Source organism: Microbulbifer salipaludis, assembly GCF_017303155.1.
In the GTDB taxonomy this organism is placed as follows: Bacteria; Pseudomonadota; Gammaproteobacteria; order Pseudomonadales; family Cellvibrionaceae; genus Microbulbifer; species Microbulbifer salipaludis.
On record NZ_JAEKJR010000002.1, the window covers coordinates 1,730,143 to 1,845,485 of the forward strand.

The following is a 115,343-nucleotide window of genomic DNA, read 5'->3' on the forward strand; positions in this document are numbered from 1 at the left end:
GGTCTCAGAAGACATTCATCTCTCCACTTATCTTCCCGGGAAGCACCAACCACCGGCCGGCGCGATTTGTGGCAGTGTACCACAGGGAAGGGAGATTAATCAGAGGACAGAACCGGATCCAGCCCGGACGGGTTCACCACTCCTGCCCGTGGGCCCGCTGCCGCACCACCAGCTCATTCAGCGCGCGCAGCCACTTCATCAACAGATCCCGGCTAAGGGGCTCAGGAGCCGCTCGGTCAAGCTGCTGTACGGGGATCAGGCTCTGCACACCGATGGCCCCTTCAGACTGGGCCACTTCTGCACCTGCCGGCCGCCACAGAGCCTCCCAGGCCGCCTGCATGCCCTGAAACCAGCTGTCCGGGTTTTCCGACAGGCTCACCAGCTCATTGACTTCGGCACTGAACTTGCCGCGAGCCGACACCAGTTGCGCCAGTGCCTGGGCGGTATCCGGCTCGCCCCCGGCCCGGAACCCGAGCTGGAGCTGCTGCCCCTGCTCGGCGAGAAATGCTTTGTAGGCTCGCCACAGCTGCATCAGCGCCGCTTCCTGCAATGCAGTTTCCCGCAGCGCCTGCTGAGTGTCTGCAACCTCAACCTCGCCCGGGGCTGGAGACTGGAGGATCAGCTGTGCTTTGCGCAATGCCGACGCAACGCTACCGGTATAGGGATTACTCAACCTGCATACTCCCTATTTCTCCCTGTTTCTTACAACGACCTGCTGAGCAGACCAGCCGGCCAATTACTTGGCCGGGGATTTTTTGGTGGTGGCTTTTTTCTTGGCTGGTGCCTTTTTAGCGGCCGCTTTTTTAGCCGGTGCTTTTTTCGCCGCAGCTTTTTTCTTGGCTGGTGCTTTCTTCGCCGGCGCGTCTACCTGCCATTTGCCATCGCGGTAGAAAGCCTTCCAGCCGGTGGCCTTACCCTCTTCCTCGCTCTGGACATACTGCTCCTGAGTTTTGCGGCTGAACCGCACCACGGTATCGCGGCCTTCGTTGTCTTCCGTGGGTGCCGAGAACAGGAAGCTGTACTTGGGATCAATCTCGTCTTTATGTGGCAGCAGTTCCTTCACCAACGGGGCACGGGTCTCGCGGTTTTTCGGGAACTGGCTGGCCGCCAGAAACAGACCGGAGGCGCCGTCGCGCAGAATGTAGGTGTCGTCCACCTTCTCGCAGGGCAGCTCGGGCATGGGCACCGGGTCCATTTTGGGTGGTGCCGGCTGGCCACTCTTCAGCAGCTTGCGGGTGTTTTTGCAGGTCTCGCTGGTACAGCCGAAGTACTTGCCGAAACGGCCGGACTTCAACTGCATATCCGCCCCGCACTTGTCACACTCGATCAGTGGGCCATCGTAACCCTTGATCTTGAAAGTGCCTTTTTCCACTTCAAAGCCGGGGCAATCCGGATTGTTACCGCAGATGTGCAGCTTACGCTGTTCGTCCACCAGATAACTGTCCATTGCCGTGCCGCACTTGCCACAGCGGCGCTTCTCGCGCAGCTGGCGCGTTTCCGCCTCTTCATCTTTATCGGCGTCAACGGCTTCTTCACCAGACACCAGGTTCATGGTGTTGGTGCAGCGCTCCTTGGGAGGCAACGCATAGCCGGAGCAGCCCAGAAAGACGCCGGTTGAACCGGTGCGGATCTGCATATGGCGGCCACACTGGCTGCACTCGATGTCCGTATCCGTGGGCGAATTGCGCCGCATGCCGCCTTCTTTATCCTGCGCCACTTCGAGACGCTTGCTGAAACCGGCATAGAAATCGTTCAGCAGGTCTTTCCAACCCCGCTTGCCTTCTGCAACCGAGTCGAGGGACTCCTCCAGGCTGGCGGTAAAACCGTAGTCCATGAGGTCGGTAAAGCTCTCGCTGAGACGATCGGTGACGATGTCACCCATCTTCTCCGCGTAGAACCGGCGGTTTTCGAGACGCACGTAACCGCGATCCTGGATCGTGGAAATAATGGATGCGTACGTCGATGGACGGCCAATTCCACGCTTTTCCAGCTCTTTTACCAGCGCCGCTTCACTGAAGCGCGCCGGGGGCTTGGTAAAGTGCTGCTTGGGGTCGAGCTTCTTCAGGTTCAGCTTTTCACCGACCTTGATATCGGGCAGCACCAGGTCTTCGTCTTTCTTGCTCTGTGCCGGCGCCACTTTCAGGAAGCCGTCAAAGCGGATGACGCGACCACGGGTGCGCAGCTCGAAGTCCCCTGCCGTAACCACCACAGATGTCGAGGTAAACTGCGCCGGCGTCATCTGGCACGCCACAAACTGCTGCCAGATCAGGGTGTACAGACGCTCAGCGTCGCGTTCCATGCCGGAGAGCATGTTGGGTTTTACCCGCACATCGGACGGACGAATCGCCTCGTGCGCTTCCTGTGCACCCTCTTTGCTGCTGTACCGGTTCGGATTTTCCGGCAGGTACTTGTCACCGTAATTTTCTTCGATGAACTCGCGCACCGAGGACACCGCTTCCGCACTCAGGTTGGTGGAGTCGGTACGCATGTAGGTGATGTAGCCCGCCTCATAAAGCCGCTGGGCCATCATCATGGTTTTCTTTACGCTGAAACCCAGGCGATTACTGGCCGCCTGCTGCAGCGTGGAGGTGATATAGGGTGCGCTGGGCTTGGAGCTGGTGGGCTTGTCATCCCGCGCGCTCACCGTGAAGTCGCTGGACTGCAGCGCGTTCAGCGCCGCCATGGCCTGCTCTTCGTTGGTGGGCTTGAAGGCCTCACCGGCCTGCTTTTTCACTTCCAGGCGCAGGGCGTCAGATTTGGCGGTTTGCGTGTCCGCAAACAGGGTCCAGTACTCTTCGGGAATAAACGCCCGAATTTCCCGCTCGCGCTCGACGACCAGTTTCACTGCCACTGACTGGACTCGGCCAGCAGAGAGTCCGCGCGCGACCTTTTCCCACAACAGCGGGGAAACCATGTACCCCACGATGCGGTCGAGGAAACGACGCGCCTGCTGTGCATTCACCCGGTCGATATCCAGCGGGCCCGGATCCTGGAACGCCTCCTGAATCGCGGATTTGGTGATTTCGTTGAACACCACCCGGCGGTAGCGCTTCTCGTCACCGCCAATGGCTTCCCGCAGGTGCCAGGCAATGGCCTCTCCCTCGCGGTCCAAGTCCGTTGCGAGATAAACGTGGTCAGCGTTGGCGGCGAGCTTGCGCAGTTCATCCACCACCTTTTCCTTGCCAGGCAGGATTTCGTAGTGGGCTTCCCAGTTATGGTCAGGGTCGATCCCCATGCGCCGGATCAGCTGCTCGCGGCTTTTCTTGCGCTTGTAGATCTCTTTCTTTTCGGGAGAAAGCTTGCGGGTTTCCGCAGCGCGGCGCGCGCGCTCCTTGGCGTCCACCGGCTGCTTGCTCGATGCCCCGGTGGGAAGATCCCGGATGTGACCAATGCTGGACTTCACCACAAAGTCTTTTCCGAGATACTTGTTGATCGTTTTCGCCTTCGCCGGCGACTCGACGATGACCAGTGATTTACCCATAAGCTTTTGATTTTTAATAGAAAATTTACTGCTTTCGCACCTGGGGCTGCAGCCGTTTTCAACGGTGCGCTGCGCGAATATATATGCTTCGCCCCCGGTGCGGTCAAGCAAGCGTCACAAATTGATGAGCCAATTGTGTGTTGATTAACCGTCTGTGCCCGGCCCAATGACCAGTGATTCAGTGCTATTGTGCCAGCGCTCGACACGGCCCAGCGGAGGCGCCTGGCCGCGGGCGGTCGCTAAAAAACAGACCACGACGGCAAGGCGCAGCGTCAACGCAGGGAATCGCCCTCGTCGCCGGCCTCTTCCGACCGCGATTGCTGCTGCCGAATCGCTTCTTCTATTACCGGCCGCATGGTATCCAGCGCCTTCTGCAGCGCGGCCAGCCCGCCGTTTCCACTGCGCTCGCGCCACTGCACACCCAGACCACTGTCATTGGCATAGACTGCTGTGGCATCTGCCGGCAACATTTCAAGAAATTCCTTGAGCGGCGGCTTGGCCACCTCCGGAGCTTCACGGCCATTGCGCCAGTCCCACACGCCGTCGAAGTTCATTTCGTGGGGCATGCGCTGCAATTCCAATCCCCAGCCCGTCTGCAGCCGTCGCGGATTGCGCCACTGTGCGGAATACACCGCCGCGTTACCCGTGTCTTGGGATTTCGGCAGCGGCTGCATTTGCACTTTGAGCCCGGAGGCCGCCGCGCGCTGGCGAAGCTCTGCAAGCTTGCGATCCCGGCTGCTGGGTTTCAGCCAGACAACCGGCCCGATCACCAGGGCAATCGCAAATATTATGATGACGATAGGCAGCCAGCTGGCCATGAGCGAAATTCCGTGTCAAATTGAGAATTGAGGCACAAACGACGAACAGACCGCCGCCAACCCCCTGTGCAGGCGCGCATTTCCCTGCAAGTCGGCGGTTGTGTCAAGTCTGTTTTTTTTAAAGTAGACTCAATAGAAGCACCGGGGTTTCAATATTTCCCGGTATTTTTTGATATCCAACCAGACCGCGGGAGCCCAAATGTCAGGCTATAACAACATATTGGTGGGACTGGACCTCTCTGAAGAATCCTCTCAGGTATTGGAGCGAGCCGCCCAGATTGCCGCGCATAACAACGCGACGATGAGCCTCGCCCACATCATCGAGCCGCTGACGTTTGCCTATGGTGGCGACGTACCAATGGACCTTTCCGAGGTGCAGGAACAGCTGCAAAACCAGGCCAAGGAGCAATTGCGCAAGGCCGCCGCCAACCTCAACATTCCCTCAGACCGCCAGCACGTGGTACTGGGCCAGCCCGCCACAGAAATTCACCGCCTGGCGGAGGAATCCGGTTGCGATTTGATCGTCATCGGCAGCCACGGCCGTCACGGACTGGCACTACTGCTGGGATCCACGGCCAACGGTGTTTTACACGGTGCCGGCTGTGATGTGCTGGCAGTGCGGGTGCACTCGCCCAACGAATAGCGCTAGCAAAGCGGGGGCAGCTGCGCCCCCCGCTTGTGTGCATGCCCCCACCTGTGCACAGGTCACCCCTGATGGATTACAGGCTGTCCAGCTCTGCCCAGCGTTCAAACGCGTCATCAAGCGCCTGCTGTAAATCGGTCAGTACCTGCAAGCGGGCCTGCACCTTCTCGCTGTCCTGCTGATAGAACTCCGGCGCCGCGACCTCTTCTTCCATTGCCGCTATTTCATTTTCCAGAGATTCAATTTTTGCGGGCAGTGCGTCCAGCTCCCGCTGCAATTTATAACTGAGCTTTTTGGCTTTTTGCGCCTTGGCTGGTGCCTCAGATGACACCACGGGCGCGCTGTCGGCCGAGCCCGCTGACTTGGCCTCGGCGGCTTTGCGTGATTTCAGTTGGTCTTCCGCACTGATAAAGCGCCCCCCCTGGCGTACAAAGTCGTGATAGCCGCCCACATACTCGCGCACGATGCCATTGCCCTCGAATGCCAGACAGCTCTCCACCACATTATCCAGAAAGGCCCGGTCGTGGCTCACCAGAAGCACGGTGCCAGAGAAATCCATCAGTAATTGCTCCAGCAACTCCAGGGTTTCCACATCGAGGTCGTTGGTCGGTTCGTCGAGCACCAGGATATTGGCGGGCTGGCTGAAAAGCTTTGCCAGCAGCGCGCGATTGCGCTCGCCCCCGCTCAACGCGCTCACCTTGGTGCGCGCCTTGACACCGGTGAACAGAAAATCACTGAGGTACGACATCACATGGCGCGTACTGCCACCCACTTCGATGTTCTCCCGCCCCTCGGCAATGTTGTCGACGACGGTCTGATCAGGGTTCAGGGTGTCGCGACGCTGGTCGAAATAGGCCACCTGCTGCTTGGTGCCCAGGCGAACCGTTCCACTTTGCGGCTGAAGATCGCCCAGCAGCAAACGGATCAGGGTACTCTTGCCCGCACCGTTGGGGCCGATCAGCCCGACCTTGTCGCCGCGCATCAGGGTGAAATCCAGGTCGCGAATCAATGGCGTCGCATCCCCCTCAAAGCCAAAGGTGACGCCCTTGAGCTCGGCGACCAGCTTACCGGAGCGCTCGCCGGCATCTAGCGCCATCTTGGCCACACCCTGGCGTTCACGCCGGGCCATGCGCTCTTTGCGCAGGGACTGCAGTGCCCGCACACGGCCTTCATTGCGGGTACGGCGGGCCTTGATCCCCTGGCGTATCCAGGTTTCTTCCTGTGCGAGTTTCTTGTCGAACAGCGCGTCATTGCGCGCCTCTTCCTCCAACAGTTTTTCTTTTTCCTGCTGATAACGGTTGAACGGGCAGTTGAATACCCGCAGCGTGCCCCGGTCGAGATCCCACACGGAGGTGGCAAGGCGCTGCGCCAGGGCCCGGTCATGGCTTACGAACAGCAGCGCGCCGCGATAACTGGCGAGGAAGTCTTCCAGCCACTCCACGGCCGCAATATCCAGGTGGTTGGTAGGCTCATCGAGAATCAACAGATCCGGCTCGGTCACCAGCGCCCGCGCCAGTGCCGCCCGCCGTTGCCAGCCGCCGGACAGGTCATTCACTCTGGCGCTCTCATCCAGGTCCAGGCGATCCAGCACACTGTCGATGTTCGCCAGCAACTCCCAGCCGTGCGCATTTTCGATCTTTGCCTGCAGCGCCGGGTCCTGATGATCCCGGTACTCCGACAGCCAGACGCCAACGTCGCCCAACCCCTCGGCTACGTAGCGATACACCGTATCGGTGCAGTCCTCCGGCAGCGCCTGCTCCAGCGTGGCGAGCACCATGCCGCTCTGGCGGATGATCTCGCCGTCATCCGGGTCCCCCTTGCCGCCAATCAGGCGCAGCAAGCTGGACTTGCCCTCACCATTGCGCCCAACGAGGCAAATTCGATCCCCGCGTTCGATCTTGGCATTCACATGATCCGCCAATACCTGAACGCCATAGCGCAAACACACGCCATCCAACTGAAGCAACATAAATACGCACTACAATGTTTTTGGAGTACCTCTTGAACTTTCCTTGTGAAAATTTTGAAGGTGCTCGAGTGAAAAAGGACATTTTACGCTTTATTCTCGTCCCTTCGAATAAGCGATTTCTCAATCGGGTTGTAAGTATGTCGATTGGCAGCACAGGACTCGCCCTTCTCTCCGCAGCACTGCTGGTCTCGGGCCTCGCAGCGACCAGTCTGGCCGAGGCCCGGCAGGCCGCCAAGAGCGGCCGCTCAACGCCGGCGGCGGCCATCCCACACAAGGCTGAGAGTAAAGACACCAAAGCCGCGCAGGCCGCCGTGGCGCAGCGCGAGAAGCTGCAGGAGGCGCGGCTGGCCATTGCCCGCAATGACCAGCGCCAACTCAAGCGCCTCAAGAAAGAGCTGAAAGACTACCCGCTGCTCCCCTACATCGACTACTGGGCCATCAGCAAGAAGCTTTCACGCCTCCCGTACGATGACATCGACCAGTTTCTGAAAACCCATGACGGCACCGCGCTCGGCGACTGGATGCGAGTGCGTGTACTGCGTGAGCTGGGTGGCAGAGAACGCTTCAAGGCCTATCTCAAATATTACGACCCGGAGAAAATCCGCCGCACCCAGCTGCGCTGCTATTACGCCGATGCGCTTTCCCGCCACGGTGACAAGCAACAGGCTTACGCGCTTATCGAAGAACTGTGGACGGTCGGCGCCTCTCAGCCGAAGGAATGCGACCCCGCTTTCAGCCGCTGGATGCGGGACGGGGGGCTCACGCAGGAACGTGCCTGGAAGCGCCACACCCTGGCGGTGCGCGCGGGCAACCTCGACCTGGCGGACTTTATCGCGCGCAAGCTGGACAGCGACCGCGCCAAGCGTGCGACCCTTATGCGTGCGGTGTATCGCAAGCCGGACCAGATAATGGATTACGACCGGTTCATCCAGCAAGAGCCGGAGTATCGCGACATCGTCACCATCGGCCTGCGACGCCTCGCATCTCAGGACCCGAACAAGGCCAGCGAGGCATGGCAGCGCTATCGGGCGAGCTACCTGTTCAGCGACGAGGAGCGCGACACCTTCCTGCGCTATGTGGCGCTGCAGTTCGCCCGCAAAGACGACCAGAAAGGGCTCGAGCAGCTGATCAAATCGAGCCCGGGCTTTTTTGACCTGCGCACCTCCGAGTGGCTGATCCGCCAGGCCCTGCGAGAAATGGACTGGGCCCAGGTGGAGTTCTGGATCGACCAACTGCCGGAAAAAGACCGCCACCGGGACCGCTGGCTGTACTGGAAAGCCCGCGCCATCAACGAGCAACTGGCCGCCAGCAACAAAAACAACCCGCAGCGCTCAGACCGTTCGCGCCAGCTTCTAAAGAAAGCGGCACAAGAACGCAGTTATTACGGCTTTCTCGCCTCGGATACCCTGGGCAAAGACTACAGCTTCGTGGACCGCCCCGCCCCGATCACTCCCGAGCTGGTAGAAAAGGTCGCGGCGCTGCCGGGCATGCAGAGAGCGGAAGAGTTGCAGGCGATCGGGGAGTTCTATCACGCCCGCCGGGAGTGGGACTACGCCACCGAGAAAATGACCACTGAAGAATTGATGACCGCCGGCAAAGTCGCCAGCACCTGGGGCTGGTATCACAAGTCCATTCAGTCGATCCTTGCCGCGGACTACCTCGATGACCTGGAACTGCGCTTTCCACTGGCCTTTAGCGACATTGTCAGCGACGTGGCCGGACGCATGGGCAAGAAAACAGCACTGGACTCTTATCTGGTACTGGCGGTGGCGCGGCAGGAAAGCCATTTCAGCCACGATGCCAAATCCCACGCCGGCGCCATGGGCCTGATGCAGCTGCTCCCTTCCACCGCGCGGGCCACGGCGCGCAAAGCGGGCGTGCCCTACCGCCGCAGTTGGGACCTGTTGAACCCGAACACCAACATCAGCCTGGGCGCGTTCTACCTGAATTCACTGCTGAAGCGTTTCGACAACAACCGCTTCCTGGCCGCGGCGGCGTATAACGCTGGCCCCACGCGTGTGTCCCGCTGGCTGAGGGATACGGATAAAAAGCTCCCGTTCGATGTATGGATCGAAACCATTCCATACAGCGAAACCCGCAAGTATGTGCAGAATGTATTGTCGTATTCGGTGATCTACGCGTACCGCAGTGGCGACAAGGCGCCACTGCTCAGAAAGAACGAAGCGGAAGCAAAACTGTAACCGGAAGATGGGGCGGGATGGCGCTCACGCACGTAGTGTCGTGAAACCGAGCGCTTAATCAAGCCGTGCGCGGAGCCATTCCTCTAGTTCATGGGAGGAGAATGGCCAGCACAGGACATCGTCTACATCGCCGAGGCCGACCACCGGAATGCTCCAGCCGAATCGACGACTCAGCTCCTCGTCATCGGCAATGTCGACCGACGCCAACCGCAACTGAAATGCCTCCAGCTGCGGCCAGATTTCCACCTTGGCTTTTTCGCACAGGCTACAGCCAAGGGTGGTGTAAAGAATAAGGGCGCGATCAGACACACAGGCTCCTCAGCGGGGCAACAAAAGCAGGGCTAAACCAGCCCCTGGCCCTGGGCCCAGAAATAACCGGCCACCGCAGCACCGGCCACCAGCAGGCCAACCCACATCCAGCCACGGCTGCCCGCCGCAGCGGAGTCGCCGGCGTAATTTTGTGCGGACACAGGCTCTTTAGCCGACGACGCTTTGCCGCTCTCGCGAATACGGCCCCGCTGCATGGCCTGATCCAGCGCCGCACTTTGCCGCGCGGCCTCCGGCAGGGTTACTGCCTGACGCACGGTGGTTTTATCGATATCGTCCGCCGGGCCCACCACACTGAAACTGAGGCTGTCGAAGCGCAGTTCATCCCCACGTCGTACCCGCGACTCGGTTACCCGCTGGTTGTTCAGAAAGGTACCGTTGGCGGAGCCGAGGTCCACCACAAAAAGCAGCCCGTCGCGCACTTCCAGGCGCGCATGGCGCCGGGACAGGTGCGACATGGAGAAGGTCAGGTCACAATCATCCGACCGCCCCACCACACTGGTTTCCCGCACCGGAAATACACGCCCGGCAATCGCGGGGTGATTGGCCCGCAGCGCCCAGGCCACATTGGCGCTGGCGGCAGCGGCCTTGAGACGCGTAATCTTCGGGTCGATCACCGCCAGGTTGCGATCTCCCAGCTGGATTCGATCATTGCGCTGAAGCTTGCAACTGCTTTCCACCGCCTTGCCATTGACCGACAGTTGGCCGCCCGCCACCAGATTGCGCAACTCCAGATCTTCACCATCCACCAGGATTTCGGCGTGCAGTTTGGCAATGGAGGCATCGGCAAGCGTCAGGTCACACTGATTACCACGCCCAATCGTCACCCTGGGTGCCACCAGCCACACGCTCTGAGAGGCATCTTTTACGTCGCAAAGTTTCAACATTGTCCGGCTTCCTAAACAGCGGGCGAAAGTGTACAATTTTTGACCACACTTTCCGCTCGCAGTGGCTACTTCTTAATTATGTTGCGGGGAAGTTTATCACGGCCAATTTCATTGGCCTGTGATTCCGTTTGCAGCTTACAATGCCAGCAGGCTCTAGTATGGAAGTGTTTAAATCCGCATGGATCTGCGCGGTTTGGCATTTTCGACAATAACGACAGGTAACAGGTAGTTGCATACCAGTGAGTGAAGCCAAAGTACGGGAACGCCCCAGTGGTGTAAGCCAGTCCGCCACCACTTCATTGAAGCGCAGTGCGGGCGCCACCCATACCGGGTACCGGCGAGAACAGAACGAAGACGCCTTCTGGGGTGATGAGGCACAGGGTATCTGGGTCGTGGCAGACGGACTCGGCGGCCACCACGCCGGTGAGATCGCCAGCCAGACCGTGGTCGAAGAAATCCAGCGCTCTTCCGCAACGGACCGCCATTACGAACAGGCCCTGCGCAGAGCCCATGCATTGCTGATCGGTGATGAAAACACCACAACCGCCATGGGCACCACCGCGGTGGTAGTGGCCGAAGATGGCGGTTACTTCCATATTTATTGGGTCGGCGACAGTCGCGCCTACCTATGGACGCCACCAAGCCCAACGCAAAATGACCCTCTGCATGTAAACGGCACCCTGAAGCAACTAACAGTCGATCACTCGTACGTGCAGATGCTGGTGGACTCCGGGGCGATCAATCAGGAAGAAGCCGCCAATCACCCCAACCGGCACGTGATTACCCGCTGCATCGGTGGCTCCTCCAACCCCACACTCGAAATTGACCGCGCCTCTTTCTCGTGGGAGAAAGGGCAAAAACTACTGCTGTGCAGCGATGGCCTGAGCAATGAGGTGAGCGAGGCAGAAATCTGCCAGGTACTCGCCAGCAATGCGGATAACCAACGCGCCAGTGAGTTACTGATTGCGGCCGCGTTGGACGCCGGTGGGCGCGACAACGTGACCGTGCAAGTGATCAGCTCGCCCGACAAGGCCGCGCCAACTTCTGAAAACCTGAACTCCCGCACACCGCCAAAGGAAACTGAGTCCCGCCATTTATTCTCCAGCAAGGGCACACTGTTCGCGAAAGTCGCTACAATTGCGATTATTTTTTCACTCAGTGTTTACGCGGCCTGGCAGCTGCTGAACGGATAATTAGGGACAGGCTCGAATGGAAGTTGTCAGCAGCGGCACCGCTTCGCTGGAAATTCCCGGCTATCAGATCCTGAAGAAAATCAATCAGGGCGGAATGTCGACGGTCTATCTGGCAACACAGCGCAGCATGGGCCGGCAGGTGGCGCTCAAAGTCATGTCCCCGGTGCTGAACGCCGACCCCATATTCAGCGAACGCTTCCAGCGGGAAGCGAACATCGTCGGCCAGCTCTCCCACCCCAACATCGTCGCCATTCACGATATCGGCCGCTATCGCAGCCTCAACTACATCGCCATGGATTACCTGCCAGGCGGTTCGGTGGCCGACGCGCTGACCAAGGGTGCCATTGAGCCCCTCGAAGCACTGCATATCACACGCCAGATTGCCATGGCACTGGATCATGCCAGCAACAAAGGCTACGTGCACCGGGACCTGAAACCCGAAAACATCCTGTTCCGCGAAGACGGCTCAGCCGTTCTCACCGACTTTGGTGTGGCCCGCGCCGTGGCACGCACCACACGCATGACCAACACGGGCATGGTGGTTGGCACACCGCATTATATGAGCCCAGAACAGGCCCGCGGTGCCGCCGTGGATGGCCGCGCTGACCTCTACAGCCTGGGGGTGGTGTTTTACGAAATGCTGACCAGTGCGGTGCCCTTTCAGGCGGAAGAAGCGGTCGCTATTGCGATCAAGCACCTGACCGACCCGATTCCCCGCCTGCCCGCACGACACTCGCTGTACCAAGGGCTGATCGATCGCTTCCTGGCAAAAGACCCGGACCAGCGCTTCCAGCGCGGTCTGGATGTGGTTGACGCCATCGACCAGCTGCTGGCTGCACTGGACGGCAAGACCCCCGCCTCCACCACCAAGATGAACAACACCTCGGTGCGGGTGTCCAGCCTGCTTCGTGCGCTGGTCATGACCCTGTACGGCACACTGAGCGACCGCCTCAGCGCGCGCTGGGCCCGCTGGCGCGACAAGCCCCTGCACCAACAGAATCCCCGCGCTGAACAACAGACCATCATGCGCCTTCAGCAAGTGATGCAGCAGGCCGCACCGGTCAAGCGCCGCTCCTGGCTGTTTGCCGCGACCCTGCTTGGAAGTATTGCCCTGGTGTGGGTTCTGTTCAGCCTGTTCAGCAACAAGTTCCAGTGGCAGAGTGAGTCTGGCCTGGTGAACGATGCGGTCGATCTGACCTCACAGATGCTGCTCCCGCCCACGTACGTGGATGGCGCCATTAGCAATGACTCGGTGCCCGCGGAGCTGCCAGGCCCGGTAAACCCGCTGACTACAAGCCAAACCAACCAGCTGCGCCCGGTACTGCGCACGGAATCCGCGGCGCCCACCCCTGCAGCCCCGGCCAGGGTCGTTGAAGAAACTGCCGCTGAGCCCGAAACCGATGATTCTCTGCAGAGCCCTCCCCCCACGGAGCCTGAGGAGATCGCCGCCGAAGAAGCGCCACCCACCTATGCGCTGAAGGTATCCGCGAAGCCGCGGGACGCCCGCATCCGGGTGATGAATATCGTTCCCCGCTACACACCGGGTATGGCTCTGGAACCCGGGCGCTACGACATTGAAGTCAGTAAGGCAGGCTTCAGTACCGTGCGCCGCTGGATAGAAATTACGGCCGCCGACGTCAATCTCGCGGTGGAACTGGAGCGGAGATTCTTCCCCGGTAAAAGTTTCCAATCCCCGTTGAAGTCCGGCGGCAAAGGGCCGGCCATGGTGGTGGTTGCCCCCGGCACATTTACCATGGGCAACAACCGTCGCCCGTTCACCAGCCCGGCACACAAAGTATCCATTGCCCGGCCTTACGCCATCGGTACCCACGAAGTCACCTTCGATGAGTACGACCGTTTTGCCAAGGCTGCCGGCCACGCACTGCCGGCGGATGAAGGCTGGGGACGGGGAAGCCGCCCGGTCATCAATGTGACCTGGCAGGATGCACAGCGCTACGCCAAGTGGCTGAGTGGGGAATCCGGCCAGAAGTACCGACTGGCAAGTGAGGCCGAATGGGAATTTGCCGCACGTGCCGGCACTGAAGGCCCGTTCTGGTGGGGGGACGGCAGTGCCAGGGGCAAAGCCAACTGCCGCCGCGGCTGTGCCAGTGAATTCAATTCACTGTTTACCGTTGCCACCGCACCGGTGGGGAATTACAAGGCAAACCCCTACGGCCTGTACGACACCTCCGGCAACGTGGGCGAGTGGGTACAGGACTGCTTTCTCGGGGATTTCACCAACCACCGCGACGACGCACGCCCGGTGCAGCTAAAAAACTGCAAGTTGCGCGTGATACGCGGTGGCTCCATGCGCGAACCACTGCGCAACATCAGCTCAGATTACCGTACTGGCCTCAGTGAAAAGGCCACCTCGAAGGAAGTGGGCTTCCGCCTCGTTATGGAGCTTTGATCTCCCATACATTGTGAATCTTGGGGTTGCGCTGAAAGTCCTTGTCGAGCAGCTTCGCGGACAGGTTTTCTACCGCAAACGCCTCGAGCACTTCCCGATCCATCTTGAAGCTGCGCAGGTTGTTCGAAAACAGCAAGGTGCCCCCGGGGGCCAGCAGAGCCATGCACTGCTGGATCAACTGCGCGTGGTCCCGTTGGATATCCAGTACACCGCGCATCTTTGCGGAGTTTGAAAAGGTCGGCGGGTCCAGAAAAATCACATCGTAGTGGCCGCGGCGATTCTGCTGTGCTGCCTCCAGCCACTGTAGGCAATCCGCCTCGATCAGCTGGTGCCGATAAGAATCCAAACCGTTCTGACGGAAATTGCGCTGCGCCCAGGCCTGATAGGTTTTGGATAAATCGACACTGGTGCTTTCCACACAACCACCGATGCCCGCCTGCACCGTCGCGGTTGCCGTGTAGCAAAAAAGGTTCAGCAGTTTCTTGCCGCGGGCGATCTGTTTCAGGTACTGGCGCACCGGCCGGTGGTCCAGGAACAGTCCGGTATCCAGGTAGTCCCACAGGTTGATTTCCAACTGCGCACCGTACTCGTCGACCCAGAACGCCTGCGCACCCTCCCCCCGCTTCTGGTACTGACTGCCACTTTCTTTGTGCGAATGACGGCGACGCTCCTTGATGGAGACATTGCGCGCGGGCAAGTCCAGCACATGGCGCGTGGCACGCACCAGTTCGCTCAGACGCGCACGCGCCTTCTGCTCCGGAATACTCGCCGGTGCGCGGTACTCCTGTATATGGGCATAGGTTTGCCCTTCGATGGAGCGATACACATCAATCGCCGCGGAAAACTCCGGAAGGTCTGCATCGTAGAGCCGATAGTTTTCGACGCTGTTTTTACTCGCCCACTTTCCGGTGGTGCGCAGATTTTTTTGCAGGCGGTTTGCCACCATCTGTGCCTCGTCCGACAGACGCGGCTTGGCGCTGTCGCTGGAGTCACCATCCGCGCGCTGCTGGTGGATATCAAACAGCAGAAGCTGGCTCGGCAAGCTGCCATTGAACAGCTTGTATTGCTTGTGCGAACGCAACCCGGTGGCATGGCAGAGTTCCGGATTACCCGTGAAAATCGCCGCTTTCCAGCCGCCAAATTCCTGTTTCAACTGACAGCCCAGCTCGGCGTAGGTCTCCCGCAGCGCTTCCTGTTCACCCAGGCGCTCGCCATAGGGTGGATTGGTTATCACCAGTCCGGGCTTGACCGGTCGGTGACTGGGTACCTTAAACGCAGCTACCGGGCGGCAACTCACACGCACGTGCTTGTCCAGCCCTGCGCGTGCAATATTCGATTCCGCGGCAAACAGGACCTTCGCATCGGCGTCGTAGCCACGGATCTCCGGCAAGGATTTCTGCAAACCGGCTGACCGGCGCTCAAGCGCCTCTTCACGCAGTGGCAGCCACAGATCATTCTGGTGGTTGAGCCAGCGCTCAAACCCGAAGCTTTCGCGCATCAGTCCCGGCGCGATGTCCGCTGCCATGAGCGCGCCCTCCACGAGAAAAGTTCCGGAGCCACACATGGGATCGAGGAGCGCCCCACCCTCCTCGGCTATGGCCGGCCAGCCTGCGCGCACCAGCAACGCCGCTGCAAGGTTTTCCTTGAGTGGCGCGGCACCAATATGCGTGCGGTAGCCCCGGCGGTGCAGGCTGTCGCCACACAGGTCAATGGCGATTTCCAGAACATCACGGTGCAGGCGCAGCATGACCGACAGATCGGGATCCCGCTTGTCCACATCCGGACGGGCGCCGGTCGCCTTGCGCAGGCGGTCGACGATGGCGTCTTTGGCCTTCTGCGCGCCAAACTGGCTATTGCGAATCTCGCGGTTGGTACCGGAGAACTGCACCCACAGAATCCCGGTGGGGCTGATATGCTCCTCCCACGGAATATCGACAACCGCGCGGTAAAGCGCCTCGGCATCCTCCACCTTCGACTGCCCCAGATTGAGCAGTACGCGGTTTGCCATGCGACTCCACAGGCACACCCGGTACGCCATACTCAGGTCAGCGTGAAAGCGAACGGCGGCCGGCTGCTCGCGCTCCACCGCAGCCCCAAGTGCGCGCAGCTCATCGGCAAGTACGTTTTCCAGCCCCTTGGGGCAGGTGGCGGTAAAGGAATACTGGACAGTCAAAAGATTAGTCTCTGTGAATAGTTGGCGATTTTGGCACGGTCAGACCGGGCAATCTGGACAGCCGGTGGCGTGGGTGCGCAAGGATACCGGAAAGACGCGGGGCATTCCGCAAATCCTGGCCTCACAACGCGAGTCACATCGCTGGCATTGCCCACTTTACTCTCATACCCCACATGAGCCACATAACCTACGCCGCTATACGGATTGTGCCTAACCGAGCCATTTTTCAGATGAATTGGTTCATTCCGGTGCCCACCGCAATCTGGTTTACTCAAGGTCTTCCTGTCGGGCCATTCCCACAATAAGCTGAATTGTACGCAGGGGGAAAATCCTTGCTCCTGTTCAGCAGCATTCGTGAACACGAGTTCATAACAAGTTCGTCAAGATGTTCGAGGTACCCTATCTATGAAACGCCAAAAACGTAATCCAAACGATAGAGCTTTCCACAAAGGTTACGTTGCTGCTATGGAAGGCAGAAACCACGACAGCTGTCCTCATGAAACTCGATCACTTCATCAGGAGTGGGTTAACGGCTGGCGCCAGGGGCGACAGGATTACTGGAGCGGCTTCGGTCGCGCGGCCGTTGCGCAGCGCATGGCCAACATGTAACGCCAAGGGACAAAACTCCAGCCATAACGCATCAACCTATATTCAGGTTCACACGGCGTACAGTAGCCGTTAAAAAAATCCCGGGACATGTCCCGGGATTTTTGCTCGACTCCAACTCGCCATGCGACGTCAACAAAGGGCACCGCAGCGCTACTTGTTCACCACCCGCCCTTTGTGCAGTTCGGCGATGGCCGCAGCCGCCTCGCGAATCACTTCCGGCCCACGATAAATAAAGCCAGAGTAAATCTGTACCGCAGTAGCGCCCGCGCGGATCTTGTCCGCGGCGGATTCTCCATCAAAAATCCCGCCCACACCGATGATCGGGATCTCGCCCTTCAGCGCGTCCGACAGCTTGCGAATCACTTCGGTAGAGCGCTCGGTCAGGGGCCGTCCACTCAGCCCGCCTTCCTCACTGCCATGCGCCAGGTGTGCAACCGAGGACTTGTCGATGGTGGTATTGGTGGCAATCACCCCATCAATCTCGTGGTCACGCAACGCTTTCGCTACATGGCTAATGGCATCATCGTCCATATCTGGTGCAATTTTCACCGCCAGTGGCACATAACGGTCGTGCTCTGCGGCGAGCGCGCCCTGCTTTTCTTTCAGCGCCTCAAGCAGACGGCTCAGGCTGTCGCCGAACTGCAGATCACGCAGCCCCTTGGTGTTGGGCGAGGAAACATTGGCGGTGATGTAATCGGCGTGCGCGTAGACCTTGTCCATGCACAGGCAATAATCATCTGCGGCCTTCTCCACCGGGGTATCGAAGTTCTTGCCAACATTGATACCCAGCACACCGGAATAACGGCGGCGTTTCACCCGCTCCAGCAGGTAATCCACCCCTTCGTTGTTAAAGCCCATACGGTTGATGATCGCCTCAGCGTCCGGCAGCCGGAACACCCGCGGCTGCGGATTGCCCGGTTGTGGGCGCGGCGTGACCGTGCCCACCTCCACAAAACCGAAACCGAGGGCACCGAGGCCATTGAACGCCTGGGCGTTCTTGTCCAGGCCGGCGGCGAGGCCAACCGGGTTTGGCAGGGTCAGCCCCATCAGCTCAACGGGATCATCCGGGATCTGGCGCGCAAACAGAGACATGAGCCCAAGGCGCTCGGCTGCGCCGATGGCGTCCATCGAGAGGTGGTGAGACCGCTCAGGGTCGAGCGCAAACAGGGCTTTGCGCAAATGTTGATACATGAGCTTCCTTTTGGTTCGTGCCCGGGGGAGCGTCAACACACCCCCGGGCTTGCTGTACTGGACTGACTCTACTGGGCTATTCCAGGCTGCGCACCACTCGACGCAGCCCTGAAGTCGGGCCAGCGGAGCGGGCGCGCCTATTGTACGGATTTCTGCACAGATTTCTGTACGGATTTCCTGCGCCCGTTGCCCGCCCGATTAACCGCCAAGGGTCTCATAGTCGGCGGTGGCATTGGCGAGGTACATCAGTTCGCGCAGCGCCACCGTAAACATGGCGAAGTCGCCCTGGGGTGCCGACTTCAATTCCTTGATCAGGTTCTTCCAACGCTGAATCGGCTGCGCCATCAACGCGACCCAACGCTCCACCGCGGTTTCAATGTCCAGACCGTCGTCGCCCGCAAGACGCAAGATATGAATCGCCAGTCGAGCCAATTGGCTATCCAGGTCGTCCATGCTGGTTTCCCGGGCCTGAGACTGCCAGAAAGTCTCAGACGGCAGCGCAATGATCTGGTTGCCAAACCAGTACAGGCCGAGCTTGTCCGCCAGTGCGAAGTAGACCTTGGCCACCTCTTCCACCGGCCGATCGCTGACGCGCGCCGAATCGGAAATTCCCAGTGCGGAAAACAGATACGTCGGCGATGCCGCCAGCAGTGCCAGAGGTTCCGGTACGTTCGCCGCCAACAGCGACTCCTGCCGCGACTGCCACTCGCGGAGCGGCTCGCCACTCAGGACCTCCGGCAATGCGCGGATGACCCGCTGTACCGGCTCCTGGAACAGGTCACGCTCCTGAGCGGGATCGAGGTCACCGCGGCGGTTGCGGATAAACCAGCGCGTTGCCCGGCGCACACGGCCGATCATGGAATTCATCAACTGCAGCTGCAGCTCTGCGGGCACCTGGTAATCCAGCGCCGCCACGCTTTCCTGGAACTCGCGCATCAGATACACATCCCGCGCACTGATATACGCAGACGCTATGGTGTCGATATCCGCACCGGTGGCACCACTGATACGGTGATAGAAGGTGATGCCCATGCTGTTGACCATCTCATTGGCCACCTGCGTGGAAACAATCTCACGACGCAGCTGATGGTCGTACACCAGCGCCTTGTACCGGGCCACCAATGCGGGCGGGAATGCGGACTCCACCGCAGCCTGCACATACTCGTTGTCGATGATGTGTGCGTGCAGCAACTCTTCCTTCAGTTTTACTTTCACATAGGAAATGAGCACCGATAGCTCGGGCCGCGTCAGATACTGCTTTTTGTTCTGGCGCTCATTCAGGGTTTCGTTATCCGGAATGAACTCCAGTGCGCGGCGCAGGCGCCCTTCGGATTCCAGTGCGTTGATAATACGGCGGTACTCGTCAAACCGGTCGCTGACCTGGTAGGAGGCAACACTCAGCGCGCTGGTCTGGTTGTAGTTGTTGTCGAGCACCAGCTCCGCCACCGACTCCGTCATCTCCTCCAGCATCTGATTGCGCTGCTTCTCGGTCATATCGCCATTGGCGACCACCTTGTCCAGCAGAATCTTGATGTTTACCTCATGGTCGGAGCAGTCCACGCCGCCGGCATTGTCGATGAAATCGGTATTACACAGGCCACCATTCAGCGAGAACTCGATACGTCCGCGCTGGGTCATACCCAGGTTGCCGCCCTCACCAAAGACTTTACAGCGCAGCTGGTTACCATTGACCCGCAGGTTATCGTTGGACTTGTCCCCCACCTGGGCATTGCTTTCACCAGTGCCTTTCACATAAGTGCCAATACCGCCATTCCAGATCAGGTCCACCGGTGCTTTGAGCATCGCACTGATCAGCTCGTTTGGCGTGAGCTGGTCTTCGGTAATGTCGAAGGCCTGCTTCATCTCCGACGTGATTTTGACCGACTTGGCGCGGCGCTCGAAGATGCCGCCACCCTTGGAGATCAGGCTCAGGTTGTAGTCTGTCCAGCTAGAGCGCGGCAGCTCGAACAGGCGCTTGCGCTCGATAAAGCTCGAGGACGCGTCCGGGTTCGGGTCGACAAAAATATGCAGGTGGTTAAATGCACCTTTGAGGCAAATGTGTTCCGACAGCAGCATGCCGTTACCGAACACATCGCCGCCCATGTCGCCGATCCCGATGACCGAGAAATTTTCCGCCTGGACATTGACGCCCATCTCACGGAAGTGGCGCTGCACGGACACCCAGGCACCGCGCGCGGTAATGCCCATTTTCTTGTGGTCATAACCATTGCTGCCGCCGGAAGCAAAGGCATCGCCCAGCCAGAAGTCATAGTCGGCCGCGATACCGTTGGCGATGTCGGAGAAGGTCGCGGTGCCCTTGTCGGCAGCCACCACGAGATACGGGTCATCGGCGTCGCGACGGATCACGCGCTCCGGCGGTATCACCTCGCCGTCCTTCAGGTTATCGGTAATGTCCAGCAGCCCGCGGATAAACGTCTTGTAGCAGCTGATACCGGATTCGATAAATGCTTCGCGGCTGTTGTCGACCGGCGGCTTGCGCACCACGAATCCGCCCTTGGCGCCGCTGGGAACGATCACCGCATTCTTTACGTTCTGGGCTTTTACCAGGCCCAGTACCTCGGTGCGGAAATCTTCCAGACGATCGGACCAGCGCAGGCCACCCCGGGCCACCTTGCCGCCGCGCAGGTGTACCCCTTCCACCTGGGGCGAGTACACGAAAATCTCAAATTCCGGGCGCGGTTCGGGAATATTCGGAATATCCCGCGGGCTGAACTTGATGGAAATGTAGTCTTTGGGCTGATCCTGCTCGTCCAGCTGGAAGAAGTTGGTGCGCAGGGTGCCGCGGATCAGGTCGAGATAGCGGCGAATGACCTGGTCTTCGTTCAGGTTATCCACGGCGTCGAGGCCATCGTGAATCTTGCTGATCAGGCGCTCTACCCGCGACTGGTCCTGGCGGTCCGCCGAATTGATGCGCGGGTCGAACATGGCCCGGAACAAGGCCACCAGGTTGCGGGTAATCTCCACGTGATTGGCCAGGGTCGCCGCAATGTAGGACTGGCTGGCACTGAATTTGGTCTGCTTCAGGTAGCGGGCATAAGCGCGCAGCATGGTGACTTCACGCCAGTTGAGCCGCGCCGCGAGCACCAGGCGGTTGAACGAATCGCTCTCCGCCACCCCATCCCAGATCGCGGCAAAGGCGTCCTGGAACAGTGAGCGGGACGCCTGCGCGTCAATGCGCGTGGGCAAGCCGAACTCCAGGCGGAACTCGTGCATCCACACATCCTGCTGTCCCTTGGGGCGGATGGTATAGGGGAATTCCCCCATGACGCGCAGCCCGAGGTTCTCCAGTACCGGAATCACATCGGAAAGGGTCAGCCCACCGCCCACATTGAACACCTTGAAGCGCAGGCTCCCCGGCTCGGCACCCACCGGCTGGTAAAAACTCATGGCCACCCGGTTGCTTTCATTCAATTCCTGAATAGAGCTCACATCCTGTACGGCAATGCGCGGCTCAAAGTCCTCGCGGTAGCCCGCCGGGAACGCCTGGCCAAAAATGCTGGTCAGGCGGCTGCCCACCTCTTCACCGTGGGTCTCGATCAGTGATCTCTGAAATACATCTTCCCAGCTGCGGGTAATATCCACGATTTGCGCCTCCAGTCGCGCTACATCAAATTCCACCGGCACATTGCGGTCAACACGGAACACCAGGTGTACCCGGGCCAGAATCGATTCGGAAAAATAGGTGGTGAAGTCACAGTCGAGCGCGTTAATGGTGCGCGCGATACGATCACTGATCCGCTCGCGGATCTCACTGTTGAACTGGTCCCGCGGCACATACACCAGGGCACTGACAAACTTGCCGAAGGGGTCCTTGCGCATAAACAGGCGCAGCCGCGCGCGCTCGTTCATGGCGAGCACACCGAGGGTTGTCTCGAATAGCTCGGAGGTACTGCTCTGAAACAGCTCGTCGCGAGGGAAGGTGTCGAGGATACGCTTCAACGCCTTGCCATCGTGGCTGTTCGGCGCAAGGCCACTCTGCTCGATCACCGACGCCAGTTTGCGACGGATAATGGGTATTTTTGACGGACTCTCGGTGTATACCGGCGAGGTATACAGTCCCATAAAGGCGGATTCACCAATTACCTCACCGGCGGCATCGTAACGCTTGATGCTGACGTAGTCCGAATAGGCAGCGCGGTGTACCCGGGATTTGACCGAGGACTTGGCAAACGTCAGGAAATTGGGGCCCTGATAAAATCGCTGCTTGCCCTCATTGAAGGCATATTCCGGCGTCGGTTCCGCCGGCTGCTGCAGGTTTTTGAAGATCCCCAGGCGGCGACCTTCCACCTCGCACAGCACTTTTTTGTCGCCTTGCTGGGCGAACTCGTACTCGCGGTAGCCGAGGAAGGTGAAGTTGCCGTCGCGCATCCACTGCAGAAACGCGCTGGCCTCTTCCAGATTGGCGTCGTTATCCGCCAACACCGCATGCAGCTGGTCTTCCATGGCCGCGCAGGTGTCCAGCATAGGCACATAATCGTCCACCGCCAGGGCCACATCGCCCAGGGTATCCTTGAGGTCGCGTGCCAGCTCTGATGCGTGGGAAGCGGACGTGTCGAGATTGATTTCCACATAGATCAGCGCCTCGGCGCTGACCGCTGGATCGTCCTGACGGCGGTCCTCCTCCTGGCTGGCCGGGGCGAGCAGCCGCAGCAGGCGCCCATCGTCTCCCCGCTGCAGTTGCATCACGGTGCTCTTGATGGAGTGGATGACCGTGTTGTGGCGGTTGATCTCCATACGCACAGAGTCCACCAGAAACGGCATGTCCCGCTGCAATACACACACCACGGTATGGGAACACTCCCAGCCGTGCTCTTCCAGACGCGGGTTAAACACCCGGATCTTGGGGGCGCCCTGGGCGCGCTGCTGGATAAAGTCCCAGCTGGTATAAATGCACCCGTACACATCCGCCAGGCGCCGCCCCGCCAGATCTTCCAGCGGGTACTGATTCAGGAACTGGGCAGCAAAGGCCGCCACCGGGCCCGCCTTGTCGCCCAGCTTCTTTTCTATGAGACCGCTGACCTGTGCCAGCAGCTCTTCCCGGCTGTCGGTAATGACCGTCGCCATATTCACGTGCTTCCTCCCATCAACGCACGACCGCCATCGCACGCAAGAATGCTACATTTGCTGAATCAAGGTAGAACAAAACGTCAGAATAATTGTCTACTCTGCCGCCTTTTGGGTGCCCGGGTGAGGGCTGGCGGTTGCCTATCGGCACATCGCCGCTAAAATCAACCAACCCGCGAAAACCGGACAAGTAGCTATATATAAAGATGATAGATAGCCACCCGCCCCGGGCAGCGTATTGAAACAGGAAATTGGCAAAAGAAGTGACGATATGGACACACGCCAGCAGATAAAAATTCTGGGTGATTGGCTGGAGCAGCAGATTATTGGCCAGGAGGTTCTGGTCAATCGAATTCTCATAGGACTCCTCGCCGATGGACACCTTCTCGTGGAGGGCGCACCGGGCCTTGCCAAGACCAAAGCCATCAAGACCCTGGCCGACGCCATCGAGGGCGACTTCCACCGGGTGCAGTTCACTCCGGACCTGTTGCCCTCGGACATCACCGGCACGGATATCTACCGGCCGGAAACCGGCGAATTCCAGTTCCAGCCCGGGCCAGTGTTTCATAACCTGATCCTCGCGGATGAAATCAACCGCGCGCCCGCTAAGGTGCAGTCTGCCTTGTTGGAAGCGATGGCGGAACGCCAGATCAGTGTGGGGCGTAAAACCTACTCCCTGCCGGACCTGTTCCTGGTGATGGCCACCCAGAACCCGATCGAGCAGGAAGGCACCTATCCGCTGCCCGAAGCCCAGCTGGACCGCTTCCTGATGCAGGTCAACCTCAGCTACCCGGATGCCGAAGCGGAAACAAAAATCCTGAAACTGGCGCGTGCCGAGGCAAGCCACGGCGAGGGCCGCCCGCAAGCGGTCATCAGTCAGGAAACCATCTTCGCCGCGCGCCAGGAAATTCTCGACCTGACCATGGTGGAGGCGGTAGAAACCTATATTGTGCAGCTGGTGATTGGCACCCGCGAGCCCCAGCGCTACGACGACGAGCTGGCCTCCTGGCTCGATTTCGGTGCCAGCCCCCGGGCCACCATTGCCCTCGACCGCTGCGCACGCGCCTACGCGTGGCTTGCCGGGCGCGATTACGTGACCCCGGACGACGTCATGGCCATTGCCCCAGACGTGCTGCGCCATCGCCTGCTGCTGAGTTTCGAGGCGGAAGCAGCCGGTGCCAGCGCCGACCAGGTGATCCACCGCCTGCTGCAGCAGGTTCCGGCGATTTAACCCTTGGTGGATGCGCTGCGCTTATCCACCCTACATACGAAGGCACAAGCCGTAGGGTAGATAAGCGCAGCGCATCTCCCATCAGCCACACCAGAACGACCAAGAGCAGGACCAATAACCCAGTGGTTAAAACCCTCAACCACAACGACCTGAACATCCGCGGCGCCTACCCTACGGTGGCGCCACTGGTGCGCCTGCGCCATCTCGCCCGCCAACTGCGCCTGTTCAAACCGCGGGTCAACCGCAGTGACCAGGCCGGCAACCTGCTCACCCGTTATCGCGGGCGCGGCATGAATTTCGAGGAAGTGCGTTATTACCAGCCGGGCGACGATGTGCGCTCCATTGACTGGCGCGTGACCGCGCGCACCGGCGAAACCCACACCAAACTATTTCAGGAAGAGCGCGAGCGCCCGGTGGTGATCCTGCTCGACCTGCGCTCCCCCATGTTCTTCGGCAGCCAGAATGCATTCAAATCGGTCGCCGCCTGCAGCATTGCCGCCGCACTGGCTTGGGCCGGCCTGCAGCACGGCGACCGTATTGGCGCCCTGGTGTTTTCCGATCAGGGCGTGGATACGGTGCGCCCGCGCCGCAGTCACCACGCGGTGCTCGCTGCGATTCACGGCATGGTGGAAACCGCCGGCGCACTGCAAAGCCCGATTGCCAACGACGGCAGCCAGCCTCTCAGCGTACTGCTGGAGGAAGCCCGACGTATCGCACGGCCCGGCAGCGCCCTGTTCCTGATCAGTGACTGTCACGATCTCGATGAAAGCTGCGAACAGCCGCTTTATCTGCTCACGCGGCACGCAGACCTGCAGGTACTGCGCATCACCGACCCACTGGAACAGCAGCTTCCGGAACAACCGCTGACCATCAGTGATGGCCAGCAGCGCACCTTCCTGGCTAAATCGAGCCGTTTACTGCGCCAGCAATTCGCCAATCAACAGTACCGGGTACGCGAACAGACCGCGCAACTTTGCCGGCGGCTGCGACTGCCACTGGTGGACTTCGACAACACCCAGCCAGTGGTCCCGGTATTGCTGAGCACCTATGGGGAACGCCAACCATCACCGAGCCGGAGGCCGGCATGATGACTGGTATAATGACAAGCGTGATGACAGTAGGCGCCGCGCTGAAACAGGCCTCACCGGCTCCCCAGAACCCGCCGGCCCCCAGCCCCATGTCGCCGGAAATGCAAAGCCTGCTGGCGCAACTGAAAGATATTCAGGAGCCCGCGCCGATCGGCTGGTGGCCGCTGGCACCGGGCTGGTGGATGCTTGCGGGGCTCATCGTCGCACTGCTGTTCGCCGCAGGCTGGCTGCTGCTGCGCCTGCGCAAAAAGCGCCGCCGCAACCTGTACCGTGCGGAGGGCGAGCGCCTGCTGCGCGCACTGGATCTCGACGCACCCAGGGTGGTGGAGCAGATCAATATCCTGCTCAAGCGAGTCGCGGTTGTCACCTTCGGGCGCGACACTTGTGCGCCCCTGACCGGGCAACGCTGGATCACCTTTCTCGAATCCGCGGTCGATGAGGCCATGCCAGAGGCCGCGCGCCGCGCGCTGCTGGAAAGCCTGTACAGCGACGCCAACGCAGCTCAGGCCGACCTGCAAGCACTGCGCGACTTTGCCATTGACTGGACGCGCAAACACCAGCATCCCCAGTTAGACACTGCGAAAGCCACAGCACCCGCACAGCAAGCGGAGGCCGAACATGTTTGAGTTTGGCCTGCCCTGGGTGTTTGTGCTGCTACCGCTGCCGATTTTGGCCCGCCTGCTGCTACCCAAAAGTGAACCACTGAGTAGCGCACTCAAGGTGCCCTACTACCGCAAGCTATCCCACAAGGGCGGCAGCGCTGCCGGCAATCGCCTCAACCTGGCACTGTTGTGGCTGCTCTGGGCCTTGCTCGTCGCCGCCGCGGCACGTCCGCAGTGGTACGGCGAACCGATTTCGCAAACCAGCAGTGCGCGCGACCTGCTGATCGCGGTGGATATTTCCGGCAGCATGGAAACCCCGGACATGCTCCTGAACAGCAACCCGGCCATGCGCATCACCGCAGTTAAAAAAGTCGTGGGAGAGTTCGTGCTGCGCCGCAAGGGGGATCGCCTGGGCCTGGTGCTGTTCGGCACCCGCGCTTATTTGCAGGCACCCCTGACTTTTGACCGGGAGACAGTAGCCACACTGTTGACCGAGGCCCAGATCGGGTTTGCCGGCCAGGGTACCGCCATCGGCGACGCCATTGGCCTGTCGGTGAAACGGTTGACCGAACGACCCGCCGATCAGCGGGTGGTGATTCTGCTCACCGACGGGGCCAACACCGCCGGCGAAGTCGCGCCACTAAAAGCCGCCGAACTCGCCAAACAGGCCGGAGTGAAGGTGTATACCATCGGCGTCGGGGCGGAAGAAATGGTGCAGCCGGGGTTGCTCGGCTCCCGCTTCGGCGCGCGCCGCATCAACCCATCGAGGGATCTCGATAGCGAAACACTCCAGGCCATCGCCGACAAAACCGGTGGTCTCTACTTTCGCGCCCATAATCCCCAGGAACTGGAGGGCATCTACGCCGAACTCGACCGTCTGGAGCCGGTCGAACAGGAAGCCGAAACCTATCGCCCACTGAAATCCCTGTACATCTGGCCGCTGGCCGTCACGTTGCTGCTGGCATTCCTGTGGGCGGCCATCCCGCTGGTCGCCGCCTGGGAAAGCGGGAGACGGCAACGCAAAGCACAAACCCGTGTATCCAGCGCAGCAACGAACGGAGGCCGGACCGCATGAATTTCCTGGCCGACATGGGACAGTTTCACTTCCTGCGCCCCGCGTTTTTATGGCTCGTGATACCGGCAGCCGTAACCTGCTGGGGGCTGGCCCGCATTGTGTTTGCCAGTGGCGGCCTGCAGAAACTGATCGATCCGGACCTGCTCCCGCACTTGCTCCTGCGGGGCGGCGAAAAGCGACCGTGGCTGTTTGCCCTCATTTTTGCCCTGCTGACGGCCGTTATTATTGCCCTCGCCGGCCCCACCTGGCGCAAGCTGCCGACGCCGGTATATTCCAACCAAGATGCGCTGGTGATCCTCCTTGATCTGTCGCCGTCAATGATGGCTACAGATCTGGCCCCCAACCGCTTGACCCGGGCACGCCTCAAAATTCTCGACATTCTCAAGCAGCGTAAAGATGGCCTCACCGCGCTGGTCGCCTACGCCGGCGAGGCCCACATCGTCACCCCCCTCACCGATGACACCGCCACCATCGCCAACCTGGTACCGCCGCTGTCACCACGGATCATGCCAGTGCCCGGCAGCAACATCGAAATGGCGGTACAGGAGGGGTTGCGACTGATTAAGGATGGCGCCAATGGCAAGGGTCGCCTGCTTGCGGTCACTGATGGCATCGACAAAGCGGCCATCAGTACCATCAAAAATAGCGTGAATAGCAGTGGCGCCACGCTTTCTATTCTCGCCGTGGGCAGTGGCGAGGGCAGCCCCATCCCCAAAACCACCGGCAGCGGCTTCATCACCGATGACAGCGGCTCCATCATCATTGCCAATTTCGATCGCCGCGAACTCTCGCGCCTCGCACAGAGCACCGGGGGGCACTTCGCCCAGATCACCGTGGACGACAGCGATATCGCCAGAGCTCTCCCCGCAATCACCACCCCGGAGCAGGCCGAACTGACCGAGCGGGAATTCGACCAATGGTATGAAGAAGGCCCTTGGCTGGTATTGCTACTACTGCCCTTCGCCCTACTGCTGTTTCGCAAGGGCGCCCTGGCGTGCGCGCTTCCAATTGCCCTCCCCCTCGCCCTGATGGTGACCAGTCAGGACGCCAGCGCGCAAACCAGCAATCTGTGGCAGACCCCGAATCAACAAGCGCAGGAACTACTGGAAGAAGGTGACCCCAAAGCCGCCGCAGAACTCTTCGAAAACTCCCAGTGGCGCGGCACCGCCCAGTACCGCGCCGGGGAATACGGCGCGGCCGCCGAAAACTTTGCCGAAAGCACCGACCCGCAGGGGCTCTACAACCTGGGCAACAGCCTTGCCCAACAGGGCCAGTTCGATGCCGCCATCGAAGCCTTCGACCGCGCGCTCCAGCAAAACCCGGAATTTGCCGACGCGCGCCATAACAAGGAAATTGCCGAGCAACTGAAGAAACTGCAACGACAGCAGCAGCAAAATCAGCAATCTCAACAGGGCGACCAGCAACAGGATCAGCAGCAAGACCAGGACCAGCAATCGCAAAGCCAGCCCCAGCAAGATCAACAGCAAAGCGACGCCGATCAATCCTCACAGCAACAGCAATCCCAAGACCAGCAACAGTCCGGCGAACAGGATCAGCAGCAGAACGCAAATCAGGGCGAACAGAACCCGTCTGAAGAGGAACAACAGGAGCAGCAGGCAGAACGCCAGCAACAAAACCAGGATGGTAACAAGCAGGAGCAACAGGCCAACGCCCAGCCACAAGAGCCCCAGAGTGACCTGGACCCGGAAACCCAGCAGGCGCTGGACCAGTGGCTGCGCCAGATACCCGATGATCCCGCCGGCCTGATGCGCGAGAAATTCAAATACGAAAGCCTGCAACGCCGCCGCGCCTACCGCGCCGGCGAATGGCAGCCCCCGGAAAACGGAGCCACCCAAAGATGGTAACCCCAGTGGAAACATACTCCTTTCCCACTCACAGAAAGCCGTTTGTAAGCGCGACCATCGCACTGGTCACGAAAGCCCTATGCGCCCTACTCCTCCTCGCTCTATCCCTGGGCGCAAGTGCGCAGGAACTGACCGCGTCTGTCGATCGCAACGAACTCGCCATCAACGAAACCTTTACCCTCACCCTGCGCTACAGCGGTGGGCAACGGGGCGGCCAGCCGGATTTTGACCTGCTGGAACAGGACTTCGAAGTTCTTTCACGGCAGCAGTCCAACCAGTATCGAGTGATAAACGGTCAGGCAGAAAGCTTCGTTGAGTGGACGCTCATCCTCGCCCCTCTCAAGGAAGGCAAGCTGTTTGTGCCCTCACTGCATTTGCACGGCCAGGTGTCCGACGCCATCCCCATCACCGTAAACCAGGCCGGCCAGTCCCCCAGCGGCAACAGCCGCAAGGCCTTCCTGGAAGTGGAACTCGACAAAGACAAAGTCCACGTGCAGGAACAGCTACTGGTAAAAGTACGCCTCTACACCACCGTCGGCCTCCACGACATCGCCACCGACCAGCTGCAGGTCCGCGGTGCACATGTGGAAAAAGTCGATGAGCAACGCTTCGAGCGCAGAATCGATGGCGTGGGCCACGCCGTTTACGAGCTCACCTACGCCGTGTTCCCGGAAAGCTCCGGCGAACTGCAAATCCCCGCCCTCAACTACGTCGCCGTCACCGGGCGCAGAGACCCCTTCTCCCTGTTCAACCGCAACGCACAGCGCATCCGCCTGCGCTCCGAAGCAAAAACCATACAGGTAGAACCCAAGCCCGATAGCTACAGCGGCAGCCACTGGCTCCCCGCCGCCAGCCTCGGGCTGGTACAAAGCTGGTCCAAGGATCCGGAAGAATTCAAGGTAGGGGAACCAATCACCCGCATCATCACCCTGCGCGCCGAAGGCCTGAGGGCAGCTCAGCTACCACCACTGCCAGCGCTCAATATTGAAGGCCTGAAAACCTACCCCGACCAAGCCCAGCAGGAAGATCAGCCAAGGATGAATGGCATTACCGGCAGCCGGATAGAAACAACCGCAATTGTCGCCACCAAGCCTGGCAGCTATCAGCTGCCTCCGGTGACGATTACCTGGTGGGATACGAAGAATGGGCGGCAGCGTGCCACGCAGTTGCCGGCGTTTCGGTTTAATGTTTCAGGTGCGCCAATAGTGAATGCGGCAGATCCGGGGAAAGCAGCACCCGCATCGAGTGGTAGTCCGTCAGCGGTTCCGGTCGAACCGGGGTTTTGGCAGAAAATTGCGATTGCGGCGATCGCATCGCATTTGCTATGGATTTTCTATTTCTTCTACCTAAAGAAAGGCAAGGCCGCCGCTGATATCCGCAGCGACAGTGAAGCCAGAGGCGCAGCCGAAGACTCCGGGGCACTAATGGACAAAATCAAGAACGGCAATCCGGTGTATATCCAACAAGCACTCCTCCAATGGGTGAACTCGCAGTGGCCCCACACACGAGGAATGAATCTCGCAGATGCAAGCACCCACCTCAAGATTCCAGAGCTGAATCAATTGACGCAACTGCTTAATGATGCTGCCTATAAAGTTCCACCGAAGCCCCTGAATCGCTCGCAAGCGCAGACACTGGCCAGCAGAATAACTCGCGGTGAAAAAAGCAACGATTCAATCCCAGAAGTGCTTCCCCAACTGTTTAGTTAAAGGAAATTGGTGATCGATTGCGTAACAATTAAAGTCGCTCTAATGCTTGAAAGTTCCTTATAGGCCAGAAAAAAGCTATAACCCCTTAAAATTTCTTTTTTACTTCAACTTGAACTTCACATCTCACTCAAGGTCAGCGATCCAAGTCCAGCTTACAAGTAAATCTGACGCAAAAACTCTATAATAGCAAAGTAAGCGCTCAATAAACCTCACCTAAAACCCGACAGCTCTTCCGGGTACGCTCCTGATGTTTAACGATCAGGAGACTAACAGGAGGGCAGATCGAATTTTAGATGAGGATTATTAAGCGCCTACCAATCGAAAACGGCAGAGGCCATTGCGGCTCTGCTACCGTAGAACATAAAGACTGCTGGGTTACCGGGAAGCAATTCTCGCGTCGAGGGTGTGGAAGACTGATCGCTTACAAATGTGCGCACCCGAACACGCGGTGTATCCACCTCGAAGCTCCCCGCCGGGCTCTCCATGTCTTCGACGTGCGGCCATTCGTACGGTTGTTCTGATCATCGCTGGGCAGGTACTAATCCATGCATGGCGACTTCGGTGAGCTGTTTGATCAGGGAAGATAGGTGCCGAGGTCTTTGCTCTCACGCACTGTGTTGACGGTGGCATCCATATCGAAGGTTGGTTTTGTCATAGGTCACCCTTCAGTGGTAAAGATGTGACACTGAATTTTGAACACTGCCGAGCATCTTCTGAAAACCGATGCCCGTCAGAGCAAGACTGAACTACTACATATCAATTCACCCTACCCTACACAGCTACCAGACCTAGCTTTTCCTTAAACTCTCTAATTTTAGTACAGCCCTCTAAGAGAGCCACCTCCTCCTGTAAAGCTTCATCCTTAACGTACTCACGGCCCCTATTCTTTAGAGAGTTACGATTTGGCAAAGAAGAAATTGAGGCAAGCCTAACGCTTTTTTCTCCAAACCCTAACCTGGAGAACAAATTGTCATGTACGAACTGCTCCTTGTTATCGGACTCAACAAACGACTCCAAATCGAACAGCACAAAACGAGAGGCAGCAGAAGCCTTAATTTTGATCGCTTGACGCAGAGACCGTTGATATCTAATCTTAAAAACTTCCAAATCAGATAGGTAGCCCATGGACCGCCAAGATCTCCAGACTTTAGCCACCGGTCTCACACAGTACACATAGTGAGGAAGAAGGGTTGAAAAGACGCTTTCAAACTCTTCGAAGTAACGCTCATATCCCGGTGTTTTTATTCCATGAAACTTTAGCGACTTGTTCGTCCCTATACAATCCTTTTTGTTCGCACAGGCAAAGAAAGTATGGGCAAAAGCAGCCTTTGATAGATTCCAAGAGCCATCGAGCCTGCGCCCTTTGCGTTCAGAATAGTGGTCATAAACATCGTCAACATTTTTGAGAAAAGCAAAAAAACTCTCGATAGTTTTTGCATGCATCTCTTCTTGGACCGCTATTTCCGGGTGCTCATTCAGCAAATCGGTCACCATTCTCGTACCTGATCGCGCCGCACCGCAAACAATTATCGGATTAATTTCTTTAGACTCTTCAAGACCATTTAAAAACATATTGATCACCAGTTAAATCAAATTAAATTAAATAATTTTGGCCAGCAAATTAAATCGGCCCAAGCGAAAATCAACCAAAAATAAATTTGAAACTCCGCCATCCATCAGAGCAAAGAGATCTCCCACTTCAAAAAACCAGAGCTATTCGGGCAGCGAGCTTGAATCACTGACGAGGGAGAGATTTCGTTATATCCAAAACTAACCCACCCCAAAAGCGGCTTTTCACGACCACTAAAAACATTCAGCTCACAGTCTTCCGATTTAAGCTTTACTATTGCGTACCCTGGAACCTCTACAGTGTCAGCCGAAACAACATCAACGACTAATTTCGGATTAACATGCAAATTACTTACAAGTGAATAATCATTGAAAAACTTCCTAAACATGTCAATAATTGACAACTTTTCGTGAAAATCATCATAAATCTCTAAGAGATGGAATGGCTTCAACTCAAATACTCGCTTGTGTTCAAACTGCCCAGGCCTAGTCAATTTTCCGGAAACTCTAACGCTAGAGTCGGAAAAATTTACACTTATAAGTTTACTTCCAGGAATGTCAACATCTTGCGGTCTTGAAGGGAGCCCGTCGAGCGAAAGAGTGTTATGAGCCGAAGCAGAAATTACATACCTCCGGAACTCATCTTTATTGTATGAATACTTCCCAGAGTCTACAAAAACCAACTCACCACGGTGAAACAATTCAAAAGAAAGCTCATCCGCGTGATTGTGAGCCTCATCAGAAAACGAAATTCCCGTGATGAAAAGCTGTGACGAGTCTTCAATAAGAGTATCGGGCAATGTCCGTATTGAAAAGTAACCTGATTTAGAAAAGTCTCCAACTTGGCACTTCACACCATTTAAAACCATAGGTTCTGAATAAAAATTGAGATCAGCGGAGTAAGACCCTGAGCTATCACCTATTCTTGCAACCATCGAATTCGGGTAAACTAAATGAGGAGAGACCCTGGAAGCTCTATCAATCAACTCCAATACCTCACGACCATAAAGGCCCTGGATATTAAGTTGCCTAATTGTTTTCAATGTAAAAAAATGGTAAGCTGGAGAATTTTCTTTGTGCACCCCCTCCCCAGTAAATTGACGCTCAAGTAAGCTGAACATCTTTTTACTATTGTATTCACTTTCATTACTACACACTTCGGAATTTACTTCCGCGAGACAGAGAAGCCTCAGACCCACCAATTGAAAGTACGCGTGATTTCCATGCGCCAAAAATGATTCATCTAGGAGCTTTTCGATATGCTGCCTCATCAACACTCGAATCTTTTCCGCATCGGCAGGTAAAATTAGAAAGGGATAATTTGCCAGCTCCTGCCATAACCAAGCTAACTTCATAGCCCTAATACCAGTCGCCATATCATACCACTGCATGTGGTCGATATTACCATTTCCCTTATAATAGTTGTGCCAATCAAGAATAATTGAAAAAGCCTCTTTTAAATATTTCTCATCTTGAGTTCTACGGTACTGCCTTAGCACCGAGTCAATCATTCTCCATGCTTGCAACTGGAAAACCCAATTCCTGTCATCATAAGGATCTGCAGACCAATCAAAAGGCAAGTCAAAATGGACAGGGTCGACATCTTTTCGAGGCCGAAATCCCAGCTTTTTAAACTCTTGATATGTAGAAGAGTAAACCAAGTTAATATTATTTAAAGATATTTTCTCTTGAGCAGCCCATAGGCCAGTAGAAGGCAACATGAGAAGGAGCAAAAAAAAACCTGAAACTTGAGACAATAATTTTAGCAAACCTACAACTCTGACTTTACAGTTAGCGATCTGTGACATTGTATATCTCATCCGCCATTTGATCCATGATTCTCGTCCGCCGATAATAATCGATAAACTTTTTTCTTTTACTCAAACCGTACTCAATCTTATCCAATGCCGAAATTGCGCCATAACTATCACCGGGCTTAAACACAGCAGCATTAACAATCTCCTCGGCTATAAACTCTGCGGCATACCCGCTAACTCCAGCAACAATAGGCTTTTCTGTCGCAGCGTACTCAAAAATTTTGGAAGGAAGAACTTTGTGCATCGAGGGATTATCATCAAGATGAAGAAATAACACATCTGCCGACCTGTACATCTCGATTAACAATTGCCTAGCAACGGGCTTATAGATAACAACATTCTTCAAACCTAACCTTGAAACCTCCTCCTCTAGCATAATTTTTCTTGCCCCATCCCCAACAATTACCACCTCAAAGTTTGAGGGTAATAAACTGGCAAACTCAGGAATTATATTATGCAAACACTGCGCCTGCCCTATATTTCCAGCATATAGAATCCTTCGAGCGCACCCTGGGCCCTTTATAGTTTGCGAAAATACATTATCCGCAGCTTCCCGAATAAACAGCTCATCAATCCCGTTTGTGTAGCATGAATAACTTAGAGTTGGATACTTATAATAAAAGTAACTCTTGAACCCTTTTGAAACCAAATTGACTTGACTGCTGTTTCTTAGTGCCCATCGCTCAAGATATGAAAAAAAACATTTTGCCAACCATCTCATACGCCTAGGAAAAACATACCCAATATTGTCTACAAAAATATCACGAATATCTAGATAATAAATTGCATTAGCACGCCGAGACACAAATGAACCGAGGACTGCCGTCATAAGCCGTGAAGATGTAGCTATAACCAAGCAATATCTATTACTCCTAGCAAGACGAATTGATTTTAACGCATATACCGCATATGAAATTGCCTGCGTAACCATACCGCCAGAGTGCTGAGGAATATCAACCCTGTCTATGAGAAGCCTACCATCGCATAACGACTCAACTAACTCTGCTTTTTTTGCCATTGATAAATATCTATTTGGCTGCGCAGCTATAACATGTAATGTCACCTTCGAGCCGAAACGCCTCATTAAAGCGTCCACCAAAGCCTTTGAGCGGAATGACCCGGCACTCAAGTCTGGAGGAAAATAGTAACTTAGTAAAAGTATTCTTCGCTCTCCGTCGACCGCAGCCATAATTAAAGTATTTCCGCAGCAACAACTTTATTGTAAAGCTTTACAAGCTCACCCTCTTGCACTTCCCAGTTCAACTTTAAGGCAGCTTTATAAGCGTTCTCACTAAACTTTTTCCGTAATGATTCATCATCAACCAGCTTGATTATGGCATCCCGCAATTCCTCTTTACCTTCTGGAGATGCAAGAAGCCCAAGTTTGAACTCCTGTACAACTTTAGCGATCTCAGGAAGATGGCTAGCCACGACGGGTAGCCCGGCTATAACATACTCGAATAGCTTATTGGAGTCTGTTGTGAAGTGGTTCAGACAGGTATTTTCTATTGGTTGCACACCAATGTCTGCAGATGCTGTAAACTTTGGGAGTTCATTCAGTGTTATTGTCGGAATGAAAAAAACCCTTTCGTTTAATTTACAATCCTCGACGACACTTAACAAATGACTGGTTAAGCGCCCCCCGCCAATTAACACAAAATAGGCATTCGGAATTTCAGAGGCTAATCGCACAAATTTCTCTAATCCTCTACCTTGCTGTAAGCCTCCTTGGTACAAAACAACTGGCCATGACTTAGTCAGCTTAAGGCAATCACGAATCGTACTATTTCTTTCGACAGACGTGTATCTCGGGCGATTTTGCAAAACTAACGGACGATCAATTCCATACGCTCTCGCGAAAAACTTCGACCTGGCATCGGTTGTTGTAATACAACCTGCGGCTCTAGGCATAATGAATTTTTCAACACAGCCGACAATTTTGCGAAAGTTTACATAGCCTTCACGATCAGTGCTAATCTCGTGTGCGTCATATACTAGGGGTATCCGGCAAATTATCGAAGCAACCCATGCCGTCGGCAGCACGTTCACGTCATGGGCATGGATTACACCAGGTCTTGCTTTAACTATGCTTAACAACAGCCCAAAATGTGTCCAGAGCCTCGCTAGAATCCTAAGTCCCTGCCGCAAAGGCGTCACTGGAATACTATGGTTTTTGGAGCTAGCACTGCCCTGGCGCTGAAAACTTTTCCTGTTTCTCAATCGCCATAGCGGACTTCGAGATATTCGTTTAACTCTTATGCCGCCAGCCAACTCCTCAACATGTTCGGTGACGCCAGGCGTGTGGAGCGCGTGTATAGTTAGAACATAGCCAGCTTTTTGCAGTGTCTGCGCTTCTTTTAAGACTCTAGCATCGTTAGTAAATTCATTCCAAACAAGCATGGATACCGCTGTCAACTTTACCACCTCTATTGCGTCGTTTAATTTACAGCTTCAAGATCCGTACTACTATTCTGTAGCATAGAATTAATCTGTGGAAGTAAAACCAAAGCTTCTTTAAAACTCTGCCTTTGGCAGAGGGCTAAAAACTCATATATGAATGCAGAAAGTGTAACACTGGCAATCCCAACATCTTTTAAATCATCCCTGCGGGATCTAGCCAGCTCGACAGCTTCTGGCAGCTTATCCAAGGCCCAATCATCTAGAGGCCAACCTGCCCCCACTGGCTCCAAGCACCATCGGCCCCAATTTCCACACACATATTCTTTCTCAAAATTTACAAATAGTGAGTCAGCCTTTAAATCAGGATTCACTATTGCCAGTGGTAAGGAGCTTAATTTTTGGAAGATAATTTCTCGACAATGAAAGAAACTAGCAAGCTGAGCTTGAACTTCTAAACCAGCACCAATAACCGCTACACTTAGACGCTTAAATAGAACGTCATTTATCTGACCCCACATCATTTGTCGAGACCTTGTGTAGCTTGAAATCAATGCTGAACTTGGTGGAACGGACATCATATTTGCCACAACTTTCCAAGCGCATAACCTCGCCTCCTTACGAGAAACTTCACGGTGCCCAGTAAAATCAAATAGGTGCCATTTAAAATCACCGAGCTTTCCGACGTTCAACAGATTAGGGACCGGCAAGCCCTCTTGCAAAGTTAGTATCAACGCTTCGTGATCGGACAAGCGTGAACGTTTCTCACCATATATCTTCAAATATAGCGATGCGCGCTCCTCCTCGGCGACAGAAGCTGAATGAAACACATCAAATGCAATAACATCAGGCACCCCACTTTGTCGAAAATTAAACTCCATGGGCTCACCGCCTAAGGAATATCTCTCTCCACCACTCTTACCAATGATCACTCTGAGGGTATCTTTATTAATGTGACTCCAAAAGTCTGCAGCCTGACTTTTTGAACTCGGCAGCAAGACATGACCATGAAAAAAAAGTACATTCAATTGGTTTTTTCTGCTATTCAGCCAGGTCATATCATGGAAGGCACCTACAGATTTACCGGTCAACTGCCGCGCCAGAATCAATGTTAAAATAGCGGACAATGGTTGAATTTCCCGCCCAGTAAAAAAGAAAATCAATATTGACAGAAATACCAGCAAAAATCCGACAGATGCGCCGACCTTTACGAAACTAGAAAGATACGTATTGGAAAATTTTTCGTCTCTCCTACAAAGATAGTACCCGATAGAGCACAGAAAAAATGCAAAACCAAGTATAATGAAGAAAACTAACGATGAAAGATAAGCAATACCCGCAGATATCAAGAGAATAAGAATGCCCCCACCCAGACTCCGTGCATACCTGGAGTACCCATCCTTTGCAACATCTTCCTGATTTTCAAATAATACTACTTTGTTATTAGCCGCCAGAAGCTTTTTGGTAGATATATCTGAAAACACGCCTATAAGCTTTTCAAGACCCAAATGAACAACATAGAAAACTGCAGAGAGCCCTCCGAGCATCAGTATTAAAGTCTCATGATCGAATACAGAAAACGCTGAAGGAAAGTACCGTGGAATACGTTGAGTGCCCACTAATATGACAACTTTGAGCGGCAGTAAAAAAGCAAGAATTGCAAAAACTTGTGAAAACACATTCGCCAGAACAATCGAAATCGTAGCAAGCCAAGCCTTCTTTAGAAATTTGCTTCCAACTGAATAATACCATTTGAAGTATGAGACCAAGCTATTAGACAACACAGCTCCCATTGCGCCTATCAAAATTAATTTCAATAAAAAACTCCAAAAGGGTCACTCATACATAGACTGAGTGACTAACGCTATCATTTTAAGAGTCGTTTCTTTATTTGGTGGAGAGTGGCCTAATTCAGGATCATCATAATAGACAATGTTTAATCCAGTTTTACTAACAACACTACCGCTTCCAAAATTAAATTCTGTAATATCGCCTTTGTAGCGATTTATCATAGGCTTAAGATGCCTCAGCAAATGTGATTCATCATGGACATTCTGAAAAATACAAACAGGACTCTCTCTAGCACCGCCATCTAAATTCACCGAAAGTCTTGTAGAGTACTTTTTCACAACTTGATTTCGATCCAAGCCAGGATAGCAGGACTCCAACATGCCAAGAAAATGAGAGGGAGTATATCGCTCTAGATACAGTTGTGGGTTGATAGCGATCACAGGGCACTTCGGGAGCTCATTGGCAAGCTTCAAGCCAGCGAACCCGCCAGCGGAAGAGCCAAAAATTGTAATATCCTCTGGTTTATAGTAGTCACGTTCAATAAGTAACTGTACAAATTTTATGAGCGCATCTATCCCATATGCTTTTTCGGAATTCTGGAACCAACCAATGGAAATATTGTTATCATCTCTAATACTAGGGTCCGAAAATGATATGATATCAAAATCCTTAAAGTCGTTAGCCCAACTATGACGCTGAAAGTCATATATTCCCTTGGAGCGCTTGGTCGCACCAGGAAGCATCAAGATTACTTTCCGGCACTCAGAAGAAAAAGAAGAGTAAAACGTCAACGGCACATTATCAATGTAGACCCTATTTGTTCTCTCGCCAAACGCCCGACTAAAGGCACTTGCATCCAAATAAACTTGATGCTGGATATTTGGCAAAATGCTTTTACTAGACCTCTCATTTAAAATGACTGTTTTCTTCAAGAGTTCAGGCTCAATATGATGAGCCACAAATGCCAATGCATCTTCGCGATTGTCTTCAGTAAGACTGAGTGCCGTCACTAGCTTCTCGGATTTACCAAAGCCTTTAAACCCAAGAGCTAGTGCTGGGGAAAAACAGTAATCATTTTCTGATATAAAACCTTGTAGGTTCTTATCGTCACCATAATGTATTATCGGAGAAACACTACCGTTTAGGCAATCAATGTAAATTTCGTTTCCAGAACTATCCAAACAATATAGCGAGCGCTCAAGCAGACTAGATATATGGAATCGCTTGTCTAAATGAAACCACTGGGTAAACCCTCTCTCTCGTACAAAATCCAAATCATCCACTACGACAACCCAACATCCAGGCTTAAAATAAATGTCTCGAGAATGCTTGATCGCCGGGTAGTCAAGGTTAGCGTTAAAACGAAATATATTTTCTGACACTTGCTCTACGGAGTTCAACGCTGAACCATAAGGCTTGATTTTTAGAATATCAAATCCTTCAATTTCCACAGAATTATGCGCTCTAGCGCTGAGAAAATAGTTTCTATACCTATCGCTGCGATATCCATATTTACCACTATCACATATGATTTTCTCACCACTTTCGAACCACTCGAAACTCATACAATCCCGGTGCTTATGGGACTTCGAGTGATAAGCAGCTGTCAAAAAAAGCATGGAAGAATTATTAGGGTCTTTATGCCATGCTGATCGCACGATTCCGTATCCACTTTCGTGGAAATCTGAAATGCAGAAAGACTCTTGAAAGTTCTCACCAGAAAAATCGACAGAATCCTGAACTGTCAAAATTGAGTCTCCCACACATACTGGACGCTTCAGAGGGTCGACCAACCATTTTTTCTTGGTTTGCGCCTGATTAATCCTACCTTCAATTAAATCACTTCTAGCATACCAGCCAGACTTTATAACCGCTAAGAATGTGGATAAGACATAGAAATGATAGTGAGGGGAGTGCTCTAAATGTATTCCACTTGCATCAAACTGGGAGCTAACAAGCTCTTCCATTCTCGCCAGGGCATAACCTACATTGTCATCAGTCTCATCCGCGCCTAGAACAGTTAGAAGTGCAAGAAGACCATGGATCTGAAAAATCCCGTGATTATTAAGAGAAAAGGTTTCCTCAGAAGAAAGATTAGCAATGTGCTTTTCAGCCAGGCACCTCAAAATATCTCGATCAGCCTCAGATAAAGGAATTTTAAAGAAGCCAATTCTATTTATCATAAAGGCAAGTATTAGCGCCCTGAACCCTACCGACATGTCATACCATGCATAGCTAGACGGCATTCTTGAAGTGGTTACATTATCGGGATCATTTTTGTATTGACCATACCAGTCACGAGCGATGGCAAGAAAATAATCGACAATTTCATTCTTATCTTCGTAAGAGTCAAAAAAATTCATAACAGGATGGAACATCGTCCAGCCCTGAAGCTGCATACGCCAATTTCTATCTGAAGAATCTTTAACAGCTTCCCAGTCTACTGGTAGAGTAAGTGCAAGCTCTTCACAGTCTTTCCTTGGCTTAAAAATTCTCTCTCTGACAATGCGATTTTTATCTGACTCATAGAGTCCGGCAGGAAATATTCGATGAAGAAACGTCTCCACCGGAATAACTGAATGTTGCTCAAAGTTCACGATTGTATATTCCAAAACTTCCCCGAATTCTGCAGTGAACAAGTCTATCAATCTATCTACAAGCTTGAATAAAGCTCATTCACAATACTGGCTCCATTTTTCCAGTCTCGATTTTCACACACCCAACGCCTTGCGTTCTGACCGAGTAAAACTCTAAGATCAGGCTTTTGGATCAAAGACTCTAACTTGCTGCTAAAGTCAATTATATTGCCCTTTTCAAATACTAATCCGGTTTTTTCATTCTCAACAATCTCTGTCAAAGCTGCACAACTAGATACGAGTACAGCTTTTTCACTCGCCATCGCTTCAAATGGCTTCAGTGGTGACACTTTTTCACACACTTCATATGGCTTACGAGGAAATGGTGCAATATCTACTAATGAATAATATGCTTGTACTTCTTCATGAGGGACTCGACCTGTTATTGTTACGAAGCTCTCAAGCCGCAGTTCTGAGACTAACCTTTTGAGCTGAGGGAGTACCGCACCATCTCCAACTATCAAAGCGTGAAAATTTACCACCTCCCTATCAACCAACAGTCTAAGAGCTTTGAATAGATCATCTAGCCCTTCATAATTGACAATAGATCCAATATAGCCGATTACGACATCCTTTCGAGATATACCTAAACGCTTACCCAACTCTTCATCCTTATTATGTGGGGTAAATCTATCGGTATGCACACAGTTAGGGACAACAGTTATTTTCTCCTCCGGCACCCCTCTACTGACCATCAGCTCTTTAAGAGCATTAGTTATAGTTATCACTTTATCGGCTTGCTTGCATGCTTCCGCTTCCATTTTTGCCGTGTACTTGAACTGTTCGGTGTCACTCCAATCACTCTGCCTTGACAGTCGAGTAATTTCCCACAAACCCCTCACCTCGTATACGGACTTGATGCCAAGATTGCGGGCGGCAACGATCGCCGCATAAGCGTTCGGAAAATTTGAAGCAGCGTGAATAATACTCACTCTTTTCTTAGTAGCGAGCTTCTCTATTTCCGCCGCATACGAATCAACATAATCAGAAAAAGTAATAATACTTTTACGAGTACTTTGATCACACCTAAAATAGCATACCCCATTAATTACATCTCTCAATGGAACAACAGTTGGCAAAGGCTTGCTAATATATTTTTTATGATCCGTCGGGAACCCAGGACGTGAAACACCTGAAACCTCAAAATCACCGATACTATTTATTCCCACCAACAAGCCTTGGGTTCTTGTTGCATATCCTCCAGAATTATACGGCAGGGAATTATGTAACAAGTATAAAACACTGCACCCAGGGGAATAAGCTGGTGCTAAGCGCCGTGCCGGCAGTGGGAAGCCGCATTCAAGATGATTTATCTCATCGGAAATACGACGAGTTCCAAGAGATTCACGGCCTACACTTGCATCAACTTCAATTGAAAAATCTCTTGACTCATACATCTTCCCAAGATAGGTCAGCTGCGCCTTGACCGAGTTGGCCAAATGGCGATCTTCCTTTCTATTTCTCCAAAGGGCCCATCCAACGTAGCAAGTGACAGATGGCAGCTCATCCTTCATAGACCAGTAACATTTTTCTAACTCTTCGATGTTACGTGTTTTTACCATCCACTTATCGATATAGTTGATCTTTGATTCAGCCGTATCGAATCTTCCGATGTGTGGTTGTAGCTTGTATATATATGATGCAAACACTCTCCTTTTCCGGGAGGCATAGGCAAACAAGATCTTTGCGCGTACTATATGAAACATATGAACGGGATAGGCGACCCGACGAAAAACAGGCGTCAGGGCCGACACCATTCTAAATTTTTTGCTACTTGTAATTCTTTTTATTTCAGCCAGCGCCTTTCTTTTCATCCTCTCTTCATAGCGAACTTTGTACTTCAAAGAGTTTATTCTTGATTCAAATTCTTTGTCTTTTGTCCAGATTGCTTCGATAATACGTGGATCGCAATTATCTAAACGCTCAAATACCGGTTTACCTTCCTCATGATGCGTATAAATGTATCCATGGCTTGTGAGCACACACAGAAAATCGTAAAACGATGCTTGCTCGCTGGGACTTGCCAAAATACGTTGCTTAACATCTTTCCTGAGCTCATTACTGAGGTAGTCATTTAGCTCTTCAATGCTATAGTAAACTGCCGCAAGCGATGGTTTTTTTATGGGGTCACTTATTTGCATATTTTTCTTAATAAACCTTTACTTGGTATTTGAACGATTTCGGGACATCCCATCAACGCACTTCGCAAATAAATTGCATTGACTCTAAATTAGAACCCTACTTGAGCTGGACTTTAGTCCGATCTGGTTAAATATTTCTCCTGCCCACAAAGGCAGGAGAAGTTGTATCTTACGCTCTAACCAGATCTATAAAACACCACGAGTATCAACTACCCGGACAAACTGCTTAATTCTACTTGCTTGCTCTTTAAACTCTGCATGGTCTACAAGCAGTAGAATAATATCCGCATTTTCTAGAGCGCTATCGATATCAACTAACTCCGCTTTTTGCATTAGCGACCGCGGAAGTTTAGATATATTTGGCTCCACCACCAATAATTTACTCGGATGCCGATCAGCCAAACTCACTGCTATGTTCAGCGCTGGGCTTTCACGCAAGTCATCTATATCAGGCTTGAAAGCAAGGCCAAAACAGGCGACAGTAATATCTTTCACATCTTTTATAGGGTTTAGCTGACTAATTCGAGCTATCTCAAGCCCAACTTTTTCCAACACCCAATCGGGTTTGGAGTCATTAACTTCCCTGGCTGCTCGTGTAAGTTTGGCCAGTTCAGGCGTTCGAGAAACAATGAACCAAGGATCTACAGCTATGCAGTGCCCCCCCACGCCACACCCCGGCTGCAAAACATTTACTCTTGGATGTCTATTCGCCAAACTGATTAACTCCCAGACGTCAATCTCTAGCCGATCAGCAATCATTGAAAGTTCATTTGCGAAAGCAATGTTGACATCCCTAAAAGCATTTTCAGTCAACTTTGCCATTTCGGCAGTACGAACATCAGTAAGTAGGCATTCACCTTCAACCAAAAGTTCGTACAGCTCTTTTGCTTTTTCGGCACATTTAGGGGTCATGCCTCCAATCACTCGGTCATTTTCTACAAGCTCTCTCATCACATGCCCAGGCAGTACCCGCTCCGGGCAGTGAGAAATATATATATCAAACTCGCCGCTTGACCTATTGGATACAGGAATCCGTAAGTCCGGCCGGAATTCCTGCAAGCCTTTCGCCATATGCTCTGTCGCACCAACAGGAGATGTAGATTCAAGAATAACTAGATCGCCTTTTTTTAATACCGGGGCGATTGCGCTTGCAGCGGCCTCGATATAGGCAAGATCAGGCTGCTTATTACCTTTGAAAGGTGTCGGCACCGCAATTATAAATGCATCTGCACTCTCAGGCGTAAGTGAAGCTTTTAAGTAACCCTCTGTAACCGTTGAATGCACAACGATATCTAGCTCAGGCTCAACGATATGAATCTCGCCTTGATTAATTGTGTTCACCGCATGTTCATTAACATCAACGCCACAAACCTTCAGTTTTCGTGACGCAAATGCAGCAGCTGTAGGCAAGCCGATATAGCCGAGCCCCATAACAGTTAAAGACTTGAAATTTTCACTTTTTTTCATGTTTACCCCCGATTGTTAACCAACAACATCTAAACTTTCTTTCTTATGAGAGAATGCTCTCAAAACATCTTGAACGATTCGCTCACAGGCCTTCCCATCACCATAAGGATTGTGCGCCTCAGACATTTTTTGGTAATACTCTTTGTCATCCAGCAACCGCTGCACTTCGACGCACATGACGGCCTTATTTGTTCCGACCAATTTCACAGTGCCTGCATCTACTGCTTCCGGCCGCTCTGTCGTATCGCGCATTACTAGTACTGGCTTACCCAAAGACGGAGCTTCCTCTTGAATCCCACCCGAATCAGAAAGAATCAGATAAGAGCGACTCATTAAGTATACAAAGGGAAGATATTCAAGAGGCTCTATAAGCAGAACATTTTCTTGACCTGAAAGAATTCGATTTACCGGCTCACGTACATTTGGATTTAAATGCACAGGGTAAACAAATTGAACTTCTGGATTATTCTCTGCCATTTCTATAATGGCTTGACACATATTTTCAAAGCCGGAACCAAAATTTTCTCTACGATGCCCGGTAATTAGTACGATTTTTCGATTTTCTCGTAAAAAAGGGAGTACATCTAAAATCGCCGTTTCGGTTGCAGAATTATTTTTAATTATATTAAGCACTTCAAAAAGGGCATCAATAACTGTATTTCCAGTAACAGTAACGGTCGATTCGAAATGCCCTTCGGACAAAAGATTGTGCTGTGACCTCGCCGTAGGCGCGAAATGATAAGTTGCCACTGCCCCGGTTATCTTCCGATTCATTTCTTCCGGCCACGGAGAGTATATATCCCCGGTTCTAAGACCGGCCTCTACGTGTCCGACCGGAATTTTTTCGTAATAACTTGCTAAAGACGCAGCGAGTGTGGTTGTCGTATCACCGTGCACCAGTACTACATCTGGCTGCCAATCTTTCAGTATGGGGCGGAGCCCCATCAATATGCGGGCTGTAATGTCCGTTAGATCCTGCCCAGGCTGCATGATATCAAGATCCCATTGGGGCTTGATCTCAAAAAGCTCTAAGACCTGGTCTAGCATTGAGCGGTGCTGTGCAGTTACGCATACGCGACAATCGACTTCACTCCGCTTTTTAAACGCTTTTACAAGCGGGGCCATTTTAATTGCTTCAGGGCGAGTCCCAAAAACGATTAACACTTTCTGCTTCATGATTTCAACTACTTATTTGCCAGTTTAATTTCGAACGACAGGTTTCATAAAAATTATGATCAATCGGGTGAATCAAAGTGAGCCGATGCGGCTTTTTGTGTATTCGAATCACGTCTCCAGGTTCAGTAATTACCTGATCGTGTCCATCGCAGGTCACATAGGAGTGTGTAGAATTGTGCTCCCCAATGATGACCTTAAACTCACTACTACCCTCGACCACGATCGGCCTGCTACTCAGCGCATGGGGATTTAAAGGAACGACCACAATGGCATCAAGCTTTGGGTGCATAATTGGCCCCCCACCAGAAAGTGCATAAGCCGTTGAGCCTGTGGGTGTCGACACAATCAATCCATCGGATCGTTGGGTATAAACAAATTGCCCATCGATAAACAGATCAAACTCAATCATGCGGATATATTCACCTGGGTGAATGACTACATCATTAAGCGAGGAGCCTTTGCCAATTGGCTTACCATCTCGCGTGACGGACATATCGAGCAAGAAGCGGCTTTCGGCCATGTATTTGCCGGAAAGCACCTCGCCTACTTTTTCTTCGATTTCATCGGGCGTGATATCGGTGAGGAATCCAAGCCGGCCCCGGTTGATACCCAGGAGCGGAACACTGAATTTGGCGAGGGCGCGGGCGGCGGCGAGCAGGCTACCGTCGCCGCCGACAACGATTACGAGGTCGCAAAGTTCCCCGAGCTTGTCTTTACTGGATACACGCGCATTGTGACCCGCCACATCGTTGGCTGTATTTTTTTCGAGCACAACGGAGTAACCCTCTCGCTCCAGGAAGGCCATCAGGCGCTTGAGCGAGAGGACTGCGCTGTCACTTTCAGTGCGGCCGATCAGGCCGATGTTTTGGAATTCCGACACCGCTCCCCCAAGGTGCCCGAATTTGGGCTAGTGCAGTTTTGGTAATGACTCGGACAACAAGCTGGTCACTAATCGTCCAAAATGCAAAGAATGACAGGCGATTATGCCTCAGTGAACGGTATGAGTCGAACTCTCGGTTTGGGCAATAGTGATTGAACGGTCAACAACCACAAAGACTATTTATTAGTCAGCGGGAGCCCTCGCCCCCTCGGCGTGGACGATGCCCCCGAGCTCCCTGCAGGCCGCCTGTATGTAGCAGTAAAACTCTTTGGCGCCTTCCTTCGCCCATTTTGCTATCGCCTTGTTCACACAATTCTCCAAGCGCCTTGGTCACCTTCCCCGTATATACTTGGTCGAGAACAACGCCAGTCTGCTGCCCGACCTCGTCAAGAAATGCGATCAAAGATTCATCAACCTTGCCATAGCCACCGCAATGCCCGCCGGTAATCAATTCAGGATTACTCCCCGACGGGAGACTCCCCCCCCAGTCTACAATCGCAGCCGCGATGCTTCTTTCGGCTTTTAGAACGGCAACCCCCACAGCCTTCGTAGTTTTCGGTAGGCTAGAAGCGAGCGCACCTAACGTGAGTCCTGTCCCACAGGCAAGCCAGCATTCATCAAATCGCACAGGGCTAGTGGCCGCAATTGTCTTTCCCAGCAGCCTTACGCCCTGTGCACCTTGTGCGTTCTCGCCCCCTTCTGGCACAAACCAGCTGTCATTCCCGCTCAGTCCCAAACTACCAACGAAGTCCGGTTCATTACGTCTGCGGTACTCGGAGCGCGACACAAACCGCAGCTCCATCCCAAACCGCTCCGCGTCCTGCAGCATGGCACTTGGAACCGGGGGCCTTTCACCCCGGATGATGCCGATGGTTTTAAACCCAAATCGCTGGCCAGCCGCGGCGGTGGCGTGTATGTGATTTGACCAGGCACCGCCACAGGTAACGATGGTGTCATTGCCCTGCTTTCGAGCTTCCAGCAGGTTGAACAGCAGTTTGTAGGCTTTATTGCCGGAGATAATGGGGTCGATCAGATCGTCGCGGCGGATCCAGAGATCAATACCGGGGAACAGATCAGAATTGATTTGTTGATAGGGGACATTTCTCGCGGCTTCGAGGAAGGCCTTTTCGCTAAGCTCGGTGAGGTATCGCATCGTTACACACCAACCCCTTCATGCAGGCTGCGGTAATTGGCCGGAAGACAGGAACGCTTCGCGGTCGAAAGATTTTGAGTGGACACTGCTCCCACTTTTCACCAGGAAAGTGACGCGGTCGACGCGCGTTTCAGCCGTGACTTCGGCCTCCATGGTAGGGGGGCGGCGCAGGAGTGCCAGAGGTTCGAACAAGGCAACATTGATGCCTTCGCCACCATTGATTGGTAGTTCAGCCAGCCTCGCGGATAGTGCGCGGGCGGACGGGGTTTCCAGCCCCTGGATGCCGCTCTCGCGCATCAGGGCACCGAGTTGCTGGCAATAGCGGTATTCGGTCGGGTGGGTGACTTGTGGCCAGTGTTCTTGCCACTCTGTTTGCTGCAGCCGAATACCGGGGTCGGCGCAGTATTTGGCGGAAAAGACCTGGTGGAAGCTGGTGACGGGCGCTGCGGGCGGCTGCTCCATATCGCTGATAAACAGGAGACGATAGTAAGCGGCCTCGGCGAGCACTGTACCGATGGTTTTGCTGCCGTAGAAAATACCACTCTCGGCAGTGCCGCCGAAGCGAGAACCCCAGGGCAGTGGCGGGTAGCGGAATGGGGTCGCTAGCAGGTAGTGAAGATCCTCACTGCCCGGCAGCCGCGCGGGCTTGCTCTGCTCCAGGAGATTTTCCAAGACTTCCTGCTTTTGCAGGCTATCGACGAGACTTCGCGTGGCGACCTCTTCCTGGGATTCGATGATGCGGTAAAGCCGGCCAATCAGGCGGGTGGCTGACTGGCGAATTTTTTCGCCGAGGTCGATCACACTTTGCCTCGCATGGCGTCGAGATAGGTGACGATACGCACCAGCCCATCGATGCGGCGAGCGACTTCCTTGGGGACGCCATTCAGCGCGCCATTGGCCGTGGCGAACCAGATTTTGGCGCCCTCTTCGCCCCCCATCAGTACAAACGCGGAGCGATAGGCCCGGACAAGTAACAGGGCGAGCTGGCCTTCGGCACTTTGCGGGGCCAGGCCGCTGCGGCGGCGCAGGGTACGATCATCCAGGTGGATGATTTCACTGAGTTCTTTCTTTTTCAGGCCCAGGTGGTTGGCGGTGTTGAGGGTTGCCTCGAGGAGGACCTGATCTTCGGTGGTTTGTGGGGTTTGGGCTGGGTTGGCCATTTTGCCTCCGGGTTGAAGGTAGAGGACATATGACCTAAATATATTTTAGTTTTGGACATATTGCAAAGATCGCGGAACCGACGGATACAGCATGTGCCATATCGGGACGGGACTGATTCGCGGCTACGCCGCTCACCCTCCGGGCGCCGCCGCTGCGCTCTGGCGTCCTAAATCGCTATGCGATTTGGTCGAACGGGGGTTCAGTTACACCGGTCCGCCAGATACAAAAAAGCCCCTGTTCTTTCGAACAGGGGCTTTTTTGTATCTGGCGGACCGGACGGGACTCGAACCCGCGACCTCCGGCGTGACAGGCCGGCATTCTAACCAACTGAACTACCGGTCCACGGTAGTGCACTCCCCTCGAGGAGTGGTGGGTGGTACAGGGGTCGAACCTGTGACCTACGCCTTGTAAGGGCGCCGCTCTACCAACTGAGCTAACCACCCAATTCGGTAACTTCCTGAGAAGGTTTCCGTTTTGCTCTGGGCTTGTCCCCCGAGAGCGAGGCGCATCATACCCGACTGCGATTTTGTGTCAACAAAAAATGCGCCAAAATTTACAAATTATTTTCCGCTGCCTCCGGGTCTTCGACGGATACCGGTGTTGGCTGAATGTCTTCGCCGGCAGGCTCAATTTCCTGCGCAAACGCTTCACCCAGCTGGCGATAATCCGCACTGACGGGATGCCCCGCGATCATGACATCGCCCCCCTTCTGGAACAGGGGATTTTTTGGGCGGCCTATGTCGGGCGCATTGTAGTTACACACCCCGTCGGGAAAAATCCTGCGCAGATCCTCGATTCGCTCGACGACATTTGCCGTTGCTTGTCCATACAGATTCTTCGCGACCGCACGCTCCACCGGCTGCAATGCGCACTTGAACACATCCCCTGTGATAGGCGCTCCGGCCATCAACCGCGGTGTGCTGTAAATCGGGTACTGCTGCATGCAGGCGCCTGCGGGTTTGTGATTCCATTCGCCATTCCACACACCCGGGCCAGCGGCCATCACATTGCCATCTTTATCGAAACACCGATCCGTGGCTTCCACCGGCTTGTTGCCGGCCACGCCCAGTTCTGGATGCTCAATGATTTTTTGCATCCAGTGATCAATGATATCCAGCGCCTCATCTATCGGATCATAGCTTTTATGGCTCATCCAGATCAGCTGGTTATCAGCATGGCCTCTTGCCCGGCGAATGCGCTCTCTGCTTGAGAAAGACGCGAGGCTGTGATGCATGTCCAGTTCACCTTCCAGATAATGCCGCACATCGAGGATCGGAATTTCCACATCACCCAGGAACACGTGGCCGGAGCGAAAGATACCCTCGATGGCCGCCACATTGGCAATGCTGCGTGGTGCAGGATTGTCGAGGCTGCCGAGGTTCATGTTGTGTTCGCTCCACACAGAGAGCTCCACGGGAAAAACCTCTCCATTCATGAACCACAGTTTTTCGCCGCCCTGCTCCGTTGGGTCCTTCCAGCCTCCGATGGTGGCGTTTAGCCGCAGAAATTCATCAACGTTGATATGCCCCTGCTTAAGGGCCTGGAGACCGTACTGAACCCCCTGGTTATCCCAGGCACTGTTGGCATAGCCGTTCTGGTCCGCACCATAAAAATCACGCAGGTCTTCCCAGTGCGACCAGTGCGTTTTTTCCGCAACATGATCCGCGAAGCTGTTGCTGAAATGCACAAAATTGGGGTTATTGACCAGCGGTACCAGACCGCGCCAGCCCTGTACGCACTCCGATGCACCGTTAGCGGTTGCACGATAACGGCCATCGAAAAACGCAGCCGCGTTTTCCAGTACCTTAAAGCGATGATCAAACTCTTCTTTGGTCGCCAAGCCTATGACCGCTTCGCGCTCCGATACATCGCGCCAGCGCGGGTCTTCGGCGGCAACCACATCGAAAAAGTACTCCAGGGGCTCGCAGTCAAATACGTAAATCGTCTGACTCACCATATCGGGGTAGGAGTACAGCGGCAGCGCGGCATCCAGAACGCCGGGCGCATTCTGGGCCAAAAGATACTGCTGAATCGCACCACCAGATCCACCGATGCCGACGGTATACAGTGGCTCGGAATACAGCGCGGCAAACTGTTTCTTTAATCGGCGTGCGGTGTCTTCCGCCAACCAGATGTTGTAATGGTTACTGGTTTGATTGGCAGTGGAGTAAACCACGGCATAACCGCGCGCGAGTTGATCTGCTCGCCGTTCGACAATCGCCTTGCGGCTGACATTACCCTGCCGACGCCCCACACCCACACCACCACGGAATTGATAGATCAGCCGCTTATTCCAGTTACTGGTATTGGGCTTCTCGGCGGTCTCGCCCTCCCCGCGCAATACAGCTATGGAGTAAAAAAATCGGTTGATCGTGCCGGTTTCGAGACGCACGACAAAGTCGGTGGTTTTCCCGTTAACCGTTACCTGGTCTATATCATTTTGTGCATTTGCCAGAGGGTGGAACTGGCCGTCGATTGTGCTGCGGTAAACATAGGAGACCGACGTACTGTGGCTGCAGTCTCGACTGTAGCCGATGATTTCATCCGTTTGCTGCCCATCTTCATTCAGGGCAAACACCGGCACACCTTCACCCTTGTGGTTGTCCACCAGAGGCTGGGCGCCGGTAATCTTGTTTTCGCCACACAAGAAAGGATAGGTAGACGGCCCCGCAAACAGGGTTTCAACCGGGCCGGTTTCGCCAATGGCAATGGGAAATGGAAAGTATTCCGCAGGCCGGCCGGTTTTTCGCGGGTGGTCGCCGGCGTACGCCGGTTGCGGGGCGTGATCCAGAGCGCCAGGTGGCACGCCGACTACCGGTGATTTGGGCACCCCGGGAATTCTTGGCAGCTTTTCGTAAACAAACCAGCCGCCCAACCCCAGTAGAATAAAAAATGAAGCCACCAATCCCGTCACTACTCGCCGCGCATTCAATCGGGCAAACAGTTTCCGTGTGCTCCAAGCCATAGCCGCCTCCGTACGCCTTTTGTTCCCTGTGCCGCTCGATTCTTCAAATCAAACAGGCACAGCAACAGTATATGTGGCGCCGGGAAAAGCGTTGGGGAGTTGGCGGCGGAGTAGACTCGAAGAAAATTCGGTGTGCGAGGGCGGTCAAAAATCAGACCGAGAGCAGCGAGAAATCACAGGGAACAAAGGTGAGACTTCCGGGGCACGGCGACAAAAAATTGCCCCGGATGGGCGCAGACGGCAGAACATTCCCACTGACGCTGTGCCAGTTGATGGAATGCCCTGCCACAGACATCAAATGATGATGCCGCGCTCCTGCAGCGCCTTGATGACGGCCTCGACTTCATCTTCCAGGCTCATCTGGTCAGTGCGCAGGTGAAGTTCCGGGCTCGTAGGCGCTTCATAGGGGTCGTCAATTCCGGTAAAGCCGCGAATTTCACCAGCACGGGCCTTTTTGTACAGCCCCTTCGGATCGCGCTCTTCCGCCGCTTCCAGCGAGCAGTCGATAAACACCTCCATGAACGGCAGGTCACCTTCTTCGTGTACCTTGCGCACCAGAGCGCGGTCTTCCGCGTAGGGGCTGATGAAGCTGCTCAATACCACCACACCGGTGTCAGCAAACAGCTTGGAGATTTCACCAACCCGGCGAATGTTCTCCTGGCGATCTTCTGCCGAAAAACCGAGGTTGGAGTTGATACCGAGACGAATATTGTCGCCATCCAACCGGTAGCTGAGCACGCCGCGCGCAGTCAGGGCCTTTTCCACAGCAACCGCTACGGTGCTCTTGCCGGAACCGGACAGGCCAGTAAACCACAGGGTCACGCCCTTGTGGCCCAACATCGCAGCGCGATCCCCACGGGTTACGTCTCCATCGTGCCAATGGACATTGGTTGCTTTGCGTTCGACGACTTCAGTCACTTTTTTCCCCTAAGCGTGAAATGGTTAACCCTGGGCCGAGCCTTGGCCCGCAGGACAATAGAAAGGTGAGAACTGGCGCGCATTATCCTAGATCGCCCCGGGGTCGGTAAAGGCAGCCGATAGAACAATAGCGCCCGAAAACCAAAAAACCCGGCATAAAGCCGGGTTCTCGGGACCAGAAGGTCAATATGGGGTGGCCGACGGGGATCGAACCCGCGACCTCAGGAGCCACAAGCAGACCGACAAGTCTTTAAAAACAACGACTTAGCTGTTTTAGTGTGGCAATCCTTCCCGCTGATAGCGCCCTTATAGCCCGCATGGCGCCTTGAGGCCGCGAATATTACCACACCGCCAACCTGTATAGGCATACACCATTTTCGTGACGCCAAGAAAATGATCACCCTACCCCCTCGACACTGCCTGAATACAGGCACAGCAGCCGCCAGGCACTGTAGCTGAGTTGCCGGTCGCCATTGAGGTAACTGGCCAGATCGGGAACGCCAATCAGGGCCGCTGCGGCCTTGGCTGTGAGGTGGGCTTTTTGCAGCTCCGCGCGGATCTCCACCGGTACCGGCGGGGACCAGCCAGCATCGAAGCGGGCGTATATTTCCGGGCGCGCAGCGTCCAGGCCGTAGGCCGGAACATCTTCGCTCATGGTTGTCGCCTCCACTGAGGTTGATTCGGGCGGGCCGAACGGGGGCGCGTAGGCGCGCGTTGAGGAGTCCGCGCAGCGGTCTCCTGCGCGACTGCCGCCGTTCGGCCCGCCCGCCAGGGGCCGCGTTTAGCCGCGTAGCGGCTGCGGCCCCTGGCCAGATGCGCCTTCCGGCTCGGTACGGTTTGCCGTTCGCATTTTCGCTTCGGCAGTCTGAATTGCGCCGGCGATCACCGCACCGACTTCCTCTCCAACCAGCTCTGTCAGCACCTGCCTGGCATTCTGGTCTGGACACATGGCGATCCATTCCAGGCCAACATTGAGATGCTTCACTCGGTATAGCTGCTTAACGTGTGCGGCAAACATCTTATTATTCTCCATTCAGTAGGAATACTTAACTGCCTCTAGCGAACGGAGGGGAATCACGTCCCCTGACCACTTCATAGAGATAGACCCTTCCAAGCCCCACCACATCTCTGCGAAAGCGTCAGCTCAAACGCACAATAGCGACAAATAAGAGCGGAAAAATAATTCCACCCACACTGACCACTGCACATCCAAACTGCAGCAAAAATGGGCTACCTAGAACATCGTTTCGATAATTTCTGCGAAACAGTTCAAATCTACCGCTTTTAAAGTGATTCATTAAGTTCCAATGCTGGAAAGCGCTAAATTAGAAACACTTATCCACTCAGTGTTTCTATAATCGCGCACATTTCACGGCATTACAGTACGGCGGTTTGAGTTCTGTGCCAGGTAAGATCGGTCAGCGGTTGAGAGCGGCAAGGCGGCGGCAAGGATTATCCGCAACGGAAGCAGGGAAACGCGTGGGCAATTTGTCGCGGTCACAAATATCGAAAATGGAGAGCGGTGTTCAGCGAATACCGAGCGACCTCCTGCCTCGCTGGTGCGACGCGGTCGGTATCTCGCTGGCTGAAGCATACGGCAAAGAACACGCGCACCACTTCGCTCGCGTCCCCTTCGCGCCCCACATTGCAAAACTCTACGCGCAGCTCCCCACAGACTGGCAGTTACACATTCAGCGCTCGATCGAGGGACTGCACAAGCTTTACGCGAAAACCAAAAACCGTAGTTAAACTACGTGTTGCTTTTCCGCCCCGGGCAATAGCCTCGCGGCATGAAAAGGAACCTAAAGCAACAATTCGGCCAGCGACTGACGGTGCTGCGCAAAGCTCGAGGCATTAGCCAGGAAGATCTGGCGTTCCTACTGGATGTCAGTGTTGAGACCGTGAGCCACATTGAGCGCGGCATACACGGCCCTCGCTTTGATCTGCTGGAAGACATCGCCCGCACACTCGGGGTTGAGCCGCGCGAGCTGTTCGACTTCCAGGAAGTCTGAGCTAAAACGGCACCCGGATCTGGATCCCATCGATACCGGTATTCGGATCATTGATCCCGGCACTCGAGTAATGAAAATATTCGAGTGCCACTACACTCCATTGCAGCCCTACCCCGAGCCGATAATTGATATCCCCCACCAGCGGCGAGCCGTCCACATAGGACACGCCCAGGCGGTAGTAATTCTGCGCCCCCAGGATCGTCCACCCCGGCTGTACCCGCCGGCTGATTGAATAAATCCAGTTGCGGTCGATGGGGCCACGGTCGGTGTGGCCCTGGCCTATGGCGGTGGCGGCCAGCTCCCACTGGTGGGCGGCGCCGAACTGCCAGCCGATTTCCCCCACGGTGTTGTGGCTGTTGAGTGCGGTGTGCCCCAGGCTCACCACCGGGCGGGCGTCCGCGCGCTCGGCAACCAGCGCGCACAGTAAAATCACCAGGAATAGCGCCACGGCGCCTTGGGTCCAGCTAAGTTTTGGTTTCATCGGTTTTGCTCTCTCGTTGGTGTTGTGGGATTGGGTGCTGTATCCGGGCGGATCAGCCGGCGCTGGGGATCGACTCCCACGCCTGCATGGAAACCGCCAGGTTTAGCATTCGGTAGACGCATTCGTCGGTGACCTCGGCCTGGCGCACCAGTGGGTCTACGGTGCCCTCGGCAATGGCCGCCACCAGAATGCTGTCCACCTTGGCCGGGCACTCCATGGCGCGCCCGCCCGGGGTGGCTTTGACGGTGTTGTCCGTATTGATCACGGCGCCGGTGGTTTTCAGGTTTAGCTGATCCACGTTGCCGTCCTTGTTGACGTCCTCCTCGATGCGCAGCACCTGCACGCGGATCAGCTCGCCGGTGAATACCCCGGACGTGATGCGCAGCGCCACCTGGCCGGGCTGCAGCCCGGTCACGTCGGCGTTGGCGTTTTCATAAGTGACATTGCTCACGGTCATATCTCGCTCGCTTTCCTTGAGGCAAAAGAGCACCGCGGCCGACAGCTCCCTGGCCGCGGCGGTGTGGATTGGTTGATGGGATAAGCGGTTAAGGCTTGTAGTACGGGTTGTGGGTGATGATGCGGTGCGCGGGGTTCCGGCCTGCGGCGTAGCTGATACCGCCCACCTTGATGCGACACACCGCGCGCTGGCCGATAGGCTCCACGCGGGTGATGCGCTCCCAGGTCACATCGTGGCTGCCGTGGTGGCTCACGCCCACCCAGGTGCCGAGGGTGTCCGGGGCGCGGCGCACAACGCCGTCGCGATCGGTCACCGGCGCGGTGGTACTGCAGTGCACCTCCGCCCCGCTTTCCGTTACCAGGCGCACGCAGTCGATGTCCTCCACCAATTTGGTGGATTTAATCGGCCCGTGCCACAGCTGGTCGCCCGGCTCCCACACGCTAATCAGGTCACCGGCGCGCGCGTCTGCCGCCTGCAGCCCATCCAGCAGCCACATATCGGCACACACACACTCGTCTGGTGGCGTCCAGCCGCCGCCGCTACTGCTGCCGCCGTCGGACGGCGTGGTAATCACGTCCACCAGACGCCGGTAGGGGCTGCCCTTGGCGGTGGCCCAGTTGGTGGTGGCGTGGTAGGTCACCGCACCGCCGGCAAAGTCCTCATCGTCGCAATACACATAGTATTTTTTGACAAATTGCAGGCCGGTAATGCTGGCGGAGTTATACGCCACGGTGAATCCACCGAACTGCACATCGTGCGCGGCGATATTGATGGTAGCGGTACTACCCGCATCCACCGCGGTACACACAGAGCTGAGCGCAATGCTGGCCAGGTCCGACTGCACCATGGGCAGGGTGCGCTGGTCCACCGCGCGGCCTTTCATGTTCAGGCCGCTGGTGAGCGCCGGAAAGCCCAGCAGCGGGCGCGGGTTCTGGTACATGCCGCCGCTTTCGATATGCTCGCCGGCGTCGGCGTAAAACTCGCCGATCACCAGGTCGCGCTCGTTGGGCGTAAACTCGATGGTTTGCGTGCTGCCGTCGTAATACCGGTAGCGATACACACCGTGCTCCACATACACCGGGATCACCTGCTGGCCGCCGGTGAAGGTGTTCAGGCCGTTACCGGACGTATTAAGGCGTACCACAATCAGATAGTGGCCAATGCGGCTGGGGTTCAGCTGGTGCCGCGGAATTGGCACGCGCTTGCTGTTCCACACGATCCAGCCATCCACGTCCTGGGGTGCCCCCTTGGCGTCGTAGCCGTGGATATACAGTTCGCCATCGCTGCCGCTGCTTCCTTGATTGGTGAAGGTGGAGGCATTCAAAATCAGCCCGCAGCCGTGGGCGTATTTCTGCCCCTCCAGCCACATCTGCGGATCACCGGCGCCGCCGGCAACCGCCACCACGCCGTATATGGTGGCGCCATCGGTATTGCTGGACCAAATCGACACGGTATTGGTGCCGGCCACAATATCCACCTCAAAGGTGTACCACTTGGTGGCGTTGTTGGGTCCGGCGCAAACCCCCAGCTCCTCGTCATTTAACCCGACGTGCACACCGTTTTCGGCATCTCGCAGCAAGGCGTGAATGTAACCGCGCGCGGCCACCTCACTGGAAAACGTGTACTGCGCGCCCCCGTTGAAATTGGTTTCTGTTGGTACGCCAATGTTTTCCTCGCGGAAGTCCTCGCGCAACAGGCATACCGCACCCTCGCGCTGCTGAAGCAGGTTGATGCGCCCAGCCTCGTCCACGATGTCCACGCGGAAATAATCCACCTGCACCCGCCCGCTGGTGCCTTCCCGGTTGGCCTGAATCAGCGGCGCAAAGTAGCGCACGTCCGGGTGCATCTGCCCGGGCTTTTCCTGGGTGTATTGGTTGATGCCGTTCGCCAGATAGTAGTCTCCGTGGCCGCGCACGTAGGCCACGTAGGTCTGCCAGCTGTCTCCGGCGGCGGCGAGGCTGTCTGCAGCAAAGTAATGCTGGTAGCCATTTTCTGCCAGGCCCCGGCGGCTCATCAGGTCGCCGTTCTTATCATAACCACACAGGCCGAGGTGGATGGTGCGGGTCAGGTCGCCCTCATTAAAAACTATTGCCCGCACCTCGATGCGGTAAGTCTTTTCCGGGTCGAACGGGAAGCGCTCGCGGTAGTGCAGGCGCAAATTACCATCGACGTCCAGATCGTTGTACTCGCCGCCCATCCGCAGCACATTGCCGCCAGAAATAGCGCCAATATCTCCCTCGACAATCCGGTAGCGCGCGGTCCCTATTACGGCCTCCCAGTCGTCGGCGGAATTGCTACCGATAAACGATTCATTAAACCCCGCGCCGGCGGTGCGCAGCATCCGGTTTTTGGCGCTGGCCAGACTTTCCAGCAGGCCCACCACGTTGCCATCGTCCAGCAGCTGCTTGCTGTACTCGTCGTAGCTCAACAGGTTTTTGGTGGCGCCGTCCTCGGGCTTGCCGGCACCGCCAATCTGCGCCCAGTCCGCGCGCAAGCCGGCAATATCGGCAATTTTGTTGAGCAGCGCCTGGCGCGCGTCGTACACCGCCTGCCAGTTGCTATTCCACAGGGTGCGACTAATGCTGGTGGTGGTGCCGGTGTTGTCCCAGTCCGGGGTGAGTCCGTTCAGGTAACTGGTGAGCGCATTCACCGCGCTGGTGTAGGCGGTTTTTTCGCTGGTAATGCCAAAAGTGGTAGCGCTGGCGGTGATGCCCGCCTGCTCACTGCTCATTGCGTTGTATTCGAGCACCGCGCGCAGCTTCTCGCTGGGGTGCAACTTGCCATCCGCGGCAATATCGTCCAGGTCGGCCAGCGCCGCCGTGGCATCCGCCTGTGCGTCCGCCGCGTCCTGGGCCGCCTGCTGGGCCTCCGCCAGGGCCTGCTGCAGCGCCGGGTCGATTTCCGGGTCCTGTGCATAGTTGGGGTACGGGGTGCGGCTTTTCGGCACCGTGTACACCCGCGCCGCATTCACGCCCAGGCAGCTGCCGCCGGTACCGGCATTGCCGGGGCTGTTGGGGCTGTCGCCATAGCAGGCCACCAGCTTGCTGTTGGTGAGTACCGGCTGGGGGTTCTGGTGGCCGTCCACAATCAGCAGCACGCCGCCAGGCGCACCGCCGCCGCCGCTGCCCCCATAGGGCCCGTTGGGGATCACCAGGGTGGTGCGGGAGCCGGGCTGGCCGTCGCCGCCGCTGGTGTCAATGGCACCGGCCACGCCCAGGGCAATGCCGCGTGCCACCACCACCACACCGGCGCCGCCCTGGCCGCCGCTGCCACCAAAGCCGGTGGGTTCGTAGCTGTTGTCGCCGTTCAGAAATTGGTAGGAGGTGCCGCCGCTGGCGCCACCACTGCCGCGCAGGTCCGCGGGGATGCCCAGCAGCTCGCCGCCGTCGTTGTCGATGGTGACCGGCGGCATTATCTCGTTGCGCCCCTTGACCACCTCGCCCTTGGCGTTTTGCCGCACAATGCCGCGGTCCTGCAGCACACGGCCGCCGCCGCCGCGGCAGGAGCCGATAAACCCGGCGCCGCTGTTGCTGGGCACACCGCGCAGGGTACCCTCAATCTGCAGCACGCCCATAACCCGCAGCTCGACGTTATCCGCCACAAACAGGGTGCGCCCGGCGGGGATCGTCAGGTCGCCCAGGTAATAGAAAATGGTGCGGCTGCTGGCGGCGCCCTGTAGGGTGCCGTCGGCGGTCAAAAACCCGCTGCCGTCAATGGTCAGGCCCGCCGCGGTCATTTCGGTGCCGGCGGTGCTGTACCAGCCGTCCGGCAGCTCGGCGCTGGTGCTCGCGGCCTCGTCGGCAATCGGTGCTGCCTTCTGGGTGGAGCCGAACAGTTCCACCTGCACGCCGCCGCTCACCTGGTCCACGCTCACGCGCTGCACTTCCATGGCGCGGTCCAGGGTGCCGTCGCTGGTGTAGTCGCGCACTTGCGGCAGGGTCACGCGCACTACGTCGCCCACCTCAATATCGTTATTGCTCGGCAGCAGCGACAGCCGCAGGCGCAGGGGCGGGCCGGCAAAGCGGTCGCGCAGGGCGTCGAAGCGGTTTTTTAACGTGGTGAAGGTGTGGCGGCTGTTGTGCAGGCCCTTGAATTTCAGCGCCTGGGGCTTGCTCTCGCCGTGGTGGGCGATACTGTCGGCATCCGCCAGCACATTGGAGCGCAGAAAACGCCCGTCAAACCCCGGCGCCTCGTACCAGGCCCATTGAATGGAAAAGATATTGCGCAGCGCTGCCAGGTCCTGCTGCAGCTCCCCCAGGCTCACCACGTCGTCGGCGGTAATGGTGGCCACGGTGCCGGCGTCGGCCAGCACGCCGGTCATGCGGCGGAAACCCAATTGCCCGGCGGCATTCACCGGCATATAGGCGCCCAGCAGCAGGTTGATTTCCTGCTCGATGAATTTTTTGCCGTCGGTTTTGGTCAGCCCGTCGAAACGCAGAATCACGCCCTTGGCATAGTCGCCGGGCTTGTACCAGTCCGCGCCCACGTTCTCGAACTCGTCCGCCACGACGTGCGCGGGGTCGATCCCCAGGTGCCAATTGCTCGGCAGCACGTCGCTGGTGCCCAAAATATTGCCGGTGAGCAACGCATAGGCGAGCGCGGGCGCGGGCAGCTCGAGGTAAATAAACTCCTCGACCTCGATGCCCTTGTCGTCGTCGTTCTCGGTGGGCACGGTGTGGTCGTATTCCACGGTGCCGAATAAACCGCGGGTGACGCCGGTAAAGCTGGTGCCGGTTTTGCCGGTGGCGCGCACCACTTCCCAACCGTTTTGATATTTGATTTTCAGGTAATAGACGGTCTGGCCGGGCGCGTCGCCAAAGCTCGAGGTGTGCGGGCAGGGTTCAAAATCCGCGGTGCTGTACACGGACAGGGTGCTGGCGCCCTTGGCAAAATCCGCGGCCAGGCGGGTGCTGCGCGGCACAAAAATGTCTTTGCGCATTTCCCGCTGAATATCGCGGCAGCGCACGCGATAGCGGCCGTGGTCATAGCCCAGGCTCTCCTCGGCCACCTGGGTTTGCTCCAGGCGAAAGTCCGCCCAATCCATGCCGGCACCGCCCTGGTACAGGCGCACGGTGCGGCCCTTGAGGCCGTTTCCCGCCTGCAGTTGGTTGCGCAGGGTGTCGGTGAATACGCCGCCCACGTCCACCAGCTCAAAATTGATTGCGCCGATTTCCGCGCGGCCGGCCTCGGGCTGCAGGCGCTGGCTGGTGCTGCTCACCTTGGCCAGCACGCCCGCCAGCGCACCCGCGGGCAGGCCGGGAATATCGCCATGGCTTGCCAGGTAAACCGGGGTGGGGAACTCAATCACCACCACCAGGCGCAGGGCGCGCTGGGGGTTTTGGTTGTACAGGTCGAAGGTTTCGGAGTTGTTGCGCACCGATTATGCCTCCACCGCAGTAAATGAAACTTGAAACCAGAAGTGCTCGTAGCGGCTTTCTTTAAAGCTGTTGCGCTTCAGCTGACAGGTCAGCGGCGCTGATGCGCCACCGGCGATATCGGAAATATCCAAGGTAAAGTACTCACCGTTGGCACAACTGGCCGCGAATTCGCGCCAGTAGGGAAGCTGATCCGGATCGAACGGCAATGAGGTGATCTGCCACTCATTCTCTATGCGGTAAAAGACGCTCTCAGTGAATCCGCTGAGGGCGGTGTGGTCTTTGCCCTCTGAGCGGTGAGTGCGATCGCACTTCACCAAATCCGTGATGATCTGTTCAGGCGAACCACTCACGAGCTCACGGGTGGCGGTGTAACTGATTTCTGCCATCTGAAATTTCCGGATCCGCAGACATAAAAAAGCCCGCGGCTAGCGGGCACAAAAAAGCCGCCCGAAGGCGGCTTGTTGGGGTGATCTTGATCTAGATCGTTGGCGCTTTCTGCGCGTCGGCTTCGCGTTGCCGTTTTTCTTCAAGGTACTCTTGTGTCACTCGCTGTTCGATCTCAGCTTCCTGACGCGGCGATAGCTGCGTATTGGGTACCGTGTAGCTGATACACTCGACACCAAAACTGCCAGTAACACAGGTGGTTTCGGTTTTCGGCATGGTATCAGCCAACGCCAACATGCCATTATGAAAAGACTGCAGGCCACTGCAACCAGAAACCAGTACCGCTACTATCAATAATCCGAGAAACTTCACTGCACCTCTCCCTATGCGTTAAGCGCTGCCAGCTCTTGGCCATTGCGCGAGTTTGGATCAATGAGAACTACATCACCATTATTGACCAAATCTCGAATCTCATCCACCAAGCGACCGGCATCATTTCCGGAGACATTACCCTGGATGATGATATTGGTCTGCGCCGCTGGCTGCTCTGCCGCTGACGGTGCCGGTGTAGGCGCCACGGCAGCTGGCGAACTGGTGACCGATGAGGCGCTGGCAGAACTCGCGGAGCCAACCGAGGTGCCACCGCCACCCCCGCCCTGGAAACTCTGCGAGCGGATGCGTTGGACATTCACAATGCCGGCCGCCACCGTCGCAGCCGCTGCTGCCAGGTTCAATGGCCAGGGCAAAGTTGTCATCGCCTTGTTTGCAGATTCGTAGGTTGAGACTACGGCATTTGCGATCGCGGCCGCCTTGCCGATCTCAAATAGCTTGCGACTCTTGGACGCGGTCAGCGACATCAAGTCAGTCCACATTTTGCTTTGCAACTGCTGCCGGGACTTCGCTTCTGCTTGCGCGTTGGCAATGCGCTGTTTGATCTGCGCTTTTTCAAGATCGGTGAGCTTCTGCTCGTGCAGTCGCTTACGATCTGCCTCGATCTGATAGAACAGGTCGCGCGTCAAATAGCTGTTACCAAGCGAGGTCTGCAACGCCAGCAATTCCTGCTCGTACTTCCAGGTTTCCAGCTCCGTGCGTTTGATCAGCTCGCCCTCGATCGCTGCAGTGCCAGCCAGCGCCGCCGCGGTAGTGGCTTGTGCGACTTGCGTGGCAGTGGCTTGTGCTTCCGCCACCCAGGCCTGCAACCGCTCGCCGCGAGAAGGCCCCTCTACGAGGCTCTCAATGGCCTTGGCCTCGCTCTCAACCGCAACAGCCATGTCTTTGGCGAATTGCTTTATCTCACCACTGTTAAACGAGAGCGCGTCATTCAGCTTTCCGGAAAACGCGTCCGCAAACGCACCGGCACGCGCAGCAGCCTCATCGGATACCAGCCCGATTTGATTGAGCTTCTGCAGACCAGAGTTGATGAATTGGATCAACCCGATAAAGGTGACACGGAACGGCGTGAGGAAGTCCGTCATAAACCGGGCCACGGAGTCAGCACTGGCAGCCATGGCATCCGCCACTGCACTGCCCAGTGATAGCGCCCCCAGCCTAAGCACACGGAACACCAGCTCCACCGGATGGAAGGCATCAAGCACAAAGGCGGCGCCCTTCACCGCACCATTAAACGCTGCATTGACTGCACCCTCAAAGCCGCCGACATTCACCGCCCAGTCGGTGAAGCCTTTCGCAACACCTGAAATGATGGGGGAGACTTTGGCCGTGATTTCATTGCCAAGCCCCTTCACCACGCCGCCGGCTCGGGTCATGGCATCATTGGCCTGCTCCATCTTCGCCGCGTCAACGCGGCTGATAGAGAGGCCGAGAATTTCTGCCTCTTTGGACACTGCCGCCAAGCCGCTCTCACCCAGCTTGAGCGTGTTGATCAGGTCCACACCCTCAGAGTCGAACAGCTTGAAGCCTAACCGAACCCGGTCTGACTGGCTGCCCACCTGGTTCATGGCGGTGGCGATCTTGTTGAACTGCTGGTCCGGTGAAAGCCTGGCTAGCTGCTGCGCACTTAAGCCCAGCTCCTGCAATGCGCCGCGCGCTTCACCGGTACCCTGAGCCGCTTCTGCAACCCGGCGCGTCATACGCTGCAAGCCAAGATCCAGTTTCTGCTGACTAACACCGGTAAGCTCAGCGGCGTGACGCAAGCCCGCGAGCGCCTCGGTGGTCAGCCCGAGCTTATCCGCTGTTTTCGCGAGCTGATCATTGACCCTCAGGGAGTGCGCAACGATGGCGCCGATACCCGTAGCCGCGGCAGCCGCCATGGCCGCGAAGGCCACCGCACCGGTTTTCGCCATCTTCTTGAGGCTTTCTCCAGTGCGCCGGTTTTCCTTCTGCGCGCGGCCCATTTTCTGGTGAAACTTGGCGGTATTCGCACCCAATTCCACCAGTAGCGATGCTGCTGTCGCCACGGCTTACCCTCCCAGAAAGGCTTTCATTTTCGCAATTGACTCTGTTACCCGCTGCCGCTTGGTTTTTACCGGCGGCGGAATGAAGTCTTGTGCGGTCATTGGTTTGTTGAGTTTGCGGTTGGAGTAATTGGCGACCGTTGCGGCAACCTGGCCCATGCGCCAGTTTTCCGTCTCATAGCCCCAGGGCTCCACCCTGGCAAAGGCGATCCACTCTGAGAGCTCCGCGCTATCGGTGGTCGCCAGCAGTTCGCGAACGGAACAGCCCCTGGCCAGGGCTAGTCGGAAGAGGAATCTTCGCCAGGGGCTTTCGGCAAATTTTCTTCGAGCTCTTGGATATCGCGATCAGACAGCCGGTTAAGCCGCTGCGCTACTTCGAATACTCGATCCAGCGCCGATACGCTTTTGCGACCCAGCGCGTCGACATCGCGCTTGCTGAACAGGCGATTACCCTGCTCATCCACTAGCACCAGCGACAACACGGTCGCACGCACATTGTCCAGGCCACCCACGCCTGATTTGCCAGCGCTGATGCAGTAGGCCTCGAACTGATCACGCTCACTGCCGGTCATGGTGCGCACGCGCACGGAACCGCCCCACTCCGGAACGGATACATCTTCGTGCTTGAGATCTTCAGCACCCAGAATCTCTGCCTTTGAAAGCAGCTTACTCATAACTTCCCCCAACTTGGAGTCATTCAAATAACGGCCCTAGCGGGCCGCCGGTTGTCCTGTGAGACGATTGATTAAGTCCAGGTGCCCCAGGTCGGAGCGCCAGCCACTTTCACATCAATACTCGCGGTAACTTTGTCACCTACCGGAGTACTGATCTTGAAGCTTTTCACCAGCAGGGGCACTTCGACTTGCGTTTGGCCGCTATCTGGCCACTGAATCTGAAACTTGATGATGTCGCCAGCCTGTGCCGCTGAACGCAGTGCTTCCTGCTGTGCGTCACCGGGTAACCAGTTCATCTCGATCGTGGAGCCGGCGCCGTCCTTCATGCCGGCCTTGTACTCTTTCACACCGCCCGGCGAGTTCAGGTGCGAAAAGTCGACTTCATCCGCCTCCTGACCGAACTCCGGCAGCGAAAATACTTCAGGCACTTCTACGAACGTGTCTGGTGTTACGGCGTCGCTCAAAAGCAGGACGCCGATGCCTACAAAACCCTGGGACATAATTTATTCCTCATGCCAGATGGTGAGATCAATTGAGCCGCCGTAAAGCGACAGTTCCGTTACGAATTCTTCCTGGTCGTTTTCCAGTTCGGCGCCGTAGCAGTGGACGCCATTGCCCATGTCGCCGACAAAGCCATACAGTGAGGCTCGCACCTGGCTGCGGAGCGCTAACATGGCGTCATAGCCGGTGGTGTATACATTGAGCTGAAACCGGCTCTGCACCAGGCTGGCAGAGCCGTTCGCGGTCATAGGCCGCGTGGTGGATACGCGCTGATACACCAGAACCGGGACTTGCTCGGTCTCCTGGCGATCTATTGGCAAGATATTGCCGGTGAGATCCGGTACCTGGCTGGAGATACGAGAAACGATTCCGGTTTCTATCATTTCTTTTTAACCTCGCCATTCCAGGCCTTTTCAATCCGCTTGGTGAGCCCACTCACAAAGCGCTCGATCACAGGTTTGCGGTTTTCATCCAGTGCAGGTCGCAGGAAGGGTTTGGCTTTTGCCTTTACTTCCACTTTCTTTCCGAACCGGCCTTTTTTGCCGACCAAAGAGGTGGCTCCCCGCCTCTTGGCCGCTTTACCCAATTCAACTGCGTGCTGGTCCGTGCCGTACTCAACAAAACGCGCGTAGAACACGGGATTGCGCTTGGTCGATTTGGTACCGACGTACACGACTGCGTCGCGCTTGCTGACTCCGGCCAGCTTTTTCTTACCTTCTTTGCCCCGGTAGCGGCGAATGGATTTGCGCAGCCGACCACTCTCAACAGAGACCTTGGCTTTTGCCGCCTTCTGCACTACTTGAGCGGCATCAAACAGGCCATCTTCCAGCGCCTTCTGTGCAACAGCAGCATCGCCGATCTTGGCGAGTGCGGCGTCGAGCTCTGCCAGGCCGTGAATCTCTATCTGATCGCTCATGGATCAATCTCCTGACACAGCAGGTGCAGCCATCGATTGCGCTCCATGGCATTAATCACGGTCTCGATCTCGAGCACGCGCCCACCAAAGAGCACACGCATTTTCCGGGTAACACCCGGCCTATAGCGTATGGTTACTTGATGCGTGGTTTCCTGATAGCGATTGTCCGCTGCCGACAGCTCGCGGGCGGCATGCGGCTTTACCTCGGCCCTGATATCCGCGAGATCCGTCCAGGTCTCGGTCCTTGCACCGGTGCCGCTGGCGTTCTGCACTTTTTGCTGCAGGGTCACCCGGTGGCGCAGCGCGCCGATCTTTACACGTGCAACCATCGGTACGGGTTCCAGAGCATTCGGGTTGGCAACGGCAGTTGGCTGCCACCCTCGCGGTTTTCGTACAGAGACCCGACCAACACCATGGCGCCAAGCTGAATGGATTCACTCAGCGCGATGGCGTTGTCCGGTTCGCTGGACAGGTCCGCACCCTCCGCGTAGAGCACGCGGCCGGTGTACTGATTGAACTGCTGTTCAGCGGCAACACAGAGCGAGGTTATGTAGGCATCGTCATCGTCGTGCTCAACGATCAGATGCTTTTTCACCAGCTCCAGATCAAAGATCACTGTTGCTCGCCTCCGGCGTTGTCGGTTTCAGCTTTGCCGTCCGCTTCTTGCGCGGTCGGTTCAGCGGCTTGCTCGGCTGCTGCTTTGAGTTCGGCCAGCTCTTCCTGCAGTGCGACCTTTTCTTCTTCAAGCGTGGTCACCTCGCCTTCGAGCTTTTCCACCTCCGCTTCCAGAGTGGCGATGTACTCGGCCTGCTGTGCCACGGTGTTGCCCATCTGGGTAACCTGCTCGCCCTGTTTGGTGTTGGCCGCTCTGAGCGAGGCGAGCTTTTCCAGCGCGGCATTGAGCTCTTTGCCTTCGGCATGCACCGGCACCAGCTCCAGCTGCTGTTCCGCCTTCGCGGCCGCCTCGGCTTCTGCCTTGGCGATACGAGCAGGCTTCTGCGGCGGCTCCTGCTTGTTCTTGCCTTTCGGGTTTTTCAGCTCGGCGATGCCATCGTGGATCATCTGCCAGGCTTCATCGTTACCCGCTTCATAGTCGTCGCCAGCGGCAAAACTATCTAAGGCGGTGACCAGGCTGGTGAGCAGTACCAGTTTGAATTTTGCGGACATCGGTTCTCTCCGGGTTATCCGATAGTGAAAGCGCCCGGTACCGGACCGGGCGCTGTTCGATCAGTGCGCTAATGCGTCAGGTTTAAGCCTGCTGCAGGGTCTTGACCGCCTCTGCTACCAGCAGTTTGCCGTCGACACGCTTGCGCATGCGGAATCCAACGTGCCCGGTATCAGCGTACTTCTCGTTGAGGCGCTGCATCACGATGCCGCCGCGGTCTGCGATGTAGTACTGTTTGAAATCACCGAAGGCGATGGACTTGTTACCGGTGGCAACGGCCGGCATGGCCTCGGAGGTGTAAACCTTGTGGCCAAGGAAGGTGTCAGGAGCACCCGCGGCGACAGACGGCTGCCACAGGGGGATGCCATCAGTGGATTTGAGTTTGCGCAGCATGCCCATGGTGGCATCCTTCACCAGGAAGCTGCCGTTGGAGCGATACACCGCGCGGACGGAGTGGATCAGGTCTACGATCTCGTCGTAGGTGATTGCAGTAGCGCTGGCGGCAGTCTTGCCGACCTGACCGGTCACGGTCACACCGGTGGGCTTGTCGATGCCATCGCCAACAATGAATCCGGCCTCTTCCGCGGTACCGAAGGTCACACCAAAGATACGAGCAATCTCGGCCTCGACGTTTACCGCAGAATCCTGCAGAAGCTCTTCAGAAACTTTGGTGATACGACCGAGCTTCCAGGCTTTGAGGATGGCGCCCGCGAAAGCCGGATCGCTCTCGGGGTAGGGACCGCCTTCGCCAACCCAACCAGCGGCACCATTGTCGGCCACCAGTGGCAGATTGCGATCTTCACCGGTACCGATCACGGTACAGATGCTGCGCATGACCACATTGTCCGCCAGGCTTTGGATCAGCATGTTGGACCAGGACTCAGGGACGGTGTAACCACCTTCGGAATCAGTACCCACGGTCAATGCGGCACGGATGTCAGTGTTCATGCCGGCACGAACGTACTGTTCGTAGCTACCAACATACTCATCAGTGCCCAACTTATTGATCGGCGCGCTGCCTTCAGGTGCCGGGCGATTGGCAGGATCTGGCACCTCACTCATGCGCGCCTCGATCTCTTCCATTTTTTCGAGCTGCGCAATCTGCTTATCCAGCGCAACGAGATCGTCATTCATTTTGCTCCACTGGGTTTCCTGATCAGTGGTCATACCTTTGGCGGAATCGACGCTGTCCACCAGGTTGCGCATGGACGCCGCCAGTTGGCCGCGCTTCTGCTGTAGGTCGAGCAATTTACTCATGGGGTTCTCCGTTTTTCGGACATAAAAAAACCGGCTCAAGGCCGGTGGGGATTTGCGAGAAGCGCGGACACGCTCCTGCTCGCATTCAGGTTCGCTCGGCGATCTCGGTGAGACGCGCGTAGAGCGGGGTTCGGTGGTTGAATACTTCGGTTTCTGCTTCGATTGCAGCAGGCTGTTCCAGAGACTGATCGCTCTCGGAAATCAATTTACTCAGCGCCGCCGCAATTTGCTCAGCGCTAGCCCCGCCGAGATCGCCATTGATCTGGATGGCGGGTGCAGCCTGCTTCGGCTCAGACACCAGCTGTTCGGGTACACGCTTGCAGCCCTTAAACTTGTCTTTCTCAAAGCTCGCCGCGGCAGAGACGCCTTCGACGGTCTCATCGGCAAAACCTTGTTCCACACACTCACTGGCAGTAAGCCATGTTTCCTCATCCAGCATCGCCACCAGCGCATCCTCTTCGATGCCGGTTTTGGCGTGGTAGATGTTGAGCATGGACTCGCGCAGCTTATCGAGCGTTTCAGCCGTTTTGCGCAATTCGCGAGCGTCGCCGTACGCACCCGTCCACGGGTTGTGGATCATGTACATGGCGTTTTCGGCGATCACCACCTTCTCACCGGCCAGGGCGATGATGGAGCCCATAGAGGCAGCGATGCCATCGATGTAGGTGGTGATTTTCGCCTTATGGCGCTTCAGCGCGTTGTAGATGGCATTACCCTCGAACACGCTGCCACCCGGGGTATTGATGCGCAGGTCGATACTGGTTACGTCCAGATCGTTGAGCTCATCGATAAAGGCCTTGGCTTCCACGCCGTAGTAGCCGATGTAGTCGTAGATATAGACCTCGGCGTTGCTATTGTCGGCAGCAGCCTTGATTTCATACCACTTACGCATTGTTTTCTCCGGTGGTGGTCTTGCCGCTGCCAGAGCGCGGCACGGTGATCGGCGCGGTGTTGAGTTGCAACCAGTGCTCGTCGCCGCCCTCGATGCTATTCATGTTTTCCAGACGACGTAGATCGTTGATGCTGAGCGCACCCACATTGAACAGGTTTTTGTAGAACTCTGAACGGGCCTTGGCATCGCCGCGCAGCAGGCCTTCCACACTATGCTCGGCGTAGTACTGCTGACGCTCCACAGGCGACAGCAGATCGCGGAAAATGCTCTGCTCGATACGCTTCAGCCAGGGCAGCAGGCTGTATACCACGAACTGAATTGACTGGTGTTCGATGTTGCTGAAGGTGGCCTTGTCCAGGTCACCCACCATGTGTGGTGGCACGCCGAAGATTGCTGCAATCTCGCTGCGCTGGTACTTGCGTGTTTCCAGGAACTGGGCGTCTTCGGCACTCATGCCAATTTGCTTCCACTTGGTACCCTCTTCCAGAATCGCGGTGCGGTGCGCGTTGGCGCCACCCTGGTGCCGGTTGTTCCAGCTGGTCCGCAGGCGATCGTAGGCCTCATCGGAAAGTTTGCCTTCGACCTCCAGCGTGCCGCCCGGGCGTGCACCGTTGGAAAATAACCGCGCACCGTGCTCTTCCAGTGCCAGAGCGAGACCAATGCCTTCGCGCGCCTGGCTGATTGGCGACAGACCAATAATGCCGTTGGTAGACAGGCCGGCGATTCGCCACATGCGTGATGCGGGGATCGTCTGAATGCCCTTGTCGTGATACTCGAACGTAAGGCGGTTGGTGCGATCGGAGCGCGCCACATGCATTTTGTCAGGGTTCAGTGGCCAAGCTGCGCGCAGGCGCCCAGCGCGATCGCGCTCGACTTCGCTGAAGGCATTACCACGCAACAGCAGCGAAGCCATGAGCTGAGTACGGAAATCAATCGAGGTCATTTCCTCATTCGGCAGGTCGTGCAGCAGCATCTGCAGCGGGTGATCAGTGGCCACCTCGCGATTGCCGTCACTCTGTTTGCGGTACACATTCAGTGGTAGCGCCGCCAAGGTTTCCGACAATAGGCGCACGCAGGAGTACACGGCAGCCACGCGCATCGCAGTGTCCGGGGTCACGGACTTACCCGCGGCGGACTGCGGCCCGGTCAGTGATTCCAGCAGGTCATCACTGGGGCTCTTGAGCGTGCTGGTCTCGGCACTGAATATCTTACTCAGCACGGGTCACCTCTGGCTTTGCCTGTTGCGGCTGCTGCGCCTGACGCCGTGCCAGCAGCAAGCCAAAGGCCATTAGCAGTACACCGACCACACAAAAGGCCAGCGGCTGGCTGAATTGCCACAGGCCGGCGGCCAGCAGCCCGAGCCCGATCAGGGCGATCAGGTCTGGGAGCAGTTTGGTCATAGGAATCGTATGCCTCGGGTTTCGTAGACGCTGGTGGTGTCTTCCTCCAGCAGGGCGCGACCGTATGCCATCAGCATGGCTATCACTCCGTCGATTTTGTTCTCCGGCATTTCCTTGCGCGGGTAGATGTTTTCCTTTGCATCCACATGGGCAACCACGTTGCTGATCATCCAGGTGAAAACCGGATCCCCGTCGTGCTGGAACTGCTCGGAGAGCACGGCAGCCTCAAACTCTTTCATGGCGCTGCTCATATTCTGCACCGTCTGGCGGTACTCGAGCATTTCCAGCCCTTCTTCCGCGAGTCGCTGCGAGAGGTATTCGGCCTGCCATGGGTCGTAGGCCACGCACTCGATACGGAAGCGGCTGGCGAACTCCATTAGATCGCGTTCGATGTAGCCGTAGTCCGTGACGTTGCCGGGGGTCACCACCAGACGACCGTCGCGCTCCCAGCCGGAGTACTGGCTGTTGCGGCCATCCTCAACAGCTGCCTCGTTCAAGTAGTTGCGCAGGAAGCCGTACAGCTTGCCGTCGCGCTTGAACAGTATCGCCATGGAGGCGATATCGGTTTTACTGGCGAGGTCGAGACCGATCCAGCAGGTCTGGCCTTCAAATTCGTCCAGGGTGCGCGTTGATTCGCAGCGATCCCACGCGCGCATATCCATCCACGCCGTGTCGGCGTTCACCCACACGTTCAGATGTTTGGTGAGGAAGTTATTCTGCGCGGCGGACATGGCCATGGCCTTTCGAGCCTTTCGCGCGATATCGGCCGGTTTTACCGAGACGCCCCAGTTAGGGTTGGCCTTGGCCCAGCAGTTGGGATCAGTCCAGTCATCGTCCTCATCGAGGGTATAGATGATCCCGAAGTATTCTTCGTCCTTCTCCGCGCCGTTCAACACCTTGGCGGTGTAGCTGCGCTGCTCGTAGCAGATACCAGAGCGGTTGAAGCCGGCGGTGGTGATCAGCCACAACAGCGGTTGAGCTCGTGCACCGGTGGCCGTCTCGATAACGTCGAAAACTTCCCGGGTCTTGTGCGCATGGAGCTCATCGATAATCGCGCAGTGCACGTTGAGGCCGTCCAGGTTGCCGCCCTGATCGCGGGACAGCGCTTTGAACGTGCTGGCCGTGTCCTCAACAAATACTGCGTGGGCACTGGTCTTTACACCGAAGCGCGCCTGCAGCCCAGGGCTGCGCTCGGCCATGCGCTTGGCATCGGCCCAGACAATGCGCGCCTGGTCGCGGGTAGTGGCCGCGCTGTAAACCTCCGCACCAGCCTCCGCGTCAGCTGCGAGGCAGTACAGAGCAACACCGCTCGATAACGTGGACTTCGCATTCTTACGCGGTACTTCCACGTAAGCCGTTTTGAAGCGGCGATTGCCGTGCTCATCCACCCAGCCAAAAATGATGCTGAGGATGAAAACCTGCCAGGGTTCCAGGGTGATTTTCTTGCCGGCCCATTCGCCCTTGATGTGGGGCATCAGTTCCACGAACTTGCAGACGCGGTCTGCTAGCTCCGGGACAAAGAAATAATCCCAGTCGCGATCCAGATCAGCTAGCTGCCGTTCACAGGCGCGTTTAACGTGCTCGCACGCAATGATTTTCCCGGAGACCACGTCACGGGCATAGCCGTGCGCGATGTCCGCATAACGCTTGCTCACAGGTCTTCAAAACCACCCAGCGACATCTGCTTTTGCTCCGGCGCCTTTACGCGGCTAGCCGCTGCCGGGGTCAGGCCGAACTCGCTGGCCGACTTCAGCACTTGGTCCCACAACTTGTTGCGGATCGTGAACAGAGCGCTTTGGATCTGCAGGCCGTTAGGAGTCGTGTCCATCATGTCATCAAGGGTCTTCAGCTTGCGCGTCACCTCCTCGAACTTGCCCATGGAATCGCAATGGGCAGCAAAGGCAGCGGTATCCAACAGTGACATCAAGCCAGCGTTCGCCAGCTGAGGGCCGATCTCCTTCCAATACTTCTTCGCGTTGCGCGGAAGCCAAACAGGACACGGAGGAAGCCCAACAGGTTTTGATTGCGCAGCACCGTGATCATCACGGTCCTTGCGAAAACTACCCTCGAGCACCTTCAGCTGCGGTGCTTTGCGAGGTCTACCTGCTGACATAGTGATCCAAGAGAGCACCCTTAACGGATACCCCCCCTACCTGAATTTAGCCAATATGAAATTTTAACCATGGCGGCGGTGTTGGTGGATCAGGTCACAGAGATTTGACCCGCCCCTCCCCTCTCGCGCCGCCGCCTTCCTGTGCGGTTTTCCGTGCGTGACATGACTTGCAGAGCCACTGAAGGTTGCTGACATCGTCCGAACCACCACGGGATCGCGGCACCTTGTGGTCACACTCGGTGCCTTCGGTGACGCGACCGAGCTTTGTGCAGTGCTCGCATAGCCCGTTCGCCAATCGCTTTATGATTTCGCGATTGCGTAAATACTCTTTGCTTTTGTACCGACGATTCGCCTGCCTACCCAGCCGCTTCTGGTATTCGCCCCAGTTAGTCGCCAGATCCTGATGCTGGTCGCAGTAACCGTTACTGTTGGAGTGTGCACGCTTGCACTTGCGACACGGCGTCTTAGTCTTGACCGGCATCACTCTCCACCAATACAAACCGAACGCACATACTCTTGCAGCGCACTCAGTTGTCGGATTGCTTTGTCTCCTCGCTCGGTGAGCGTGAGAATTTCTGCAGCAGCTCGCTCGTCAATGTCGGCTCTGCTGGTTGCATCAGTGCTGCCGGTGGAGCTGGTATTGCTGGACACACTGGCTGCGGGGCACTTTGCAGGAATTGACAGCCGGATAGCGCCGCGCTGCAGATCAGCGCGCAGACGGTCATTCTCCGCTTGTGCATCTTCCAGCTCCTTGGTGTAGCGCGCATCGATCGCCGCCACGTTATTCCGGTACAGAGATTCGAGCCGGTCAACCAGGTCACGCGCTTCATTCAGCGCTTCCGCCTGCTCACGGCGATACTTCTCATGCTTGATCGTGAGACGCCAGCCCTGAACCTTCCAGCCAGCACTGAACGCCACCACCAACGCCAGGAAAGCGACGAGAACCTTTTGTCTCAGCGTCCCAGGCATAGTTGCAATTCCGCTTCACGCCGACGAACCAGTCCCGCCAGCCGTTGACCGCCGGCATAAACCCACCGGCGCAGTTCCGGGCACCATTCACCAGGCGCCGCGCCCGCATTCAATTTCCGCATCAGCGTCGATCCGCATGCAGCACCAGCACCGACGTTGTAGGACCAGCTCACTAGAGCTGCCCATTCGTGCGGCTGCAGTTCAGGTTCAACGCAGGCGGCCAATCCAGTGAGCGCCTGTTGCATATCATCCCGCAACAGCTGCTCGCACTCGGCAACACTCTTCGTCTGGCCCATGGACGCCGTCAGCGTATGTCCATAGCAAACCGTCGGGATTTGAATCGGGTCGAGATAGGCCGTTGTGCGCAGCCCTTCAAACTGCATAACTACAGGCGCAGCAACACTCAGCGCACCGGCAGCAGCAATAGCCGCAACTCGCTTACTGACTCGCATCGCCAAACTTACCCTTGGCCCAACGCCAAAAAGAATTCACGGCCTGCCAGTGCTTTGGAAGCTGATGCAGCACCAAACCCAGCAGGTACAGAACGGTCAGCAACTGAATCCAATCATCAACCGTCATGCCAAAATACTTTGCCCCCATCACTGCCAACGGTGGCCCGACTTTCGCACCTTCTACCGCGACAGTCTGCGCTGCACTCATTGACTTCTCCTAGCCAGAAAAAGCAACGGCGCCACTAGGGCGCCGTCGAATAGGGGTGGATTGGGGTCCATGAACGAGAAAACCCGGCGGGGGTGCCGGGTTTTCTCTGAAGCCAGCAATGCTAGCTTGCCTGCATTCAATCACTTCATTGTCACGCGGTCAACACCCTTCAGGAAACTTTAGGTAGAACACCGCGCAACAGCTTCGCATTAAACAAAACATGCACCCCATCAATGCGTCGATAAAGCGTACTCATCGAGATACCCAACTTTTTCGCCGCTTGACCGTGCCCCAAATACGGCGGCAAATAAAAAAGCATTACAGAGCGCCGCAGATCCTCAGGCAGCTCCAGAACAAACTGCTCAACCTCTCGCACATCTGAATTGATCGGCACTGTGCCTTCAGCATTACCTGAACCAACCGCCATGCCAAGACTCCCCAAGACAGACCCGCAGCCAACACCCTCCACTGCAGCAGCCCACTCCTGAAACCGAAAATGTACACGCTCAATCATCCTAATTGCCCCCTGCCGTTTTAATTTCTGATTCAGATACATTCGGACACAATTCGGAGACAGGACTTATACCCCCTCCGAGACTACAGACCGCATGGTTATTAGATATCGCGTGAATTTCGGAGACTCGGATACCCAACGCCTCACGCACGCGAAAAAATTTTTTATAGATTAGGAAGTCGAGAGTTAATAATCCGCGCACACATGCGTACGCGCGCGCGAGAAAAACCCCTCCGAGGTCTCCGAAAAACTCTGAAACGTAGATATGACGCGGGCTGCAGTCTCGGAGGGGGTCACAAGAAGGCCTCCGAATGCCCTCCGAAGCACTCCGAGACATCATGGGGTTACCTCCGCAAAGGCACCGATATGATCCCGGAAATACTTCACACACTCCGACAGCCATTCGTGCTGGGTCTTGTCGTGCGGCTGCTCATGCACAAAGAAGAAAGTACCGGTAACACTCTTTTTCGGTGGCTTGCCAAACCCGCCAGGGGAATCGTAATAACGATTAGGCTTGCGATCCAACTCCCGGGCAGCATTCTCCAGGAACTTGTCGCGTCGCAGCGGCGAACCAGCATACGACTCTTTACACCACATCGCATAGGCCACAAACAAATCATTCGTCAGGCAGCTACAGTACGGTACATCCAACTCTTCCGCCTTCCACTCCTTCAGGAACCGCTCCCAGCTCGGCAACCCGAAGTCAATCAGGCTCTGCTTAGCTGCCGTTACCGGCGGCTCCGTGTGAGGATGGAAGTCACCGAGGTCCACCGCCAACAACCAGGCATAAAAGGCTTCAGCACCGCCATGTTCGAGCTCAGCCGGTACCGCCTTTTTTAATTCTTCAGATAACTTCTTCTCAGGCCAGACCACCAGAAATCGACGATCGGAACCCTCAACAGGGAATGGAAGGATCTCGTTCGAGAGAAAGACAGCGTTCATATAGTTCGCCTCTTCCCACCCGCTCACAAACTTCTTCTCAATCCGGACTGTCTTGCCGGTGATCATCTGCTTCAATGATCCTTGGTGCGAGTACTTGCTCGACCGCGAAAAAATCTCCTCAAACACACCGTACAGAAGGTTCGACATCCAGTCCGTGTACTGTCCTTCCATCTGCTGCTGCCCGAGCGTCCGACTGTACTCACCGTAGACCGCACGCATCACCACATCAAAGAACAGCGACTTACCCGACCCATGCACCGAGCTATGCATCAACACAGCCGACGCCATCTTTGAACCGAGATGCTGCAACGGGTACGCCAGCCAGCGGATCAACCACTCCCAAACCTCGTTATCCTCATTGCACAACTGCCACAGCAGATGCCGGATATGTCGACACTTTTTGTCGTCTCGCTTTGGCTTCAGAGGCAGACCTCGGAACATATTGATATGCGTATCCGGATCCACCTGGCGCGATGGGTCAAACACCAGATTCTCTTTATCCACCATGCGGCGATCCGGGTGCTTGTACCAGATGTCATACGAATCGGGATATGCGTGGCGGATATCCTGCAATCGCTCCAACGTGCGCCGCTTGGCATCCCACGCCGTATCGGAAACCTCAAGATAGGTAAACCGCTCCAACATCTCACCCACTCCCCCGGCCCCCTTGTGGGCGGCCTGGCGCGCAGCGATGAACCGCTTCACATCGAGCTCTAGCACCTTGCGCTTTTCCGTGGAGTCCATGAACTCCTTGCACACTTTGGGCCCTACTTCCGCACGGAACGCAGCGGCCTTCAGTTCACGATGCAAATGCTCGTCCCATACCTTAGTAGTGCCAGAAATCAGCGCAAAGCGCTTCAATGCATCCTCAAAGGTAATTTCGCGCGCCTCCGCAACAACAGAGGGTGCGGGAGATTCAGCAGGCTCAGATTCAGAATATTCAGGCGGGATATTATCGATCGGCGGAGCATCCGCGACGGGCGCGGCCTCTGCCTGAGATGGGTGCGGGAAGACAATCACGTTGTCAGCGCCAGCTTGGACCCGAGACATAAACTGGTCCCACTGCCGCCTCACCTCCCCAAGGCCGTGCCGGCAGTGAATATCGTTAAAATCCAATCCCTGATCTTTTTTATTTTCTGTTGTCACGCGGCGTCCTCCAACGCATCCGCCTCAGACGGAATCCAGACCGCACCACCCACTGCCTTCGCCGCCGCTCTCGCTTTGCTCACGCCCGGGTTATCCTTGGTACCCGCATCATCATCCGCCGCGAATACCAAGTGCTGTTCCGGGTAGTGCCCACGCAACTGCACCGCCACCGGCATCAGGTTGCCGCAATCAAAGCAAACCACCACCGGGCAACCCGTCGCCTCACGCACACTGGCACCAGTAGCAAACCCCTCAACCAACACCAGCGGCATACGCGGATCCGGCTGACCGAGCCAGGCAAACAGACCACTCTTGCGACCACCGCGCAGAAACAGCTTCTTACCCTTAGGCGTGATCACCTGTAGGTTCCAGAGGTTGCCATCGATATCGACTAGCGGCAGCGCAAAGAAGCCCTTCTTGAAGTAGTGAAATTTCGGTTGCTTATCTTTGGGGATATTGAAAAACGCACTAATCTCGGACCGGTCGGTAACCCGCACCGGCCCCTCTTCCCGGTGCACGATCAGCACCGGGGAATGGAAAAACTTCATACCGTGAGACTGGATCTTCTTCTGTCCCAGGTACTCACTGCTGCCCACGGGCTTTAGGTCACCGATGATTAGGTGCGCCAGCTCGGCTACCTGCCGCTGCTCCTGCAGCCGCTCCGCCACTTCACGCTCCGCATCAATCTTGCGCTGCCGCTCGCGCTCCGCCTTCTCTTTGGCCCACGCCCGCTTCTCTTCTGCAGTGAGCTCACGGCGCTCGAAGGTAAATCCCCGCTCCTTCGCCAAGGCAAACAGCGTACCAATGCCAACACCGCCAGCACCGCGCACACTCTTCCAGGTAGAGCGCGCATCTGCAGCGCGGTACTTACTGTGCCCCTTGCTCCAATCATCCCAGGCATCAAAACCGGAATCACCAAATTCCGACTTGATCGACATCGCCAAGCGCGCCCAGGTATCCCGGTCGCACTCAGGGTCGAGAAAGCTCAACGCCCGGCACACATCGTCCAGCGTACATTGATCATGCATTCAGAAATCCCCCTAAGACTAATGCGCAAGCCGCGCAGTTAAAGTGCCGTCTCTCCGGCTGTCACACCACTGGGCAGGTGTCGCAACCCCCTGTATGCTCAAAGTCCCTCAACCATCAGCAACACAAGGAAATGAAAATGCTGTTAGACGTCTACACCAAGAACTTCGCACTGGTCGCCCGCCACGAACTGGACAACCAGCATGTACCCCGCACGGGAGAGATCATCGTGGTCAACGAAGAGGAACACCTTGTGCACAACGTTGAGCACAAGGTGGTCGGCAACCGGCTGGAAACACTGGTGAGCTGCCACCGGAGTTCAGGCCCGATGAACCGCAGAATTGTTCTTCAAGAGAATGGTTGGCTGTAGATCTGCAGACAGCGCCTCAATATCAGCCAAGATCGCGCTCACCCGTTGGTGCAGCGCGTTCTGCTCGCAGTCCGGCGGGGCCCCAACGGCAGAACAGGCCTGAGCCAAATGCGACTCTGCCATCAGCAGGTTTTTCAGAAAGCCAAGCACCTGATGCGAGTCGAGCATCACCGACCCAGCAACAGGTACCAGCTGGTCTTTCATCTCACCCTCACCTGTCGCCAACCAGGTCGCAGTTACGCCCAGGGCCAACGCAATTTTCACCAGGTGCTTGGACCCATAGGACTTGCCTGATTCAACCAAGGCATAGGAAGGCTGCGTGATCCCAACCGCGTCAGCGACCTCCTGCTGAGTCAAACCGGCCAGCTGGCGCGCGGTCAGCAATCTGTCTTTTAGTTCCTGCATACAATCCCCCTGTATAAATATCCATCTGTAGTAATTGATCACCAAACCCCGCCCCCTTCGGCACAATGGCCACATAACAAATACAGATTGGGGAATGGATAATGGTTATTTGTGTACTTCTCTCACCGACCAACCCACGGCCGGTTAACTTGCCTTGCGGCTTGATTCAGCTACTCCAGAATCATTCTGAGCGTCCTGCGGATGAAAAATATCCGGGCGCAGACACTCCTTCGAAACCTGACCATTGGTCAGCAGATCAATCTGTAGCGCCCGCACTACGGGTATTCCTCGCTTCTTCCAATGGCTGACCGCCATAGAGGTGACTCCGGCCTGCCGTGCCAACTCGCCGGCAGATCCAAAGTGCTTAATTGCATCTTCGATTGCTTCAGACATAGATAGAACCCACTTGTTTACATCGGCAAGTATAAACATGTGGGTTCTATCTCGGCAATAGGTGCAGGTGTAAACTTTGTGGTTATGGAAAAGAAACGCTCGGAAGAGTCAAAAATTAAGGGAGCCGAATTTGAGCGCCTGGCGAGAGCCGCCGGCATCAAGTGGGCCGATCTTGCGCGTGAGCTGGGCGTAAACCCTCAGACCATTACTCACTGGCGGAAGCGCGGCGTTGCTGCCGCCCATTCTGTAAGAGTGTCACAACTGCTGGGATGCGAGCCAACTGACATCAGCTGGATTGCCGAATCACTCGCAAACGCAACGGTTGAAAGCTTAAGAAAGGCTAACCTCAATCTGTTAGCTGTCGAGCGAAGCGAAGAAGACCTGCTGGAGTCGCTGTCCCCAGGCGCATTCTCAGCATTCATGCGCGGGCTCGAGGACAATAAAAATCTCAGTTACCAAAGAGCGAGAGAGATCGAGAAGCTTCTGAAGCTACCTCCATCCTGGCTAGATAAGCCACATACAGCAGAACCGGCACCAACTTATAGCCAGCACGAATCAGCTAACCAACCTGCAGAACAGATACCTAGCGAAGCCCAAAGCCTGATTAAGCTGATTATAAAAACAGCAAGAAATGGAACATTACTCCCGGAACATATCAAACTCGTTAAACAGCAAATCCAAATGCTAACCGGGGCAAAATAACCGGACAGATACCCCACAAAGCACTCAGCGCGCAGATTCAGATTCAACCATCGCAAAGAAATCACTTTCTACCAACACCCGGATAGGGACGCCCTGCTGAATCAGCGCCTCAGCCTTCAAGTGCTTGGAGCTTTTCTCTTTCCCTGCAAGCTTAGAGGTATCCTGGTCGCCCACTACGAGAATAGTGGTTTTTTTCGTTACGCCACCTTTGACCTCGCAACCCAACTCAGCGGCCACTGCCTTAGCTTCCGCACGCGGCACCGCGAGGCTGCCGGTAAATACTACTTGCTCCCCGAACAGCGGCCCATCGGGATTTGGCTCAGGATCATTTGTACGAGCACGCAGAGCGGGTGCCCGGCGCACCATATCCCTGAGCAGCTCCAACCCGACCCCAGACTCTGCCGCAGCCCGCAAAACTACTTCAGCAGCGGCCCTAGCGTCCTCCAACGCATCGTGGTGCCGAAATTCAATTCCCAGGTAGCCAGTGATGCTAGCGAGCCCGTAACCCCTTTTGGCAAATTGGCTCCACACGCGGCGAACCACCACAGAAGAATCCAACCATTCAATCCCCTCCAAAGACTCAGGACTGAACGCAAACGCCCGCCGCAGTGAGGTTCGATCATAGCTAGTATGGCTAACCACAACCCTACCCTTAAACAGGGTTAAAATTTGGGGAGCAATGTCGCGGAACACCGGCGCATCCCGCACGTCCTCCTCATCTATTCCGTGGACCGATACGCACTGATCGTCAAACCAATCATCAGGGTCCACAAGCGTTTTCCACTCTTCGACGACCGCCCCTGCCTCCACAACGACAATCCCAATCTGGCAAATACTCGCCATATTTGGATTAGCCGTCTCTACATCGACCGCCACAAAATTCAGGCTCTCTAAGTACGAATCATCCATGACACACCCCTTCTGACGTTATTCAGGAAGCATAAACAACACATTTGTACAGATAAATAACCCACATGTTGACAGGAGATAACCCACATGTTTATTCTTGACTCATCGAATAACCAAGTGGGTTCTACAAATGTCGGTCAGAGCAAAAGCCACCCCAACCTACCGTCCCCTGGCACCACGCCAAGCCGAAGCGCTCACCCACCGTGCGCGCGGCCTGTCGCAGGCTGAAACAGCAGCGGCCATGGGGTGCTCTGTGGGCAACGTCAGCAACCTAATGGCCGAGTGCTTCTTCAAGCTCCACGCCCGCGGCAGTGTCGACGCCGTTGCCAAAGCGGTGCAGCACGGCCTGATCCAATTCGCACTGGTAGCCACCATCCTCGCCGGCGTCGGTCCTGACGCGAGCGAACAGATGCGCACCCGCTTCCAGCGCCGCCCCACTATTCGAACTATTCGCATCCGCAACCGTGAGGATCTCGCATGAACGTGTACATACACCCGAGCGCACTCAGCGTGGAAAACGTGCGCAATCTGGAGCGCAGCACCGGCCTGATGGCGGTACCGACTGGCAAAGGCAATGTGAAGCTGGCCAAGCCGAAACCGCGCCTGGTGCGCGTGGTAACCCAGCCCAACAACGACTGGCCGCCCTATGGAGGAGATGCCGCGTGAGCACCATGACTTTTACCGAAGCGGCCAACAGCGTAGAAGCGCTGCTGACCATCGAGAGCTACCAGAGCGGCAGCAGTGAAATCGCCGCGCTGGTTCTGCTCAGCGCCTGGAACAGTTACGACTTCGCCGTACCCGTGGCCGAACTCGCTCGCCTGGATCCAGACAACTACCGCCACGCCCTGCGCGTGCTCACCTTGCGCTACAGCGGCCACGAGCCGCACACCGTAATCGAGAACGGCGACGCGCGCTTCAAAGCCCTGCACGACCGCTGGGCGCACCTGAAAATCACAGAACAAACAGGAGCGGCAGCGTGACGACGGGACACCAGCCCACGGGGAAACAGCCAACGAATCCACCCACAAACAAGGTGGCCAAAGGCATCAGAGGCATGAAGCACGACCACGGCAAACCCCAGTGGAACCTGTTGCCCTGGCACGGCGTGGAAGAAGTGGTGGAGGTACTGACCTTCGGTGCCAAGAAGTACGCACCAGACAACTGGCGCCACGTCACCGACGCCCGCGGCCGCTACTCCGCTGCCGCACTGCGCCATATCAGCGCCTTTATGCAGGGGCAGGAGCGCGACGAAGAGACAGACTTACACCACCTGGCACACGCAACCTGCTGCCTGCTGTTCCTGCTGGAGATACTCCAGTTTCAGGAAGCGGACGGTGAATGAATTTTCCCAACTGCTGCAAATCGTCCAGGACCTGAAACACCGGGTCGACGCGCAGCAGCTGCAACTGGACATCCAGCGCGAACAGATTGCCGAGCTCACCGAGCAGTTGTACGGCCAAACCGAACGACCAGAGGACAAAGCCAAATGAGAGAGAAATTACTCACCCTCACCCAGGCAGCGCGCCAGCTCGGTATCGGCCGCAACACCCTGCTGAAAAAGCTGCGCGATCACGGCCTGCTGCTGAACAGCGAGAGATTTACCTGCGCCCCCAGCAAGGCAGCAGTGACTAACGGCCTGCTGCACCCAAAGCTCAGCGAGTTTTATCGCGGCCCGGTGCGCGTACAACACATCACCGCCCACGTCACCGCCGCGGGCCTGGTGCACATCAAAGACTTGCTGGACCGAGAAGCCGAAGAAACGGCCAGCGCAAGCTAACCGCCCCGACATTCATAACAACGGAGGAATCCATGGGCACCAACGTAGAAGAGTTCATCACCGATCTGGATGCAGGGGTATTTGCTGAAAAGCTATCCCGCGCACTCAGCGACGTTGCCGCCGGTGTTTGCGACAACGAAAAGAAAGGCAAAGTCACCATCGACTTTGACATCCAGTTACTGGGCAGCAGCCAGGTGAACGTGCAGCACACGCTCAAGTACACCATCCCCCGCCGTAATGGCGAGAGCACCGAGAAGAACGTCACCAAGACCGCCATGCACGTTGGCAAAGGCGGCCGCATGACCTTCTTCCCGGAAAACCAACACCAGATGTTCACTAGAACCGGCGAAGTAGAAGCCAAAGAAAAGGAAACCAACTGATGTCCATGGACGCCACTGCCATCGAACACATCCAGCAAAACGGGCCGGCCGCCGAAGCCAGCGTTCGCCTCAGAAGCCAGGGCCTGTCAGCGGTTATCGTGCCGAAAAATTGCGATATCCAAAACATTGAGCACCTGCAGGAGCACCGCAACCGATTCCGCGCAGAACTGAAAACCAACTCTCTGGAAGATTTCGTGGCCTATTACCACGCCAATGAAATCGATATGGAAGGCAGCACCCAGGTATTTGTTCAGCCGGAAAGCATGACCGCAAAAGCGATCTTTAACCTCTACGAACTGGACGGCGAGCCTGGCCACGGTGACCACACCGCAAGCCTGTGCGAAGTGAAAACCGCCCCATTCAAAAGCCTGCTGAAGATCGACGGCACACGCATGAGTCAGAAGGACTTCGCCGAATGGATGGAAGACTGGCGCGATCACCTGAAAGCCACCGACAGCCAGGGCGAGGAACTGAACCTCACCAAAGCCATCGCCGCGATCCGCCGCATCACCATCGAAGCCACCGCCAAGAGCGATACCGAGGTGCGCAGCTTCGGCGCCAGCCGTAGTGCTATGGAGTCCATTGAAGCCAAGAGCGAAGACCAGCTGCCGGCCTTCCTGGAATTCACCTGCAACCCCTACAAGGATCTCGGCCAGCGCACCTTCCAACTGCGCGTCGGCATCCTCACCGGTGAAAAGCAACCGGTACTGGTTGCCCGCATCATCAAACTGGAAGAGCACGAAGAAACCATGGCATTTGAATTCAAGGGCCTGATCAACGCCGCACTGCCAGATGGTGCGCCCATCTACCTCGGCGCCTTCGCACTCAACCGATAACAATTTCAAACCGCGCTCCGCGCAATCGTCAGACCGTTAGGGCCGCCGGTATGGGGCCCACTTTTTTGGGGAACACATGATGGGATCAACTACCAGTAAGCCTGCTTTTTTGCGCATGCCACAAGTGCAAGACCAAACCGGCCTGAAAAAAACATATATCTACCACCTTGTGAGCACTGGTCAATTTCCAGCACCGATCAAGCTGGGGAAACGGGCCGTCGCCTGGCTCAGTGAAGACATTGACAACTGGATCAAAGAGAGAATCACCAACTCACAACCTCCGGAGCCAGTCACACCCAACCCAGTTGAGACCGCCCCCCTATCATTTCTCGACAAGCGCGAGCTCAAAGATATTGCTGACGAGCTGAATCGTATTAGGTCTGAGGCGAAAAATGCAGCCACGTTATGCGAGCAAGACCTCTACTGGATTGCTGAAGCTGAATTCCAAATTTTCAGAATCGCCAAGAATATTGCTGGTGAATAAAGATGATCCACCGCACCTACACAGCCCTAACCCGCGCCATCAGCCACCTGATACCGCCACCAGCGGAAGTCACCGCCGGCGATATCCATGCAGTGCACCTGGCCTGCGAACGCGCCCACCGCCGCGAAGCGCAGCCGCTGAACAAGTACACTGCCAACGACCCGCGCCACCCTATCTGGCAGCGCCATGCCGAGCGGATCCGCCTGCGCGGCACGCAGCCCAGGGAGGTGCAGGAGGGATGAGAAAGCCATCGGACAAAGTCATCCGCTCCTGCCTCACCGGCCTGCGCCTGGTGTCGATGGAAAGCAACGGACTCAAGGAAGACGGCACCGCAGATGTGAAGATCGACTGCGGCCCCTCTGCGAAGGTCATGCTCTCCCGGGTAGACGCCAACCGCTGGATTGTCGATACCCCGCACAACTGGCTGATCACCGTCGTGGTGATCATCAAAGACATCCACGGCAACTACGACACGATCCACGACCTGGTAATGGCCAGAGGAATCCGCATCGACGACACCGGCCCGGATGTACAACCCATGCTGGACAAAGCCAAAGGCCGCGTGAACCAACGACTGATCGTCGACTTCGGCTGGATTGCAGAAATCCTGCCCACCAAGCGGCTGAAGCAGAACCAGGACGACAACACATTCTATGACCGGGCAGAGCAATACCTCGAGAACTGGATCATTAACCGGCATATCGAACAGGAAAAGGCAGCGTAATGTACAACCTCAATTTAGGCGGCCCGCTGTTAGCGCTGGTAATTATGGCAGTTCTCGGTGCAGCGACTGCGCTTTGGAGCTTTGGCAGCTGGATATCCGAGCCGAACCACATCGAGCTTAAAAATTCGGAATGGACGTGCTCCAAGGTAATTCCAGCACAACAACTTGGTGAAGTTCCAACATGCGCGGAATACCGGAGGCATAAGCCGAAGCAGGTGGAGCAGTGAACATGCAATACCGCACCCCACCCCAGATCGGCTTCAACTTCGGTGAGCTCATCGTCGACAGCTTCGCCGGTGGCGGCGGTGCCAGTACCGGCATCGAGGCCGCACTGGGCCGGCCGGTCGATATCGCCATTAACCACGACGCGCAGGCTATCGCCATGCACACCGTCAACCACCCGCAGACGCGCCACTACTGCGAAAGCGTGTGGGAGGTGGATCCGCGCGAAGCCTGCCAGGGCCGCCCGGTTGGCCTCGCCTGGTTCTCACCGGACTGCCGGCACTTTTCCAAGGCCAAAGGCGGCACCCCGGTATCGCCCAGAGTGCGCGGTCTTGCATGGGTAGTGCTGCGCTGGATCGGCACCGTGCGCCCGCGCGTGGTGATTTTGGAGAACGTGGAAGAGTTCAAGACATGGGGCCCGGTGGTGCGCAATGGCGAAGGCGATTACATGCCCTGCAAAAAGCGCCGCGGAAACACCTTCAATTCTTTCCTGAACGCCATCCGCCGCCAGGGTTACCAGGTGGAAACCCGCGAGCTGCGCGCCTGCGACTTCGGTGCACCCACCATCCGCAAGCGCCTGTTCCTTATCGCCCGCTGCGACGGCCAGCCCATAGCATGGCCCGAGCCCACCCACGGCCCCGGCCTGCAGCCGTACCGCACCGCGGCAGACATCATCGACTGGAGCATCCCCTGCCCCAGCATCTTCGAGCGCAAACGCCCGCTGGCGGAGAACACCCAGCGTCGCATTGCCCGCGGCATCCAGCGCTTTGTGATCGATAACCCGGAGCCGTACATCGTCAGCCAGCAGGCGCAGTTCCTGACCGAGCACGCCAACGGATCCAACCCGCGCTCCTGGAGCGCCGCCGAGCCTCTGCGCACGCAGGTGGCCAGCATCAAGGGCGGGCACTTCGCACTGGTCACGGCATTTCTCGCCAAGCACTTCGGCGGCGTCACTGGTGTGGGTATCGATACGCCCTACCCGACCATCACCACCCGCGGCACCCAGAACCAGGTTGTCACCGCACACCTGAGCCGAAACGCCGGTACCGGCCGAGGTGAACAGGTGCGCGCATTCCTGATGAAGTACTACAGCGAAGGCGGCCAGTGGCAGCCGTTGAACGAACCGATGCACACCATCCCCACCAAGGCGCGCATGGGCCTCGTGATGGTGAAAGGCGAGCCCTACCAGATCGTCGATATCGGCATGCGCATGCTGGAGCCGCACGAACTGTTCAAAGCCCAGGGCTTCCCCGCCGACTACATCATTGATCGCGACGGTACCGGGCAGGCCATCACCAAAACCCAGCAGGTGGCCAAGTGCGGCAACTCCGTATGCCCGCCGCTGGCCGAGGCGTTGGTGCGGGCGAATATGGCTGTGGCAGAAATACCGATGAAGGAGGCCGCGTGATGGCAAAGCTCACAGAAGAACAGCTGCAAGCAAAAATTGACGCACTGCCCCGCGAGCACGAACCGCGGCAGTACAGCGTGACCATTTCCGACAAGCGCGGCAATTACCTCGCCACACGGATCGTACGCGCCAGCTCCCGGGAACGGGCGCGCCTGGTTGGATTCAAGGTGAACTATTACGTATTTGGACAGAAGAACAGCTTTGACGCTTGCGCATCGCTGGTACCGCCACCAGCGGCGCCAAGCTGGAAGCTGGGGCACGCCGCATGATCGCCGCCGTTGACCACACACAGAAATGCGTCTGGGGCTGGGGAGCCAATCGCCAAGAAGCCCATCAAGACGCACTGGCGGTACGCGCGGAAAAGCAACCCGGAATCACCTGGACCCAGCTGGATTACTGCGAGCTCAAACCCGATGCCGACCTCGACCATGGCGGATTCGAGGCGTACAAGCACATCGCCACCGCCAGCCAAGATGAGCAACCGGCACAAGCACAGCTGTTTTGAGAGCCCCGACCATGAGCAAGGCACCAACACCAAATCAGCGCGCCGTCTGGCGCCAGAACACCAAGCAATGCTGGGACTGCGGCAACCCGCACCTGGTGCTGATCCGCACCCAGCAGATCAAGTACTGCACCCACTGCCACACCACCATCCCGTGGCACCTGGAACCCGGACAGAAGAGCCCCGTATGAGCCAGCTACTCACCAAAACAGAGCTCTCGCGCCTCACCGGCACAAGCCAACCCGAGGCGCAGAAGCAGGTGCTGGATGCCAACCGCATCCCCTACGTGCGCCGCAAAGACGGTCAGCTGTCGCTGACGTGGGACATGGTCAACCAGGCAGCGCTGGCCCGCATCAGCTCGACGCCTGCCGCCAACAGCAGTACCCTGCCTTCGGGGTTCAAGCTACCGATAGCCAGCTAACGGACACAGAAAATAACAATGGGCAGACAACGCAATCCAGAAAACGCCTGGATGCCTCCCTATGTGGAGCGCTACAAAGGGGGATACCGCGTCAAACGCCGGGGCCATGGCACCTGCCACCTCGCCGCGCACGACGCCAGCAAATCGGAAGTCTGGAGCGCCTACGAGAGCTGGCAGGCCGACCAGGTACAGAAGACCTTCACCGTCGCCGACCTGATCGACAACTACTTCAGCAGCCCTCAGTACACCAAGCACCTGAAGCCCAGCACCCAGCAGGATTATGACCGCTACAGCAAGCAGATCCGGGTGAGCTTCGGCGAGATGTCGCCAGACGCCATCACCAGCCCGCTGGTGCAGATGTACATGGACGCCCGCGGCAGCCAGTACCCCACCGCCGCCAACCGCGAGCGCACCTTTCTCGGCATCATCATGAAGTGGGGCAAGGCCCGGGGCTTTGTATCGATCGAGGATCCCACCGACGCCGTGCGCCCGTTCAAAGAGGAACCCGGCGGTCGCTATGTGGAAGATTGGGAATATGAGGCCTTCTGGCACTGGCTAGGACGCCGCGGCCACACCGTGCACCAGTGCGCCATGGAAATCGCCTACCTGTGCGCCGCGCGCCACCAGGACGTAATCGCCCTCACCCGCGCAGACATCCAGGAAGACGGGCTGCTGGTGTACCAACAGAAGACTGGCAAGAAGCAGCTCAAGCTGTGGACCCCGCGCCTCAGGGAAGCCGTGGACCTGGCACTGGCCACCAACACCCACGCCAAGATCCAGAGCGCGCACATCCTACGCAGCCGCACCGGCCGCGCCTATACCCGCACCGGCTTCAACGCCATCTGGCAGCGGGAACAGCGCGCCGCCCTCGAGGCCGAAGCCATCCAGGAGCGCTTCCGCTTCCACGACCTGAAGATCAAAGCCGCCTCAGACTTCGACGGCGACGTGCAGCAGTTTACCGGTCACAAGACCCGGTCGATGGCCGAGCGGTACAACCGGACCCCGGATCGGGTCACCAGTCTAGAACGACCACGCCGCGCCCCAGTTAAGTAACGGGGCGCGCTTTTAAAATGGCGGGCCTTCTACGCCACCAAGAAACCAACACCCCAAAACACTCTCGCCAATAAAGTCCCGCCAAGAACAGTGCATTTACACCGACGGTCACAGGAGCCCCGAATTGGGAGTAGGCATACGCATAAAGTGGACTGAGTACTGCCAATAATGTCGAGAATGCCAGGGCATACGGCAGTGCAACGCTGGGTAAGTACTCTGTGTAGTACATCGCCTGCACAAGGAACCTGATACGGCCCAAGTATTCCCTCCACCCCAGTGAAAACTCATTCGCTCCATTGATATGCTTCCCGCTCACGTGCAGCGGCGTATTCTTTATTTCCCAGGGGTCGATGAGCGCCGCAAAAAATCCGCCTCTACCTGGCGTTATCACTAAACTGCCCGGCACCGCACCCCAGCTCCCAGCACTTGAGATGTGTCTCCCGTGGACCCGAGCTATCGCTCTATCCAGCATCGGCTTCCCAGCGCCTTCCCGCAACGATTGACGGATATGCGCGACCACATGGTCCCAATGGGTCTTTGTCTTATCGAAGACAAGATATCGGTACCAACTCCATACAAACACGAACAGTGCCGCGAGCTTGATGACATAGGGCCTCTCAATAGCTACCCCCACCAGCCCCAGCCGCGCTTCCACGCCACCCACAGCCTCAAAACTGCCGCCACCGAGCACATAAACCAGAATAATCAGGCAAATGACTATCAGGTTTCTCCGTAGGGGATTCACATCTTCAATATTCACAGTGGTCAAATAGAGGCCTCCATTCCCGTTAATTCAGGCAACGAAGGTAGCGCCAAAAACATCGTCAGGAAACCCGGCAAAATCGATTGAGGCCAGAATTACCCCTCTGAATTACCCCACTAGAGGCAGAAACGAAAAAACCCCGCACTAGGCGGGGTTTCTAAGACCTTGATTTACAAGGGTTTTATATGGGGTGGCCGACGGGGATCGAACCCGCGACCTCAGGAGCCACAATCCTGTGCTCTACCGACTGAGCTACGGCCACCATAGTAGAGTTTTACGTTGTGCCTTGTGGCAACACAACAAAACTGCCTGCCTTACAGAAGACCCGGCAGAGTCAAAATCACTGCTTGCAAAGCAACGCTCTGCGGCGATTTTGACGCCCATCAGCCATGGCTGACGGGTGGGAAAGTCCTGCGACTTTAAGCTCACTCCGGACTGTGACAGGTCCGTCGAGCACTCAGCCACCATAAAGAATATGGCACGCCCGGCAGGACTCGAACCTGCGACCATCCGCTTAGAAGGCGGATGCTCTATCCAGCTGAGCTACGGGCGCAAGAAAACCCGGTATCTGGTCGGGGCAGAGGGATTCGAACCCCCGACATCCTGCTCCCAAAGCAGGCGCGCTACCAGACTGCGCTATGCCCCGATGTTCTTTCGCGGGGGTAGCCCCCGTTCGAGAGCGCGCATATTACTTGCGCCCCCCGGGGGTGTCAACGCTGCTAAGCCATTCTTTTTTAAAGTAGTTTAGCGTTTAGCCAACTCTCGGGGCGTCCGGCCCCCAGGCAGCAGCCCGGCGCAGAACAAACTGCGAGGGAAAGAGTGACTGAATAGGGAAAATGTTCGCCGCTTGTGCGAAAATGCCGCGCCTAAATTAAGCTACTTACTCCAACTATCACGAGCGCCGCCCGCCCACCGCGCTGCGCTCCCTGTTCAGGTTGAGATATCTCTATGTCTGCACTGGTTCTGGATGGCAAGGCCCTTGCCCAGAAAACCGAAGAAGAACTGTCTGCCCGCGTTGCCGCCATGAAACAAAAGAGCAACGGCCAGACCCCGATCCTCGCCACCATTCTGGTTGGAGACGACCCGGCCTCGGCAACCTATGTAAAGATGAAGGGCAATGCCTGCCGCCGGATTGGCATGGATTCCCTGCAGGTTGAGCTGCCCTCTTCCACCACCACCGAAGAGCTGCTGGCCAAGATCGAAGAACTCAACAACAACCCCAACGTGCACGGCATTCTGCTGCAGCACCCGGTACCCGAGCAGATCGACGAGCGCGCCTGCTTCGACGCAATCGCCCTGGAGAAGGATGTCGACGGTGTGACCTGCCTCGGCTTCGGCCGCATGGCAATGGGCGAAGAAGCCTACGGGTGCGCAACACCCAAGGGCATCATGCGCCTGCTGGAATCCTACAACATCGAGCTGTCCGGCAAGCACGCCGTGGTAGTTGGGCGCAGCCCGATTCTCGGCAAGCCCATGGCGGCCATGCTACTGAACGCCAATGCCACGGTGACCATCTGCCACTCTCGCACCCAGGAACTGGCCGAACACATTAAGCGCGCGGATATCGTTGTCGGCGCTGTCGGCCGACCGGAGTTCATCAAGGCGGACTGGATCAAGGATGGCGCCATTGTAGTCGATGCGGGTTACCACCCGGGCGGTGTTGGTGACATCGAGCTCGAGCCACTCAAAGAGCGCGCAGCTGCCTACACCCCGGTGCCGGGCGGCGTGGGTCCGATGACCATCAATACCCTGATCTATCAGTCCGTAGACTCCGGCGAGAAGAAACTTGGCTGATCGCAAACCGCAACGTCTGGACAAGGCCATCAGCCAGGTCACCGACCTGTCGCGGGCCGAAGTAAAGCGAGCGGCCAAGCAGGAACGGATCACCGTCAATGGCGTGGCGGTGACCGATCCTGCCAGCAAAGTCCACGAATCCGACGAGCTCTGCCTGGATGGAGAGCTGCTCGGTGAATCGGGCCCTCGCTACTTTATGGTCAACAAGCCACTGGGTTATGTGTGTGCCACAAAAGACGGCGAGCATCCCACGGTGCTTGATCTGCTGGATGAGCCAAATGCAAACAAACTGCATATCGCCGGTCGGCTGGATATCGATACCACCGGGCTGGTACTGGTGACGGATGACGGCCAGTGGTCGCACCGAATTACCTCACCGCGCCACCACTGCGACAAAACCTATTATGCGCATCTCGCCGAGCCGATCGACGACAGCGCCATCGACAAGTTCGCCAAGGGTATCTGGCTCAACAACGAAAAAAAGCGCACCAAGCCCGCCAAGCTGGAAATTCTCTACCGCAATGAAGTGCGTATCACGATCAGTGAGGGCCGCTACCACCAGGTAAAGCGGATGTTCGCTGCGCTGGACAATCGGGTGCTGGAACTGCACAGGGAGCGCATCGGCAACATCGATCTGGACGATGACCTGCCCGAAGGTGACTATCGCCCACTGACGGCGGACGAGATCGCCAGCGTTACCGCCGAGACACGCTGAGAGTTCACCACCCATGCAGACCCTGCTTTCACAAATACTGTCGAGCAGCGACAGCGATACCCTCTGGGTTGCCGACGAAAACAGCAAACCCTTACTGCAAGCGGGCCTGAACTTCACCGGCCATCTCCTCAGCAATCGCTGGGATATCACCCACAAGGCCCTCGCCCAGGGCATCCGCGCCCATTTCTGTGATTTTGACCTTTCTGTCGCAGGGTCACAGTACTCCCGCATCATCTACCCGGTTTCCAAGGAAAAAGCGGCCGTTCACCACGTCATCAATCAGGCACCGACTGCGCTGCGCAATCAGGGTGAGCTGCTTCTGCTGGGCAACAAGTCCAGCGGGATCAAAACCTATGCGCAAAAGGCCGCGCAGCGCTTTGGTGTCGAAAAACAGCTACAGAAACACGGCAACGACTACCTCAGCATTACCCGAAGCACTGGCACAGCCGAGGGGGTGCCGCTGGATGACAGCGACTACCCGCAACTTCGGCAACCGGAGGCACTTGCTGGCCTCTACTCCAAACCCGGGCTATTTGGCTGGAACAAGGTCGATACCGGCAGCGCACTGCTGGCCCGGCACTTCGGGGACTTTGTCACGGAGACAAAAGAGGTTCGCGCGGTCGATCTGGGCTGTGGCTACGGCTACCTCAGCAGCCAGCTGGCCGGTCTGCTCGGCAACAGCACCCGCCTGTTTATTGAAGCGACCGACAACAATGCCGCGGCCCTTTTAGCCTGTGAAAGGAATTTTCTCGAGCGAGGAATAACTGGCCGAGTAGTGGCGGGCGATGCCGGTTCCGAGATCGAGGGCAGCAGTGCGGATATCCTGATCTGCAATCCGCCTTTTCATCAGGGGTTCCAGGTGGAAGGCGATCTCACCGATCTGTTCCTGACCCAGGCCGCACGCATCCTGCGCGCAGGTCGCACCGCACTCTTCGTGGTAAACGAATTTATTCCGCTGGGAAAAAAGGCGCAGGGGTTGTTTCAGCAGGCGCAGCTGCTGGAAAAGACAAAAGGATTTTGCATTTACCGGCTTATAAAATAGCCAGAAGCAACCACGAGACGATCCACCGCCCAGCGTTACCGCTCAGCAATCCCGCAGATTAAACAGATTGATCGACAGCGTGTGCTCTTCCAGCTGCTCTAGCTCCAGCAACCGCTCCAGCGCATGCCGGGCAGAGGGCGTATCTGCAATCATCAGCAAATCCCGATACTGGTCGGCGAGGTACATTTCGATGTCCATCGCCACCTTGCCGAGGGCGTCCACATCGCTGATGTCCGTATTCCTCAGCCGTTGCAATAACTGCGGCTCCCGACCTTCCGGCGCAAACTGCACCCAGGTGTGCAAGGCGCCTTCGCCGATATCTTCACGGAAGTTTTCCAGCGTATGGGTCATGGAAACTTCCCGCCGTTTCAGCTGATCGAGCAGCAGTCTGGCCCGAGCATCCACAGACAAGAGCTCGAACTCTTCATACTGCCGGCTGAGCTTCTGGTGAAACTCCCTTCCTTCCTGGATAACATCTTCCAAGGTCTTGTACCGCATCGAATGATCCCGGGAAAATAACTGCCTCAATTGAGTATAGGATCAAGGACCAATAACACGCCAACTGGATTATGGCCCAGCGGTCGAACGGTTAGCGCAGGCGGGTTAAGCGGGCACAGAGCCGGCGTGAGGGGTTCGCGGGGTTGATTGCCAGCGGAGCTTGGGCAGCAAGCGCCTTCCGCTGCAGCTTATCGCGACTGAAAATTCCGATGCTGTTCTCATACCCTGGGAGCTCGGCGCGCCAGGCCCCCTGAAGCTGCCCCCGCAGACGCGCACTGCGCCAGCCGCTCTCCGCCAGTTCCTGTCGACTGCCAAAATTACTGACCACCAATCCACCTGGTGACAACAGCGCAAGCAGAGATCGACACCACTCGGGATCGGCACTGATCGCACGCTCGGCAACACCCGCGGTGTGCCCAAACAGATCATCGACAATAAGGTCAAACTGCCCCGCAAAATCGCTTTCCGCGGCCTGTGCAACATACTCCCGGGCATCCGCACACACCAGCTCGGCACCGCGCACCCCGAAATAGCGGCGGGCCACCGTAAGATGATGCCGGTCAATATCCACGCCCACGATCTGCTCGGGTTCAACGAAACGCTGTAGCAGGCGAATCAAGGCGCCGCCTCCGACACCGAGGATCAGGACCCGCCGCACCCGTTCTGCCGGCCGGAAAAATACCGGCAAAAACAAAAGCTCCCAGAAGGAGCCCTTGAGCGGATCCCTGGCATTCCACTGGGAGTGGAATACGCCGTTGGTGTAAAGGCGAATCGTTGCCCCATGACTGCGCACTTCGTAGAGGCTATCGCCGGCTTGTTTGCTCCACACCAGTGCCATGTCTGCTCCTGCAAGAAAGCGCCCGATCCGTTACCACAAGGACTTACGGCAAGTCAGAGAGCGACAATAGTGTCTTCGCAAACGCTTCTACACCGGCGAGATCCTGCTCGGTAAACCGGGCCACCTGTGGGCTATCAATATCCAGCACACCGATACACCGGTCGCCGTGATACAGCGGCACAACCACCTCGGAAGCAGAAACCGCATCACACGCGATGTGTCCCGGAAACTGATGCACATCCTCCACCAGCTGGGGCTGGCCGGTTTTCACCGCGGTGCCACAAACGCCAGCCCCCACAGGAATCCGCGTGCAGGCGGGCTTGCCCTGAAACGGGCCCAGACGGAGCTCGTCACCATGGAGGAAATAGAACCCGGCCCAATTAATATTTTCCAGCTCCAGAAACAACAGCGCGCTGGCGTTTGCGGTATTCGCCAGCCAGTCGCGCTCGCCGCTGAGCAGCCCGGAAAGCTGGCCGCACAGGGACTCGTAAAATGTGGTCACATTCATGCAATTGGTGCCTTTTCACTATCTGAAAACCAGAAGCCCGCTAAGTAGCGGGCTTCAAGAAATACACTCGACGGAGCCGTCAACCGAAATACTTACTGGTACGGATCGTTCACCGCCGCGTCGCTATCCGCGGACTGCGCCTCATAGGCCTCCGCATCCACCGTGGGCTTGGCCCACTCGCCATCCTCCGCCGACTCACCGCGCCCGCGAATCGCAGGGGCCGCTGAGGTGACGTCACCGACAACCAGGCCACGGCGCTCTGACCGGGTTGGTGCCGGCTTGGAGACCGGTGCAATTGGTTCGTTTTTCAGCACCTGACTGGCAATACCGTTAAGGTTGGGGCGACGACGCTCCGCCAGCTTGACGGCCTCCAACTCGGCATTCAGGCGATTGATCTCGGCCTGCATATCACCGACCTTGGCTTGCAGGTCCGTGATCTGGGACAACACCCCTTTTACCTTGCGGCTTTCCTGTTCATACAACACCGCAGCGCCACCAAAAGCCACCGCGAATACCAACAGAATCGAAAATTGACGCATCCAAGCCTCCCCTGCTCAAGCGTGAAATACACTGTTAAACGACAAATATACCGTAATTGGCTCTATATTCCGTGAACTGGCCTGTAGAACGCAAGTTCAGGTAGTGACCGGTTCTTCGAGCATGTCCATGAACTCCAGGCTCGCCTGCTGACGAATGGTGCGGCGGTGATTGGCCCAGAGTTTCGCGATTTTTTCCTGGTTGCAGATTTTCCGGTCTACATACACCCGCGTATTCAGTTCACCCACCGGTTTTGGGCTGGGACATTTGCTGAACACAAACTGGTTGGAAATCAGGTCCATGAACGGGCCGGATTTACTGCTGGGCATAATGAACAGCAACTGCAGCCCGAGGGTTTCCGTCAGGTAACGGATCACCTCGCGCGAACGGGATTCGTCCATTTTTGAAAAGGCTTCATCCACCAGCACCATCTTCAGGTGACTGTTGCCGTCGTTAAACCGGAACGCCGAGGTTACCGCCGCCGAGCGGATAATATAAGCCGGCGTTTCCAGCTGGCCACCGGAGCCCGTACCGTACTGGCTAAGTGCGATGGGCTCCTTGCCCTGAGGCTCCTTGTAAATCTCGTAATTGCGATAATTACGGTAGTCACTGATGCGATCGAGTTCGCGGCGGGCAAGCTGCTCATCTTCACTGAGCAGCATATTCAGCAGTTTGTCGCGCACCTGCTGGTGCTTGGGCTGCAGATCGGCGTCGAACAGGCTCTGCTCTTCACCGAGGTTGGGCAGCTCGATAACCGCTTTGAAGAAGTTCCAGTACTCCTTGAACTCTGGCACCCAGCGATAATCGAAGCGGAACCGCTCGCGGTCGGCACCAAAGCGATGATGCTCGAGTTCCTTGTTCAGGTCGTCCAGCACCCGCTTGCCATCGTTGATCGACTGGTAAATGGCGTGGCAAAGATGGGCAACAAAAGTGGTGTTGAACGACTTCTTTAGCCCCTGAAGCTGCTCATGGCGGTCGACCAGCAGATTGTTCTTGAGGCGATTGCGCAAAGCGGTGACCTGCTCGTCCAGCTGGCAAACCAGCTTGAACTGCGCTTCGCTGTGACCACCGGCAAAATCCGGATCGAAAGAGAGGGTGTCCCCGGTGCTGCAGCTGCTGTTGTAATCCATCACGCCTTTAAGGAGCTGATGGCTGTATTTCTGCAGTCGCCCGTTCCACTCCGCTACATCCTGGGCGAAATCAAAGCCATCCTCCGCGCGCTCGGCCTGCTCATCCGCCTGTTGCAGTACAGACTCTGCATCAAAATCCGGAGTGATCTGTGCAATACGCTGCACCGCGGCCTCGCTGTCTGTCAGCGCATCGTCCAGCTGGTCCAGTTGCGTCGACAGCGCCAGCAACTGCTTGGCGATATTGTCGAGATTGGACTCCAGCTTGCCCGCCAGTTTTTGCAGGCCTGCGCCTTGCTGACGCTCTTGTTCGAGCTTCTCGCGCAGCGCATTGGCCTGCTGCTCCAGCTCCAGCCCGTCGTCGAGATCGAGATTGGCTAATGCCTGCTCCGCATTGCGCCCCTGACGTTGTGCATCGAGCGCCGCGTCCACGGATTCCAGCAGTTTCAGCGGCGACAGGCTGCGCACCGCCTGCGCAAGCTTACGAAGCTGCTGTTGCTGCGTGTGCAACTGGCCCGCCTCCTTCAGCAACTGCTGTAACGCGCGCTCCTGCGCTGCCAGCGCGCGCGCCCGGGCGCCCTGGCCGAACACCAGTTCACTATCGTCGATATCGCAGCGCCACATGCTGTAGTTGCCACTGGCCAGCCCCTCCGGCGTCAACCCCCGGCGGGTGCCGCGCAGTGCCTGTGCATCGCCCACTTGCACGACTGAACCGTAGGAGGCGCGCAGGTAATACTCCGCGGTTTTGTGGTTGAACGTCATCAGCTCGACGATGGACTTCTGCGGAGCCTCCATGCGCTCCGCGTCGCGTCGGGCCTTATCGCCCTGGATGACCCGCGCCCGGTTGCTCCGTCCGGGTATGGCCCGCACGATGGCAATCGCCTCGGCTTCGCAATCCGGTTCCACGATAATCGAAAAGCGTGCCCCGCCCAGATACCCTTCCACCGCCATCTGCCAGCGCTCGTCCAGCACTTCCACAAAGTCACACAGTACCTGCGGCTCGGCCTGCGGGCACTGCTCACGGATCGCCGACAACGCCTGCTCCACGTACTGTGGATAGCGAACACGGTTGGACTGCAAGTGATGGATTCGGGATTCTTGCGCGTGCAGCTGCTTTTGCAGCTGCTGAACTTTGAGCTCACCGCGGGACACAAGATCATTCACCTGATCTCGTAGGGTAACCTCGCCGGGCTCGGACTCGGTCATCTGGCGAACAAGGCGATTCTGCAGCGCCTCTGCCGAAGCCACCTGCTCGCGCAGGGACTCCTGGGCCGCAAGGTCAATCCAGTCCTTGGCCAGCAAGCCATCCAGTGGCGGCAAGGGCTCGCCCCGCCCTACCGCTTTCAGCGACTTCACCAGCCCACCGTCACTGAACGCCGGGATTTCCAGGGAAACGGAAGTGGTGCTGAGAATGGACAGCAGCTCACCGGCGGCGGCGTGATTCGCGGAAAACAGCTGCTGTTGCGTTGCGAGCGGCGCGGCCAGTGACGACAGCGCACGGTTGGCGGCAGCGATCTTCTGATCCAGGTCGTCTTTCGTGCGCAGAGCGGAAATCCCCTGGCGCTGCGCTTGAATGGTCACCAGCTGCTCGCTCAGGTGACGGGTGCGGCTCTCCGATTGCTGGATTTCCAAAACGGTGCTTTCCAGCTCAGCGCGCGTTTCCTTCTGGCGATTTTTACCTTCCAGATAGGTTTTCTGCACACGCAGCTGCTGGTGTTTGGCCTGCAGGTATTCCTGCACGCGCAACTGCAGCCACTGCTCCGTGTACAGGTCCGCTGACTCAGCGATCCGCTGGAGTGCACCCACCCGCTCAACAATTTCCCGCGCCTCCAGTTCCATACCATGGATGGTTTTCATCAGCTCGGAAACGGAACGTATCGCCTCGCCAAGGTCGCGCTTTTCCAGCACTTCCTGCGCGACAAAATCGTTGATGCTCTTTACCGGCTTGTACGCCATAAAGTTGGCGAAAGTGCGCGCTGCATGGGTCGCTTCGCGGTCGGGCACCGCATCCTTGCGACCACGCAGTGCGCCGTAGAGTCTGCGCAAATAGGCCTTTTTCTTGTCGTACTGCTCCACGCGCTCAAACTGCTTGCTCACCACGCTGTAGAACTTGTCCAGCGGCAGCAGGTGTTTACCGTCTTTGTATTCCTTGATGAAATCGTTCATCGCCAGCTGCTCGCCGGGGATGACAAAAAACTTGAGGCTGTCCTGACGGGCCTGGGCCGGTTTGGTGCTGGTATCGAGATGGGCACGGATACCCATGATGGCCGTAAAAGGCTCGCCGTCTTCACCGTCGGTGGGATAGAAATTCCCCACGATGTAGCAGTCTGTTGGCTGCAGGCGTGCATAGCTGCCGTCATCACAACCGAGCACATAGGAAGCCAATGTGCGTACCTGCTTGCCTCCTCGCCCCCGCTGCGTAGTTTCATCCTGCCCGGGATTGAAGGTAAACAGGGTATCGTGTGCCGCTGTCATCAGCGTCTGGATAGCATCAGCAGCCGTCGTCTTTCCGGATCCATTACCGCCAGAAAACAGGTTGATCGGCCCGAATTCGTATTCCAGCTGGGGGATATTGCCCCAATTGATCAGGATAAGTTTTTTCAGAAACATGCGTTTCGAATACTCGACGTTAAAGATTATTCTTGGGATTCAGCGAACAGGCTCTGGTCCTCACTACTTGGAGTGAGCCGTGCCTCAGCTTTTATCTCGGTGTCCACTGCCGGAACTTCGGCTCCACCCTCGAGCAACTGCGCCAGGGCCGCTTCACTGACAAACTGTGCAATCGTCGGACGCACCCGCAGCAGCGTCTCGACCACTGCTTCACTCTCTTCGCCACTGAATTGGATCAGGCGCAGCTGGCGCAACTTCTTGAGTAGTTGCTTGCGCTCGGCGAGCTTGTCCGGCAAGGACATATTCAACAGGTTGCGCAGGCCGAGTTCGAGTGCTTCCAGTGTGAGCGCCACACATCCCTGGTCATCGACCTGACCCTCCCGCAGGGATTTATCGTATTCCACCCGTAACACCAGAATTGCCGCGACTTCCTGCTGGGAAAGACGCGCGCGGAAACCGCCGTGATGCGGTTCCTCCTGATCCGGCATGCCCGGCACTTCCGCACCCGGCGGATACACCCGAATGAACTGAAAGCGCCTGTCGTGCTGAAGGCGCAGGCCGAGGGGCGAGACCCACTCACGAATGAGCGGTTCGCAGCGCTGAAAGCGGTCGTACAACACCGTTTCAATATTGCTTTCATCGCGGCAGATAACACCATAATCCAGCAATCGCACCAACAACTCGGAGAATTCACTACGAGTCAATTTGCACTGAGCCAGAGCCTCTTCCAACGCTTGTTCAATCACGGTTCTTCAACTCGGGTTTCAATTCAAGGGTGTATTCATCAAATTGCTGAAAGTAATCGTTACTGGCCACTTCGCCGGTAAAGTGCACCTCCATAAACGGGCCGCTGCCGTCCTGGGATACGGCCGCAGCCTCCAGCGCATGGCTCATAGCCAGCAGATCACGCGCATCCTTGAGCGGGAGATCGCGGCTGTTTACTCGCTGCCCGCGACCCAGTGCGGCGGAAAGGTAATTGCGCAGGTCGCTACTATTAAAATTGAACGCCTGATCCAGCAACTGCTGCAACAGGATGTCCCGCTGACTGTGTTCATCAATCGGCGCCTCATCGGCGACCAGGGTATTCACCGGCTGACGACGGTTGCGCTGCCAGAGTTGTGTTTGCTTGGGGTCGTACAACCGCAACTGGAAGGCTGCCAGCTGATCGCCCAGCTGCGACAGCATTTGATCGCGGTTAGGCGCGCTTCCCAGATCCTGGCACAAATCAGTAAACGCGCCTTCGGTACCGCTTTGCAAATAGCTGAGCTGACGAATGATGATCTCTGCGCGCTTGGTAAAACCCTGCAGAGCCTGACGCAGCGCGGGCAGCTTTACCTCGCAGGCGCGGCGCATCCGGTCTTCAATGGTATCCAGCATCAGCCAGAGTACGGACTGCCCTTCGATATAAAGCTCCGGCAATTGCTGGCGTAGCCGGCGCTCCCATTCCGCCTTCTTGTCATTATCCTTGCGCCGAATCTGCGCGATCACACGGCCGATTCTGTCCCGGTGCTTTTCAACACTGTCTGCGGAAAGGCGGATGGCCAGGTCCGGCTGAAACCGGCTCTCCATAAAGGAAAAGAATTCATCGGTCGCCTGCTGCACCAGGATCTGCGCTTCTACTTCCCGCACCATTTCCCGCTTGCGCTCTTCCAGCTCCGCAATCATGTCGGTGAAGTCGGCAACGATGCGCTCGGAGTACTCCCAGGCATCGATCAGGTCGTAGACTTCGCCACGGCTGGCGAAAGCTTCCAGTGCATTGAGGGTATTGCGGGTATTGCGGTGGCGGGTGCGCACCCGGGTACTGTTGAGCTCAACCAGGGGCTGCGTGAACAATCGGCCACGGCGACTAAAGGGATAGGAAACAGAAAGTGTGGCGCTGTCGACCAGCTTCTCCAGCCAGCCGAACTCCACCAGGCTATTCAGCACCCACACGGACTGCTCGCGCAATCCGCGAAAGCGGCCCTCCGGCTCCGCACTGCCATCACTGTCCAGTTGCGGGGCGCGGGTAAGCGCTTCGGCAAAGATCTCCAGTATCTGCTCGCGGGTCAGCGATTCGCCGTAGTCGGCCTTGGTCGTATACAGGCGCTCATACAACAGGCGCAGGCACTCCACCACCTGCTCCCGATACTTACCGGTGAGCGGACGGAAGAAATGCTGGTAGGAATCTGCAAAAAACAACGGGCAGGCTTCCGTGGCGTCGGTTACTTACTGGTCGTCCGGCTTCTGGTTCAGGACACAGAACTTGGTGTAGTCACCGGCATCGTTGAAGCTCCACTCCCCTTTGGGGGTTTTGTCCATCTTCTTGCACCAGGCCTCAGAGCCACGCTTGGGTTCGCAGGCGGTCAAGGTGATGACAGCGAGAATAGCGGTGATGATGGTCAGGTATTGTTTCATGGTCGACGACTCTCTGATTTTCATTTTTTTCGGTTGCTACGGGCGCCATGCAGTGCCACGCAGGGCTATTACTCCCTGCGCCACTTGGTACCTTCGCGACTGTCTTCCAGTACGACGCCCTGAGCCTTGAGTTCCTCACGGATTTCATCGGCGCGCGCGAAATTTTTGTCTTTCTTGCTCTGTTGGCGCTCTGCAATCAGGGCCTCGATATCGCCCTCACTGATCACATCGTCACCACTGCGGGACTGCTTGAACCAGGCGTCCGCATCCAACTGGAGGATTCCCAGCATCGCGGCCGCCGCGAGCAACTGTCCTTTCAGTGCAGGTTTATCCGCGTCGGCGGCCTTGTTCAGCTCACGCGCCATCTGGTGCAGCTCACTGATGGCGATGGGTGTGTTCAGGTCATCGTGCAGCGCGGCCATAAACGCGGAGTCGTTCAGGTCGGCGGTCGCCGCCTCAACGTCCTGGGTTTCGCGCAGCGCACCGTAAAGACCGTCCAGCGTCCGCCAGGCTTGATCCAGCAGATCGGCGCTGAAATTCAATTCGGAACGATAATGGGCGGAAAGCAGAGCAAAGCGCAGCACCTCTCCGGGATACTGCTGGAGTAGATCGTTGACCATGCGGAAGTTGCCCAAAGACTTGGACATCTTCTCGCCATCGATATTGACGTAGCCGTTGTGCATCCAGTAACGCACAAAATCCACCCCGTTCGCGCAGCAGCTCTGGGCGCGCTCGTTTTCATGGTGCGGGAAGGTCAGGTCACGGCCACCACCGTGGATATCAATGGTATCCCCGAGGTGCTTCTTGATCATCGCCGAACATTCCAGATGCCAGCCCGGGCGACCGCGGCCCCAGGGGCTTTCCCAGCCCGGTTCATCGTCTGCGGAAGGCTTCCACAGCACAAAGTCGCCGGCGTACTTCTTGTACGGAGCAACTTCTACCCGCGCACCGGCAAGCATATCGTCGAGGGAGCGCTTGGAAAGCTTGCCGTAGTCGTCCATGGACTGCACCGCGAACAGCACGTGCCCTTCCGCCGCATAGGCATTGCCCTTTTCCACCAGCCTTTCGATCATGGCGATCATTTCTGGCAGGTGCTCGGTGGCGTAGGGGGTGATGTCCGGCTGCAGGTTGTTCAGGGCCTGCATGTCTTCGAAATAGGCTTGCGCAAAGCGCGCACTCAGTACGCCAATCTCTTCGCCATTTTCCCGCGCGGTATTCATGATCTTGTCGTCAATATCCGTGATATTGCGTGCGTAGACCACATCGCTGTATTCCGCTTTCAGAATCCGGTACAGGGTATCGAACACCACCGCCGGCCGTGCGTTGCCGATGTGCACGCGGTTGTACACAGTCGGGCCACACACGTACATGCGCACGCGATTTTCCTGCAGCGGTGTAAACAGTTCCTTCTTGCCGGAGAACGTATTGTGGAGATGTAAAGCCATTACTTCTTACTTGTTTTGCTCTTTTGCCCAGGAATCCCGCAGGCCAATGGTGCGGTTGAAGACCGGTTTCTCGGCGGTGCCGTATTTGCTGTCGCGGCAAAAATAACCGTTGCGCTCGAACTGGTAACCCTGCTCCGGTTGTGCCTGGGCAAGACCGATTTCCGCCTTACAGCCGGTGAGAATTTTCAGGTTGTCCGGATTCACGGACTCCAGGAAATTTTTGTCACCCACATCCGGCGATTCCTCGTTAAACAGCCGGTCGTACAAACGCACTTCACAATCGACGTGGTTGTCTGCGGAAACCCAGTGGATCACGCCCTTCGGCTTGACACCATCCGCCGGATCCTTGCCGAGGGTATCCAGATCAACCGAGCACAGGATTTCAACAACATCGCAGGCATCGTTCTTGATCACTTCCTCAGCCTGGATCACGTAGGCGTTGCGCAGCCGGACTTTTTTGCCCAGCACCAGGCGCTTGTATTTCTTGTTGGCTTCCTCGCGGAAGTCTTCCTGCTCGATATACAGAGTTTTTCCAAACGGCAGCGTACGGGCCGGCAGGTCTTCGCGCACCGGGTGACCGGGGGCGCTCAGCATTTCCTGCTGATCTTCCGGGTAATTGGTGAGCGTGACCTTGAGCGGCTCCATCACACACATGGCGCGCGGCGCCTTTTTATCCAGATCGTCACGGATGGCATATTCCAGCATGCCCACATCCACGGTGGAGTCGGAGCGGGTGACGCCGATCATTTCGCAAAACTGGCGAATGGACGCGGGCGTTACGCCGCGGCGGCGCAAACCGGAGATGGTCGGCATGCGCGGGTCGTCCCAACCGTCGACGAAACCTTCGTCCACCAGCTGCTTGAGCTTGCGCTTGGACACCACAGTGTAATTCAGGTGCAGCCGGGCAAACTCGTACTGGCGCGGGCGTGCAGGCACCGGCAGGTTTTCGATAAACCAGTCGTACAGTGGCTTGTGGTCTTCGAACTCCAGGGTGCAGATAGAGTGGCTGATACCCTCGATCGCGTCCGACTGGCCGTGGGCGAAGTCATAGCTCGGGTAGACACACCATTTATCACCGGTCTGGTGGTGCGCCATCTTCTTGATGCGGTAGATGATCGGGTCGCGCAGGTTGATGTTCGGCGCCGCCATGTCGATCTTTGCCCGCAAGCTGCAGCTTCCCTCATCGAACTCGCCGGCGGCCATGCGCGCGAACAGATCCAGGTTTTCCTCTACCGAGCGATCGCGGAAGGGGCTGTTCTTGCCTGGCTCCTTCAGTGTGCCACGATATTCGCGGGCCTGTTCCGGGGAAAGATCACAAACGTAGGCCTTGCCCTCCTTGATGAGGTGGATGGCCCACTGGTGCAGCTGATCGAAATAGTCCGAGGTGTACTTTACATCGCCGGCCCATTCGAAACCGAGCCACGATACGTCGCGCTTGATCGCGTCTACGTATTCCTCTTCCTCTTTGGCCGGGTTGGTATCGTCGAAGCGCAGGTTGCATTGACCACCAAACTCCTTCGCCAGGCCAAAATTTAGACAGATCGATTTGGCGTGGCCGATATGCAGGTACCCGTTCGGTTCCGGGGGGAAACGGGTGCTCAGCTGGCTGACCCGGCCGGCGGCCAGGTCTTCACGGATGATGTTCTGTAAAAAGTGAGCGGGCTTGCTCTCGGATGTCATGGCTTTCTCTATGGTTACAGCTACACAAACTAAGCCGCGCAGTATAACGCAGATGGCCGCCACCGCATGGGTTTTCATTGGGCCCTTGTGGGCTCCAATGGCAGTTTGCGTGGATCTGTGAACAGAGTATCATGCCGCCCCAAACCGACCCCGGACAGGACTCTTTATGATCACTCTGCACACCACTCACGGCGACATTGCTATCGAACTGGACTTTGACAAGGCGCCGAAGACCGCCGCCAACTTCCTCCAGTACTGCCGTGACGACTTCTACACCGGCACGATCTTCCACCGCGTGATCAACAACTTCATGATCCAGGGCGGCGGCATGACCCCGAACATGGACCAGAAGCCCACCCGCGACGCCATCGAGAACGAAGCGGACAACGGCCTGAAAAACGATACCGGCACCCTGGCCATGGCACGCACCATGGATCCGCACTCGGCAACTGCTCAGTTTTTCATCAATGTGAACGACAACGACTTCCTGAACTTCCGCGCCAAGGATGCCCAGGGCTGGGGTTACTGCGTGTTTGGCAAAGTGGTTGACGGCATGGACGTGGTGAACAAGATCAAGGAAGTGGCCACCGGCAGCAATGGCTTCCACCAGGACGTGCCTACGGAAACCATCGAAATCACCCGCGTTACCATTTCTGACGCTTACGCAGACAAGTAAACCAGCCAACGACGGCTTTGGCGGCAAACGGGCGGAGTAGACCAGTGGCAACCTACCTGATTTCAGACCTGCACCTGGACGCATCCCGCCCGGAAATTACCCGGGCCTTTTACCAGTTTCTTGAAGGGCCCGCCGCCGGAGCGGAAGCGCTCTATATTCTCGGCGACTTCTTCGAGGTCTGGATCGGCGACGACGATGACGCACCGCTCGCGGAAGAAGTCGCTCTCCGCCTCAAGCGCTATAGCGAAGCTGGCACCGACGTATTCCTGATGCACGGCAACCGGGATTTCCTGCTGGGTGAGGAATACGCCCTGCGATGCGGTGCCACCCTCCTGCCGGACCCCAGTCTGGTCACCCTCGCCGGCCACCCGGTGCTCCTGATGCACGGTGACAGCCTGTGCACCCGAGACCAGGAGTACATGGCCTTCCGCCAGCAGGCGCGCAATCCGCAATGGCAACAGGCACTGCTGGCCAAGCCTCTGGCAGAGCGCCGTCAGATCGCCGCCCAGATCCGATCGGTCTCCAAGTCCATGAACAGCAGCAAGGCGGAAGACATCATGGATGTAACGCCGGAGGAAGTGCACAAGGTGATGCGTGACCACCAGGTACGCACCCTGATTCACGGCCACACGCATCGCCCCGCCCGCCACGCCCTGACCATTGATGACCAGGCGGCGGAGCGGCTTGTGCTCGGTGACTGGGGCGAACTGGGGTGGTGCATACGCGCCGACGACGCAGGGGAGCCGGGCCACAAGGGGCTTGAACTGATCCACTGGCCCACGGCAGACTAGCGCTTCACGAGTATTACGCGCCAGGGATCAGGAGTCTGCCAGTTGTCACCTTTAAACATGTTGCGCAAGCGAGTACTGATTCTTGGCGGCTACGGCACCTTCGGCAGCCGCATTGCTGAAATGCTCAGCGACGAGCCTGGCCTCCACATCATTCTCGCCGGACACGATCGCTTCAAAGCCACACTTCTCGCCGATCGCCTGCAACAGCAGCCTGCCGACGGCGATTCGCCCGCCTGCACCTTCGAAGGTCTGCGCCTCGACCACCACTCTGTGAATCTTGCCGCCCAGCTCAAGGCCCTGAATCTCGACCTGCTAATTCATTGCGCGGGCCCCTTCCAGCAACAGGGTTACCATGTACCGGAAGCCTGTATCGCAAACGGCATCCACTACCTGGACATTGCGGACGCAACCGAGTTTGTGGGCAACATCGCAACTCTGGACCAGAGAGCCATCAAGTCCGGGGCTTCCGTCATCAGCGGCGCGAGCAGCCTGCCCGCCCTGAGCTCCGCGGTACTCAAGGTCCTCAGTGCATCATTCACACACATCGAGGACGTCGACATCAGCATTGCCCCCGCGCACCGCATCAGTCGCGGCCTCGCAACGGTGCGTGCCGGGTTTGAGTCATTGGGGAAAACACTGACGCTGACCCGCGACGGTCAGCCGGTGGCAAGCTATGCCGGTGACGACTTGCGGAAAGTCACACTGGGTCACCCGGTGGGCAAGCGCCTGGTGTGCAACTTCGATGTGCCCGACCTGAAGCTTGCGCCAGAACACATGCCCGGGATAAAAAACCTGCACTTCGGCACCGGAGTACAACCCCGCCCGCTGCAGTGGGGACTGGCCTTGTGCGCGCGCCTCGCACGCATTCGCCGACCGACATTTCTGCCCGACCCATTGCCCCACTTCGCACGCCTCGGACATTGGCTGGCCGCGCGCTGGCCCGGGGGCAGCAATCACGGCGGCATGCTCATTGAAGTCAGCGGAGAATTAGACGGCCGCCGCGCCCAGGCGCGCTGGCAGATTCTTGGACTCAACGGCGATGGCCCGTGGATTCCCGCAGCGCCCGCCGCTGCCATGGCACGCAAGCTCATTCACAGTGCGCGCGTTGCCCCCGGGGCGCGCCCCTGTTGGCAGCTGCTGTCACTGGACGAGATCCTGCGGGAACTGGCGCCCTATTCCGTAGTGACCTCAGTGGAACTTCCGGATTCCTGAGCACAAAAAAGCGCGAGCAATTCGCCCCGGGTATCCGGAGGCATCCTGCTCGCGCTCTACTGGCGGTCTACCAAACCCGCCCAGCCAGTGATTCAACCAGCCCCTCTCAACCAGTCCCTCTCAACCACCGCAGGGCCTATCAGCAGCAGTCGTTGCCGCCGGCCTCCGGCAGATCGCCAAAGATAGCGCGATAGCGCTCATCCATTGGCTTGAAATCGCGTGTCTGCTCGTCGAAGCAGAGCACCTCCCCGCTGCCGATGTTGTACACCCAGCCGTGCAATGTCACGCGACCACTGGCCAGCCCGGTGGCAACCGCCGGATGCGTGCGCAGGTGCTGCAGTTGCTGGATCACATTTTCTGCCGTGACCTCATCCAGATTCTCGGTGCTCAGTGAGCCATTGCGGTCGCGCACCACCTCGGTAGCAGAGCGGCAATGCCCCAGCCACTCCTTCACGTGCGGCAGACTCTCCAGCTTTTCAGGCTCGATGGCGCCCTTCATGGCCCCGCAGTCAGTGTGACCACACACCACGATATGGGAAACCCCCAGGGCAGCCACGGCAAATTCGATGGACGCGGTCATGCCACCGGTCTGACTGCTGTGCGGAGGCACCACATTCCCGGCGTTGCGGCAGATAAACAGCTCACCCGGTTCAGTCTGGGTCACCAGATTCGGGTCGATACGCGAATCCGCGCAGGTGATGAACAGCACCTCAGGGCTCTGCCCCTCAGCCAGTTCAGAAAAGCGGGCCTTCTTGGCGGGAAACACTTCCTTTTGGAACTTCGCCACTCCGGAAATCACATGATCCATAACAACTCCTACTGAACGGGCCTGGGCATTTAAAATGGCGCCCATTATTTTTTGATAGTTTAATAAGTTAAAATACTACTCACTGATAACTTTTAATTATCAAAACGCCATGGAGCGCCGGTGCCAGTCCAGACTCAAGCCCCCACCCTTCGACAGATCGAATACTTTGTCACCATTGCATCCCACGCCAGCTACCGCCGCGCGGCGGAAGACCTTGGGGTCAGCCAGCCGGCGCTGACCACCCAGATACGATCGCTGGAATCCCTGCTCGGCCTGCCGCTGTTCGAGCGTTCACGTTCGGGCACCCTGCTGACCCCGGAAGGCCGGGAGTTGCTCCCTCAGGCGCAAAAAATGCTGCTGCTGATGCGGGAATTCCGGGAGAACGCCGAAACCATCGCCCAGGGTCTCCAAACCACCTACAAGCTGGGGGTACCGCCCACGCTCGGCCCCTATCTGCTGCCCAAGGTGCTCCCGGCGCTACACGCCCGCCACCACCGACTCAAACTGTATGTTCGTGAGGGGCCACCGCAAAGCTTATTGCGCGGTCTCGGCGACGGCACCTATGACATCGCGATTGTACCCCTGCCGGTGGAGCGCGCCGACCTGGCGGTCGAGCCACTGTTTACCGAACCACTCAAGTTCGTCGTCCCCGCAGATCACCCGCTGGCGGGAAACACTACGATTGATCCGGCTCTGCTGCGCGGGGAAAAGGTGCTCACGCTGGAAGGACACCACCACTTCCACCATCAGGTACAGGAAATCTGCCGTGACCTGGGCGCCCACCTGCAACGGGACTACGAAGGTACCAGCCTCGACACCCTGCGGCAGATGGTCGTAATGGGCCTGGGCGTCACCTTCCTGCCAGGGCTGTATGTTCATTCAGAGATGCACGACCGCGAGGCCCTGCATGTCAGCGAGCTGCAAGGCAAACCGGTACGCCGGCTGCACGGCCTGGTGTGGCGGGCCAGCGCTCCGGGACGCAGGCTCTATCGGGAGCTGGCAGCGCACATTCGCGCGTTGGTTCGAGCGCGCTTGACTGATGTGGTGGAGGTCATCGAGGAGCACCGCTGACAAGACTTTTGCTTCACCGCCAGAGCAGCGCGATCATCAGCACATGGCAGGCGACTACAAAATACGTTATTCGGCTTCTCGTCTTGAAGTAACTGGTCAGATCGGGGCGATTTGGCTTCCATCGCGCCTCCGCCCGCTCCACGAACACATACCCCAGTGCCAGCGCGGGCAACGCAAATCGCGTGTCGTAGAACAGCAGCGCCAGCCAGGCGGCCAGCGCGACGAGGTTGCTCGCGAGCATCAAGGGAACGCGGTAAGGATGATCCACCCGATTGAGCGCACCGCCCCACCAGATCCCGCACAAAAAACTCAGTATGACCGCGCTATACGCGGTGAACAGCAGGCGCCCATCAACCCCCGCCCAGGTAACTCCGGTAAGTGCCATGACGACGCCAATCACAAATGGCACCGCACCCAGGTAGGCAAGCCCGTTGAATAATGGCGTATCACCGTGACGATCAGTTGCTTCGTGTGTCATCTTGTCATCTATGCTGGGTGAAAAGGGGATACACTCGGACCACCGCGCGCGCGGCGAGCGCCGCCCTAAGCTTAGCCCAACCACTACCGGGGTCACCCATGGAGCACGAGTATAAAATCGACGTCAAACAGGCACTGCGCGTGTTTGACAAGATAACCAAGGAAGGAGAAAAAACCGCACACGGATGGCTCTACCGCGGACTCACCGCCAGCACCGACTTTGACGGCTACACGGTATTTTTACGCTCGCAAACGGTGGAACTGACCATCTTCTTTCACAATAAATTTACTGTGAATTGCAGCAGACCCACCGATCTCGAAGACTTCGTCGAGCTGATGAACAAAATCGACCGCGCCTGAACAGCCACGACAGGCGCGCCCCCAACACTCAGGCCAGCCCGGGTACACCGCTGTGAAAGCGGAATTCACCGTCACCGCCCTCAACCAGGTTTCGCTCCACTTCCAACAACGCGGCAACCCGCGGCGCGATGTCTTCATCGCTGGCGTTCTGCGCCAACGTCAGATAATCGCGGAAATGGCGCGCTTCCGACTTCAGCAGCGACAGATAGAATTTCTGTAACTCTTCGTCCAGATGTGGCGCAATCCGCGCAAACCGCTCGCAGGAGCGCGCCTCGATAATCGCTCCGCAAATGAGCGTATCGATCAACCTGCCCGGCTCCGCACTGCGAACCTCTTTGCGCAACCCCGCCGCGTAGCGCGATGCCGAAATGTGTGGATACGCGATACCGCGCTTCTTCATGATGGCCAGCACCTGTTCAAAGTGCCGCAATTCTTCCCGCGCCAGACGCGACATCTTGTTGAGCAGGTCAAAGTTGTCCAGGTAACGGAACATCAGGTTGAGCGCGGTGCCCGCAGCCTTCTTCTCGCAGTTGGCATGATCCACCAGCATCACCTCCGGCGCCGCAAGCGCCGCTTCTATCCAGGCGTCAGGGGTGCGGCACAGCAGAAATTCGTGGATGGCTGAAAGGTCGGGTACTTCGTAGGACACTTCGATGGACATTGTTGCCTGGCGGTTGTTACAGGTGGAGATGGCGGGCAACCGCAGATGCTCTGCACCGATGCCCAAGGGAGGCGGATTATACCCCCTCCCCCACCCTTGGCTAACCCTTGTGCGGTGAAACTACTCCTGGCCACTACGAAGCCCGGCGCAGGGGGTAGCTCTAGACGGATCTGAAGATTTGATAACGGCTTAATAAGTGGATAGTATTTTCCACACCAACACAGGAGCCTCCCGTGACCGTATCCACCACAGACTCCGAAAGACGTCGCAAGCTGCGCGCAATCGCCGATCAACTGCCCAGCGCAATGGCAGACTTACACCGCGATGCGGCGGCACTGAACAGCGCACTGGAAGCCGTAGAACACGGCACCCGACGCAGGGAAAGCTATCTGCTGCAACCCCTGTTCGCACAAGAAGCCGCGACACAACTGCACGGCGACTTCAACTCACCCCACTGCCTGGCCGGCAAACTGTTTGCACAACTGGACTACAACGACGAGGCGGGAGTTGTGGATGCGCGCAATACGCTACAGATTCCGGGGCTACTCGCTGTTCCCCCACATATCATCCCGATCGCCCAGCAGCTCAACAACAGCAAACATGCGGTGCAACAGCTCACTGGCGAGTTCAAAGACTTACTGGCAGACCGGGCCACCCTGGAACGCAATGAACGACTGCGGGAGATGCTGGCTGACTCCGGCTACCCCCGCGCCCACCTGAGGCAGTGCTATCGCCAGATTCTCCTGTGTCCCGACAAGCCCGACGCGATTGCGCTCAGCTGGGTCAAGGCGCGCAAGTCTATCCGCAAGGTTTCGGTGCAATGGTGCGAAAAGAAGCTGATTCAGCTGGATCCCCTGGGGGAAGACACGGGCATCCAGTACCAGCGCCAGATTCTGGCGGACCTGCATCCGCGCCAGCACCTGCTGTTGCGACAGGTTCAGGTACAAAGCCGACCCAACCTGCAGGCCGCAGAAATTTTCTACGACGACGGGGACAGCAAGGGGGAGCGATATCGCCAGATTGGCTACTCGGCGATGCCGGTGCTGGTGAATGGAGCAGATTCAGGCGCGCTGCCGGAATTCACCCGGGTGGAACACAACCCGCCAGCCAGCCGCAGGCGACAGCGACGGGACCTGAAGATCGCACCCCAGCCTCTGCTACCGGCACTGCGCGTACACCTTTGCGCCGCCGATTAATACCGACACCGAGGATAGACACAGTAGTGGTGTGTATTGCGGAGCATCACGCGCTCTGCAGTCCGGGCGCGACAAACCGCTGGTAATAGGCCAGCGACAATGCGTAGAAATCTTCATCGATACGACGCCGCAGTTCCACCAGCGATGCACCGCGTGCCGTCGGTGTTGGGCGCAGCCCATAGTGCGCGAGATCCACAATCTGGCTTGCCCCTGCGCGCAGTAGTTCGAATACCCAACAGTAAGGGTTCTGATCTTCGTTAAAACGGATTTGCTGATGTCGCATCTGGGTCAACAGCAGGTGCTGATCCACGATCTCAAGCTGGCTGCGCACCGCATTGGCAAGATAGCCATCACGGCGTTCGGCGATGATGCGCCGCTGCTCCTCGGAATACGCATTCCAGTCAATCACTTCGTGGGCGAAGCGCTTGCATCCACGACATACATTGTCACCAATACCGGTGGAGCACACACCGATGCAGGGCGTGCGTACTTTCTTGTAAATCGCCATGCAGCGAAAACACCTCGTCGACCGAACAGACTAATAAAACATGTGAAATACGGTGGCACAGAATAGCATTTTGCGTGCCGCGTTTCGTCATCGGAATGCCGTCACTACATCATTCACAGGATGGATATTAGATGCGACAAATGCGACTGATTCCCACTACCAGAGCGGACAAAATACGACCTTTATTGGCGTGATGAATACCCATAATTGGCGTAAGTTATTGATTTTTCAACGAACTTAACAGGGTTATTGGTTTTATTGTAGAATTCGGCACCCGTTTCCAGCGGCAACCGATGTAATTCCCGAGTCCGGCCGCCACACGACCGCCGGATTCCTAAAAAAACGCTGTTGGTTTTACCCCACACACAAAGAGGGACATTTCCGTGCTTGAAGCCTATCGCAAACACGTCGCCGAGCGCGCCGAACAAGGTATCCCACCCAAGCCCCTGAACGCTGAGCAGGTTGCTGGCCTGGTTGAGCTGCTGAAAACCCCGCCCGCGGGTGAAGAGCAGGAGCTGCTGGAGCTGATCACCAATCGCGTCCCGCCGGGTGTGGACGAAGCGGCCTACGTCAAAGCCGGTTTCCTTACCGCTATCGTCAAAGGCGAAGCGGAGTCCCCGCTGATCGACAAAGAACACGCCACCAAACTGCTGGGCATGATGCTGGGTGGCTACAACATCGCCACCCTGGTCGACCTGCTGGACGACAAGGACCTGGCAGAACTGGCGGGCGAGCAGCTGAAAGGCACCCTGCTGATGTTCGACGCCTTCCACGACGTGGAAGAAAAAGCGAAAGCCGGCAACGCAGTAGCCAAGGACGTAATCAACTCCTGGGCGGAAGGTGAGTGGTTCACCAAGCGCAACAAGGTGCCCGAAAGCATCAAGGTTGCGGTCTTCAAGGTCACCGGCGAAACCAATACCGACGACCTGTCCCCGGCCCCGGATGCCTGGTCCCGCCCGGACATCCCCCTGCACGCGCGCGCCATGTACAAAATGACCCGTGACGGCCTGGAGCCGGAAGAGCACGGCGTTACCGGCCCGATGAAGCAGATCGAGGAAATCCAGTCCAAAGGCCTGCCGGTTGCCTTCGTGGGTGACGTTGTGGGTACCGGTTCTTCGCGTAAATCCGCCACCAACTCCGTACTGTGGTTCTTCGGCGACGAACTGCCAGGCGTACCCAACAAGAAAGGCGGCGGCATCTGCATCGGCGGTAAAGTGGCCCCGATCTTCTACAACACCATGGAAGACGCCGGCGCACTGGTATTCGAAGCGCCGGTTGACGACCTGAACATGGGCGACGTGATCGAGATCCGCCCCTACGAAGGCAAGATTCTGTCGGAAGACGGCAAAGTCCTGTCCGAGTTCGAACTGAAATCCGACGTACTGCTGGACGAAGTACAGGCCGGCGGCCGTATCAACCTCATCGTCGGTCGCGGTCTGACCACCAAAGCCCGCGAATCCCTGGGTCTTGGCGCTTCCGACCTGTTCCGCCTGCCGGAGCAGCCGAATGACACCGGCAAGGGTTTCACCCTGGCGCAAAAAATGGTTGGTAAAGCCTGCGGCATGGAAGGCGTCCGTCCGGGCACCTACTGCGAGCCGAAGATGACCACCGTTGGCTCCCAGGACACCACTGGCCCGATGACCCGCGACGAGCTGAAAGACCTGGCGTGCCTCGGCTTCCAGGCCGACCTCACCATGCAGTCGTTCTGTCACACCGCGGCTTACCCCAAGCCCGTGGACATCGACACCCAACACACCCTGCCGGACTTCATCATGAACCGCGGCGGTGTTTCCCTGCGCCCGGGTGACGGCATCATCCACAGCTGGCTGAACCGCATGCTGCTGCCGGATACCGTGGGTACCGGTGGTGACTCCCACACCCGCTTCCCGATGGGCATTTCCTTCCCGGCGGGCTCCGGCCTGGTGGCGTTCGCCGCCGCTACCGGCGTTATGCCGCTCGACATGCCGGAATCCGTACTGGTGCGCTTCAAGGGCGAAATGCAGCCGGGCATCACCCTGCGTGACCTGGTACATGCCATCCCCTACTACGCCATCCAAGAAGGCCTGCTGACCGTCGAGAAAAAAGGCAAGAAGAACATCTTCTCCGGCCGTATTCTCGAGATCGAAGGTCTGGACAACCTGACCGTAGAGCAGGCGTTCGAACTGTCCGACGCCTCTGCAGAGCGCTCCGCGGCCGGCTGTACCATCAAGCTGCCGGAAGACGCCATTGCGGAATACCTGCGTTCCAACATCACCCTGCTGCGCTGGATGATTGCCGAAGGCTACGGCGACAAGCGCACCCTGGAGCGTCGCGCACGCGCCATGGAAGCCTGGCTGGAAAAACCGGAACTGATGAGTGCCGACGCCGACGCGGAATACACCGCGGTGATCGAAATCGACCTGGCGGAAATCAAAGAGCCGATCGTGTGCTGCCCGAACGACCCGGACGACGCCAAGCTGCTGTCTGACGTCGCCGGCGACAAGGTAGACGAAGTGTTCATCGGCTCCTGCATGACCAACATCGGTCACTTCCGCGCCGCCGGTAAGCTGCTGCAACAGCACAAAGGTGGCATCTCCACCCGCATGTGGATCTCGCCACCCACCAAGATGGACGAGCACCAGCTGATGGAAGAAGGCTACTACAACATCTACGGCGCAGCCGGTGCCCGCACCGAAATGCCGGGATGCTCCCTGTGTATGGGTAACCAGGCACGCGTAGCCCCCAACAGCACCGTGCTGTCCACCTCTACCCGCAACTTCCCCAACCGCCTGGGTGACGGTGCCAACGTGTACCTGACCTCCGCGGAACTGGCCTCTGTAGGCGCCATCCTGGGCAAACTGCCGACCCCGGCGGAATACCAGGAATACGCCCAGAACCTGAACTCCATGTCTGCGGAAATCTACCGCTACCTGAACTTCGACCAGATTGAAGACTTCCAGAAATCTGCCGAAGAAGGCAAGCGCATTGTCGCGACCGAGATTCAGGATGTTGCGGTTTAAGTGACAGGCTGAGCTTCAGGAAGCCCCGCTCGCGAGAGTGGGGCTTTTTTTTGCCAAACGAGGACCCCACCGAAGGGAGGTGCTATGAAATTAAACTGGGAAATAGACAAAGATCGAG

Annotated in this window: 116 protein-coding genes and 5 tRNA genes (2 of these 121 only partly in view); 44 read left to right on the forward strand and 77 right to left on the reverse strand. The window is 56.8% G+C overall.

What is annotated here, in order from left to right; translation table 11 throughout:
* The 4 genes from JF535_RS12945 to JF535_RS12960 form a co-directional block, all read right to left on the reverse strand.
* On the reverse strand, positions 1–15 hold the 5' portion of the coding sequence (locus JF535_RS12945; protein WP_066964054.1) for a hypothetical protein. It extends 240 nt beyond the left edge of the window; only the first 15 of its 255 coding nucleotides appear in the window; it begins with the start codon at positions 13–15; its stop codon lies off the left edge, out of view.
* A 118-nt stretch (positions 16–133) separates the two neighbouring features.
* A complete protein-coding gene (locus JF535_RS12950; protein ID WP_207002800.1) occupies positions 134–673 on the reverse strand; it encodes a DUF6586 family protein in 540 nt (179 codons plus the stop codon).
* A 63-nt stretch (positions 674–736) separates the two neighbouring features.
* Positions 737–3,481: a type I DNA topoisomerase gene (topA, locus tag JF535_RS12955; protein ID WP_207002802.1), complete on the reverse strand. Its 2,745-nt coding sequence runs from the start codon at positions 3,479–3,481 to the stop codon at positions 737–739.
* Positions 3,482–3,753: 272 nt separating this feature from the next.
* Positions 3,754–4,299, reverse strand: coding sequence for a hypothetical protein (locus JF535_RS12960; protein ID WP_207002804.1), 546 nt, complete (start codon positions 4,297–4,299; stop codon positions 3,754–3,756).
* A gap of 199 nt (positions 4,300–4,498) precedes the next feature.
* Between JF535_RS12960 and JF535_RS12965 the strand changes: the two genes are divergently transcribed.
* Entirely contained in the window at positions 4,499–4,942 is a 444-nt protein-coding gene (locus JF535_RS12965) for a universal stress protein (RefSeq protein ID WP_207002806.1), read from the forward strand.
* 76 nt (positions 4,943–5,018) lie between these two features.
* Here the strand turns inward: JF535_RS12965 and JF535_RS12970 are convergent, their stop codons facing one another.
* Entirely contained in the window at positions 5,019–6,911 is a 1,893-nt protein-coding gene (locus JF535_RS12970; protein ID WP_207002816.1) for an ATP-binding cassette domain-containing protein, read from the reverse strand.
* A gap of 137 nt (positions 6,912–7,048) precedes the next feature.
* Here JF535_RS12970 and JF535_RS12975 point away from each other — a divergent pair, with 137 nt between their 5' ends.
* On the forward strand, positions 7,049–9,112 hold the full coding sequence (locus JF535_RS12975) for a transglycosylase SLT domain-containing protein (RefSeq protein ID WP_207002822.1): 2,064 nt from the start codon (positions 7,049–7,051) through the stop codon (positions 9,110–9,112).
* Between the two features lie 54 nt (positions 9,113–9,166).
* Here the strand turns inward: JF535_RS12975 and JF535_RS12980 are convergent, their stop codons facing one another.
* Positions 9,167–9,421, reverse strand: coding sequence for a glutaredoxin family protein (locus JF535_RS12980; RefSeq protein WP_207002823.1), 255 nt, complete (start codon positions 9,419–9,421; stop codon positions 9,167–9,169).
* Positions 9,422–9,453: 32 nt separating this feature from the next.
* Positions 9,454–10,326 (reverse strand): FHA domain-containing protein, encoded by an 873-nt coding sequence (locus JF535_RS12985; RefSeq protein ID WP_207002824.1) that lies wholly within the window; start codon positions 10,324–10,326, stop codon positions 9,454–9,456.
* A gap of 239 nt (positions 10,327–10,565) precedes the next feature.
* Here JF535_RS12985 and JF535_RS12990 point away from each other — a divergent pair, with 239 nt between their 5' ends.
* Both JF535_RS12990 and JF535_RS12995 read left to right on the forward strand, forming a co-directional pair.
* Positions 10,566–11,519: a protein phosphatase 2C domain-containing protein gene (locus tag JF535_RS12990; RefSeq protein WP_207002825.1), complete on the forward strand. Its 954-nt coding sequence runs from the start codon at positions 10,566–10,568 to the stop codon at positions 11,517–11,519.
* A 16-nt stretch (positions 11,520–11,535) separates the two neighbouring features.
* A complete protein-coding gene (locus tag JF535_RS12995) occupies positions 11,536–13,929 on the forward strand; it encodes a bifunctional serine/threonine-protein kinase/formylglycine-generating enzyme family protein (protein WP_207002826.1) in 2,394 nt (797 codons plus the stop codon).
* Here JF535_RS12995 and rlmKL read toward each other — a convergent pair.
* Positions 13,916–16,102 (reverse strand): bifunctional 23S rRNA (guanine(2069)-N(7))-methyltransferase RlmK/23S rRNA (guanine(2445)-N(2))-methyltransferase RlmL, encoded by a 2,187-nt coding sequence (gene rlmKL, locus JF535_RS13000; protein ID WP_207002829.1) that lies wholly within the window; start codon positions 16,100–16,102, stop codon positions 13,916–13,918. The genes JF535_RS12995 and rlmKL overlap by 14 nt on opposite strands.
* Positions 16,103–16,507: 405 nt before the next feature.
* Here rlmKL and rmf point away from each other — a divergent pair, with 405 nt between their 5' ends.
* Positions 16,508–16,711: a ribosome modulation factor gene (gene rmf, locus JF535_RS13005; RefSeq protein WP_082859333.1), complete on the forward strand. Its 204-nt coding sequence runs from the start codon at positions 16,508–16,510 to the stop codon at positions 16,709–16,711.
* 150 nt (positions 16,712–16,861) lie between these two features.
* Here rmf and JF535_RS13010 read toward each other — a convergent pair whose 3' ends face one another.
* Together JF535_RS13010 and JF535_RS13015 are read right to left on the reverse strand one after the other, a co-directional pair.
* Complete coding sequence (locus JF535_RS13010; RefSeq protein WP_207002831.1) at positions 16,862–17,902, reverse strand: quinone-dependent dihydroorotate dehydrogenase; 1,041 nt, start codon at positions 17,900–17,902, stop codon at positions 16,862–16,864.
* Positions 17,903–18,100: 198 nt separating this feature from the next.
* A complete protein-coding gene (locus JF535_RS13015) occupies positions 18,101–22,987 on the reverse strand; it encodes an NAD-glutamate dehydrogenase (protein ID WP_207003808.1) in 4,887 nt (1,628 codons plus the stop codon).
* 271 nt (positions 22,988–23,258) lie between these two features.
* Between JF535_RS13015 and JF535_RS13020 the strand changes: the two genes are divergently transcribed.
* From JF535_RS13020 to JF535_RS13045, 6 genes are all read left to right on the forward strand, one after another.
* The gene (locus tag JF535_RS13020) at positions 23,259–24,218 is read left to right on the forward strand and encodes an AAA family ATPase (protein WP_207002834.1); all 960 of its coding nucleotides are present in this window, start codon (positions 23,259–23,261) and stop codon (positions 24,216–24,218) included.
* Between the two features lie 122 nt (positions 24,219–24,340).
* On the forward strand, positions 24,341–25,306 hold the full coding sequence (locus JF535_RS13025) for a DUF58 domain-containing protein (protein ID WP_207002835.1): 966 nt from the start codon (positions 24,341–24,343) through the stop codon (positions 25,304–25,306).
* Positions 25,303–25,932 (forward strand): DUF4381 domain-containing protein, encoded by a 630-nt coding sequence (locus tag JF535_RS13030; RefSeq protein WP_207002837.1) that lies wholly within the window; start codon positions 25,303–25,305, stop codon positions 25,930–25,932. The genes JF535_RS13025 and JF535_RS13030 overlap by 4 nt, the downstream gene beginning before the upstream one ends.
* Positions 25,925–26,983, forward strand: a complete 1,059-nt coding sequence (locus JF535_RS13035) for a vWA domain-containing protein (protein ID WP_207002839.1) — start codon at positions 25,925–25,927, stop codon at positions 26,981–26,983. Before JF535_RS13030 ends, JF535_RS13035 begins: the two co-directional genes overlap by 8 nt.
* Positions 26,980–28,848, forward strand: a complete 1,869-nt coding sequence (locus JF535_RS13040) for a VWA domain-containing protein (RefSeq protein WP_207002840.1) — start codon at positions 26,980–26,982, stop codon at positions 28,846–28,848. The genes JF535_RS13035 and JF535_RS13040 overlap by 4 nt, the downstream gene beginning before the upstream one ends.
* Before the next feature lie 5 nt (positions 28,849–28,853).
* The gene (locus JF535_RS13045) at positions 28,854–30,557 is read left to right on the forward strand and encodes a BatD family protein (protein WP_340674179.1); all 1,704 of its coding nucleotides are present in this window, start codon (positions 28,854–28,856) and stop codon (positions 30,555–30,557) included.
* Positions 30,558–31,328: 771 nt separating this feature from the next.
* On the opposite strand, the gene JF535_RS13050 is transcribed toward JF535_RS13045, so the two are convergent.
* From JF535_RS13050 to JF535_RS13140, 19 genes are all read right to left on the reverse strand, one after another.
* Complete coding sequence (locus tag JF535_RS13050; protein ID WP_242523999.1) at positions 31,329–32,129, reverse strand: sulfotransferase; 801 nt, start codon at positions 32,127–32,129, stop codon at positions 31,329–31,331.
* A 104-nt stretch (positions 32,130–32,233) separates the two neighbouring features.
* Positions 32,234–33,934 (reverse strand): heparinase II/III domain-containing protein, encoded by a 1,701-nt coding sequence (locus JF535_RS13055; RefSeq protein WP_207002846.1) that lies wholly within the window; start codon positions 33,932–33,934, stop codon positions 32,234–32,236.
* Complete coding sequence (locus tag JF535_RS13060) at positions 33,918–35,132, reverse strand: glycosyltransferase family 4 protein (protein WP_207002848.1); 1,215 nt, start codon at positions 35,130–35,132, stop codon at positions 33,918–33,920. Before JF535_RS13060 ends, JF535_RS13055 begins: the two co-directional genes overlap by 17 nt.
* 2 nt (positions 35,133–35,134) lie before the next feature.
* On the reverse strand, positions 35,135–36,358 hold the full coding sequence (locus JF535_RS13065; protein WP_207002850.1) for a glycosyltransferase family 4 protein: 1,224 nt from the start codon (positions 36,356–36,358) through the stop codon (positions 35,135–35,137).
* A gap of 23 nt (positions 36,359–36,381) precedes the next feature.
* Positions 36,382–38,157, reverse strand: a complete 1,776-nt coding sequence (locus JF535_RS13070) for a hypothetical protein (RefSeq protein WP_207002852.1) — start codon at positions 38,155–38,157, stop codon at positions 36,382–36,384.
* Positions 38,158–38,175: 18 nt separating this feature from the next.
* On the reverse strand, positions 38,176–40,743 hold the full coding sequence (locus JF535_RS13075) for a heparinase II/III domain-containing protein (protein WP_207002854.1): 2,568 nt from the start codon (positions 40,741–40,743) through the stop codon (positions 38,176–38,178).
* A 41-nt stretch (positions 40,744–40,784) separates the two neighbouring features.
* On the reverse strand, positions 40,785–42,908 hold the full coding sequence (locus JF535_RS13080; protein WP_207002857.1) for a glycosyltransferase family 4 protein: 2,124 nt from the start codon (positions 42,906–42,908) through the stop codon (positions 40,785–40,787).
* 186 nt (positions 42,909–43,094) lie between these two features.
* On the reverse strand, positions 43,095–44,375 hold the full coding sequence (gene wecC, locus JF535_RS13085) for a UDP-N-acetyl-D-mannosamine dehydrogenase (protein ID WP_207002860.1): 1,281 nt from the start codon (positions 44,373–44,375) through the stop codon (positions 43,095–43,097).
* 15 nt (positions 44,376–44,390) lie between these two features.
* Complete coding sequence (wecB, locus tag JF535_RS13090; RefSeq protein WP_207002862.1) at positions 44,391–45,551, reverse strand: non-hydrolyzing UDP-N-acetylglucosamine 2-epimerase; 1,161 nt, start codon at positions 45,549–45,551, stop codon at positions 44,391–44,393.
* 4 nt (positions 45,552–45,555) lie between these two features.
* On the reverse strand, positions 45,556–46,431 hold the full coding sequence (locus JF535_RS13095; protein ID WP_207002864.1) for an NAD(+) kinase: 876 nt from the start codon (positions 46,429–46,431) through the stop codon (positions 45,556–45,558).
* A gap of 187 nt (positions 46,432–46,618) precedes the next feature.
* Positions 46,619–47,584: a 1-aminocyclopropane-1-carboxylate deaminase/D-cysteine desulfhydrase gene (locus tag JF535_RS13100; protein ID WP_207002866.1), complete on the reverse strand. Its 966-nt coding sequence runs from the start codon at positions 47,582–47,584 to the stop codon at positions 46,619–46,621.
* 18 nt (positions 47,585–47,602) lie between these two features.
* The gene (locus tag JF535_RS13105) at positions 47,603–48,385 is read right to left on the reverse strand and encodes an RES domain-containing protein (RefSeq protein ID WP_207002868.1); all 783 of its coding nucleotides are present in this window, start codon (positions 48,383–48,385) and stop codon (positions 47,603–47,605) included.
* A complete protein-coding gene (locus tag JF535_RS13110; RefSeq protein WP_207002870.1) occupies positions 48,382–48,744 on the reverse strand; it encodes an MbcA/ParS/Xre antitoxin family protein in 363 nt (120 codons plus the stop codon). Before JF535_RS13110 ends, JF535_RS13105 begins: the two co-directional genes overlap by 4 nt.
* 266 nt (positions 48,745–49,010) lie before the next feature.
* A tRNA-Asp gene (locus JF535_RS13115) sits at positions 49,011–49,087 on the reverse strand.
* Positions 49,088–49,112: 25 nt separating this feature from the next.
* Positions 49,113–49,188 (reverse strand) — tRNA-Val (locus JF535_RS13120).
* A gap of 110 nt (positions 49,189–49,298) precedes the next feature.
* Complete coding sequence (locus tag JF535_RS13125) at positions 49,299–51,710, reverse strand: DUF6351 family protein (RefSeq protein ID WP_207002873.1); 2,412 nt, start codon at positions 51,708–51,710, stop codon at positions 49,299–49,301.
* Between the two features lie 294 nt (positions 51,711–52,004).
* On the reverse strand, positions 52,005–52,628 hold the full coding sequence (gene cysC, locus JF535_RS13130) for an adenylyl-sulfate kinase (RefSeq protein WP_207002874.1): 624 nt from the start codon (positions 52,626–52,628) through the stop codon (positions 52,005–52,007).
* A 397-nt stretch (positions 52,629–53,025) separates the two neighbouring features.
* Entirely contained in the window at positions 53,026–53,283 is a 258-nt protein-coding gene (locus tag JF535_RS13135; protein ID WP_207002876.1) for a hypothetical protein, read from the reverse strand.
* 126 nt (positions 53,284–53,409) lie between these two features.
* Positions 53,410–53,646 carry a hypothetical protein gene (locus tag JF535_RS13140; RefSeq protein WP_207002878.1) on the reverse strand — a complete coding sequence of 79 codons (237 nt, stop codon included), beginning with the start codon at positions 53,644–53,646 and terminating at the stop codon, positions 53,410–53,412.
* Positions 53,647–54,029: 383 nt separating this feature from the next.
* Here JF535_RS13140 and JF535_RS13145 point away from each other — a divergent pair, with 383 nt between their 5' ends.
* Positions 54,030–54,377 carry a helix-turn-helix domain-containing protein gene (locus tag JF535_RS13145; protein WP_207002887.1) on the forward strand — a complete coding sequence of 116 codons (348 nt, stop codon included), beginning with the start codon at positions 54,030–54,032 and terminating at the stop codon, positions 54,375–54,377.
* 41 nt (positions 54,378–54,418) lie between these two features.
* Positions 54,419–54,640 carry a helix-turn-helix domain-containing protein gene (locus JF535_RS13150; protein WP_207002889.1) on the forward strand — a complete coding sequence of 74 codons (222 nt, stop codon included), beginning with the start codon at positions 54,419–54,421 and terminating at the stop codon, positions 54,638–54,640.
* Between the two features lies 1 nt (position 54,641).
* Here the strand turns inward: JF535_RS13150 and JF535_RS13155 are convergent, their stop codons facing one another.
* The 27 genes from JF535_RS13155 to JF535_RS13285 all read right to left on the reverse strand — a co-directional run bounded on the left by JF535_RS13155 (position 54,642) and on the right by JF535_RS13285 (position 77,931).
* The gene (locus JF535_RS13155) at positions 54,642–55,121 is read right to left on the reverse strand and encodes an acyloxyacyl hydrolase (protein ID WP_207002891.1); all 480 of its coding nucleotides are present in this window, start codon (positions 55,119–55,121) and stop codon (positions 54,642–54,644) included.
* Positions 55,122–55,173: 52 nt separating this feature from the next.
* Complete coding sequence (locus JF535_RS13160) at positions 55,174–55,578, reverse strand: hypothetical protein (protein ID WP_207002893.1); 405 nt, start codon at positions 55,576–55,578, stop codon at positions 55,174–55,176.
* Between the two features lie 88 nt (positions 55,579–55,666).
* Positions 55,667–60,955: a hypothetical protein gene (locus JF535_RS13165; RefSeq protein WP_207002895.1), complete on the reverse strand. Its 5,289-nt coding sequence runs from the start codon at positions 60,953–60,955 to the stop codon at positions 55,667–55,669.
* A gap of 3 nt (positions 60,956–60,958) precedes the next feature.
* Positions 60,959–61,342, reverse strand: a complete 384-nt coding sequence (locus tag JF535_RS13170) for a hypothetical protein (protein WP_207002896.1) — start codon at positions 61,340–61,342, stop codon at positions 60,959–60,961.
* A 91-nt stretch (positions 61,343–61,433) separates the two neighbouring features.
* A complete protein-coding gene (locus JF535_RS13175) occupies positions 61,434–61,712 on the reverse strand; it encodes a hypothetical protein (protein ID WP_207002898.1) in 279 nt (92 codons plus the stop codon).
* Between the two features lie 11 nt (positions 61,713–61,723).
* Positions 61,724–63,757 (reverse strand): hypothetical protein, encoded by a 2,034-nt coding sequence (locus JF535_RS13180; protein ID WP_207002900.1) that lies wholly within the window; start codon positions 63,755–63,757, stop codon positions 61,724–61,726.
* Between the two features lie 3 nt (positions 63,758–63,760).
* On the reverse strand, positions 63,761–64,030 hold the full coding sequence (locus tag JF535_RS17010) for a phage tail assembly protein T (protein ID WP_422880016.1): 270 nt from the start codon (positions 64,028–64,030) through the stop codon (positions 63,761–63,763).
* Positions 64,031–64,032: 2 nt separating this feature from the next.
* Positions 64,033–64,428 carry a hypothetical protein gene (locus JF535_RS13190; protein WP_207002904.1) on the reverse strand — a complete coding sequence of 132 codons (396 nt, stop codon included), beginning with the start codon at positions 64,426–64,428 and terminating at the stop codon, positions 64,033–64,035.
* Between the two features lie 71 nt (positions 64,429–64,499).
* Complete coding sequence (locus tag JF535_RS13195) at positions 64,500–64,928, reverse strand: phage tail tube protein (protein ID WP_207002905.1); 429 nt, start codon at positions 64,926–64,928, stop codon at positions 64,500–64,502.
* A 3-nt stretch (positions 64,929–64,931) separates the two neighbouring features.
* Positions 64,932–65,312 carry a hypothetical protein gene (locus JF535_RS13200; RefSeq protein WP_207002908.1) on the reverse strand — a complete coding sequence of 127 codons (381 nt, stop codon included), beginning with the start codon at positions 65,310–65,312 and terminating at the stop codon, positions 64,932–64,934.
* Positions 65,309–65,845, reverse strand: a complete 537-nt coding sequence (locus JF535_RS13205) for an HK97-gp10 family putative phage morphogenesis protein (protein ID WP_207002909.1) — start codon at positions 65,843–65,845, stop codon at positions 65,309–65,311. The genes JF535_RS13200 and JF535_RS13205 overlap by 4 nt, the downstream gene beginning before the upstream one ends.
* Positions 65,842–66,174: a phage head closure protein gene (locus JF535_RS13210; RefSeq protein ID WP_207002911.1), complete on the reverse strand. Its 333-nt coding sequence runs from the start codon at positions 66,172–66,174 to the stop codon at positions 65,842–65,844. The genes JF535_RS13205 and JF535_RS13210 overlap by 4 nt, the downstream gene beginning before the upstream one ends.
* On the reverse strand, positions 66,159–66,461 hold the full coding sequence (locus JF535_RS13215; RefSeq protein ID WP_207002913.1) for a head-tail connector protein: 303 nt from the start codon (positions 66,459–66,461) through the stop codon (positions 66,159–66,161). Before JF535_RS13215 ends, JF535_RS13210 begins: the two co-directional genes overlap by 16 nt.
* Complete coding sequence (locus JF535_RS13220) at positions 66,458–67,012, reverse strand: hypothetical protein (RefSeq protein WP_207002915.1); 555 nt, start codon at positions 67,010–67,012, stop codon at positions 66,458–66,460. The genes JF535_RS13215 and JF535_RS13220 overlap by 4 nt, the downstream gene beginning before the upstream one ends.
* Before the next feature lie 82 nt (positions 67,013–67,094).
* Positions 67,095–68,267, reverse strand: a complete 1,173-nt coding sequence (locus JF535_RS13225; protein ID WP_207002917.1) for a phage major capsid protein — start codon at positions 68,265–68,267, stop codon at positions 67,095–67,097.
* Positions 68,268–68,352: 85 nt separating this feature from the next.
* Positions 68,353–69,159 carry a head maturation protease, ClpP-related gene (locus JF535_RS13230; protein ID WP_207002919.1) on the reverse strand — a complete coding sequence of 269 codons (807 nt, stop codon included), beginning with the start codon at positions 69,157–69,159 and terminating at the stop codon, positions 68,353–68,355.
* Positions 69,152–70,378, reverse strand: coding sequence for a phage portal protein (locus tag JF535_RS13235; RefSeq protein WP_207002921.1), 1,227 nt, complete (start codon positions 70,376–70,378; stop codon positions 69,152–69,154). Before JF535_RS13235 ends, JF535_RS13230 begins: the two co-directional genes overlap by 8 nt.
* Positions 70,368–70,559 (reverse strand): hypothetical protein, encoded by a 192-nt coding sequence (locus tag JF535_RS13240; RefSeq protein WP_207002923.1) that lies wholly within the window; start codon positions 70,557–70,559, stop codon positions 70,368–70,370. Before JF535_RS13240 ends, JF535_RS13235 begins: the two co-directional genes overlap by 11 nt.
* Positions 70,556–72,214 carry a terminase TerL endonuclease subunit gene (locus JF535_RS13245; RefSeq protein ID WP_207002925.1) on the reverse strand — a complete coding sequence of 553 codons (1,659 nt, stop codon included), beginning with the start codon at positions 72,212–72,214 and terminating at the stop codon, positions 70,556–70,558. The genes JF535_RS13240 and JF535_RS13245 overlap by 4 nt, the downstream gene beginning before the upstream one ends.
* Complete coding sequence (locus tag JF535_RS13250) at positions 72,211–72,672, reverse strand: phage terminase small subunit P27 family (protein WP_207002928.1); 462 nt, start codon at positions 72,670–72,672, stop codon at positions 72,211–72,213. The genes JF535_RS13245 and JF535_RS13250 overlap by 4 nt, the downstream gene beginning before the upstream one ends.
* A 94-nt stretch (positions 72,673–72,766) precedes the next feature.
* Positions 72,767–73,153, reverse strand: coding sequence for an HNH endonuclease (locus JF535_RS17015; RefSeq protein WP_207002931.1), 387 nt, complete (start codon positions 73,151–73,153; stop codon positions 72,767–72,769).
* Complete coding sequence (locus JF535_RS13260; protein WP_207002932.1) at positions 73,153–73,641, reverse strand: lysis system i-spanin subunit Rz; 489 nt, start codon at positions 73,639–73,641, stop codon at positions 73,153–73,155. Before JF535_RS13260 ends, JF535_RS17015 begins: the two co-directional genes overlap by 1 nt.
* Positions 73,626–74,093, reverse strand: a complete 468-nt coding sequence (locus JF535_RS13265) for a lysozyme (RefSeq protein ID WP_043316604.1) — start codon at positions 74,091–74,093, stop codon at positions 73,626–73,628. Before JF535_RS13265 ends, JF535_RS13260 begins: the two co-directional genes overlap by 16 nt.
* The gene (locus JF535_RS13270) at positions 74,080–74,301 is read right to left on the reverse strand and encodes a hypothetical protein (RefSeq protein ID WP_043316606.1); all 222 of its coding nucleotides are present in this window, start codon (positions 74,299–74,301) and stop codon (positions 74,080–74,082) included. The genes JF535_RS13265 and JF535_RS13270 overlap by 14 nt, the downstream gene beginning before the upstream one ends.
* A gap of 169 nt (positions 74,302–74,470) precedes the next feature.
* Complete coding sequence (locus tag JF535_RS13275) at positions 74,471–74,815, reverse strand: RNA polymerase sigma factor (protein WP_207002934.1); 345 nt, start codon at positions 74,813–74,815, stop codon at positions 74,471–74,473.
* 336 nt (positions 74,816–75,151) lie between these two features.
* Positions 75,152–76,903: a DUF5906 domain-containing protein gene (locus JF535_RS16965; RefSeq protein ID WP_207002936.1), complete on the reverse strand. Its 1,752-nt coding sequence runs from the start codon at positions 76,901–76,903 to the stop codon at positions 75,152–75,154.
* The gene (locus tag JF535_RS13285) at positions 76,900–77,931 is read right to left on the reverse strand and encodes a PriCT-2 domain-containing protein (protein ID WP_207002938.1); all 1,032 of its coding nucleotides are present in this window, start codon (positions 77,929–77,931) and stop codon (positions 76,900–76,902) included. Before JF535_RS13285 ends, JF535_RS16965 begins: the two co-directional genes overlap by 4 nt.
* Positions 77,932–78,068: 137 nt before the next feature.
* Here JF535_RS13285 and JF535_RS13290 point away from each other — a divergent pair, with 137 nt between their 5' ends.
* On the forward strand, positions 78,069–78,299 hold the full coding sequence (locus JF535_RS13290; RefSeq protein ID WP_207002940.1) for a hypothetical protein: 231 nt from the start codon (positions 78,069–78,071) through the stop codon (positions 78,297–78,299).
* Here JF535_RS13290 and JF535_RS13295 read toward each other — a convergent pair.
* A complete protein-coding gene (locus JF535_RS13295) occupies positions 78,249–78,704 on the reverse strand; it encodes a helix-turn-helix domain-containing protein (protein WP_207002942.1) in 456 nt (151 codons plus the stop codon). The two genes, JF535_RS13290 and JF535_RS13295, sit on opposite strands and share 51 nt — an antisense overlap.
* A gap of 144 nt (positions 78,705–78,848) precedes the next feature.
* Entirely contained in the window at positions 78,849–79,097 is a 249-nt protein-coding gene (locus JF535_RS13300; protein WP_207002943.1) for a transcriptional regulator, read from the reverse strand.
* An 84-nt stretch (positions 79,098–79,181) separates the two neighbouring features.
* On the opposite strand from JF535_RS13300, the gene JF535_RS13305 reads away from it, so the two are divergent.
* A complete protein-coding gene (locus tag JF535_RS13305; RefSeq protein WP_207002944.1) occupies positions 79,182–79,799 on the forward strand; it encodes a helix-turn-helix domain-containing protein in 618 nt (205 codons plus the stop codon).
* A 24-nt stretch (positions 79,800–79,823) separates the two neighbouring features.
* Here the strand turns inward: JF535_RS13305 and JF535_RS13310 are convergent, their stop codons facing one another.
* The gene (locus JF535_RS13310) at positions 79,824–80,708 is read right to left on the reverse strand and encodes an exonuclease domain-containing protein (protein ID WP_207002945.1); all 885 of its coding nucleotides are present in this window, start codon (positions 80,706–80,708) and stop codon (positions 79,824–79,826) included.
* 130 nt (positions 80,709–80,838) lie between these two features.
* Between JF535_RS13310 and JF535_RS13315 the strand changes: the two genes are divergently transcribed.
* The 18 genes from JF535_RS13315 (at position 80,839) to JF535_RS13400 (ending at position 88,515) form a co-directional block, all read left to right on the forward strand.
* Positions 80,839–81,189, forward strand: coding sequence for a sigma factor-like helix-turn-helix DNA-binding protein (locus tag JF535_RS13315; protein WP_207002946.1), 351 nt, complete (start codon positions 80,839–80,841; stop codon positions 81,187–81,189).
* Positions 81,186–81,374, forward strand: a complete 189-nt coding sequence (locus JF535_RS13320; protein WP_207002947.1) for a hypothetical protein — start codon at positions 81,186–81,188, stop codon at positions 81,372–81,374. Before JF535_RS13315 ends, JF535_RS13320 begins: the two co-directional genes overlap by 4 nt.
* A 5-nt stretch (positions 81,375–81,379) precedes the next feature.
* On the forward strand, positions 81,380–81,688 hold the full coding sequence (locus JF535_RS13325; RefSeq protein WP_207003810.1) for a DUF7673 family protein: 309 nt from the start codon (positions 81,380–81,382) through the stop codon (positions 81,686–81,688).
* 74 nt (positions 81,689–81,762) lie between these two features.
* Complete coding sequence (locus JF535_RS13330) at positions 81,763–82,050, forward strand: dATP/dGTP diphosphohydrolase domain-containing protein (protein ID WP_207002948.1); 288 nt, start codon at positions 81,763–81,765, stop codon at positions 82,048–82,050.
* Positions 82,043–82,198, forward strand: a complete 156-nt coding sequence (locus JF535_RS13335) for a hypothetical protein (RefSeq protein ID WP_207002950.1) — start codon at positions 82,043–82,045, stop codon at positions 82,196–82,198. Before JF535_RS13330 ends, JF535_RS13335 begins: the two co-directional genes overlap by 8 nt.
* Positions 82,195–82,485: a phage antirepressor KilAC domain-containing protein gene (locus tag JF535_RS13340; protein ID WP_207002952.1), complete on the forward strand. Its 291-nt coding sequence runs from the start codon at positions 82,195–82,197 to the stop codon at positions 82,483–82,485. The genes JF535_RS13335 and JF535_RS13340 overlap by 4 nt, the downstream gene beginning before the upstream one ends.
* Before the next feature lie 32 nt (positions 82,486–82,517).
* Positions 82,518–82,865 carry a hypothetical protein gene (locus tag JF535_RS13345; protein ID WP_207002954.1) on the forward strand — a complete coding sequence of 116 codons (348 nt, stop codon included), beginning with the start codon at positions 82,518–82,520 and terminating at the stop codon, positions 82,863–82,865.
* Positions 82,865–83,701 (forward strand): DUF2303 family protein, encoded by an 837-nt coding sequence (locus tag JF535_RS13350; protein WP_207002955.1) that lies wholly within the window; start codon positions 82,865–82,867, stop codon positions 83,699–83,701. Before JF535_RS13345 ends, JF535_RS13350 begins: the two co-directional genes overlap by 1 nt.
* 76 nt (positions 83,702–83,777) lie before the next feature.
* On the forward strand, positions 83,778–84,185 hold the full coding sequence (locus JF535_RS13355) for a helix-turn-helix transcriptional regulator (RefSeq protein WP_207002957.1): 408 nt from the start codon (positions 83,778–83,780) through the stop codon (positions 84,183–84,185).
* Between the two features lie 2 nt (positions 84,186–84,187).
* Positions 84,188–84,427 (forward strand): hypothetical protein, encoded by a 240-nt coding sequence (locus tag JF535_RS13360; RefSeq protein WP_207002959.1) that lies wholly within the window; start codon positions 84,188–84,190, stop codon positions 84,425–84,427.
* Positions 84,424–84,909 carry a hypothetical protein gene (locus JF535_RS13365; protein ID WP_207002961.1) on the forward strand — a complete coding sequence of 162 codons (486 nt, stop codon included), beginning with the start codon at positions 84,424–84,426 and terminating at the stop codon, positions 84,907–84,909. Before JF535_RS13360 ends, JF535_RS13365 begins: the two co-directional genes overlap by 4 nt.
* Entirely contained in the window at positions 84,909–85,136 is a 228-nt protein-coding gene (locus tag JF535_RS13370) for a hypothetical protein (RefSeq protein ID WP_207002963.1), read from the forward strand. Before JF535_RS13365 ends, JF535_RS13370 begins: the two co-directional genes overlap by 1 nt.
* 2 nt (positions 85,137–85,138) lie before the next feature.
* Positions 85,139–86,539 (forward strand): DNA cytosine methyltransferase, encoded by a 1,401-nt coding sequence (locus JF535_RS13375; protein ID WP_207002964.1) that lies wholly within the window; start codon positions 85,139–85,141, stop codon positions 86,537–86,539.
* Positions 86,539–86,808: a DNA cytosine methyltransferase gene (locus JF535_RS13380; protein ID WP_207002966.1), complete on the forward strand. Its 270-nt coding sequence runs from the start codon at positions 86,539–86,541 to the stop codon at positions 86,806–86,808. Before JF535_RS13375 ends, JF535_RS13380 begins: the two co-directional genes overlap by 1 nt.
* Positions 86,805–87,044 (forward strand): hypothetical protein, encoded by a 240-nt coding sequence (locus tag JF535_RS13385; RefSeq protein WP_207002968.1) that lies wholly within the window; start codon positions 86,805–86,807, stop codon positions 87,042–87,044. The genes JF535_RS13380 and JF535_RS13385 overlap by 4 nt, the downstream gene beginning before the upstream one ends.
* Before the next feature lie 11 nt (positions 87,045–87,055).
* Positions 87,056–87,232: a hypothetical protein gene (locus tag JF535_RS13390; RefSeq protein ID WP_207002970.1), complete on the forward strand. Its 177-nt coding sequence runs from the start codon at positions 87,056–87,058 to the stop codon at positions 87,230–87,232.
* The gene (locus tag JF535_RS13395) at positions 87,229–87,462 is read left to right on the forward strand and encodes a DUF4224 domain-containing protein (RefSeq protein ID WP_207002981.1); all 234 of its coding nucleotides are present in this window, start codon (positions 87,229–87,231) and stop codon (positions 87,460–87,462) included. The genes JF535_RS13390 and JF535_RS13395 overlap by 4 nt, the downstream gene beginning before the upstream one ends.
* 18 nt (positions 87,463–87,480) lie before the next feature.
* A complete protein-coding gene (locus JF535_RS13400) occupies positions 87,481–88,515 on the forward strand; it encodes a tyrosine-type recombinase/integrase (RefSeq protein ID WP_207002983.1) in 1,035 nt (344 codons plus the stop codon).
* Here JF535_RS13400 and JF535_RS13405 read toward each other — a convergent pair.
* The 4 genes from JF535_RS13405 to JF535_RS13420 form a co-directional block, all read right to left on the reverse strand.
* Positions 88,508–89,284 carry a hypothetical protein gene (locus JF535_RS13405; RefSeq protein WP_207002987.1) on the reverse strand — a complete coding sequence of 259 codons (777 nt, stop codon included), beginning with the start codon at positions 89,282–89,284 and terminating at the stop codon, positions 88,508–88,510. The genes JF535_RS13400 and JF535_RS13405 overlap by 8 nt on opposite strands.
* Before the next feature lie 180 nt (positions 89,285–89,464).
* Positions 89,465–89,540: transfer RNA gene (locus JF535_RS13410), tRNA-His, on the reverse strand.
* Between the two features lie 214 nt (positions 89,541–89,754).
* A tRNA-Arg gene (locus JF535_RS13415) sits at positions 89,755–89,831 on the reverse strand.
* A gap of 16 nt (positions 89,832–89,847) precedes the next feature.
* Positions 89,848–89,924 (reverse strand) — tRNA-Pro (locus JF535_RS13420).
* Between the two features lie 302 nt (positions 89,925–90,226).
* On the opposite strand from JF535_RS13420, the gene folD reads away from it, so the two are divergent.
* Genes folD through JF535_RS13435 form a run of 3 tightly spaced genes read left to right on the forward strand, consistent with a single transcriptional unit; the run spans position 90,227 to position 92,829 of the window.
* Positions 90,227–91,072, forward strand: a complete 846-nt coding sequence (gene folD, locus JF535_RS13425; RefSeq protein ID WP_207002988.1) for a bifunctional methylenetetrahydrofolate dehydrogenase/methenyltetrahydrofolate cyclohydrolase FolD — start codon at positions 90,227–90,229, stop codon at positions 91,070–91,072.
* The gene (rsuA, locus tag JF535_RS13430; RefSeq protein ID WP_207002989.1) at positions 91,065–91,787 is read left to right on the forward strand and encodes a 16S rRNA pseudouridine(516) synthase RsuA; all 723 of its coding nucleotides are present in this window, start codon (positions 91,065–91,067) and stop codon (positions 91,785–91,787) included. The genes folD and rsuA overlap by 8 nt, the downstream gene beginning before the upstream one ends.
* 13 nt (positions 91,788–91,800) lie before the next feature.
* On the forward strand, positions 91,801–92,829 hold the full coding sequence (locus tag JF535_RS13435) for a class I SAM-dependent methyltransferase (protein ID WP_207002990.1): 1,029 nt from the start codon (positions 91,801–91,803) through the stop codon (positions 92,827–92,829).
* 42 nt (positions 92,830–92,871) lie between these two features.
* Here JF535_RS13435 and JF535_RS13440 read toward each other — a convergent pair whose 3' ends face one another.
* The 10 genes from JF535_RS13440 to JF535_RS13485 all read right to left on the reverse strand — a co-directional run bounded on the left by JF535_RS13440 (position 92,872) and on the right by JF535_RS13485 (position 104,466).
* On the reverse strand, positions 92,872–93,327 hold the full coding sequence (locus JF535_RS13440) for a hypothetical protein (RefSeq protein WP_066963948.1): 456 nt from the start codon (positions 93,325–93,327) through the stop codon (positions 92,872–92,874).
* A 91-nt stretch (positions 93,328–93,418) separates the two neighbouring features.
* Positions 93,419–94,165 (reverse strand): spermidine synthase, encoded by a 747-nt coding sequence (locus JF535_RS13445; protein ID WP_207002992.1) that lies wholly within the window; start codon positions 94,163–94,165, stop codon positions 93,419–93,421.
* A 43-nt stretch (positions 94,166–94,208) separates the two neighbouring features.
* Positions 94,209–94,673: a GAF domain-containing protein gene (locus tag JF535_RS13450; RefSeq protein WP_207002995.1), complete on the reverse strand. Its 465-nt coding sequence runs from the start codon at positions 94,671–94,673 to the stop codon at positions 94,209–94,211.
* Between the two features lie 92 nt (positions 94,674–94,765).
* Positions 94,766–95,212: a hypothetical protein gene (locus JF535_RS13455; RefSeq protein ID WP_207002997.1), complete on the reverse strand. Its 447-nt coding sequence runs from the start codon at positions 95,210–95,212 to the stop codon at positions 94,766–94,768.
* A gap of 96 nt (positions 95,213–95,308) precedes the next feature.
* Entirely contained in the window at positions 95,309–98,947 is a 3,639-nt protein-coding gene (locus JF535_RS13460) for an ATP-binding protein (protein ID WP_207002999.1), read from the reverse strand.
* A gap of 26 nt (positions 98,948–98,973) precedes the next feature.
* On the reverse strand, positions 98,974–99,693 hold the full coding sequence (locus JF535_RS13465) for a DUF4194 domain-containing protein (protein WP_207003001.1): 720 nt from the start codon (positions 99,691–99,693) through the stop codon (positions 98,974–98,976).
* The gene (locus tag JF535_RS13470; RefSeq protein WP_207003003.1) at positions 99,686–101,125 is read right to left on the reverse strand and encodes a Wadjet anti-phage system protein JetA family protein; all 1,440 of its coding nucleotides are present in this window, start codon (positions 101,123–101,125) and stop codon (positions 99,686–99,688) included. The genes JF535_RS13465 and JF535_RS13470 overlap by 8 nt, the downstream gene beginning before the upstream one ends.
* Positions 101,126–101,152: 27 nt before the next feature.
* On the reverse strand, positions 101,153–101,341 hold the full coding sequence (locus tag JF535_RS13475) for a DUF3012 domain-containing protein (RefSeq protein ID WP_207003004.1): 189 nt from the start codon (positions 101,339–101,341) through the stop codon (positions 101,153–101,155).
* 68 nt (positions 101,342–101,409) lie between these two features.
* Entirely contained in the window at positions 101,410–102,786 is a 1,377-nt protein-coding gene (cysS, locus tag JF535_RS13480) for a cysteine--tRNA ligase (RefSeq protein WP_207003007.1), read from the reverse strand.
* Between the two features lie 6 nt (positions 102,787–102,792).
* Positions 102,793–104,466, reverse strand: coding sequence for a glutamine--tRNA ligase/YqeY domain fusion protein (locus tag JF535_RS13485; RefSeq protein ID WP_207003009.1), 1,674 nt, complete (start codon positions 104,464–104,466; stop codon positions 102,793–102,795).
* A 166-nt stretch (positions 104,467–104,632) separates the two neighbouring features.
* Between JF535_RS13485 and JF535_RS13490 the strand changes: the two genes are divergently transcribed.
* From JF535_RS13490 to JF535_RS13500, 3 genes are read left to right on the forward strand one after another with little or no spacing between them, the layout of a single operon-like run.
* Positions 104,633–105,142, forward strand: coding sequence for a peptidylprolyl isomerase (locus JF535_RS13490; RefSeq protein WP_207003011.1), 510 nt, complete (start codon positions 104,633–104,635; stop codon positions 105,140–105,142).
* Between the two features lie 44 nt (positions 105,143–105,186).
* The gene (locus tag JF535_RS13495; protein ID WP_207003013.1) at positions 105,187–105,933 is read left to right on the forward strand and encodes a UDP-2,3-diacylglucosamine diphosphatase; all 747 of its coding nucleotides are present in this window, start codon (positions 105,187–105,189) and stop codon (positions 105,931–105,933) included.
* Between the two features lie 42 nt (positions 105,934–105,975).
* On the forward strand, positions 105,976–107,145 hold the full coding sequence (locus JF535_RS13500) for a saccharopine dehydrogenase NADP-binding domain-containing protein (protein WP_207003015.1): 1,170 nt from the start codon (positions 105,976–105,978) through the stop codon (positions 107,143–107,145).
* 139 nt (positions 107,146–107,284) lie between these two features.
* Here the strand turns inward: JF535_RS13500 and JF535_RS13505 are convergent, their stop codons facing one another.
* Positions 107,285–107,953 (reverse strand): carbonic anhydrase, encoded by a 669-nt coding sequence (locus tag JF535_RS13505; protein WP_207003017.1) that lies wholly within the window; start codon positions 107,951–107,953, stop codon positions 107,285–107,287.
* 120 nt (positions 107,954–108,073) lie between these two features.
* On the opposite strand from JF535_RS13505, the gene JF535_RS13510 reads away from it, so the two are divergent.
* Positions 108,074–109,024, forward strand: coding sequence for a LysR substrate-binding domain-containing protein (locus tag JF535_RS13510; RefSeq protein ID WP_207003020.1), 951 nt, complete (start codon positions 108,074–108,076; stop codon positions 109,022–109,024).
* A gap of 13 nt (positions 109,025–109,037) precedes the next feature.
* Here JF535_RS13510 and JF535_RS13515 read toward each other — a convergent pair whose 3' ends face one another.
* A complete protein-coding gene (locus JF535_RS13515) occupies positions 109,038–109,502 on the reverse strand; it encodes a DUF3429 domain-containing protein (protein ID WP_207003022.1) in 465 nt (154 codons plus the stop codon).
* A 98-nt stretch (positions 109,503–109,600) separates the two neighbouring features.
* Between JF535_RS13515 and JF535_RS13520 the strand changes: the two genes are divergently transcribed.
* Entirely contained in the window at positions 109,601–109,861 is a 261-nt protein-coding gene (locus tag JF535_RS13520; RefSeq protein ID WP_207003024.1) for a DUF3081 family protein, read from the forward strand.
* 28 nt (positions 109,862–109,889) lie between these two features.
* Here JF535_RS13520 and JF535_RS13525 read toward each other — a convergent pair whose 3' ends face one another.
* A complete protein-coding gene (locus tag JF535_RS13525; RefSeq protein WP_207003811.1) occupies positions 109,890–110,522 on the reverse strand; it encodes a MiaE family protein in 633 nt (210 codons plus the stop codon).
* 233 nt (positions 110,523–110,755) lie between these two features.
* On the opposite strand from JF535_RS13525, the gene JF535_RS13530 reads away from it, so the two are divergent.
* Positions 110,756–111,718 carry a hypothetical protein gene (locus tag JF535_RS13530; protein ID WP_207003026.1) on the forward strand — a complete coding sequence of 321 codons (963 nt, stop codon included), beginning with the start codon at positions 110,756–110,758 and terminating at the stop codon, positions 111,716–111,718.
* Between the two features lie 46 nt (positions 111,719–111,764).
* On the opposite strand, the gene JF535_RS13535 is transcribed toward JF535_RS13530, so the two are convergent.
* Positions 111,765–112,226: a DUF1289 domain-containing protein gene (locus JF535_RS13535; protein WP_207003029.1), complete on the reverse strand. Its 462-nt coding sequence runs from the start codon at positions 112,224–112,226 to the stop codon at positions 111,765–111,767.
* A 383-nt stretch (positions 112,227–112,609) separates the two neighbouring features.
* Between JF535_RS13535 and acnB the strand changes: the two genes are divergently transcribed.
* A complete protein-coding gene (gene acnB / locus JF535_RS13540) occupies positions 112,610–115,225 on the forward strand; it encodes a bifunctional aconitate hydratase 2/2-methylisocitrate dehydratase (protein WP_207003031.1) in 2,616 nt (871 codons plus the stop codon).
* An 84-nt stretch (positions 115,226–115,309) separates the two neighbouring features.
* Positions 115,310–115,343, forward strand: partial view of a hypothetical protein gene (locus JF535_RS13545; protein WP_207003033.1) — the 5' end (the start) only. 398 nt of this gene lie beyond the right edge of the window; only the first 34 of its 432 coding nucleotides appear in the window; its start codon is at positions 115,310–115,312; its stop codon lies beyond the right edge, outside the window.

Excerpts from the sequence above, each read along its gene's own strand:
- topA (WP_207002802.1), bottom strand. The coding sequence starts at position 3,481 with ATGGGTAAATCACTGGTCATCGTCGAGTCGCCGGCGAAGGCGAAAACG.
- JF535_RS12960 (WP_207002804.1), bottom strand. The coding sequence starts at position 4,299 with ATGGCCAGCTGGCTGCCTATCGTCATCATAATATTTGCGATTGCCCTG.
- JF535_RS12965 (WP_207002806.1), top strand. The coding sequence starts at position 4,499 with ATGTCAGGCTATAACAACATATTGGTGGGACTGGACCTCTCTGAAGAA.
- JF535_RS12970 (WP_207002816.1), bottom strand. The coding sequence starts at position 6,911 with ATGTTGCTTCAGTTGGATGGCGTGTGTTTGCGCTATGGCGTTCAGGTA.
- JF535_RS12975 (WP_207002822.1), top strand. The coding sequence starts at position 7,049 with ATGTCGATTGGCAGCACAGGACTCGCCCTTCTCTCCGCAGCACTGCTG.
- JF535_RS12985 (WP_207002824.1), bottom strand. The coding sequence starts at position 10,326 with ATGTTGAAACTTTGCGACGTAAAAGATGCCTCTCAGAGCGTGTGGCTG.
- JF535_RS12995 (WP_207002826.1), top strand. The coding sequence starts at position 11,536 with ATGGAAGTTGTCAGCAGCGGCACCGCTTCGCTGGAAATTCCCGGCTAT.
- rmf (WP_082859333.1), top strand. The coding sequence starts at position 16,508 with ATGAAACGCCAAAAACGTAATCCAAACGATAGAGCTTTCCACAAAGGT.
- JF535_RS13010 (WP_207002831.1), bottom strand. The coding sequence starts at position 17,902 with ATGTATCAACATTTGCGCAAAGCCCTGTTTGCGCTCGACCCTGAGCGG.
- JF535_RS13015 (WP_207003808.1), bottom strand. The coding sequence starts at position 22,987 with ATGGCGACGGTCATTACCGACAGCCGGGAAGAGCTGCTGGCACAGGTC.
- JF535_RS13020 (WP_207002834.1), top strand. The coding sequence starts at position 23,259 with ATGGACACACGCCAGCAGATAAAAATTCTGGGTGATTGGCTGGAGCAG.
- JF535_RS13030 (WP_207002837.1), top strand. The coding sequence starts at position 25,303 with ATGATGACTGGTATAATGACAAGCGTGATGACAGTAGGCGCCGCGCTG.
- JF535_RS13035 (WP_207002839.1), top strand. The coding sequence starts at position 25,925 with ATGTTTGAGTTTGGCCTGCCCTGGGTGTTTGTGCTGCTACCGCTGCCG.
- JF535_RS13040 (WP_207002840.1), top strand. The coding sequence starts at position 26,980 with ATGAATTTCCTGGCCGACATGGGACAGTTTCACTTCCTGCGCCCCGCG.
- JF535_RS13050 (WP_242523999.1), bottom strand. The coding sequence starts at position 32,129 with ATGTTTTTAAATGGTCTTGAAGAGTCTAAAGAAATTAATCCGATAATT.
- JF535_RS13055 (WP_207002846.1), bottom strand. The coding sequence starts at position 33,934 with ATGTCACAGATCGCTAACTGTAAAGTCAGAGTTGTAGGTTTGCTAAAA.
- JF535_RS13060 (WP_207002848.1), bottom strand. The coding sequence starts at position 35,132 with ATGGCTGCGGTCGACGGAGAGCGAAGAATACTTTTACTAAGTTACTAT.
- JF535_RS13080 (WP_207002857.1), bottom strand. The coding sequence starts at position 42,908 with ATGCAAATAAGTGACCCCATAAAAAAACCATCGCTTGCGGCAGTTTAC.
- wecC (WP_207002860.1), bottom strand. The coding sequence starts at position 44,375 with ATGAAAAAAAGTGAAAATTTCAAGTCTTTAACTGTTATGGGGCTCGGC.
- wecB (WP_207002862.1), bottom strand. The coding sequence starts at position 45,551 with ATGAAGCAGAAAGTGTTAATCGTTTTTGGGACTCGCCCTGAAGCAATT.
- JF535_RS13100 (WP_207002866.1), bottom strand. The coding sequence starts at position 47,584 with ATGCGATACCTCACCGAGCTTAGCGAAAAGGCCTTCCTCGAAGCCGCG.
- JF535_RS13110 (WP_207002870.1), bottom strand. The coding sequence starts at position 48,744 with ATGGCCAACCCAGCCCAAACCCCACAAACCACCGAAGATCAGGTCCTC.
- JF535_RS13125 (WP_207002873.1), bottom strand. The coding sequence starts at position 51,710 with ATGGCTTGGAGCACACGGAAACTGTTTGCCCGATTGAATGCGCGGCGA.
- JF535_RS13135 (WP_207002876.1), bottom strand. The coding sequence starts at position 53,283 with ATGAGCGAAGATGTTCCGGCCTACGGCCTGGACGCTGCGCGCCCGGAA.
- JF535_RS13140 (WP_207002878.1), bottom strand. The coding sequence starts at position 53,646 with ATGTTTGCCGCACACGTTAAGCAGCTATACCGAGTGAAGCATCTCAAT.
- JF535_RS13150 (WP_207002889.1), top strand. The coding sequence starts at position 54,419 with ATGAAAAGGAACCTAAAGCAACAATTCGGCCAGCGACTGACGGTGCTG.
- JF535_RS13155 (WP_207002891.1), bottom strand. The coding sequence starts at position 55,121 with ATGAAACCAAAACTTAGCTGGACCCAAGGCGCCGTGGCGCTATTCCTG.
- JF535_RS13160 (WP_207002893.1), bottom strand. The coding sequence starts at position 55,578 with ATGACCGTGAGCAATGTCACTTATGAAAACGCCAACGCCGACGTGACC.
- JF535_RS13170 (WP_207002896.1), bottom strand. The coding sequence starts at position 61,342 with ATGGCAGAAATCAGTTACACCGCCACCCGTGAGCTCGTGAGTGGTTCG.
- JF535_RS13190 (WP_207002904.1), bottom strand. The coding sequence starts at position 64,428 with ATGAGTAAGCTGCTTTCAAAGGCAGAGATTCTGGGTGCTGAAGATCTC.
- JF535_RS13195 (WP_207002905.1), bottom strand. The coding sequence starts at position 64,928 with ATGTCCCAGGGTTTTGTAGGCATCGGCGTCCTGCTTTTGAGCGACGCC.
- JF535_RS13200 (WP_207002908.1), bottom strand. The coding sequence starts at position 65,312 with ATGATAGAAACCGGAATCGTTTCTCGTATCTCCAGCCAGGTACCGGAT.
- JF535_RS13205 (WP_207002909.1), bottom strand. The coding sequence starts at position 65,845 with ATGAGCGATCAGATAGAGATTCACGGCCTGGCAGAGCTCGACGCCGCA.
- JF535_RS13210 (WP_207002911.1), bottom strand. The coding sequence starts at position 66,174 with ATGGTTGCACGTGTAAAGATCGGCGCGCTGCGCCACCGGGTGACCCTG.
- JF535_RS13220 (WP_207002915.1), bottom strand. The coding sequence starts at position 67,012 with ATGTCCGCAAAATTCAAACTGGTACTGCTCACCAGCCTGGTCACCGCC.
- JF535_RS13225 (WP_207002917.1), bottom strand. The coding sequence starts at position 68,267 with ATGAGTAAATTGCTCGACCTACAGCAGAAGCGCGGCCAACTGGCGGCG.
- JF535_RS13230 (WP_207002919.1), bottom strand. The coding sequence starts at position 69,159 with ATGCGTAAGTGGTATGAAATCAAGGCTGCTGCCGACAATAGCAACGCC.
- JF535_RS13240 (WP_207002923.1), bottom strand. The coding sequence starts at position 70,559 with ATGACCAAACTGCTCCCAGACCTGATCGCCCTGATCGGGCTCGGGCTG.
- JF535_RS13250 (WP_207002928.1), bottom strand. The coding sequence starts at position 72,672 with ATGTCAGCAGGTAGACCTCGCAAAGCACCGCAGCTGAAGGTGCTCGAG.
- JF535_RS17015 (WP_207002931.1), bottom strand. The coding sequence starts at position 73,153 with ATGCCGGTCAAGACTAAGACGCCGTGTCGCAAGTGCAAGCGTGCACAC.
- JF535_RS13260 (WP_207002932.1), bottom strand. The coding sequence starts at position 73,641 with ATGCCTGGGACGCTGAGACAAAAGGTTCTCGTCGCTTTCCTGGCGTTG.
- JF535_RS13265 (WP_043316604.1), bottom strand. The coding sequence starts at position 74,093 with ATGCGAGTCAGTAAGCGAGTTGCGGCTATTGCTGCTGCCGGTGCGCTG.
- JF535_RS13270 (WP_043316606.1), bottom strand. The coding sequence starts at position 74,301 with ATGAGTGCAGCGCAGACTGTCGCGGTAGAAGGTGCGAAAGTCGGGCCA.
- JF535_RS13275 (WP_207002934.1), bottom strand. The coding sequence starts at position 74,815 with ATGATTGAGCGTGTACATTTTCGGTTTCAGGAGTGGGCTGCTGCAGTG.
- JF535_RS13285 (WP_207002938.1), bottom strand. The coding sequence starts at position 77,931 with ATGCATGATCAATGTACGCTGGACGATGTGTGCCGGGCGTTGAGCTTT.
- JF535_RS13290 (WP_207002940.1), top strand. The coding sequence starts at position 78,069 with ATGCTGTTAGACGTCTACACCAAGAACTTCGCACTGGTCGCCCGCCAC.
- JF535_RS13295 (WP_207002942.1), bottom strand. The coding sequence starts at position 78,704 with ATGCAGGAACTAAAAGACAGATTGCTGACCGCGCGCCAGCTGGCCGGT.
- JF535_RS13300 (WP_207002943.1), bottom strand. The coding sequence starts at position 79,097 with ATGTCTGAAGCAATCGAAGATGCAATTAAGCACTTTGGATCTGCCGGC.
- JF535_RS13305 (WP_207002944.1), top strand. The coding sequence starts at position 79,182 with ATGGAAAAGAAACGCTCGGAAGAGTCAAAAATTAAGGGAGCCGAATTT.
- JF535_RS13310 (WP_207002945.1), bottom strand. The coding sequence starts at position 80,708 with ATGGATGATTCGTACTTAGAGAGCCTGAATTTTGTGGCGGTCGATGTA.
- JF535_RS13315 (WP_207002946.1), top strand. The coding sequence starts at position 80,839 with ATGTCGGTCAGAGCAAAAGCCACCCCAACCTACCGTCCCCTGGCACCA.
- JF535_RS13320 (WP_207002947.1), top strand. The coding sequence starts at position 81,186 with ATGAACGTGTACATACACCCGAGCGCACTCAGCGTGGAAAACGTGCGC.
- JF535_RS13325 (WP_207003810.1), top strand. The coding sequence starts at position 81,380 with ATGACTTTTACCGAAGCGGCCAACAGCGTAGAAGCGCTGCTGACCATC.
- JF535_RS13330 (WP_207002948.1), top strand. The coding sequence starts at position 81,763 with ATGAAGCACGACCACGGCAAACCCCAGTGGAACCTGTTGCCCTGGCAC.
- JF535_RS13340 (WP_207002952.1), top strand. The coding sequence starts at position 82,195 with ATGAGAGAGAAATTACTCACCCTCACCCAGGCAGCGCGCCAGCTCGGT.
- JF535_RS13345 (WP_207002954.1), top strand. The coding sequence starts at position 82,518 with ATGGGCACCAACGTAGAAGAGTTCATCACCGATCTGGATGCAGGGGTA.
- JF535_RS13350 (WP_207002955.1), top strand. The coding sequence starts at position 82,865 with ATGTCCATGGACGCCACTGCCATCGAACACATCCAGCAAAACGGGCCG.
- JF535_RS13355 (WP_207002957.1), top strand. The coding sequence starts at position 83,778 with ATGATGGGATCAACTACCAGTAAGCCTGCTTTTTTGCGCATGCCACAA.
- JF535_RS13360 (WP_207002959.1), top strand. The coding sequence starts at position 84,188 with ATGATCCACCGCACCTACACAGCCCTAACCCGCGCCATCAGCCACCTG.
- JF535_RS13365 (WP_207002961.1), top strand. The coding sequence starts at position 84,424 with ATGAGAAAGCCATCGGACAAAGTCATCCGCTCCTGCCTCACCGGCCTG.
- JF535_RS13370 (WP_207002963.1), top strand. The coding sequence starts at position 84,909 with ATGTACAACCTCAATTTAGGCGGCCCGCTGTTAGCGCTGGTAATTATG.
- JF535_RS13375 (WP_207002964.1), top strand. The coding sequence starts at position 85,139 with ATGCAATACCGCACCCCACCCCAGATCGGCTTCAACTTCGGTGAGCTC.
- JF535_RS13380 (WP_207002966.1), top strand. The coding sequence starts at position 86,539 with ATGGCAAAGCTCACAGAAGAACAGCTGCAAGCAAAAATTGACGCACTG.
- JF535_RS13385 (WP_207002968.1), top strand. The coding sequence starts at position 86,805 with ATGATCGCCGCCGTTGACCACACACAGAAATGCGTCTGGGGCTGGGGA.
- JF535_RS13390 (WP_207002970.1), top strand. The coding sequence starts at position 87,056 with ATGAGCAAGGCACCAACACCAAATCAGCGCGCCGTCTGGCGCCAGAAC.
- JF535_RS13395 (WP_207002981.1), top strand. The coding sequence starts at position 87,229 with ATGAGCCAGCTACTCACCAAAACAGAGCTCTCGCGCCTCACCGGCACA.
- JF535_RS13400 (WP_207002983.1), top strand. The coding sequence starts at position 87,481 with ATGGGCAGACAACGCAATCCAGAAAACGCCTGGATGCCTCCCTATGTG.
- folD (WP_207002988.1), top strand. The coding sequence starts at position 90,227 with ATGTCTGCACTGGTTCTGGATGGCAAGGCCCTTGCCCAGAAAACCGAA.
- JF535_RS13435 (WP_207002990.1), top strand. The coding sequence starts at position 91,801 with ATGCAGACCCTGCTTTCACAAATACTGTCGAGCAGCGACAGCGATACC.
- JF535_RS13440 (WP_066963948.1), bottom strand. The coding sequence starts at position 93,327 with ATGCGGTACAAGACCTTGGAAGATGTTATCCAGGAAGGAAGGGAGTTT.
- JF535_RS13445 (WP_207002992.1), bottom strand. The coding sequence starts at position 94,165 with ATGGCACTGGTGTGGAGCAAACAAGCCGGCGATAGCCTCTACGAAGTG.
- JF535_RS13450 (WP_207002995.1), bottom strand. The coding sequence starts at position 94,673 with ATGAATGTGACCACATTTTACGAGTCCCTGTGCGGCCAGCTTTCCGGG.
- JF535_RS13455 (WP_207002997.1), bottom strand. The coding sequence starts at position 95,212 with ATGCGTCAATTTTCGATTCTGTTGGTATTCGCGGTGGCTTTTGGTGGC.
- JF535_RS13460 (WP_207002999.1), bottom strand. The coding sequence starts at position 98,947 with ATGTTTCTGAAAAAACTTATCCTGATCAATTGGGGCAATATCCCCCAG.
- JF535_RS13475 (WP_207003004.1), bottom strand. The coding sequence starts at position 101,341 with ATGAAACAATACCTGACCATCATCACCGCTATTCTCGCTGTCATCACC.
- cysS (WP_207003007.1), bottom strand. The coding sequence starts at position 102,786 with ATGGCTTTACATCTCCACAATACGTTCTCCGGCAAGAAGGAACTGTTT.
- JF535_RS13485 (WP_207003009.1), bottom strand. The coding sequence starts at position 104,466 with ATGACATCCGAGAGCAAGCCCGCTCACTTTTTACAGAACATCATCCGT.
- JF535_RS13490 (WP_207003011.1), top strand. The coding sequence starts at position 104,633 with ATGATCACTCTGCACACCACTCACGGCGACATTGCTATCGAACTGGAC.
- JF535_RS13505 (WP_207003017.1), bottom strand. The coding sequence starts at position 107,953 with ATGGATCATGTGATTTCCGGAGTGGCGAAGTTCCAAAAGGAAGTGTTT.
- JF535_RS13515 (WP_207003022.1), bottom strand. The coding sequence starts at position 109,502 with ATGACACACGAAGCAACTGATCGTCACGGTGATACGCCATTATTCAAC.
- JF535_RS13520 (WP_207003024.1), top strand. The coding sequence starts at position 109,601 with ATGGAGCACGAGTATAAAATCGACGTCAAACAGGCACTGCGCGTGTTT.
- JF535_RS13525 (WP_207003811.1), bottom strand. The coding sequence starts at position 110,522 with ATGTCCATCGAAGTGTCCTACGAAGTACCCGACCTTTCAGCCATCCAC.
- JF535_RS13535 (WP_207003029.1), bottom strand. The coding sequence starts at position 112,226 with ATGGCGATTTACAAGAAAGTACGCACGCCCTGCATCGGTGTGTGCTCC.